Here is a 111,883-nt window from a genome sequence, read left to right as displayed (position 1 = left end):
TAGCCCCAGACATCGCGGTCGAAGTCGATGAGGATGGTGTTGAAACGCGCGATGGCGTCGAACAGCTCGGCGATGTAGTCGTGCGGCTCGATCTGCGTGGTGTAGGGGTTCCACTGCAGGCCCAGGTCGTTCTCGATGAACTGACGGGCGTTGGCCTCCCAGTCGATCTGCGGGTAGGCGGACAGGTGGGCGTTGTAGTTGCCCACCGCGCCATTGATCTTGCCGAGCAGCGGCACGGCGGCAATCTGGTTGATCTGCCGCTCGAGGCGATAGACGACGTTGGCCAGTTCTTTGCCCAGGGTGGTCGGCGAAGCCGGTTGGCCGTGGGTGCGCGACAGCATCGGCACGTCAGCGAACTTTACCGCCAGCTCACGGATGGCAGCGGCGATCTGGCGCATCAGCGGCAGCAGCACGTCGTCACGGCCTTCGCGCAGCATCAAGGCATGGGACAGGTTGTTGATGTCCTCGCTGGTGCAGGCGAAGTGGATGAACTCGCTGACCTTGTCCAGCTCCGGCAGCTTGGCGGCCTGCTCCTTGAGCAGGTACTCCACGGCCTTGACGTCGTGGTTGGTGGTGCGCTCGATTTCCTTGACGCGCTCGGCGTGCTCGATCGCGAAGTTCTCGGCCAGCTCGTTGAGCAGCGCGTTGGCTTCGGCGGAGAAGGGCGCCACTTCACTGATGCCCTCGTGGGCAGCGAGGCGCTGCAGCCAGCGAACTTCCACCTGGACGCGGAAACGGATCAGGCCATATTCGCTGAAAATGGGGCGCAGGGCGCTGGTTTTGCCGGCATAGCGGCCATCTACGGGCGAAACCGCGGTGAGCGAGGAAAGCTGCATGGGAGGCGTTCTCGGACAGTCGGGCGATGAAAAGGGCGCATATCATACACGAATTGGGGCGGCTTTCAGCGCCGCGGCCCAGTCATTCGACGAGTGAGATGCGCATGGGGTCGATCGTGAAAAATCAGCCGCGCAGCATCGGGTACAGCTCGCGCAGCAGTTTGCGGCGGCTGAACACCAGCTGCCAGCGATGCCCGCCCAGTTGGCGCCACAGGCGCGCCGAGCGAATGCCGGCGAGCAGCAGGCCGCGAATCTTCGAGGCATTGGCAGGCTGCTGCAGGAAACGGCTGTCGCCCTGTACCTGGATGCGCTGCTTGAAGGTGCTGATGGTGTCCTGATACAGGGCACCGCAGGAGGAGATGACATTCTCGTGGCCAATGCCGAAATGCTCGGCCTGGCTCTGGATCTGGTCCAGGCGATTGCCCATCAGCTGCAGCAGGTCGCCGCGCTTGTCGAGTTGGCGCTCCAGGCCGAGCAGGGCGAGGGCGTAACGCAATGGTTCGCGCTGCAGGCTGGCAGGGTCGCGCTCCAGGGCGCTGACCAGGGCGCGATAGCCGTCGCGCAGGTTGAGGTCATCGCCGCCATAAACATCCAGGGTGCCGTTGGCATCGCGCACCAGCAGGCTGCCGATCAGGCAGGTGACTTCACCTTCGCCGGCCTGGCCGGTCTTGGCGATCTTGTCGACCATTACCGCAGCTTGAAACACTGCGCCGAGGGCGATCAGTTGTTCCTGAATAGGGTTCATCGCGGGGCGCCCTCGCTCCAGGGCTCGGCGCTTTCGATCACGCCACCGCCAAGACAGATATCACCGTCGTAGAACACCACGGACTGGCCGGGTGTGACGGCGCGTTGCGGTTGCTCGAAGGTGGCGCGATACCCCTCGGCCGTGCGCTCCAGGGTGCAGGCCTGGTCAGCCTGACGGTAGCGCACCTTGGCGGTCAGCTGCCGGGGTGTAGCGAGCTCCACGGGGTTGACCCAGTAGATCTGCGAGGCCAGCAGGGCGCGGGAGAACAGCCATGGGTGCTCATTACCCTGGCCGACCACCAGCACATTGCGGCCCAGGTCCTTGTGCAGCACGTACCAGGGCTCGTCGCTGGCCTCCTTGAGGCCGCCGATACCCAGGCCCTGGCGTTGGCCGATGGTGTGGTACATCAGGCCGTGGTGCTTGCCGATGACATCGCCGGCGGTGGTTTCGATAGTGCCTGGCTGCGCCGGCAGGTACTGCTTGAGGAAGTCGCTGAAGCGCCGCTCACCAATGAAGCAGATGCCGGTGGAGTCCTTCTTCTTCGCGGTGGCCAGCTGGTACTTCTCGGCGATCGCCCGTACCTCGGGCTTCTCCAGCTCGCCAACCGGAAACAGGGTCTTGGCGATCTGCTCGCCGCCCACGGCGTGCAGGAAGTAGCTCTGGTCCTTGTTGCCATCCAGGCCCTTGAGCAGCTCGCTGCGCCCGTCGACATCGCGGCGGCGCACGTAATGGCCGGTGGCAATCAGGTCGGCGCCAAGCATCAGGGCGTAGTCGAGGAACGCCTTGAACTTGATCTCGCGGTTGCAGAGGATGTCCGGATTGGGCGTGCGGCCCGCCTTGTATTCGGCCAGGAAGTGCTCGAACACGTTGTCCCAGTACTCGGCCGCGAAATTGGCGGTGTGCAGCTTGATACCGATGCGCTCGCACACCGCCTGGGCATCGGCCAGGTCGTCCATGGCGGTGCAGTATTCGGTGCCGTCGTCTTCGTCCCAGTTCTTCATGAACAGGCCTTCGACCTGATAGCCCTGTTCGAGAAGCAGCAGGGCCGAGACGGAGGAGTCGACGCCGCCGGACATGCCGACGATTACGCGCTGGGAGGCTGGATCTTGCATGGTCGGGATCAATACAGGCTTCAAAGGGGCGAGATTCTAACAGGATGCGCAGCACCTTTCAGCGCAGCCAGCGCCGAGGTGTTGGCCGCAGGCTAGATCGGGTCGTGGACAAGGCTCAGCGGATAGCACTCGCCTGCCAGGTAATCGTCAAGGCAATGCAGCACCAGCTCACTGCGCAGGCGATGGGACTCGCCTTTCAGTTCTTCGGGGGTAAGCCAGCGGATGCCACTGATGTCGCTATCGAGTGCGCGCTCGGGGTGGTGCTTGAGCAGCTTGGCGACGAAGCAGATGCGCTGATAGGTCACGCCATTGCTCGGCGCGGTGTACAGGTAGATGCCGGTGACACCGGTCAGCTCGACATCGCAGGCGGTTTCTTCCAGGGTTTCACGAATCGCCGCCTGCTGCAGGCTTTCCCGGGGTTCCAGATGGCCGGCGGGCTGATTGAGCACCAGACGGCCGCCTTTCAACTCTTCGACGAACAGAAAACGGCCGTCATGCTCGACTATCGTCGCGACGGTGACGTGGGCGTGCCAGTTCATGAGGTTTCCTTTTCTTGGGGGGCTGAAAACGACAACCCCGGCACGGGGCCGGGGCTGTCGATGCTACATCAGCGCGTGATCAGACCAGCGCGGCCAGAGCAGCGTTGAGGGTTGCGCTCGGGCGCATGACCTTTTCGGTCAGTGCCTTGTCCGGTGCGTAGTAGCCACCGATTTCGGCCGGCTTGCCCTGTACCGCGCCCAGTTCGGCAACGATCTTCGCTTCGTTGTCGCTCAGTGCCTTGGCCAGCGGGGCGAACTGCGCCTGCAGGGCGGCATCTTCGCTCTGTGCTGCCAGGGCCTGGGCCCAGTACAGCGCCAGATAGAAGTGGCTGCCGCGGTTGTCGATACCGCCGACCTTGCGCGCTGGCGACTTGTCGTTGTCGAGGAACTGGCCGGTGGCCTGATCCAGGGTCTTGCTCAGCACCAGTGCTTTCGGGTTGCCGTAGGTGTTGCCCAGGTGCTCCAGGGAAGCAGCCAGAGCCAGGAACTCACCCAGCGAATCCCAGCGCAGGAAGTTCTCTTCGACCAGCTGCTGCACGTGCTTCGGCGCGGAGCCGCCAGCGCCGGTTTCGAACAGGCCACCGCCGTTCATCAGCGGCACGATCGACAGCATCTTGGCGCTGGTGCCCAGTTCCATGATCGGGAATAGGTCGGTCAGGTAGTCGCGCAGTACGTTGCCGGTCACCGAGATGGTGTCCTTGCCGTCGCGGATGCGCGCCAGGGAGAACTTGATGGCTTCGACCGGGGCGAGGATACGGATGTCCAGACCGCTGGTGTCGTGATCCTTCAGGTACTTCTCGACCTTGTTGATCATTGCCGCGTCGTGAGCACGCGCCGGGTCCAGCCAGAACACGGCCGGGGTGTCGCTCAGGCGGGCACGGTTGACGGCCAGCTTGACCCAGTCCTGGATCGGCGCGTCCTTGGTCTGGCACATGCGGAAGATGTCGCCTTCTTCCACCTGCTGCTCCATCAGTACCTTGCCGTTGGCATCGCTGACACGAACCACGCCGTCGGCCTGGATCTGGAAGGTCTTGTCGTGGGAGCCGTACTCTTCGGCTTTCTGCGCCATCAGGCCAACGTTCGGCACGCTGCCCATGGTGGTCGGATTGAACGCGCCATTGGCTTTGCAGTCTTCGATCACGGCCTGGTAGATACCGGCGTAGCAGCGATCCGGGATCACCGCCTTGGCGTCCTGCAGTTCGCCCGCGGTATTCCACATGCGGCCCGAGTCACGAATCATCGCCGGCATCGAGGCGTCGACGATCACGTCGCTCGGCACGTGCAGGTTGGTGATGCCCTTGTCGGAGTTGACCATCGCCAGCGCCGGGCGATCGGCGTAGACGGCGTTGATGTCGGCTTCGATCTCGGCCTGCTTGGCGGCCGGCAGCTTCTTGATGCTGGCGTACAGGTCGCCAATACCGTTGTTCAGGTTGAAACCGGCTTCCTGCAGGGCAGCTGCATGCTTGTCCAGGGCTGGTTTGTAGAACTCGGCAACGATCTGGCCAAAGATGATCGGGTCGGAGACCTTCATCATGGTGGCCTTCAGGTGCACCGAGAACAGCACGCCCTGTTTCTTGGCGTCTTCGATCTGAGCGGCGATGAAGCTGCGCAGGGCCTTCTTGCTCAGAACCGAGCAATCCAGGATTTCGTCAGCCAGAACCGAGGTTTTCTCTTTGAGCACGGTGGTGCTGCCGTCAGCGCCGATCAGCTCGATCTTCACGCTGCCGTTGGCGTCGATCAGGGCGGCTTTCTCGCTGCCGTAGAAATCGCCGCTTTCCATGTGTGCCACGTGGGACTTGGAGTCAGCGCTCCAGGCGCCCATCTTGTGCGGGTGCTTGCGGGCGTAGTTCTTGACCGACAGCGGCGCGCGGCGGTCGGAGTTGCCTTCGCGCAGGACCGGGTTCACGGCACTGCCCTTGACCTTGTCGTAACGGCTGCGGATGTCGCGGGCTTCGTCGCTGTCGCCGGCGTCCGGGTAATCAGGCAGGGCATAGCCCTGGCTCTGCAGTTCCTTGATGGCCGCCTTGAGCTGCGGCACCGAGGCGCTGATGTTCGGCAGCTTGATGATGTTGGCTTCCGGCGTGGTGGCCAGGGCGCCCAGCTCGGCCAGGTGATCACCCTGTTTCTGAGCGTCGGTCAGGAACTCGGGGAACAGCGCCAGGATACGGCCGGCCAGCGAAATGTCGCGGGTCTCGACGGCGATATCGGAGGAGGCGGTGAAGGCTTTGACGATGGGGAGCAGGGAGTAGGTCGCGAGCGCAGGGGCTTCGTCGGTGAGGGTGTAGATAATCTTCGAGCGTGTGGTCATATTTGATTTAACTCTCTTTTTACTGAACTTGCACGACACTGATCCGGGTGAGGTGGCTTCTGGCCACGCCTCGGCAGCAATGCTGTGAATTCGAAGTTCCATCCCGATGATGTTGGGTGCCGCAGCCGACTGGTGGCGGTAAGAAATCGCCTGACAAGGCCGGCACGACAGGTGCTGGAAGCCGTACTCCAGGCATATGCGCCCTTATGACTACTCAGTCAGCGCCCGAGTATATCAAACCGACGTGCCAAGTTGCTCGCGGCCGTAGCGAAGATGCAATTTGCCTGTTTGCCGCCGTTTTCAACACGAAGCTGGGCGCCGCGATCTTTTCGCTCGCCCATAAAAAACCGGCCATCGCGGCCGGTTGTGTGAAGGGTGAAAGGTCAGGCTTCCACCGCCGTTGCCTGCGCCTTGCTCGGGGCAGGAGCGGGTGCGTCCTGAGTGGCCTGAGCAGCGCTGATGTTTACCGCGTGGAGACCTTTGGGGCCTTGAATGATATCGAAACTGACGGCCTGGCCGGCCTTCAGGGTTTTGTACCCATCCATCTGGATGGCCGAATAATGGGCGAACAGGTCCTCATCTCGGCCATCAGCCAGGATGAACCCGTAGCCCTTGGCGTTGTTGAACCACTTGACCTTACCACTTAGCATGCTGATATCCCTCTGCAAGGAACCCCACTGCTGGAGTATCATCCACATTAGATCCAGCGTTCACGGGGATCGCCCAGCGAACGCAAGCCCTTTCACCCCGTACGGGTATCCTTTGGTTGTAACACCCTTTTGCCGATAGTCAAGGCATCGCACGAAACGACGATAAACGGGTCTGATTTTTTGCGGCCCGCTCCATTCACCCCCACGAACCTTTTATCCAGCATGCATGCAAGTAGCCAGATTCGACTAACATTCAATCAGGATCGACCCGCACCGCATGAGGACGACTCGTCAGGCCTGGCCGTCGAGGAGTCCAAGCCGGCATTGCAGGCGCCTCCGCTCTACAAGGTGGTCTTGTTCAATGATGACTACACCCCAATGGATTTCGTGGTCGAGATACTTGAGACCTTCTTCAACCTCAATCGCGAGGTGGCAACCAGGATCATGTTGACCGTGCATACCGAAGGTCGCGCCGTGTGCGGGCTCTACCCCCGCGATATCGCCGAGACCAAGGCCACGCAGGTCAATCAATATGCGCGGGAAAGCCAGCATCCATTACTCTGTGAAATCGAGAAGGACGGTTAACGCCGGCCGCTTGGGCATGAGGTGAAGCTATGTTAAATCGAGAGCTCGAAGTCACCCTCAACCTTGCCTTCAAGGAGGCACGCGCAAAACGTCATGAATTCATGACCGTGGAGCACCTCCTGCTGGCTCTTCTGGACAACGAAGCGGCAGCCAGCGTGCTGCGCGCCTGCGGCGCCAGCCTGGACAAGCTGCGCAGCGATCTGCAGGAGTTCATCGACTCCACCACGCCACTGATTCCCCAGCATGACGAAGAGCGTGAAACCCAGCCGACCCTGGGCTTCCAGCGCGTGCTGCAGCGCGCGGTATTCCACGTGCAGAGCTCGGGCAAACGCGAAGTCACCGGTGCCAATGTGCTGGTGGCGATCTTCAGCGAGCAGGAAAGCCAGGCGGTGTTCCTGCTCAAGCAGCAGAGCGTGGCGCGTATCGACGTGGTCAACTTCATCGCCCATGGCATCTCCAAGGTGCCGGGGCAGGGCGCATCCCCCGAAGCCGACCAGGAAATGCAGGACGAAGAGGGCGGCGAGTCCTCCTCCTCAGGCAATCCGCTGGATGCCTACGCCAGCAATCTGAACGAACTGGCGCGCCAGGGGCGTATCGACCCGCTGGTCGGCCGTGAGCACGAAGTCGAGCGCGTCGCGCAGATTCTTGCTCGCCGGCGCAAGAACAACCCGTTGCTGGTCGGTGAGGCCGGCGTGGGCAAGACCGCCATCGCCGAAGGCCTGGCCAAGCGCATCGTCGACAACCAGGTACCCGATCTGCTGGCCGACAGCGTGGTGTATTCCCTGGACCTGGGCGCGCTGCTGGCCGGCACCAAGTACCGTGGTGATTTCGAGAAGCGCCTCAAGGCGCTGCTCACCGAGCTGCGCAAGCGTCCGCAAGCGATCCTGTTCATCGACGAAATTCACACCATCATCGGGGCCGGCGCAGCCTCGGGCGGCGTGATGGATGCTTCCAATCTGCTCAAGCCGGCCCTGTCGTCTGGCGAGATTCGCTGCATCGGCTCCACCACCTTCCAGGAGTTCCGCGGCATCTTCGAGAAGGACCGTGCCCTGGCGCGGCGCTTCCAGAAGGTCGACGTGGTCGAGCCGTCGGTGGAAGACACCATTGGCATCCTCAAGGGCCTCAAGGGGCGCTTCGAACAGCACCATGATATCGAGTACAGCGACGAAGCCCTGCGCGCCGCCGCCGAGCTCGCCTCGCGCTACATCAACGACCGTCATATGCCCGACAAGGCCATCGACGTGATCGACGAGGCAGGTGCCTTCCAGCGCCTGCAGCCGCAGGACAAACGCCTCAAGCGTATCGACGTGCCACAGGTCGAGGATATCGTCGCCAAGATCGCGCGGATTCCGCCAAAGCACGTCAGCAGCTCCGACAAGGAACTGCTGCGCAACCTGGAGCGCGACCTCAAGCTGACCGTGTTCGGCCAGGATGCCGCCATCGATTCGCTGGCCACCGCCATCAAGCTGTCGCGGGCCGGTCTCAAGGCGCCGGACAAGCCGGTGGGTTCGTTCCTGTTCGCCGGCCCGACCGGGGTCGGCAAGACCGAAGCCGCTCGCCAGCTGTCCAAGGCGCTGGGGGTTGAACTGGTGCGTTTCGACATGTCCGAGTACATGGAGCGGCATACCGTGTCGCGCCTGATCGGTGCGCCACCCGGCTACGTCGGTTTCGACCAGGGCGGCCTGCTGACCGAGGCGATCACCAAGCAGCCCCATTGCGTATTGCTGCTCGATGAAATCGAGAAGGCGCACCCGGAAGTCTTCAACCTGCTGCTGCAGGTGATGGATCACGGCACGCTGACCGACAACAACGGGCGCAAGGCGGACTTCCGCAACGTAATCCTGATCATGACCACCAACGCCGGTGCGGAAACCGCGTCGCGGGCGTCGATTGGCTTCAGCTATCAGGATCACTCGTCCGACGCCATGGAAGTGATCAAGAAGAGCTTCACGCCGGAGTTCCGCAACCGTCTGGACACCATCATCCAGTTCGGCCGCCTCAGCCACGAAACGATCAAGAGCATCGTCGACAAGTTCCTCATCGAGTTGCAGGCGCAGCTCGAGGACAAGCGCGTCATGCTCGAGGTCAGCAACGCCGCGCGCGACTGGCTGGCCGAGCAGGGCTACGACGTGCAGATGGGCGCCCGCCCGATGGCTCGCCTCATCCAGGATCGCATCAAGCGACCGCTGGCCGAGGAGATCCTCTTTGGCGAGCTTTCCGAGCACGGTGGCACGGTGCATGTGGATCTCGAAAATGGCGAACTGACGTTCGATTTCGAGACCACTGCGGAAATGGCCTGAGACCTGGCGGGGCGCTCCAGCGCTCCCGTCCAGCTCTATAGCAGGCGACCAATAAAAAGCCCGGCATAGATGCCGGGCTTTTTATTGGTCGCTGGGGACAGAGCAGAAAACCCTGCTCTTGCTCCGTTAGCGGGCGCGATAGGTGATGCGACCCTTGCTCAGGTCGTAAGGGGTCAGCTCTACGCGGACCTTGTCACCAGTCAGAATGCGGATGTAATTCTTGCGCATCTTTCCGGAGATGTGCGCGGTAACGACGTGCCCGTTTTCCAACTCCACGCGAAACATGGTGTTGGGCAGGGTGTCGACGACAGTGCCTTCCATTTCGAAGCTGTCTTCTTTCGACATGCAGTAAAGCCCTCGGTATCCAGAGAATGGCCCGGCGCAACTGGCCCCAGGCAAAAGCGGCAAACATTGTGCCTGAAAACAAGGGTTGACGCCAAGGGGCTGCCTCTGTTTCAGCAGCGAAAGCCCATGAAAATCGTCAATTTCAGGTCAGGGCGACCCAGCGTTGGTTGACGAAAAGCTCGATGGGGCGGTACTGGGTCTTGTAGTTCATCTTTCTGCAGTTCTTGATCCAGTAGCCAAGATAAACGGCGTGCAGGTTCAGGCGCAGGGCTTCGCCGATTTGCCAGAGGATGGCGTAGCGACCCAGGCTGCGGCGCTCTTCGTCCGGGTCGTAGAAGGTGTAGACCGCCGACAGGCCATTGGGCAACACGTCGGTCACGGCAATGGCCAGCAAGCGGCCCTGCTCGCGAAACTCGAAGAAGCACGAGAAGGGCAGGTCGCGAACCAGAAAGGTGGAAAACTGCTCGCGGCTGGGTGGGTACATGTCGCCGTCAGCATGTCGCTGCTCGATATAGCGCGCATATAGCTGATAATATTCTTCGCTGAATGAAGGACTTACAGCGGTTACTTCGAGCGTTTCATTACGTTTGAGAATGCGCCGTTGCTGCCGGTTGGGTGCGAAGCGGGCAACCGGGATGCGGGCCGGCACGCAGGCCGTACAGCGCTGGCAATGGGGGCGATAGAGGTGATCGCCGCTACGCCGAAAGCCCAGCTCGGAAAGCTCGGCGTACATGTCCGCGTCCATCGGCTGGCTGGGATCGAGAAACAGCGTGGTGGCCTGTTCCTCGAGCAGGTAGCTGCAGGGATGTGGCTGGGTAGCGTAGAACTTCAGGCGAGCCAGCTCCGTCATGATCGACTCCCGGGATGGGCCTTGAATCAGTGTATGCCAGCGCCGGGCTGCGGGCCAGAAACGCGCTCGTCACTGTCGCGCCAGTCGGCGAGGCTCGGTTGATCCAGAAAACGCGCCAGGTAACCGGCGAATTCCTGGCGGCTGATCGCACGGGCACCGAGGCTATGCAGATGCTGGGTCGGCATCTGGCAATCGATCAGTTCGAACTGCCAGGCCTTGAGCTGCTCGACCAGGCTGGCGAAGCCGACCTTGGAGGCGTTGTCGGCCCGGCTGAACATCGACTCGCCGAAGAACAGCCTGCCCATGGCCAGCCCATACAGGCCACCGACCAGTTGCCGGTCCTGCCAGACTTCCACGCTGTGCGCCACACCCCGCCCATGCAGGTCGATGTAGGCCTGCTGCATGGGGGTGGTGATCCAGGTGCCGTCCGCGTAGTCGCGAGGCGCCGCACAGGCGCGGATGACCTCGGCGAAGGCGCGGTCGAAGGTGACCTGGAAATGCCCCTGGCGAATGACCTTGCGCAGGCTGCGCGAGACGTGCAACTCGTCGGGAAACAGCACGGTGCGGGGATCGGGCGACCACCACAGCAGCGGCTGGCCATCCTGGTACCAGGGGAAGCAGCCGTGCCGGTAGGCGGCGATCAGGCGCTCGGCGCGCAGGTCGCCGCCCGCGGCCAGCAGGCCGTTGGGTTCGCGCAGCGCCTTGTCGAGCGGCGGGAAGGTCAGTGAGTCGCGTTGCAACCAGGTAAGCATCGGCCAGACCAGCAGGGGAGGGCGGGATCATCCCGCCCAGGACCTCAGTTGTCGTCGAGGAATTTCTCGACGTCCAGGGCGGCCATGCAACCGGCGCCGGCCGAGGTGATGGCCTGGCGATAGACGTGGTCGGCCACGTCGCCCGCGGCGAACACGCCTTCGATGCTGGTCGCCGTGGCGTTGCCTTCGCTGCCACCCTTGACCAGCAGGTAGCCGTCACGCATTTCCAGTTGGCCCTGGAACAGGTCGGTGTTGGGCTTGTGGCCAATGGCGATGAATACGCCGGCCAGCGGCAGATCGGTGGTGTTGCCATCCTGGGTGCTGCGCAGGCGGGCGCCGGTCACGCCGGTGGCGTCGCCCAGCACTTCTTCCAGGGTGTGGTTCCAGTGCAGGCGCATATTGCCGTTGGCGGCCTTGTCGAACAGCTTGTCCTGGAGAATCTTCTCCGAGCGCAGCTTGTCGCGGCGGTGCACCAGGTGTACTTCCTTGGCAATGTTGGACAGGTACAGGGCCTCTTCCACGGCGGTGTTGCCGCCGCCGATCACTGCTACCACCTGGTTGCGGTAGAAGAAGCCGTCACAGGTCGCGCAGGCAGAAACGCCCTTGCCGGCGAACGCTTCTTCGGAAGGCAGGCCCAGGTACTGGGCCGATGCACCGGTGGCGATGATCAGCGCATCACAGGTATAGGTGCCGCTGTCGCCCTTGAGGGTGAACGGACGGCCCTGCAACTCGGCGGTGTGGATGTGGTCGTAGATGATCTCGGTGTCGAAGCGCTCGGCGTGTTTCTGCATGCGCTCCATCAAGGCCGGGCCTGTCAGGCCTTCGACGTCACCGGGCCAGTTGTCGACTTCGGTGGTGGTGGTCAGTTGGCCGCCAGGCTGAATGCCGGTGATGATGACAGGCTTCAGATTGGCGCGAGCGGCGTATACGGCGGCGCTGTAACCAGCCGGCCCGGAGCCCAGGATAATCAGGCGGGAATGCTTGACTTCGCTCATAAAAACACCTCATAAGCCTTTGTCACAAAAGAGAATGCATGCTCAAATTGAGCCGCACGGACGAATAGTGGCCGCTATGCTACACCGAAGCACGGCACGAGCGGGAGCCAGGCCGGCGATCGGTTCCCCAACGTAGCCGCGGCATGCCGTACAATGGCGACGTTTCGTCCTCCACCGATCATTCGGCGCGCTAGCAGCGCAGGAACAGATGCGTTTTGAAGAACTCTAGCTCTACAGCACCGGCGCCAGCCTGGCGTCAGCAATTGCCATATCGCCTCAAAGAGGGCGCCCTGATTGCCCTCGGGGCGCTGTGTCTCTACGTGTGGATGGCGCTGCTCACCTACGACCCGGCCGATCCGGGTTGGACCCATACCAGCAACGTCGAGCAGGTGCACAATGCCGCGGGCCGCGCCGGCGCCTGGTTCGCCGACGTGCTGTTCATGGCCCTGGGCTATTTCGCCTACCTGTTTCCGCTGCTGCTGGGCATCAAGGCCCTGCAGGTATTCCGTGCGCGCCACGAGCCGTGGCACTGGAGCGGCTGGCTGTTCTCCTGGCGGCTGATCGGCCTGGTGTTCCTGGTGCTGTCCGGTGCGGCGCTGGCCTACATTCATTTCCAGAGCGGTGCCAGCATGCCGGCCTCGGCCGGTGGCGCCCTGGGCGAAAGCCTGGGGCAGCTGACCGTGGCGGCGCTCAACGTGCAGGGCAGCACGCTGCTGTTCATCGCCCTGTTCCTGTTCGGCCTGACCGTGTTCACCGACCTGTCCTGGTTCAAGGTCATGGACCTGACCGGCAAGATCACCCTCGACCTGCTGGAGCTGGTGCAGAGCGTTATCAATCGCTGGTGGAGTTCGCGCCAGGATCGCAAGCAACTGGTCGCCCAACTGCGCGAAGTCGACGAGCGTGTGCATGACGTCGCCGCACCGGTGGTCAAGGACCGTCGCGAGCAGGCCAAGGTCAAGGAACGCCTGATCGAGCGCGAAGAGTCGCTCAACAAACACATGAGCGAGCGCGAAAGCCGCCCCGCGCCGGTTATTACCGCGCCGGCCGCGCCCAAGGCGCCCGAGCCGAGCAAGCGCGTGCAGAAGGAAAAACAGGCGCCGCTGTTCGTCGACAGCGCCGTGGAAGGCACGCTGCCACCGATCTCGCTGCTCGACCCGGCCGAAGCGAAGAAGATCGAGTACTCGCCCGAATCCCTGGCGGGCGTCGGCCATCTGCTGGAGATCAAGCTCAAGGAGTTCGGTGTCGAGGTGTCGGTCGACTCCATCCATCCGGGCCCGGTGATTACCCGTTACGAAATCCAGCCCGCCGCAGGCGTCAAGGTCAGCCGTATCGCCAACCTGGCCAAGGACCTTGCCCGTTCCCTGGCAGTGACCAGCGTGCGGGTGGTGGAAGTGATTCCCGGCAAGACCACCGTGGGTATCGAAATTCCTAACGAGAACCGCCAGATCGTGCGGTTCTCCGAAGTGCTGTCGACCCCTGAGTACGACGACGCCAAATCGCCGGTGACCCTGGCCCTGGGCCACGATATCGGCGGCAAGCCGGTGATCACCGACCTGGCCAAGATGCCCCACCTGCTGGTCGCCGGTACCACCGGTTCCGGTAAGTCGGTGGGCGTCAATGCGATGATCCTGTCGATCCTGTTCAAGTCGGGCCCCGAAGACGCCAAGATGATCATGATCGACCCGAAAATGCTCGAGTTGTCGATCTACGAAGGCATTCCCCATCTGCTCTGCCCGGTGGTCACCGACATGAAGGAGGCGGCCAACGCGCTGCGCTGGAGCGTCGCCGAGATGGAGCGTCGCTACAAGCTGATGTCGAAGATGGGCGTGCGTAACCTGGCGGGCTTCAACCGCAAGGTGAAGGATGCCATCGAGGCCGGCGAGCCGTTGTCCGATCCGCTGTACCGCCGCGAGAGCATGGAAGACGAAGCACCGCTGCTGAAAACCCTGCCGACCATCGTGGTGGTGGTCGACGAATTCGCCGACATGATGATGATCGTCGGCAAGAAGGTCGAAGAACTGATCGCCCGTATCGCCCAGAAGGCGCGGGCGGCCGGTATTCACCTGATTCTCGCCACCCAGCGCCCGTCGGTGGACGTGATCACCGGTCTGATCAAGGCCAACATCCCGACCCGTATGGCCTTCCAGGTATCGAGCAAGATCGACTCGCGCACCATCATCGACCAGGGCGGCGCCGAACAGCTGCTGGGCCACGGTGACATGCTCTACATGCCGCCGGGCACCAGCCTGCCGATCCGCGTACATGGCGCCTTCGTGTCCGACGATGAAGTGCATCGCGTGGTCGAAGCCTGGAAGCTGCGTGGCGCGCCGGATTACAACGAGGACATTCTCGCCGGCTCGGAAGAGGGCGGTGGTGGTGGCTTCGATGGTGGCAGCGGCGGTGAAGGCGGCGAAGACAGCGAAAGTGATCCTTTGTACGACGAAGCGGTCAACTTCGTGTTGGAAAGCCGCCGTGCTTCCATCTCCTCGGTGCAGCGCAAGCTGAAGATCGGTTACAACCGCGCCGCGCGGATGATCGAAGCCATGGAAATGGCCGGCGTCGTCACCCCGATGAACACCAACGGCTCGCGCGAGGTCATCGCACCCGGGCAGAACCGCGATTAATCTGAAAGAGGATTCACATGCGCCTGATTCGCCTGATGCTGCTCGCCGTTCTCACCACGGCCAGCCTGTTCGCCCACGCTGACGACGAGGCGGCGGTCAAGCGCCTGACCGAGCTGCTCAACCAGGCGCAGACCATCTCTGCACGCTTTTCCCAGTTGTCGCTCGACGGCAGCGGCACCCAGCTGCAGGAAACCTCCGGCGAGCTGGCCCTCAAGCGCCCGGGCCTGTTCCGCTGGCACACCGACGAGCCGATGGAGCAACTGCTGGTTTCCGACGGCAAGCAGGTCTGGCTGTACGACCCGGATCTCGAGCAGGTGACCATCCAGTCGCTGGATCAGCGCCTGACCCATACCCCGGCGCTGCTGTTGTCCGGTGACGTGTCGCAGATTCGCGAGAACTTCGAGATCACCTTCAAGGAAGGCGGCAGCGTGGTGGACTTCATCCTCAAGCCGAAGTCCAAGGACACCCTGTTCGACAGCCTGCGCCTGTCGTTTCGCAATAGCGTGCTGAACGACATGCAACTGATCGACAGCATCGGCCAGCGCACCAACATCCTGTTCATGAACGTGAAGATGAACCAGCCTCTGGATGACAAGCAGTTCAGCTTCGAAATCCCCGAGGGTGCGGACGTCATTCAAGAGTAGGTCAGTCGTGGATCTGTTTCGTAGCGCGCCCGTCGCCCAGCCCCTGGCCGCCCGTTTGCGGGCGACCACGCTGGACGAATACGTCGGCCAGGAACACCTGCTGGCCCGCGGCAAGCCGCTGCGCGAAGCGCTGGAGCAGGGCGCCCTGCATTCGATGATCTTCTGGGGGCCGCCCGGTGTCGGCAAGACCACCCTGGCGCGCTTGCTGGCCCAGGTCACCGATGCCCATTTCGAGACAATTTCCGCGGTGTTGTCCGGGGTCAAGGAAATCCGCCAGGCCGTCGAGATGGCCCAGCAGCACGCGGCCCAGTATGGCCGCCGAACCATCCTGTTCGTCGACGAAGTGCATCGCTTCAACAAGTCGCAGCAGGATGCCTTTCTGCCTTATGTGGAAGACGGCACGCTGATCTTCATTGGCGCGACCACCGAAAACCCGTCGTTCGAACTCAACAATGCCTTGCTGTCGCGTGCGCGCGTCTATGTGCTGAAAAGCCTGGATGACGCGGCCCTGCGCAAGCTGGTCGACCGCGCGCTGGGCGAAGCCAAGGGGTTGGGCGAGCGCCGCCTGACGGTGCCCGATGAGAGCTTCGAGATTCTCAAGAGCGCGGCGGACGGTGACGGCCGGCGCTTTCTCAACTTTCTCGAGAACGCCGCCGACCTGGCCGACGACGGTGGTGAGATCAGCACCGAGCTGCTGCTCGACCTGCTCGGCGATACCCGCCGGCGTTTCGACAAGGGCGGCGAGGCCTTCTACGACCAGATTTCCGCGCTGCACAAGTCGGTACGCGGCTCCAGCCCGGACGGTGCGCTGTACTGGTTCGCGCGCATGCTCGACGGCGGCTGCGACCCGCTGTATATCGCCCGCCGCGTGGTGCGCATGGCCAGCGAGGATATCGGCAACGCCGACCCGCGGGCCCTGACCCTGTGCCTGAATGCCTGGGACGTGCAGGAACGCCTCGGCAGCCCTGAAGGCGAACTGGCCGTGGCCCAGGCCATCGTCTACCTGGCCTGCGCGCCAAAGAGCAACGCCGTCTACAACGCTTTCAAGGCCGCCAAACGCGATGTCGCGGAGAATGGCTCCCGAGAGGTGCCGCTGCACCTGCGCAACGCACCGACCAAGCTGATGAAAGAGCTGGGTTACGGCGACGAATACCGCTACGCCCACGACGAGCCCGATGCCTACGCGGCCGGCGAGGACTACTTTCCCGAAGACCTCGAGCCGCGGCGCTACTACGAGCCGGTGCCGCGCGGCCTGGAGCTGAAGATTCGCGACAAGCTGGCCCACCTGGCCAGCCAGGATGCCAACAGCCCCCGGCAGCGGAGAAAACCATGATCGTCACCATCGCGGCGGTTGCCGTCGGCGGCGCCCTGGGCACCCTGGCGCGGTTTTTCACCGGCAACTGGATCAGCGCCAACTGGCCGCAGCATTTTTATGGCGCCACCTTGCTCGTCAACCTCGTCGGCTGCCTGCTGATCGGGGTACTCTACGGCCTGTTCCTGATGCGCCCCGAGGTGCCGCTGCCCGTTCGGGCGGGGCTGATCGTCGGCGTACTGGGCGGTTTCACCACATTTTCTTCGTTTTCCCTGGACACCCTGCGCCTGCTGGAAGGCAGCCAGGCGCCACTGGCGCTGGCCTACCTGGCCGCAAGTGTACTGGGCGGCCTGCTTGCGACCTGGGCAGGCCTTTCGCTAACCAAACTCTGATCGACGAGAACCTGAAATGCTCGACTCCAAACTGGTGCGCAGCCAACTGCACGATATTGCCCAGCGTCTGGCCACCCGTGGCTATGAACTGGACGTGACCCGCGTCGAAGCCCTCGAGGCCCAGCGCAAGTCCGTCCAGACCCGCACCGAGCAACTGCAGGCCGAGCGCAACAGTCGATCCAAGTCCATCGGCCAGGCCAAGCAGCGCGGTGAAGACATTGCGCCGCTGCTGGCCGACGTCGACCGTATGGGCAGCGAGCTGGAAGAGGGCAAGCGCGAACTGGACGCCATCCAGGTCGAGCTCGACAACCTGCTGCTGAGCATTCCCAACCTGCCGGATGAATCCGTGCCGGTGGGCGCCGATGAAGACGACAACGTCGAGGTGCGCCGCTGGGGCACCCCGAAGACCTTTGACTTCCCTGTTCAGGATCACGTCAGCCTTGGCGAGCAGCATGGCTGGCTGGATTTCGAAACCGCCGCCAAGCTGTCCGGTGCACGCTTTGCCCTGTTGCGTGGGCCGATCGCTCGCCTGCACCGCGCCCTGGCGCAGTTCATGATCAACCTGCACACCGCCGAGCACGGTTACGAAGAAGCCTACACGCCCTACCTGGTACAGGCGCCGGCGCTGCAGGGCACCGGCCAGTTGCCCAAGTTCGAGGAAGACCTGTTCAAGATCAGCCGCGAAGGCGAGGCCGATTTCTACCTGATCCCGACCGCCGAAGTGTCGCTGACCAACATCGTTGCCGGTGAAATCATCGATGCCAAGCAACTGCCGTTGAAGTTCGTCGCCCACACGCCGTGCTTCCGCAGCGAGGCCGGTGCCTCGGGCCGTGATACCCGCGGCATGATCCGCCAGCACCAGTTCGACAAGGTCGAGATGGTGCACGTGGTCGAGCCGGGCAAATCCTTCGAGGCGCTGGAAGAGCTGACCGGCCACGCCGAGAAGGTGCTGCAACTGCTCGAACTGCCGTACCGCGTGCTGGCCCTGTGCACCGGCGACATGGGCTTCAGCGCCACCAAGACCTACGATCTGGAAGTCTGGGTGCCGAGCCAGGACAAGTACCGCGAGATCTCCTCGTGCTCCAACTGTGGCGACTTCCAGGCGCGCCGCATGCAGGCCCGTTACCGCAACCCGGAAACCGGCAAGCCCGAGCTGCTGCACACCCTCAACGGCTCCGGCCTGGCGGTGGGCCGCACCCTGGTGGCCGTGCTGGAGAACTACCAGCAGGCCGACGGCAGCATCCGCGTACCTGAGGTGCTCAAGCCGTACATGGGTGGCATCGAGGTGATCTGAGTCGCTGCACCGCGCGTGCTGCAGCTCCAGTGCTGAATCAGGCCCCGCATCAGGGGCCTCTCTATTTCATACGTCGCCGATCGGGTGACTGAGACGGGCATCGCTATGGACTTCCTTCCCCTGTTCCATAAATTGCAGAACCGCCGTGTTCTGGTGGTGGGCGGTGGCGAAATCGCCTTGCGCAAGGCGCGGCTGCTCGCCGATGCCGGCGCCACCTTGCGCGTGGTATCGCCAGACGTGGGCCGCGAGCTGTGCCAACTGGTCGAGCACGGAGCAGGGGAGCTGGTACTGCGCGGCTATCAGGCCGAAGACCTCAACGGGGTGTCGCTGGTCATCGCCGCCACCGATGACGTGCCGCTCAATGCGCAGATTTCCGAGCAGGCCCAGGCCATCGGCATCCCCGTCAACGTGGTCGATGCGCCGGCGCTGTGCAGCGTGATCTTCCCGGCCATCGTCGACCGTTCGCCGCTGATCGTCGCGGTCAGCAGCGGTGGCGATGCACCGGTGCTGGCCCGGCTGATTCGCGCCAAGATCGAAACCTGGATTCCCGCCACCTATGGCCAGTTGGCCGGGCTGGCGAAGATTTTCCGCGCCCAGGTCAAGAACCTGTTTCCGGACGTGCAGCAGCGGCGGGTGTTCTGGGAGGACGTGTTCCAGGGGCAAATCGCCGAAAGCGCCTTCGCCGGCAAGCTCGGTGAAGCCCGTCGGCTGCTGGAGGAGAAGATCAACGGTGCCGCGCCCCAGGCCCTCGGCGAGGTGTACCTGGTCGGCGCCGGCCCAGGCGACCCCGACCTGCTGACCTTTCGCGCCCTGCGCCTGATGCAGCAGGCCGACGTGGTGCTCTACGACCGCCTGGTGGCGCCGGCCATCGTCGAGCTGTGCCGCCGTGATGCCGAGCGCATCTACGTCGGCAAGCGCCGCGCCGACCATGCCGTGCCCCAGGAGCAGATCAACCAGCGGCTGATCGACCTGGCCAAGTCCGGCAAGCGGGTGCTGCGCCTCAAGGGTGGCGATCCGTTCATCTTCGGCCGTGGCGGCGAAGAGATCGAGCAGCTGGCGGCCCACGGTATTCCCTTCCAGGTGGTGCCGGGCATCACCGCGGCCAGTGGCTGTTCGGCCTATGCCGGGATTCCGCTGACGCACCGCGACCATGCGCAGTCGGTGCGCTTCGTCACCGGCCACCTGAAGGACGGCAGCGCCGATCTGCCCTGGTCGGAACTGGTCGCCTCGAGTCAGACGCTGGTGTTCTACATGGGCCTGGTCGGCCTGCCGACCATCTGCAAGCAACTGGTCGCCCACGGGCGAGCGGCCAGCACACCGGCGGCATTGATACAGCAAGGCACCACGGAGAATCAGCGGGTGTTCACCGGCACGCTGGCCAACCTTCCCGACCTCGTGGCACGGCATGAGGTGCATGCGCCGACGCTGGTGATCGTCGGGGAAGTGGTGCTGTTGCGCGAGAAACTGGCCTGGTTCGAAGGGGCTCAGCACGCGACCCAATAGGCGTGTTTTCATGGCCCGGCGTTGAGCGCAGCGATACCCGGCAGCGGCGACTGCGGACAGCGCCTGGAACGGCCAGGAACTAAAAGCGACTAAAACGAAAGAGGCCCGCATAACGCGGGCCTCTTTGCGTCGAAGCGATCAGTCGTTGCGCTTGCGGTTGACGATCTGGGCAGCCTTGATCACGTCGCTGCCGATCTCTGCCTCGAACTGTTGCCATACCGGGCGCATGGCCTCGCGCCAGGCCTGCCGCTGCTCCGGGGTGAGGGTGATGATCTGGCTCTTGCCGGAGGCTTCGATACGCCGGCGATCGGCCTGGTTGGCTTCCTCTGCCTGGCGATTCACCGCATAGGTGACCTCGTCGATGATCGCTTCCAGCTCGGTGCGGATCTGGTGGGGAATGCCGTACCAGAAACGGGTGTTGCTGATCAGCATGTAGTCGAGCACGCCGTGGTTGGTTTCCGTGATGAACGGCTGAACCTCGTGCAGGCGCTGGCTGTACAGGTTCGACCAGGGGTTTTCCGCGCCCTGCACCTGGCCGCTTTGCAGGCCCTTGTAGACCTCGGCGAACGGCATCTTCACTGCGGTCGCGCCCAGCTGGGCGAACTGGGCGTCGAGCACCTTGGAGTTCTGAATACGGAAGGTCAGGCCGGCGGCGTCGCCTGGCACGCGCAGGGCCTTGGTCGCCGACATCTGCTTCATGCCGTTGTGCCAATAGGCCAGGCCGACGATGTTCTTGTCTTCCATCGAACGCAGCAGCTGGCGACCCTTGGCGCGCTTCTGGAAGCGGTTCACGGCCTCCAGGTCATCGAACATGAACGGCAGGTCGAAGACCTGCAGCTGCTTGGTGTACTGGTCGAACTTGGCCAGCGACGGGGCAAGCATCTGCACCTCGTTGTTACGCAGTGCTTCCAGCTCGTTGGCATCGCCGTACAGCGAGGAGTTGGGGTAGACCTCGACCCGCACCTTGCCTTCCAGGCGCTGGTCGACCAGGCGCTGGAACATCAGGGCGCCCTGGCCCTTGGGCGTATCGTCGGCAACCACATGGGAAAGCTTGATCACCAGCGCGCCTTCTTGGGCAACGGCGGCGAATGAGGTGAGCGTCAGGGCGCAGGCGGCCGCGACAGCGATCTTTTTCAGCATGTGGAAGACCTTATTCTTGTCGACTGTTTTTATGGTCGGGCGCCGGTTGGCGGTAGCGCCCGGGGGAACCGCTTAGGATTGTAGGCGAAGTCTACTGTAATCATGACGCCAGATATGTGACAGCCGTCCTAGCTGCGCCAAGTCTTCAGGCAAAATGCCACCGCGCAGGCGTCAGCCACCGCGGGCGTTCTTGGCGGCGATCCACTGGGACATGTACTGGGTGCTCTTGTGCTGGTGATGGCGCAGCATGGCGCCCACGAAATTACCCTGGCGATGCTCTTCACGGCTGGCCAGCAACTGCTCGAGCCGGGCGAGCAGTTCGCCGGCCAGGCGCGGGCGATCGAAACGCTGCCTCAGCAGTGGGGCGGCATGGGCCTGGGCTTGTGCCCAGGCCGCCGGGTCTTCATGGAGCTGCACGGCGGCCTCGGCGAACGCCTGGGCATCGTCGGTCACGCGGCCCGGCCAGGGCAGTTCGCCGTGCATGCCCTCGCTGCCGATGGCGGTGGTCACGCTGGGCGTGCCGCAGGCCATGGCATCGGCCAGTTTGCCCTTGATGCCGGCACCAAAGCGCAGGGGCGCCAGGCAAACCCGTGCCTGGCCCATTACCCGGTGTGCATCGTCCACCCAGCCCAGCACCTGAAAGCCCTGCCTGGGGTTATGCAGCGCCGTGGCCTTGGGCGGCGGGTAGGCGCCATAGACGTGCAACTGGGCGTGCGGCAGCCGCGCGCGAATCAGCGGCCACAGGGCGTGCTTGAGCCACAGCACGGCGTCCCAGTTGGGCGCATGGCGAAAGTTGCCGATGCTCAGGAAGTGCTGGCGGTCGGCAAAGGGGAGGTCGTTCGGCGCTGGCGGAATCAGCATCAGCGCGCAATCGTGCAGCAGGCTGGCCGGCACCCCGAACTGCTCCTGCAGCAACTGCATCTCGAACGCGGAGATCATCAGCGTCAGGTCGCAGCGGTAGATCGACGCCACTTCGCGCTGGGCCATGTCGCCGCCGGCCATGGCCGCGTACAACTGCTGTGCGCAGGCGTGCACCGGCCCGACCTGCTGCCGCTGCGCCTCGCTGTCGCAAGCCTGCTGGCTGGCCTTGAGCAAGGCATGGCGGGCATCGCGCAGGCAGTGCAGGTCACTGGTGTCGAGCACCCGCAGGGCCGCCGGCCAGGCCCGCTCGACCCGCCAGCCGAACTGTTCCTCGGTGAAGAAGCGGTCGAACAGCACCAGATCCGGCTGCAGGGCCGCGACGTAGGTATCGAAGCTGTCGCAGTTCAGGGTGACGGCGACTTCCTCGATTTCCAGCTCGGCCAGGTCGGCGCGATGGGTCGAGAGTGCTGCCGCGCTGGCAAAGGTGACCTGCCAGCCCTGGCCGCGAAACACCCCGAGCAGCTCGAGCATGCGGCTGCCGGCGGCGGACGAGCGCGGCTCCGGCCACACGTAGCCGATGACCAGTACCTTGCGCATGCGGCTCAGCGTGTGCCGCGAATGCTGCGCCACAGGGTGACCAGCACCAGCACGAACAAGGCGGCGATGCTGGCCAGCGTCCATACGGTGAAGGGCAGGCCGAGGATCTTGTAGTCGTTCATCCCGCACACGCCGCCGCTCATGAACACGCCAGGCCAGTACTCGTGCAAGGGTAATTGCTGGTAGTAGAACGGGAAGGGCGAGCAACTGGTGCTTTCCATGATGCCCAGCTCGATCAGGGTGACATGGGCGTTGTCGATCAGCGCCATGCCGCTGGCGGCCAGCAACAGCGGCCACAGCAGCACCGCCAGCCAGGTCTGCCGGGCTGCCGAGGCTGCACTGAGCAGCAGGGCGATGACCGCAGTCAGGCACAGCCACAGGCGGATCTGCACGCACAGGGTGCAGGGCTCCCAGCCGAACACATGTTGGGCCAGCAGGGCACCGGCGAGCATCAGGGCGCTGGCCAGGGCGATCAGCAGCAACAGCGGGGCGGGGCGGGACATGCAATTCTCCTGGGAAGACGACCTACGGCGACAAGGTGCCGTTTGTACCGGAAGGCAGCGCGCCGGGCAATCGAGGATTCCGATGCAAACCATCATTTTTGCGGGTGGGGATGGTGGTCGTGCTTGACCACTCTCTGCGGGTGCATGCGGGGACGCCCAGCCCATACGCGCGACGTCACGGGCATGGCCCGTTCCCACAACAACAGCGCAGGCGCTTTTGTGCGGCGTAAAAAAGCCCCACGCAGATGGGGCATCTGCGTGGGGCGGCAAGGGCCGACGAAGCGGCCGGGAGGGAAAGGGGTATTCAGGACGCCGGCTGCCAGCCGCCGCCCAGTGCCTTGTAGATGGCCACGATGCCCTGATACAGCTCGACCTCGGCCTGGGCCTGGCTGTCTTCGGCGGCCAGGCGTTCACGCTCGGCGTCGAGCAGCACCAGGAAGTCGGCGCTGCCTTCACGGTACTGCAGGGCGGCCTGGGCGGCGGCAGCGCGACTGGCCTCCGACTGGCGCACCAGCGACAACAGGCGTTGCTGGCGTTTGCCGTAGTCGCTGAAGGCGTTCTCCGACTCTTCCAGGGCCAGCAGCACCTGCTGCTCGTAGCTGGCCAGGGCGCCGTCGGCATCCGCTTCGGCACCCCGCAGGCGGGCCCTGACGCTGCCCAGGTCGAACGCGGCCCAACTGATGGTCGGCGCCACGCCCCAGGCGCGCGCGGCCGATGAGCCCAGTTGTGAACCGCGCCCGGCGGTAAAGCCGAGGAAACCGGACAGGCTGACCCGCGGGAACAGATCCGCGGTGGCCACGCCAACCTGGGCTGTGGCCGCTGCCAGCTCACGCTCGGCCGCGCGAATGTCCGGGCGACGGCGCAGCAATTCGCTTGGATCGCCAATCGGCAGCGCCTTGGCAATCGCCGGCAGCGGACGCGGCGACAGGTCGACGCTGAGCGCGTCGGGGCGCTGGCCGAGCAGGGTGGCGATGCGGTTGCGCGCCCGAACCTGTTGCGCCTGCAGCTGCGGCAGGGTCGCCTCGGTGGCGGCCAGGCGAGCGTCGGAGCGCAGCACGTCCAGCTCGCTGCCCATGCCCACTTCGTGGCGACGCTCGATGATGTCCCGCGAGGACTGCTGGTTCTGCAGGTCGGAACGGGCGATGTCTTCGCGCAGCTGGGCACCGCGCAGCGTGCCATAGGCGTCGACCAGTTCGGCGATCAGGCTGACCTGCAGTTGCTGGTAGTCGGCCTGGGCCACCTCGATCTGCGCTTCACTGGCTTCGAGTTGGCGCTGAATGCGCCCGAACAGGTCGAGCTCCCAGGCCATGTCCAGGCCCAGGTCATAGCGCTCGGCACTGACCCGCTGCTCGGTCATGCCCGGCTGCTGGGCCTTGCCGATCTCGCTGCTGGCCCGGCTGGTCACGGTTGGCAGGCGGTCATTGGCCACATCATCGCGGATCGAGCGGGCGGCGCGTAGACGGGCATAGGCCACGCGCAGCTCGCGGTTGTTCTGCAGCGATTGCTCGATCAGCGCGTTCAGGGTCGGGTCGTCGAACTGCTGCCACCACTGCGCTTCGAAGCGTGCGGTGTCGTAGCCGCCCTGGGCCGCTTGCGCCGAGACCACAGCGGCGTCCTCGGGCGCCTTGTAGTCAGGGCCGACGGCGCAGGCACTGACGGCCAGTGCCAGGGCCGAGACCAACAGGCTGCGCGGCAAAAGATTGATCAGCGGATTCATGCCTGTACCTCCTGCAGACGCGCCTGTTTGCGCGCCTGGCGTTTTTCCACGAAGGCGCGGATCAGCACGTAGAACACTGGCGTCAGCAGCAGACCGAAGAAGGTCACCCCGAGCATGCCGCTGAACACCGCGACACCCATGGCATGGCGCATTTCCGCACCGGCCCCGCTGGACAGCACCAGCGGCACCACGCCCATGATGAAGGCGAAGCTGGTCATCAGGATCGGCCGCAGGCGCAGGCGGCAGGCTTCCAGTACCGCGGCGACGCGATCCAGGCCGTGTTCCTGCTGCTCCTTGGCGAACTCGACGATGAGAATCGCGTTCTTGCACGCCAGCCCGACCAGGACGATCAGGCCGATCTGGGTGAAGATGTTGTTGTCACCGCCTGCCAGGATGACCCCGGTGATCGCCGACAGCAGGGTCATCGGCACGATCAGGATCACCGCCAGCGGCAGGCTCCAGCTTTCGTACTGGGCAGCCAGTACCAGGAAGGCCAGCAGCACGCAGAGCGGGAACACGAACAGCGCGGTGTTGCCGGCAAGGATCTGCTGATAGGTCAGCTCGGTCCACTCGAAGCTCATGCCGTTGGGCAGTTCTTCCTTGAGCAGCTTGGCCATCGCCGCTTCGGCCTGGCCGGAGCTGTAGCCGGGGGCTGCCGCACCGTTGATCTCGGCGGTGATGAAGCCGTTGTAGTGCATCACCCGGTCCGGGCCCGAGGTATCGCTGACCTTGACGAAGGTCGACAGCGGGATCATCTCGCCGCGGTTGTTGCGCACCTTGAGCTGACCAATCTGCTCGGCCTCCAGGCGGAACTGCTGATCGGCCTGCACGTTGACCTGGTAGGTGCGGCCAAAGCGGTTGAAGTCGTTGGCATACAGCGAACCGAGGTAGACCTGCATGGTGTCGAAGATCTCATCGATGGCCACGCCGTGGGTCTTGGCCTTTTCACGGTCGATATTGGCTTCGACCTGCGGCACGTTGACCTGGTAGCTGGTGAACAACCCGGCCAGTTCCGGCACCTGGCGGCTCTTGGCGATGATGTTCTGGGTTTCCTTGTACAGCTCGTCATACCCCAGGTTGGCGCGATCCTGAATCTGCACACGGAAGCCGCCTATGGTGCCCAGGCCCATCACCGGTGGTGGCGGGAAGATGGCGATATAGGCTTCCTGAATCCCGGCGAACTGGCCGTTGAGCTCCGCGGCGATGGCGTTGGCGCTCAGCGACGGGTCCTTGCGCTCGTCGAAGTCCTTCAGGGTGACGAACACGATGCCGCTGTTCGGGCTGTTGGTGAAGCCGTTGATCGACAGGCCCGGGAAGGACACGGTGTTTTCCACGCCAGGGTGCTTGGCGGCGATATCGGACATGCGCTTTATCACCGCTTCGCTGCGATCCAGGCTGGCGGCATCCGGCAGTTGAGCGAAGGCGACCAGGTACTGCTTGTCCTGGGGTGGCACGAAGCCGGTCGGTGTGCTGGCGAAGCCCAGGTAGGTCAGCCCCATCAGGCCGGCATAGACGATCAGGGCAATGCCGCTACCGCGCAATACGCGGCGCACGGTGCCGACGTAACCATTGCTGGCCCGCTCGAACACACGGTTGAACGGTGCGAACAGCCAGCCGCCGAACAGCCGGTCCAGGCCACGGGAGAAGCGGTCCTTGGGCTCATGGTGGCCCTTGAGCAGCACCGCGGCCAGAGCCGGCGACAGGGTCAGCGAGTTGAACGCCGAGATCACCGTGGAGATGGCGATGGTCAGCGCGAACTGCTGGTAGAACTGCCCGGTGAGGCCGGAAATGAACGCCGTCGGGATGAACACCGCACAGAGCACCAGGGCCGTGGCGACGATAGGGCCGGTAACTTCCTTCATCGCCTGCTTGGTAGCTTCGACCGGCGTCTTGCCGAGGCCGATGTTGCGCTCGACGTTCTCCACTACCACGATGGCGTCGTCCACCACGATGCCGATGGCCAGCACCAGGCCGAACAACGACAGCGCGTTGAGCGAGAAGCCGAACATGTGCATCACCGCGAAGGTGCCGATCAACGACACCGGTACCGCGGCCAGGGGAATGATCGAGGCGCGCCAGGTCTGCAGGAACAGGATCACCACCAGCACCACCAGCACGATGGCCTCGAGCAGGGTGTGCACCACCGCCTCGATGGAACCACGCACGAAGATGGTCGGGTCATAGACGATTTCGTAGTCCACGCCTTGGGGGAAGCTCTGCTTCAGCTCGGCCATGCGCTCACGCACCGCATCGGAAATGGCGATGGCGTTGGAGCCCGGGCGCTGGAAGATCGGCATGGCCACGGCCGGCTGGTTGTTGAGCAGCGAGCGCAGGGCGTACTGCTCGGAGCCCAGTTCGATGCGGGCGATGTCCTTGAGGCGGGTGATTTCACCGTTTTCGCCGGCACGGATGACGATGTTCTCGAACTCTTCCTCGCTGACCAGGCGGCCCTGGGTGTTGATCGACAGCTGGAAGCTGGTGTCACTGGCAGCGGGGGGCGCACCGAGTGAGCCGGCAGCAACCTGACGGTTCTGCTCGCGAATCGCGTTGACCACGTCGGTCGCCGTCAAACCGCGCGAGGCGACCTTGTCCGGATCCAGCCACACGCGCATCGAGTAGTCGCCGAGACCGAACAGGCGCACGTCACCGACACCGTCTAGACGTGACAGCTCGTCCTTGATGTTCAACGCTGCGTAGTTGGACAGGTAGAGCATGTCGTAGCTGTTATCCGGCGACGTCAGGTGCACCACCATGGTCATGTCCGGTGAGGCCTTGTCGACCGTCACGCCGAGGCGCTGCACCTCGGTGGGCAGAGTCGGCATGGTGCGCGTCACGCGGTTCTGCACCTGCACCTGGGCGGTGTCCAGGTTGGTGCCCAGGGCGAAGGTGATGGTCAGCGTCATGCGCCCGTCGTTGTTGGCCTGGGAGGACATGTACAGCATGCCCTCCACGCCGACGATGGCCTGCTCCAGTGGCGAGGCCACGGTTTCGCCAATCACCTTGGGGTTGGCGCCGGGGAAGTTGGCGGTGACCACCACGGTGGGCGGCACCACTTCCGGGTATTCGCTGATCGGCAGCTGGAACAGCGAGATGGCGCCGCCGATCAGGATGATCAGCGACAGCACGGCGGCGAAGATCGGCCGCTGGATGAAGAACTGTGAGAAGTTCATCGTTAATGTCCTTGTGATGCGGGCACAGCCCAGCCTGCCCACGCCATCGGCGACGCGAGCAGGTTCTCGGGTAGGAAGGTGGAGGGCGAGGCCCGGTGTTACTTGAGGCTGACCTTCAGGGGTTCGTCACCGCGCGCCGAGGCCACTGCCTTGCGCTGCTTTTCCAGGGTCGCCAGGGTTTTCTCGTCGGCCATCGGCACGGCTTGCGGGTCCACGGTGCTGCCCGGAATGGCGCGCTGCAGGCCGTTGACCACCACGCGATCACCCTTGGCCAGGCCGCTGCGCACGATGCGCAAACCTTCCAGCTTGGGCCCCAGTTCGACGGAGCGGTAGGCGACCTTGTTGTCGGCACCGAGCACCAGCACGAATTTCTTGCCCAGGTCGGTGCCGACCGCGACGTCCTGAATCAGCATGGCGTCGTAGGTGTCGCTACCCACCAGCTTCAGGCGGGCATACAGGCCCGGGGTGAACTGGCCGTCACGGTTGTCGAACACGGCGCGGCCGCGGATGGTGCCGGTGCGCGGGTTGACCTGGTTGTCGAGAAAGTCCAGCTGGCCCAGGTGCGGGTTGCCGTCTTCATTGGACAGGCCCAGGTACACCGGGCTCTTGTTGCGGCTGTCATGGCCGGCGCGGCGAGCCAGCTCGGTGTACTTGAGGAAAGCGCGCTCGTCGGCGTCGAAGTAGGCATACACCTTGTCGGTCGAGACCAGCGAGGTAAGCAGCGATTCGCTGGCGGTCACCAGGTTGCCCGCGGTCACTTCAGCACGGCTGACGCGGCCATCGATGGGCGCGGTAACCCGGGTGAAACTGAGGTTCAGGCGGGCATTGTCGAGTTCGGCCTGAATACCGGCCACCGCGGCCTGGGCTTCCTGGGCAGCGCTCTTGCGTGCATCGGCAAGCTCGGTGGAAATCGCGTTGCCTTCACGCAAGCGCTCGCCACGGCGGGCTTCGCTGCTGGCCCGGACCTGGTTGGAGCGTGCCTGCTGCAGTTGGGCTTCGAGGCGTTTGACTTCGGCCTGAAAGGGGCGCGGGTCGATCTGGAACAGCAGGTCGCCCTTCTTCACCAGCGCCCCTTCGGTAAAGCTCACCTTGTCGATGAACCCGGAAACCCGCGGGCGGATCTGTACCGATTCCGGCGCTTCGAGGCGACCGGTGAATTCGTCCCACTCGTTGAGGGGCTGTTCGATGACTTCGGCCACACTGACCTTGGGAGCTGGCATTTGCGCCTGGGCCTGCGTGGCTTGCTCGCAGCCGCTCAGCAGCAGAGCACCGGCGAGGGCAAGGGGGAATATCCAGATGTTCTTGTGAAACTGTTCCATAGATGACTCCGCCAGTCGGATTTGTGAATGGACGGAGTCTGCGGTGAGGCACGGCGAGCGACTAATCGAACGCCATGAAGTTCAATATCACCGGCAATGATTATGTGCGGCTATTCATGAAACGAGGGGCATGGTGCGGCCATCGGACCTGTGCACCGACAGCCGCGTGGGATGTGTGTAATCAAGCGTTCACAGGCCAGGTGCCACGGCGCACCATTTCCCTGACGCGGTTAACGCCATTGGCCCGTACCAGCAATTCCATGCGTGCTTTTTCGATCTCCTCAGCGCTCCAGTGCTCGGTGGCCATGGTGGCCTTCTCGTGAGACCAGCCATTGTCGTAGTGGCGCACCACGTATTGCTGCTGATATTCCCACATCGAGGTTCCGGGAATCGGGGTAACAATAAAAGGGTTGGCATAGGCCATGCCTGCACCCATCAGGGTGACGGCATAATCGATGGTGCGCTCGATCAGCTCCAGGCTCTCGATGAAAGGCTCTTGCCCTGGCCGCTCGGGAGGATTGACGAACCCCAGCATGAAGCCGCCGGTGACCTGAATGCCGTGCTCGGTGAAGATCTCTATAAGCTCGAAGGTCGATTGTTGAATGGCGTTGAACCGGGACTTGTTGGAGTTGACCAGGCTCTCTTCGTTTGCGCTTTCAACAGCGAGATATACGTTATAGCAACCATTCTCGGCGATGGAATGGATGAACTCCCTTGCATTGAGTCCTCCTTTGATTGCCTCGATGACATTACGGTATTGCGGGTTTCTGCGTTCATTTTCATCCAACTGAGCGATAAAGCTTTCCCCAAGATGCAGAAGGATCAGGTTGAAAAGGCTTAACCCGCCTTCTTCGACCCAGGGTAGGTCGTGCTTTTTCAGAAGACGGCCGACCTCCATGGCATAGAGCGGGTCGTGCATCAGGTGATCGTCCTCGATCAGGACTTCGGTCACACCCTGCCTGACCAGATCGGCCAGGTGCAGGTCGAACCAGTCCAGCCCCAGTGCGCGCCAGGGGCCGTTGATTTTCGGGATGTAGCAAAAATTGCAGTTCACGTTGCAGCCGATCGTGGAGAATATCTGCGCCCAGGCGCCGTGCTTGCGCACTCGGGCCCCGGAGGAGTGATAGGGCTGCAGATAATGGCTCATGTCCAGAAAGCTGAAGTCCGGCAGGGGCATGATGCCAAGCCGTTCATCGAGGCCCTGGCGCTTTGGAACGATGCTCAGGTAGCTGGACTTCTGGGTAGGGCGAACCAGTTGCCCACGGCTGTCCCGGTAGGCCACGCCAGGTATGGCATCGATGTCCGTGCCCTCATGGGTCAAGGCATCGAGCAACAGGGTGAAGGCCCGGTCGGCCTCATTGATCAGCGCGAAATCGAAGGCCGAATCCAGCAGCGCGTTCTTCCAGTCACCACTGGAGTGGGCCCCGCCGGTCACGAGCACCAGGTTGGGATCGATGCTCTTCACCAGCTCGGCCAGTGCCCGCGCATTGCCCCATTGCACCGTGTAGTTGCATTGAATGCCGACGATATCGGGTTGGCTGGTTTCGATGATCTCGCGTAGCTGCGTATCGTTGAGGCCATAGCGGATCAGGTTGCCCTGATCGACCTGTACCAGGCTGTGTTCCTGGGACCAGCCGGCAAAGGGCGCGTCGACGATCTGCACGTCGTAGCCGGCGCGTCGAGCCACCGTGGCGATGCGTAGCAAGCCGATAGGCGTACCGGCTCGCTTCATCACTTCAAAGGTGTCTATGCCGATGCGGGCGAATGCACTGTCGTGCGGGGTAGGTTCGATTAGACGGGTGTAGGGGGGAACGAACAACAAGACACGCGGCGCCTCGCCATTGGCGCGTCGGCGGATGGCGGTTCGACTGCTGAGCAACGAGGGTTGCCGTAGATGCTTGAGCAAGGGGCGCGTAGGGGAGACCGAAAAGCTGGGCTCGCGGCTGTCGATCCTGATGGTGTCCTGTGAAGCGATCAATTCCATCTGTCTGTCTCCTTGAAAGGTCGGTGTCAACCTGAGGTTTTGCGTGAGCGCGAAGTGGCGATGACGGCCCCGAGGATGATCAGCACGGCCGGGATCAGCAGGATCGGGCTGGCATCGCTTTGCCCGACCACGATCAGCAGCACCGTGGAGAACAGAGGCGCCAGGTAGGACAGGGCGCCCAGCATCGCCAGGTTGCCGTGCTTGGTGGCGTGATCCCAGGCGAAGAAGGCCAGGCCCACTGGCCCCAGGCCGAGGGCGAGGATTGCCGCCCATTGTTCGGCAGCAGGGCGCACTGTGGTCTCGAACAGCAGGTGGCAGAGCAGGCCGGCGGCGGCGACCAGGCCGCAGATACCGCCGATGATGCTGCTTGGCACGTTGCTGAAACGCCGATTGACCACCGAATAGGTCGACCAGACCCAGGCGCCGGCAAAGGCAGCGGCGTAACCCACGATGGGCATCGCTGCGCTTTCCTGGCTGGCCCGCTGTTGCATGATCAGGGCTGTTCCCGCCAGGCCGAGCAGGGCGCCCAGCAGTTGGCGTTTGCGCAGCGACTCGCCGGTGCCGAGGCTCGACAGCAGGACGATCATCAGTGGCCAGAGGTAGGCGATCAGGCTGGCTTCAGCCGCTGGCGCGGCCTTGAGCGCGAAAAAATATAAGGCGTGATAGCCGAAGATGCCGGCGAACCCCGTTGCCCATACATACCATGGCTGGCGCCAACTGTTGAACTCAGCAGCACCCCGCAGGCCAAGAATGCACAAGCTGGCCACGAAGGCGACGGCGAAGCTCGAGGCCAGCAATTGAAAGGCCGGGATGCCGGCCGTCAGGGTCGTCAACAGCGCCAGACAGGCCCATAGAAATACCGCGATCACCCCGATCAGTGTGGCGCCTGCGCTCGCGCCGAGGGTAGCGATGGATAGGTTGGAAGTGGTCATACAAGCCCCGCCTGCCTGTGATTCTCAAACGGGGAAAATACAAAGGCGCGGGTAGACGGTCTTGATCGGAGCTGCCGGAGAATTGTTCGAGACTGCTGCTTTGAGTGCGGCTATCAAACCGTAGCGATGGCAACGCACTACGGTGAAGCAGGAAAGCAAAGCCCAGAGGGGGGCTTCAGTGGGCGCGTGTGCGTTTGCGCATGGAGGCCGGCGTCATGTCATGAACCTTCTTCAGCGCATGGGTCAGCGCGCTCTGGTCGGCGTAACCGGCACGATGGGCGATATCGATGATCGGCAGCGAGGTCTGGCGCAGCAGGTCGATGGCCAGATTCAGGCGCAGGTTGGCGATATGGCTGAATGGGGTTCTGGCCAGGTAGCGCTCGAACAGCGCGTACAGGCGCCGCTCACTGGTGCCGGAGTGGCGAGCGATTTCGCGGATCGTCAAGGGGCTGCTCAGGTGTTGCTCGATGTAGGTCAACGCCCTGGCCAGGATGAGCTGGCCGGGCTCCTGCAGGCTGATCTCAGGCTGCAGCAGCGAGCACAGGAGCAATTGGCTCCAGGACTCGACCAGTGCGCGTGAATCGCTCAATAGCGCACTGTTGACATTGGCATAGTCGAGCAGATGACGGATATCGGGCCTGAGCGCGAAGAAGCGCTTGCCGCGCAAGGGGTCAAGTGGTTGCGCGGTGCAGGCTCCCCTATCGAAGCGTTGGGCCTGTACGTCCAGTACCAGAAAACTGTTGAGGGTGTTGGCCTGGAAGGTATGCCGGGCGCCTGCGGCGATCACCACACCCTGGCTCGCATCGACCTTGCCGCCTCGTCCGTCGATCTCGATTTCCATGGCGCCTGAGCGGGGCAGGACGATCTGGTGAAAATCGTGCTCATGAAGCTCTACTTCTCCCGAATAAGAGCGTATCGCCAGAGCGAAGGGGGGAAGGGCGCTAGCGTTCATCCATGGCTCTCGTCGTGATTACAGGCTGTCGGGATCCCCGAAGAACATCTGGATGCGCGAGCGCAGCCAGCGCTCGGCGGGGTCGTTGTCCTGGGCGCCACGCCAGGCCATGGACATCTCGAAGCTGTCGCTCTCGAAGGGCAGGTCCTCGGCGCGCAACCCGCCGGCTGCGGTGAGCGCAGCGGCGGTGTAGTCGGGCACCACGGCAATCAGGTCGGTGCCGGCCAGCAGGGTGCCCAGGCCGTTGAACTGCGGCACGGCAAGCACCACCTTGCGGGTGCGCTCGAAACGCGCCAACTGGTCATCGATGAACCCGTTGAGGTCGCCGGCGAACGACACCATGGCGTGGGGGCGGGCGCAGTATTCGTCGAGGCCGAGCTTGCCGGGGATCGAATCGGCGCGTAGCAGCTTGGGCTTGCTGCGCCGCAGGGTCTTGCGCTTGGCGTTGGCGGGCAGTTCCTCGGTGTAGCTGACACCCACCGAGATTTCCCCGGAGGCAAGCAGGTTGGGCATCAGCAGGTAGTTGGCGCGGCGCACCACCAGCACCACGTTGGGTGCTTCGGAGCGCAGGCGGCGTAGCAGGGCAGGGAGCAGGGCGAACTCGACATCGTCCGACAGGCCAACGCGAAACACCGCGGTGCTGGTGGCCGGGTCGAACTCCGAGGCGCGGCTGACCGCGGTGGAGATCGAATCCAGCGCCGGCGAGAGCAGGGCGAAGATTTCCTGGGCGCGGGCAGTCGGCTCCATGCTGCGCCCGGTACGCACGAACAACGGGTCGTCGAACAGGTTGCGCAGGCGCGACAACGCCGCGCTGATCGCCGGCTGGCCAAGAAACAGCTTCTCTGCCGCACGGGTCACGCTGCGTTCGTGCATCAGTGTTTCGAACACGATCAGCAGGTTGAGATCGAGACGGCGCAGGTCGTTGCGGTTCATCCGGGTTCCAAATGTGCGGCTTGCCAGAGCGGGACGCTAGTGAGAGCCTTGTCCGCCAATAGTACGAGCACTTGAGCGCATTGGGAAAGACACCGGTATCATTCGCATATCCACACGTTGTGCCGGCCTATATCACTGCCAGGCATGACGACTATTACTCGCGTCGGGTGGTGTGCACCCAGGTCTGCGGATAAAGTCGAATCCAGTGAATGACCCAATCCGCGATCAGTTGAGGTTGACGATGTCCCGCATGATCCGTTTCCACAAGTTCGGCGACGCCAGCGTATTGCAGTGCGAAGAAGTGCCGACACCCACTCCGAATGCCGGGGAGGTGCTGGTACGTGTCCAGGCGCTCGGCGTCAGCTGGGGCGATGTGCTGTGGCGCCAGAACCTGGCGTCCGAAGAAGCCAAATTACCTTCCGGTGTCGGCTCCGAGCTGGCCGGTATCGTAGAGGCCGTGGGCGAGGGCGTTGACGACCTCGCGGTCGGCACGCCGGTGGCCGCGTTTCCGGCCAACACTCCCAACCGCTACCCGACCTGGGGTGACGTGGTGGTGGTGCCGCGCTATGCGCTGACCCGCTACCCGGACGTGCTCAGCCCGGTCGAAGCGAGCATCCATTACACCGGCCTGCTGTTCGCCTATTTCGCGATGGTCGACCTGGCCAAGCTCAAGGCCGGCCAGCACGTGCTGATCACCGAAGCTTGCCACTGCCTGGCACCACAGTCGGTGCAGCTGGCCAAGGCGCTGGGCGCCAACGTCATCGTGTCCACCAGTGTGGAGGGCGGCCGCGAGTTCCTGCGTGAGCTGGGCGCCGACAAGATCATCTTCACCGAGGAGCAGGACCTGGTTCTCGAGGTGGAGCGCTACACCGAAGGCAAGGGCGCCGAGGTGATTCTCGACCACTGCGCCGGCCAGCAGCTCAAGCTGCTCGGTGACGTGGCCGCCACCCGCGGCAAGCTGATCCTGTATGGGCTCAATGGCGGCAATGACACGGCTTTTCCGGCCTGTGCCGCATTCAAGAAGCACCTGCAGTTCTTCCGCCATTGCGTGCTGGACTTCACCGGGCATTCGGAACTGGGCATCGAGCAGGATCACGCCGCCGTGCAGCGCGCGCTGGATCACATCAACATGCTCACCGCCGATGGCCTGCTCAAGCCGCGTATCGACAAGACCTTCCCATTCGAGGCGTTCGCCGACTCGCACCGCTACATGGAAGCCTGCCCGGATCGTGGGCGCGTCGCACTGACGCTCGATTGATCGACCCTTAACGAGAAAAACCCGGTATTCACCGGGTTTTTCCTGGGGCGACACCTCCCTGTGTCAGGCCTTCAGCATCGCGCCAATGCATTGCGCTTTGATGAACGCTTTCGCCTAACTGCTCTCCCGCACCCGCAACTCGAAGCCCAGATCGATGCTGGGAGTAGCGGGGCGACCATCGAGCATCTTCAACAGCAGGTTGGCGGCTTCGCGGCCCACTTCGGTGCGCGGCGTGTGGATCGACGACAGCCGCGGCACGGTGTGCGCCGAAGCCGGCAGATCATTGAAGCCGACCATCGCCACGCGGCCCGGCACTGCCAGGCCGGATCGCTGCGCCTCGAAAAGCGCGCCGTGGGCCAGGTCGTCGTTACAGAAGAAGATGCCGTCGACATCCGGGTGACGCTGCAGCAGCTCGCGAAACAGCTGGCAACCCAGGCCAATGGACGAGGGCAGGGGGTGCAGCAGTTCCAGGGCCGGGTCATAGACACCCGCCGCCAGCAGGGCGCGGCGAAACCCTTCGCCGCGCTGCATCACCCGGGGGTCGAGCTGGGCGGCCACATAGGCCAGGCGCTTGCGCCCCTGCTGCAGCAGATGCCTGGCCGCGGCCTCACCTGCGGCCTGCTGGGAAAAACCAACGCTGGCGATACCAGGCGCATCGCTCAACTCCATCATGTGCACGCAGGGCATGCGGCTGGCAGCGAGCAGGTGGCGTGTCGCTTCGGTGTGGTCGAAGCCGGTCAGCAGCATACCCATCGGCCGGTGCGGCAGGTAGTTGCGCACCAGCCGTTCTTCCTCGTCACGGCAATAGTGATAGTCACCGATCAGGACTTCGATGCCGCGGGGGCGCATCACCTCGTGAATGGCTTCCAACGGTTCGACGAACAGCTGGTTGGACAACGACGGCACCAGTACCACCACCGATGTGCTGCGTGCCGAGGCCAGCAGGCGAGCGGCCGGATTGGCCACGTAGCCCAACTCGTCGGCAGCCGCGCGCACGCGTTCGGCCAGATCGGCGCCCACCGTGGCCACGCCGCGCAACGCGCGGGAGGCCGTGATGGTAGACACGCCAGCGCGTTCGGCGACCTGTGCCAGGGTCGGCATGCCAAGGGTGCGGGAGTTGCTGTGCGTCGGAGATTTCATCGCCAGGGGTTGTCATCGGCCGGAGTTGCTGGGTAAGGTAGCGCTGTCTCGAAGGCTTGGCAATTGCGCGCCATGCGCGCTTCAGCCTGGAGCAGCAGTACCCGGCACAATAACAGTTACAACATCTGAAGCCGCTGTCCGGCATGGTCTTGTCCGCCAAAGATAGCGCTGTCTTCTGCTGGAGTTGCACGATGAGCAAACCGATAACCGCAGTGGTCGTCATGGGCGTATCCGGGTGTGGCAAGAGCTGCGTCGGAGAATCGATCGCCAACCATGTCGGCGGTTACCTGATCGAAGGTGACCAGTTCCATCCGCCCGCCAACATCGAAAAGATGAGCGCCGGCATTCCCCTCAATGACGATGACCGTGCCGATTGGCTGGCCCGCCTGGGTCAGGAGCTGATCAGCGCGCTGAAAAGCCATCCCCATCCGGTACTCACCTGTTCGTCGCTCAAGCGCAAGTACCGCGACCGGCTGCGCGAAGCCGTGCCCGGCCTGGGCTTCGTGTTTCTCGAACTGTCCCGCGAGGAGGCCGCGCAACGCGTCGGCAATCGCCCGGGGCACTTCATGCCGGCCAGCCTTATCGACAGCCAGTTCGCCACCCTGGAGCCGCCCCACGGCGAGCCTTCCACGCTGGTGCTGGATGCCACCCAACCCATCGATACCCTGGGCCGCAAGGCCGCTGACTGGTGGCGGGCCGCTGACGACCGCTAACCGTGCCATCCCATGCTTCTCCCATAACAAACACAAGTGGAGGCGACATGAAAACGATTCACCAGGCTGACCGTTACATCACACCGCACAATCACCAGGCGGCGACAGGCCGAGAGGAGGGCGCTGATCATGAATGAGGCGACCACCATGGGCGCCGGCGCGCTGCTATCCATCGCCGCCGGTGCGGTTCTGCTGCTGCTATTGCTGATCATCCGCTTCCGCCTGCATGCCTTTCTGGGCCTGTTGCTGGTCAGCATCTTCACCGCACTGGCCACGCAGATTCCCTTCGACAAGATCGTGCCGACGCTGCTCGGCGGCTTCGGCACCACGCTCGCGGCGGTGGCGTTGCTGGTCGGCCTGGGCGCGATGATCGGGCGGTTGCTGGAGATCACCGGCGGCGCCCAGGTGCTGGCGGACACCCTGATCAACAAGTTCGGCGAACACCGCGCGCCGTTCGCGCTGGGCGTCGCCTCCTTGCTGTTCGGCTTTCCGATCTTCTTCGACGCCGGCCTGGTGGTCATGCTGCCGATCATCTTCAGCGTGGCCAAGCGCTTCGGCGGTTCGACGCTGACTTACGCACTGCCCGCGGCAGGTGCCTTCGCGGCCATGCACGCACTGGTTCCGCCGCACCCCGGCCCGGTTGCCGCTGCCGAACTGCTGGGGGCGAACATTGGCCTGCTGGTTATCGTCGGCGCCGTGATCGCCATCCCGACCTGGTACTTCGGCGCCTATCTGTTCGGCCGTTGGGCAGGCAAGCGTTTCGATCTCAAGCTGCCGAGCAGCTTCCTGACCGATGTGCCGCGCGACGAGAACGTCACGCCGCCGGCTTTCGCGCTGGTCATGAGCATCCTGCTGCTGCCGCTGCTGCTGATCTTCCTCGATACCGGGCTCAATACGCTGACCGTGATGGGCGCCGTCGACGGCAGCAGCAACTGGGTGCAGTTCCTGCGCATGCTCGGCAAGACGCCCATCGCGCTGCTGATCACCGTGCTCTTCGCGCTGATCGCCTTCAGCGGCCGGCACAGCCGCAAGCACCTGGAGAAGGTTTGTGAAGGTGCACTCGGCCCGATCTGCTCGATCATTCTGGTTACCGGGGCAGGGGGCATGTTCGGTGGCGTGCTGCGCACCAGCGGCATCGGCGACGCCCTGGCAGACGTGCTCTCGGACACCGGCATGCCGGTCATCATCGCCGCCTTCGTGATCGCCGCGGCGCTGCGCGTGGCCCAGGGCTCGGCGACGGTCGCGCTGACCACCACCGCGGCGCTGGTCGCGCCACTGGTCGCCGCCACGCCGGGGCTCAGCGAGTTCGACCTGTGCTTTATCGTGGTCGCCATCGCCGGCGGCGCCACGGTGCTGTCCCACGTCAACGACTCGGGCTTCTGGCTGGTCAGCCGTTTTCTGGAAATGGACGAGAAGACCACGCTGAAAACCTGGACGGTGATGGAAACCCTGCTGGGTGGCATCGCCTTCCTGCTAGCGTTGATCGGTAGCCTGATCCTCTAAGGCAAGATGCCGCGGGCTTCAGCGCAGCATTTTGCGATGAAGCCCGCGGCACAGTGTTCATCATCACTATCGCTTACTGCGTAGCGACCTCGTGCACCGCCTCGAGAATTACCTTGGCCACTTCGGCAGGCTGGGACTGCTGTGGCACGTGGCTGCTATTTACCTCACTCAGGTGCGCTGCGATGCGTTTGGCGGACGAGCGCTGTACGTCCGGGTGAATCATCCGATCCTGGGTTGCGAGCAGGTACCAGGACGGCTTGGTCTTCCAGGCTGCAGCGGTCACCTTGTCCTCGAACGCAGACGCCTTGATCGGCCCCTGGGTTGCCGTCATCACGGCTGTCTGGGCAGCGGGCAGATCCTGAGCAAAATCGCTGGCCATGCCTTCGGGCGTCAGGTAGATGAAGCCATTGCTATCGGTCTTCAGCTGGCTGATGCCAGGCGGCGTCGGTGCGCCCTTGCCTTGTTCGCCACTGGTTTGCCCGGCTTCCGGTGCAAAGGCCGCGACGTAGACGAGCGCACTGACTTTCTTGTCGTTACCAGCTTCGGTGATCACCGTGCCGCCCCAGGAGTGGCCGACCAGCACGACCTTGCCATTCTGGTTGTTCAGCACGCGCCGGGTAGCCGCCACGTCGTCTGCCAGGGAGGTGAGGGGGTTCTGCACCACGGTGACGGCAAGGCCTTCGGCCTGCAGCAGCGGCACCACCTTGGCCCAGTCGGAGCCATCGGCGAACGCGCCGTGCACGATCACCACCGAAGGTGAAGTGTCGGCAGCCTGACTGGCGCCAACGGTCAGTGTGCTGGCGATGGCGAGGGCGATTGCGGCGATTTGTGATTTGACGGTTTTCATTGCATAAACTCCTGCGTGGGTGTGGAGCAAATTCTGCTGCCCGAGCTGCCTGGCCGGTATCGGTCATTTATCCGATCCAAGGACTTTTCTGGTGAACGACGCGCCGTCACTTCTGGTTTCTTCTGGCGCCGCACTGGCCGCCATTTCCCAGGTGGGCGACTTGAGCATGGGCCAGCCCCTCGGCCATTCCATGCGGGTTGCCAGGCTGGCCAGGCAGTTGGCGCAGGCCAGCGCAGGGCAGGGTGGGCACCTGGCAGTGGCCGAGCATGTCGCCTTGTTGCGCTGGTCGGGCTGCACCGCCAACGCCGAAGGCTTCACCCATCTGCTGGGCAACGACGTCGACGGGCGCCGCGCGATGCTCGACCACACACTGGGCGCCGATGACATGCGTGCCGTCCACAAGGCGAGCGCCCTGGCCGTGGTGCACTGTGAAGTATCGGAGCAGGTGGCCGGCAGCCTTGGGCTCGGCGCCGAGGTAGAAGGGGCGTTGTATCGGGTATTCGAAACCTATGACGGCTCCGGCCGGCCCGCCGGGCTGACCCATGGGCAAATCCCCGAAGCCGTATACCAGGTGGTGCTGGCCGGCGACCTTGAGATTCTCAGCCGTACCCACGGCCTGGATTCGGCACTCGGCTGGATCGGCGCACAGGCCAACCGGCGTTATCCGGCGGCGCTTGCCAAATTGCTCATGCAAAACGCCGCTGACTGGTTGGCACAACTGGAAAGCGCGGCCCCATCGGCAAGCGGGGAAACGCCCGCAACCGCGGTGCCACTGAGCCTGGTAGCCGATGTGATCGATCTGAAATTGCCCTGGCTGGCCGGGCACTCACGCCAGGTCGCGCACCTTGCCGTCGAAGCTGCACGCTTGTGGGGGCTGAGCGAACCGATGCTCGCGGAGATCGGCAAGGCCGCACTGGTACACGGCCTTGGCCGTGCGGCAATCTCCAACCATATATGGAACAGCCCGGGCGCATTGCCATACGGCGCAGCGGAACGGCTGCACCTGGTGCCGTACTGGACCCAAAAGGCCTGCAAGCCCATCGAAGAGCTCGCAGGGCCAGGCGATATAGCCGCCCATGCCTACGAACGGCTCGATGGCAGCGGCTACTACCGTGGCTTATCCGGTGACGCGCTAAGTGCCGAGCACCGGCTGCTGGCCACCGCAAATGCCTGGGTGGCACTGCAAAACCACAGACCCTGGCGAGCGGCTCACAGCACACAGGAGGCGCAGAACATCCTCAGACAAGACGCCAGCCGAGGCGCCCTGGATAACGGCATCTGTGAAGCGGTGATCGCTGCAGCCGGTGGCCAACGACGACTCATACAGCCGCGCAGTTCGCTGCTTACCGTTCGTGAGTGCGAGGTTCTCGCTGAGATCAGCCGCGGTGCCAGCAACAAGGAAGTCGCGCGAACGCTGTCGATCAGCCCAAGTACCGTACGCACGCATATGGAAAGCATCTTTCGCAAACTGGAGTGTTCGACGCGAGCAGCAGCCACATTGAAGGGCCTGACGCTGGGGCTGATTTCCTGAGCCGGGCGTTCGGCTGAAAGACTGAACCTGGGCTACCTGGAAGACGGTCGAACGCCGAGAGCCACCGCAGCCAACTGAAAGAGGTTTTTCAATGCGCAATCTTTTGATCAGGGCCATAGCGGCGACCTTGATCGTCGGCGGATTCTTCTGCGCCGGTCTGTTCGTGTTCATGGCCGTGGGCATTCTGATGGGGGCGTGATTGCCTACGGATCGTTTAACGGCGGATCTGCATGCTGGCGACGCAAAGGTGGTTTGAGCCTTTGAAACCAGCTGGGGAAGCCCGGCAAACGGCAGCATCAAGGTTCGCATAATGTATATTATGTTAAATTACGTATGTCAGACTACTGGCTGCTGACTCAACCTGTGCTCCGTTTGGCTCCCGATGCAACAAAAATGGCTCGTCACTCATGGACAACTCGCATCAGACGCGAAGCGCTCCCCGTCCCTGGGGAGATTTCGCCCTGATGGACAAACACGGAGCTACAGGTGGTAATCCCCAGCCGCTTCCGGCTGGTAAAGCACCTTCCTGATCTCGATCTGTCGTGTGCGGCCAGCGATGCGCCAGTCGATGGCGTCGCCTTCCTGGTAGCCCAGGATGGCGGCGCCTAGGGCTGAGCAAACGGAATGCTTGCCGGCGCTGCTGTTGGCGTCCTCGGGATAAACCAGGGCCACTTCGATCTCTTTGTCGTCCAGCTGCACCAAGGCCCTGGAATTCATGGTGACGACATTGCTGGGCACCTGCTGTGGCTCGACGACAACGGCCCGTTCAAGCTCATGTTCGAGGTCAACGATGGCTGGGCCTTCCTCGAGCACGATCAGGCTCTCGAGCCTGGCCTTGTCGAATTCGGTGATGTAGATCCCGGGGGCGTCACCAATGGTATCTTCGCGCAGGAATTGCAGGTAGCGCCCCGCCGCCATGGAAAAGGACTTCAATGTCGGTGTTTCGCTCTCGAGCACGAAACCGCTGCGCAGGAAGGCTTTCTGCGAGCGCAGGTTGTCCGGGTGGATCTTGGCGATCAGCTTCTTGGCACGCATGTCGAGGAACGCCAGCTTCATGCCTTCGCGGATGGCACAGGCGCCGAGGTTGCGGCCCCATTTGTTGCTGTCGCCGATGGCCAGCACGATCTCGCAATCCGTGCCGGTCTTGATCAGCCGCACGAAGCCCACGGGGTCATCATGGCGGTCATAGGCCATGAAAAATCGGCCACCCTGGTTGAACAGATGGCTCACGATCGGCGATTGCGCCCGATCGATGGCGTGTTCGATGGAGCGGGAAACATCACGCGAATCGCTCAGATAGCAGGTAACGCGGTCATCTTCCAGCCAGTCCATCAGCTTCAGTGCATGTGCCCGGGTAATTTCAGGGCACAGCGAAATGAAAGGCTTGTTCATCTTCACCACACATATTTGAAGGATTGAAGCCCTTCATGGCTATGGCCATGACGGTTCTTTCGGCAACCGGCAAGTTTAAAGCATCAGGCGGGTAATTCCGACCCGCCTGCAGGCTTTTCCTCCAAAGATGTCCGGGGTAGTCGGCCACAGGTGCGCCACAGGATCCGCGCGCCCTGTAACGAGCGCCCTTCTCCGTGAAGTGAATTACTTCGAAGCGGAGGTGATCTTCACCGTTTCGGTGGTCACGTCTGGCGATCCATCACGTGCGGGAACGAAGGTTTTTATGACGCGGCCCTTATAAGGCCCTTCGGAGGCGAACCAGCTCTCGATGACAGCCAGATTTTTCCCATTCTTGCTCGATGCGCCGCCGGAGGAAATCTCATTGGTGAACTTGCAGGTATCGAAAGTGCCCAGCGGGGTCGTGATGGTCTCCCTACCGATGTAGGTATGTTTCTCGGTGATCTCGGACTCTGCACCCGGCCCGGCGGTGACGGTCTTGCTGAGATAATTGACCGTGACTGTCTGTCCCGGCTGGAAATCGACCGGTACAGCCGGTGGCGGAATATTGTACGTGGTGACCAGTGAGGGACCGCTGCCGTGTTGGTTGCCATATCTGATGATCTTGCGATCCACCAGATCGACGAAGGAGTAACCGGTGAAGAACGGAGCATTGTCGATCAACGTCGTTTGTGCCTGAACCAGGGGATTGGCATCCGCAAATGACCGACGCTCCAGGGTTTCGGTTGGTGTGGCCTATCACGCCCGGCGCATTACTGACTCGCGCCTGGGTTTCGACTGTACTGCCCTGACGAAAGTCGGCCTCGGCAATGCAGTCACCCGATGACTTGTCACTTGCAACCGATGAACCGGCAAATGCCCCGCTCCACGCAACGACCATCACGGTGGTAACGCGCGTCATTCGTTTAAGGTAACGACGTTGCAAACTGATCTCTCCCATGAGCCGACTCTTGTTGATCTGATGGCAATGAACACCCTTCGCCTGGTACTCGCGGCGCCAATAAACTGGCTGGGGCGGCGTAAAGACAAATCCAAAAAAAGCTATCAGCCGCCCAGGCAGCGCTCAATAGCACATATGTGCTACCGAGCAGGTTACGGGGTCTTTTGAACAACGTGGCTCAGCCCCTGCGCACTGGCTACACGCAATCACTGGCGAAGGCTACTGCTCCCCTCTCCCTCCAATATGTCCAATACCCCGATGGACGCCTTCAGCACTTGCTGCCAGGTAATGCCCTATAGCTGCCCAAACCTGCAGAAAACCCGGAAACAACGGCTGCCTGCTCGCTCCTGCCTGAGCGCGGACTGCATTTGCGCCGGCAAACGCGCCAACTAGGCTGCAGTGAAAAACATGGTTATTGAGAAAAACCACTATTAGCAACAAGCAACTTACCTTATTGATTTTAAATTGGCGCCAAATAATAAACAGATAAGATAACCGATGATTTAAAGGGCGCCTTTAATTATCCAACCCAGGCACGAACATATTCCACGCGTCATAGGCATCGGATAATCTAACTTCATCTGAAAGGGGTATAAATGAGTTGCAAGAACATAAGAAACGGCCCATGTAGGACGTTCAATAAAAACAGCTTTCGGTGTGGCCTGCGCTGCACCGCCAGCGCACACCAGAATCCTTGATGCCTTTCGCCCGCCAAGCCCGTGGCCGCTGGCGGCGCGACGCTGCGATCAGGGGTTGCCAGTGTGAGCATTGCAACACGGCCCATACTGGCAAGGAGTTCGTATGCTGGGTTCGCTGGACTATTCGCACAGGCGCCTGCTGATCGTCGACCCCGTCGACGATTGTGAGCCACTTGCCCAGCAACTGCAGCGTGACCGATGGCGCGTCGAGCGCAGCGACCTCACCAAGCCAATGCAGCCCGGTTACGATGTTTGCATTATTTGCCTGCAGCCCCACCACCTCGGCCAACTTGATCGTATAAAACAGTTGATTCATGACAGCCGCTGCGAATGGATCGCGGTGATGAGTGGCGACCTGCGCCACAATACCGGGCTGGCCAACTTCATCTACGAATGGTTTTTCGACTTCCACACCCTGCCCATCGACATCAGCCGGATGCACTGCACCCTGGGCCGTGCCTTCGGCATGGGTCGTCTGCGCCACCCGGACACCAAGCCGAGCGCCATCGACGATGCGCTGATGGTCGGGCAAAGCCCGTCTACCCAGGCACTCTGCAAACTGATCGGCAAGCTGGCGGCCAGTGATTCGCCCGTGTTGATTACCGGAGAGAGCGGCACCGGCAAGGAAGTCGTGGCGCGCAGCCTGCAGCGCCAGTCGCGGCGCGCCAAGGGCCCCTTCGTGACCATCAACTGCGGGGCGATTTCCGAACATCTGATTCAATCGGAACTGTTCGGCCACGAGAAAGGTGCCTTTACCGGCGCCCACCAACGCAAGATCGGCCGTATCGAATCCGCCGAGGGCGGTACGCTGTTTCTCGACGAGATCGGCGACCTGCCCCTGGAAATGCAGGCCAACCTGCTGCGTTTCATGCAGGAAATGACCTTCGAACGTGTGGGGTCGAGCACCCCCATCAGCGCCAATGTGCGGGTGCTGGCCGCGACCCATATCAACCTGGAAGATGCCATCGAGAAAGGCCGCTTTCGGGAAGATCTCTACTATCGTCTGAACGTGCTGCAGGTGCGCACTACGCCGCTGCGCGAGCGCAAGGAAGACATCACCCTGTTCGCCGAGCACTTCTCGCAGCTGTACGCAGCAGAGATCGGCCGTCGCCCGCGGCGTTTCAGTAGCGAGGCCATCGCCGCCCTGCTCGCTCATCACTGGCCGGGCAACGTGCGTGAGCTGGCCAACCGCGTTCGCCTCGGCCAGGTGCTCGCCGAAGGCCGGCAGATCGAGCAGCATGACATCGGCTTGTCGGCTCCGGCTGCCCCGCCCTGCCGCCCACTCGACGAGTACCTGCTAAAAGCCGAGCGCCAGGCGCTGGAGGACGCCTTGCTGCACTTCGCCCGCAACATGAGCCGTGCGGCGCGCTCGCTCGGTGTGTCACGGCCGACCTTTTACCGGCTGCTGCACAAGCACAACCTGCGCAGCAACCGGCAAGCCGATGCGGATTAAAAGTAGTAGGGAAACTTGATGCTGAAGGTGAAATCCGGCGCATCCGGTGTCAGGCCGATCGACAGGTTGGGCACCACGGTGAGCTTGTCGGTGGCGGCGAAGGTCATGCCGATATTGAAGTAGGCGGTGTTGGCGTCGCTGCCGGAGATGCTCTGCCAACTCTGCCCTTGCGGTTTGATACGGCTCTTCTGGCTGATCAGCTCACTGAACGACATCGACATGCTGGCCCGCTCGTTGAGCGCGAAGGCGACGCCCAGGCCGAACTGGAACCAGTTGCCCAGATCCACCTCGCCCGGCACTTTCACGCCGCGCTGGGGGCTGATGTCAGCGAAGCTGTCTTGCAAATTGTAGGTGTAGGAGAAGTTGCCGAACACCACCGCCGGGTCGAGGGTCTTGACCAGGGCCACGCCGGTGGTGACCGACCACACGCCGTTACCGGTCGGCAGGTCCTCGGGGATGCTCAGGTTGTCGTTGCCGGCCACGGTATCGAGCTTGATGCCGTAAGGCTCGACGCCGGTTGGCGCCTTGACGCGCATGTTCAGCACCACGTCGGGCGATCCTTCGCTCTCGTCGAACAGCTTGTAGGCGAGCCCCACGCTGACATCGCCGAGGCGCGCATCGCCGGTCACGCTGGCCTCGCTGACTGACGTACTCGCCCCGCCGGCACCACCGGACTGGTAGGTGCTCTCGCGGTATATCCACGGTGCGTTGACGTCCAGCTGCCAGCGCTGCGCCCAGTTGTAGCGCCCGGTCAGGTCGAAGGTGAAGGTGTCGGCGTTGATCTGGTCGACGCCGATATTGCCGAGAAAGATCGCATCCAGGGCCAGAAAGCCGTTGAGAAACAGCTGCCGCGAATCGTAATGGCTGTAGGTGATGCCCGGCTCCAGGCTGAAGGTGCCACTGCCGAAAAAGCCGCTGGCCTCCTGGTAGAGGTGCTCGACGCTGGCTGGCGGCGCGGCGTCATCCTTCAAGGCGGTGCCGTACCCGGCGGAGGCGCCGTTGCTGGCTACCTGCTGGTTGCCGCGGCGGGTGAGCGGCGCCGGGCCGCTGCTGGCCTGGGGTGCGCGGCTTTCGACCTGGCGCAGGCGCTGTTCGAGCACCTTGAGGGCATTCTGCTGCGTTTCGTATTGGGCCCTGAGTGCCTGCAGCTCCTGCTGCAGCGCCTCGACCTGGGCCGGATCAGCTGCGAATGCTGCGTTGAAGCCGACACCAAACAGCACGGCGACGCTGATCATCTGGCGCATGGTCGCAATCCTTTGTGCCACCTTGGCACTGCTCAATAGCCATGGGGGCGCAGGGCCCGAAGTTGCTCGATACAGGTGTCCAGGCTGAGGTTGCGCGGGTTGTCACGCAGCGCCACGTTGAGGGTCGCGAGGTTGCGCACCTCGTTCATGGAGCCAGAGATAGTGGCGTGCTGGGCTACCCCGCCGCCGATCTGCTGGCTGCTGAAGCCCTGCCCCTGCCCGGCCTGCAAGGCGATATTGATGCCGCCAGCGCGGCTGCTGACGCTGACCGTGCCGGCGGGGTTGGCGAACGCCTGGCTGCCCGTCCAGGGTTGGCCATCGGTGCTCGCTGTGGCGCTGCCGCCGGTACTGACTTGCACACGCAGGTCATTCAGGCCGCTGTTCAGGTCGCCCGCTGTGCGCACGCTCTGCACGATGCCGTTGACCGAATCCAGGCCGCTGCCTCCGGTGATCACCCCGGTTCCGGCGATGACGTTGCCGCCATTGCCCAGGGAGCTGATCTCGCGAACCTGCAAGGCTGGGTGCACCTGGCCGTTGGCGACGTTCACCGCCACCTCGGCGCCGATCACCTGCCCGGCGCTGTTCTGCCAGGTAGAACTCATCACCACGCCAAAACTGATGATGCGGTCGGGCAATACGTAGCGGCCGCGCAGCTGGGCGAGTTCGTGGTCGGCGACCTCGACAGGCTGGAACGGATTGGCGGCGCTCACGGGCAGGCTTGCGGCAAGGATGCTCGCGGCCAGCCATAGCTTGCTGTTCATGACCCTTCCCCTGGCAGTTAGAAAAAATCACTCTGGATGAAACCGAACTCCATCAGCTCGGCGTCCTTCACCGGGCTGAAGCCATCGATGCGCGTCTTCGCGGTCAGCGGTTCCGGTGGGGTCAGCAGCGCATTGGCGCGGTTGTAGCCTGGGCCGATCAGGGCGAAGACGATGCCATTCCAGCCCCCGGCGAATTCGCTGACGGGCATTTTCTTGTGGCCCAGCACCGGGTCGCCCACGTAGGCGTAGCCGCGGTATATGCGCTGCAGCACCACGAAATGTTTGTAGCCGCGTACGTTGAGCAGCACGATGCTAGGAATTTTCAGGTTCTGCAGTTGTTCGGCATCCACCCGGTAGCCGCGCGCACGCAGGCCCAGGGTGCTGGCGTAATTCTTCATGTCGAGCATGGAAAAGCCTTGGCTGCGCACCTGCTCGGCATCGGCGCTGGCGAGCATGCCGCGGATCACGTCGTCTTCCTGCAGTTGCATGCCATAGGCCTGGTTGAGAATGGTCGCCATGGCGGCAGCACCGCAGCTGAAGTCGGTTTTCTGTTCGACCAGGTTGGCGAAGCGCCGCTCGCGCATGCTCTCGACCTGCACGGTGGCGAGTGCCCCGTTGGGCAACACCGCCATGCGCATCTCGGCAGCGGTAGCGGCCAGGCACAGCATCATGCAGCTCCATCCCAGCAGCTGCCCGGCAAGCGATTTGGCCATGGAGGTTTCCCGATAAAAACGATGCCGGGGGGCCGGCATCGTCGACTTCCTCAGCGCTTAACGGCAGGCATTACAGCCGGCTGCGATGGTCAGGCTGTTGCTCTGCTGGTTGCCACCGCCAGCAGCGATGTTGACCCCGACGTTACCCGACACGCCGCCCAGGGAATTGCTCAGGCTGGCGTTGTTGACGCTTGGAGTCTTGTCCGGCTGTGGCCACCAGGAGCCGCCGGAGCTGCTGGTTTGCAGGGCGAGTGCCGATTCGTCTTCGAACGCGGTGCCCTGGTTGTTATCGGTCACGTTACCGTTGGACGACTGCAGCACGGTGGCCGAGGCATTGGCCAGGTAAGCGGTTTCCGACGAGGCGATGGTGGTGTCGTTCTTCTGCTGGTTGTAGTTGCCCGCCGCCACGTTGACGCCAACGTTGCCAGTCGCGCCGTTGGCGCTGTTGTTGACCGAGGCGTTGTTGGGGTTGCCGTAGTTGCTCAGGTTGTTGGAGTAGGCCTTCTGCTCGACGCCAGTGCTGGCATTGGCGCCGGAGCCGGCAACTGCGACGCCGAACACGAAGGCGGTGTCGGCAGTGGCGATGGCTGCTGCGTTGGCCTGCTGGTTGTTGTCGCCGGCCGCAACGTTGACGCCCACGTTACCCGACGCATTGCGCAGCGAACCGTCGATGCTGGCGTTGTTCTTGGTCTCGTGGTTGGTGACCCGGTTGTTGAAGTTGAGCTGGGTATCGGAGATCTTTGCCGTGGCGCCGCTGGCACCGCTGGACGCGCTGTTGCCTGGCTGGGTAGCGTGGACGGAGGTGGCCAGAACGGCAGCCAGTGCAAATGCCAGAGGGCTAAGCAGTACTGAAGATTTCATGTCGTGTTTCTCCATACGATTAAGTGTTGGCCTTGCTCGAATAGGGTCAATCCACAACCCTGATGCCCAGGTGATTGGCCGTTCGGTTGCCAATCCCGGAACTCTGGTTCAGTTGCACCACGCCACGGCTGCCTGAAAAGGCCTCGTTGCTGATTGCCGCGCGGCGCTCGCCCACGGGTGTCGCTGAAAATGATTCGTCGCGGCGGGTCACGCTCTGCGCCAGCACGTTGTCGTCCAGGCTCTGCGGCGCCGCCAGCAGCGTCACGCTGAGCACGTTGGCCTGCTGGTTGCCGACGCCCGCTGCCTGGGTGACGCCAACCACGCCGTTGCCGCCGCTGAAGGCGTTGCCGTCGATACTGGCCTGGGTGTTACGGGCGGCACTGCCTGCGGGTAGGAGGTCAACGCTCTGACGGACGGTGGCGGCCGAGACCCCTGCCCCGCCCACGCTGATGACCCGCACATTGGCCTGCTGCTGCAGGTCGCCGGCCGCCTGGTTGACGCTGAGGTTGCCCTGATAGCCCGATGCGCTGGCCGCGATACGCGCGATGTCGTCGGCCTGAGCCAGGCTGCTGAGGGCCAGGGTGATGAACAGCGTGCGGGCGTGCATGTCAGCGCTCCCCCAGCATCTGCAGCGGGCGCAGGCCCTGCTGCACGCTGCGGTTGACCTGTGCGGCAACACCGTTGCCGCCGCCTGCGCCGTGGGCCGCCCCGAGCCCCGGTAGCGATTGCTGCAGCGGTGCTTGCAGCTGGTTGCCCAGCGGGCCGCCGAGCAATTGCTGAGGCAATGCCAACCCACTGGAAACGTTGGCGAAGTCGCTATCGCCCAGCTCGGCAGTCGCATCCACCACCGAGCGACCGGGGTTCACCGAGCGCGGATTGGGGTCCGGCACCAGCGCCGCCCGGGTGGCGACGCGTGGCTGCACTTCGCGGCTGATGATCACATCGCCTTCGGCGGCCTGCAGTACGCCAGCCTGCAGGCTGCACACCATGGCCCATGCACAGCAATTGAAGAAAACGAAGCGTTTCATGGCCGACATCCCTTGGTTCGAGCCGCTTGAGCGTTATCGAACCTAGAGCATGCACTGTGCCATCAAACTTTTTTCCAGTTAAAACAGGTAGATAGAATTTTTTTGCGGGTATGGCAGCGGCGTTTTGTAAAGCGGCCGAGACACCCGACCTACCGCTGCGCCGCGCAAATCGCCCCGCAACCCGCGTGGCAGCAAGCGGCGCATGGCCGCCGCTGAGGTGTTAGGGGTTTGAGACAGCATGCCGGGTGAATGCGCTGCATCGCCGCGCAAATGGCAGCGGCTATTTGCGCTTGAGCTTGCGGCTGCTCAGCTGGATCCAGGCCGGGGCATGATCGCTGGGGTGTTCCTCGCCGCGCACCCAGGTGTCCACACCGGCCGCCTGCAGATAAGGCGCCAGCGCCGGGTTGAGCAGCAGGTGGTCGATGCGCAGCCCGGAGTTGCTCTGCCAGTGGCGGCGGAAGTAATCCCAGAAGGTGAACAGCTGTTTGTCCGGGTGCAGCGTGCGCAGCGCATCCACCCAGCCCTGATCGAGCAGACGCTGGAAGCATGCGCGGCTCTCGGGTTGCAGCAAGGCATCCTTGAGCCAGGAGCGGGTGTTGTAGATATCGAAGTCGCTCGGCACCACGTTGAAGTCGCCGGCCAGCACCACCGGGTGTTCGCTGGCCTGCAGCGTCTGCGCATGCTCGATCAGTTGCTCGAACCACCTGAGCTTGTAATCGAATTTCGGGCCGGGCTGCGGGTTGCCATTGGGCAGGTACAGGCAGGCCACCACCACGCCCTGTACCGCCGCTTCTATATAGCGCGCCTGGCTGTCCCATTCGGCACCGGGCAGGCCGCGGCGAATCTCCAGCGGCTGGGTATCGCGGCCAAGAATCGCCACGCCGTTCCACGCCGTCTGCCCCTGATACACCACACCATAGCCGGCCGCCTCGATGTCACTGGCCGGGAACGACTTGTCCGGCGTCTTGAGCTCCTGCAGGCACACCACATCCGGCTGTTCGCGCTGCAGCCAGCTCAGCAGGTTGGGCAGTCGGGCGTTGATGCCATTGATATTGAAGGTGGCGATGCGCAGGCGCTTCATCGGCGGCTCCCGGTACGGTCATGTCCCCGGGTTATGACCGGCTCGAGGGGCTATCGATGCGGGAGAATGATGGGCGGCACCCGCTCAGGCCGGGGCATGGCCAGCAATCGCGGCGCGCGTGGTCTGCGACGGCAGCTCGGCGAACAGCTCGAAGTATTCGGCGGCGAAATGGCTGAGGTGATAGAAGCCCCATTGCGCGGCCGCGTCGCCGATCGGCAGCTGCGCGGCCTGGGTACTCATCAGGGTTCGCCGCACGCCGTTGAGGCGCACCGCGCGCAGGTAGTTGAGCGGCGTGGTGTCGGCGACCGCATGGAAGCTGTTCTGCAAGGTGCGCCGGCTGACCTGCAGGCGCTCGCACAGGTCGATCACGCTGGGCGCACGGGTCATCTGCGCGGCCACCAGGCGGTGGCATTTCTCGACGATAAAGCTGCGTGTCGAGCTCTGCGAGCGTTGCTGCTTGTCGCATGCCGGGTCGCTCATCAGTTGCAGCAGCTCATCGAGCATCGCCTGCTCCAGGGGGCGCTCCCAGGCACCGTCGGGGGCCTCGCTGGTCAAGGCCTGGGCAAACATCGCCAGCAGGCGGCGGCGGGCAGCGGCGAAACGCTTGGGCGGCACGCGGATCACCGGCTGGCGCAGCAGCGCAGCGATGTCCTTCGCCTCGGCCGTGTGCGCCAGGGCCTGCTCGAACAGTTCGCGCTCGAAGGTGACGGACAGCAGCTGCATGCCGGTCGGCATGTGGAACATGAACTCCTCGCCGCCGTTGAGAAAGAACAGGCTGCTGTCGTCCACGTCGCGGCCCTGCATGCGTATCGAGCCCGGCACGTTGATCGGCACGGCGAAACACATGCGCTCACGGGGCGCCACGCCGTTCTGCACCACACGCTGATTGATCTGCTCCAGAAACATGTGGCAATGCTCTGTGGTGAGCTGCATGAGCGAGCTTTCGCTGCAGCCGGCGCTCAGCTGGCTGTAGTCCTGGCTCCACTGCTGAACGGTGGCGGCATGCACGTGGATGTCGCGGAAATGGCTGATGTTGTGGGTTTTCATGGCCTGCAGCGCCCTCGCCAGCCTTATTGTTTTCCGGCTGCGTACGCGCCGGATGGTCGCACATAGCGCCTCGCCCGTGAACGGGCAATGCACCTGCCATGGGCTATCCAAGTGCCAATTTGGGATACCGGCTGCAGGCGCGCAGCGGAGATGATCGGCGTACCTGAACCGATATCCCGTAGAGACCGTCATGAGCGAAGCCAAGTTCGAAGCCCTGCATTTTGCCGATGCCCCGCAAATCCTTTCCAGCAGCCTGCCCGGCCCGAAAACCAGCGAAGCCCTGGCCCTGTCGGCGCGCACCGAGTCGATGGCCCGGGGTGGCGGCCGTATGCCCATCGCCATGGACCGTGCGTTCGGCGCGACCTTCAAGGATCCGGACGGCAACACCTACATCGACCTCTCCGCTGGCGTCGGCGTAAGCAGCGTCGGCCGCTGCCACCCGCAGGTGGTGGCGGCCATTCGCGAGCAGTCCGAAGTGCTGATGCACGCGCTGGAGATCAACAGCACCCGGCGCACCGAGCTGGCCGCCAAGCTCTCCGAGATCGCGCCGCCCGGGTTGCGCGGCGACTGCATCACGTTTTTCACGCAAAGCGGCAGCGACGCCCTCGAAGCCGCGATCAAGTTCGCCAAGCGCATCACCGGCCGCCACCAGATCATCGCCTTCCACGGTGGCTACCACGGCGTCTGGCACGCCTCGGGTGCGCTGACCACCGGCACCGCCTACCGCAAGGGCTTTGGCGCGCAGATGGGCGGCGTGATCCACGCGCCCTACCCCTACGCCTATCGTTTCCCGTTCGACACCACCCACAAGAGCGCCGAGCAGATCGCCGGCGAGTACGTCGACTACCTGCTCAACACGCCCTACACCGGCGCCGATGACGTGGCCGCGGTAATCGTCGAGCCCGTGCAGGGTGAAGGCGGCTACGTGCCGCCGTCGCCCGAATTCCTGCAGCTGCTGCGCGCGGCCTGCGACCGCAGCGGCGCGCTCTTGATCGTCGACGAAGTGCAGGCCGGTGCCGGGCGTACCGGCAAGATGTGGGCCGTCGAGCACTCGGACGTCAAGCCGGACATGCTCACCTTCGGCAAGGGCATCGGCAGCGACCTGCCGATGGCCGGGCTGATCATGCGTTCGGACCTGGCCGCGCAGATTCCTGACGGCTCGATGCCCAACACCTTTGCCGCCAACTCGCTGTCCGCCGCCGTGGCACTGACCAACATCGCCATCATCCAGGACCCGCAGCTCGACCTGCTCAACCGCGCCCATGCACTGGGCCTGGAAGCCCAGGAACGCATCCGCGGCTTCAACAGCCCGCTGGTGGGCGAGGTACGCGGCCGTGGCCTGATGATCGGTATCGAACTGGTCGAGGATCCAGCCACCAAGGAGCCGCTCTCGCGCGACAAGATCGGCCAGCTGATGGGCTACCTGATGAGCCACGGCGTGCTGATGATCCCCTGCGGCCGCTACAGCAACGTGATGCGCGTGATGCCGTCGCTGACCATCTCCCGCGCGCTGTTCTTCAAGGCACTGGACATCTTTGGCGACGCCCTGGCGTCGCTGAAGGCTTGATCGACTCTCCAACTTCCGTGGATACGCACATGACTCAGCACCTGCAACACTTCATCGCCGGCACTGCCGCCGAAGCCTCCGACGGTCGTCGTATCGACCTGATCGATCCGGTAACCGAACAGGTTTACGGCAGCTCCGCCCGCGGCACCACCGAGGACGTCAACCGCGCCGTGGAAGCGGCGCGCAGCCAGCTCGAAGGCGGTGCCTGGAGCCAGCTCGATGGTTCCCAGCGCGCTCGCCTGCTGAACAAGCTGGCCGACCTGGTGGAACGCGACAGCGAATTGCTGGCCGACTTCGACGCCAATGCCATCGGCCGCTCGCCGATGGAGCCACGGCGCATGGACCTGCCCAACGCCATCGCCAACCTGCGTGCCGCTGCCGGCTGGGCCAACCAGCTCGAAGGCCGCACCATTCCCAGCGGCGGCTACTTCGGCACCAAGACCCTGTCGTACACCGTGCGGGAGCCGATCGGCGTAGTCGGCGCCATCGTGCCGTGGAACTCGCCCCTGATGATCACCGTATGGAAGCTCGCCGCCCTGCTGGCCGCCGGCTGCAGCGTGGTGGTCAAGCCTTCCGAAGAAACCCCGCAGTCGGCCCTGCACCTGGCTGCCCTGGCCAAGGAGGCGGGCTTTCCCGATGGCGTGATCAACATCGTTACCGGCTACGGCGCCGAAGTGGGCCGCGCCCTGTGCGAACACCCGGACGTCGCCAAGATCAGCTTCACCGGCAGCCCCGAAGCGGGCCGCGAGATCCAGCGCACCGCCGGCGTGCTGTTCAAGCGCGTGGCCCTGGAGCTGGGCGGCAAGAGCCCGCAGATCGTCTTCGACGACGCCTCCTTCGAGGATGCCCTGTTCGGCTGCTCCCTCGGCCTGTTCGCCAACCAGGGCCAGGTCTGCGCGGCCGGCTCGCGCATCCTGGTGCAACGCGGCGTCGCCGAACGTTTCGCCGCCGCACTGGCCCAGGCGGCCAGTGCGGTGAAGGTTGGCGACCCGCGCCAGCCCGACACCCAGATGGGCCCGGTGGCCAAGAAGGCGCAGTTCGACCGCGTCAACCGTTACATCCAGCTGGGCATCGACCAGGGCGCGACGCTGCTGGCCGGCGGCGTGTCGAACCCCGACAAGGGCTTCTTCGTGCGCCCGACGATTTTCGCCAATGCCCGCAACGACATGGCCATCGCCCGTGACGAGATCTTCGGCCCGGTCGGCACGCTGATCACCTTCGACACTGAAGAAGAAGCCATCGCCCTGGCCAACGATTCCAGCTATGGCCTGGCGGCCACCGTGTGGACCAGCAACCTGGCCCGCGCGCACCGCGTGGCCGCTGCCCTGAAAACCGGCGCGGTGGGCGTCAACTGCTGGAGCCCGCTGGATGCCAACCTGCCCTGGGGCGGCGTGAAGACCAGCGGTATCGGCCGTGAAGGCGGCTTTGGCGGCGCGCTCGCCTACACCGAGGAGAAGGTGGTCACCGTGCTGCTGCCCAACTGAGTGTGTTCCGCGGGGCCGGTAATCCTGCCGGCCGCCCGTGACTTCCGGACCCTGATGACCAATAAGAAGAGACTGCGATGAATACGCTGAGAAAAGAACCAGTCGAGCACTACCCAAGATCCTTGATCGTGCTGCACTGGGTACGTGCGGTGCTGATCATCGGCCTGCTGTGGGCTGGCTGGCACATGACCGGGATGAGCGACGAAGAGGAAAGCAAGTTCGTGCTCTATTACCCCTGGCACAAGTCCTTTGGCGTGCTGGCCTTTCTGGTGGTGCTGATCCAGATCGCCACTCGCCTGAGGACCCCGGTGCTGCCCAAGCCGCCGTTGAGCCTGGCCAGCCACGAGCGTGTGCTCGCGCGGCTGGTGCAGCGCTCCATGTACGTGCTGCTGGTGCTGGTGCCGCTGATGGGCTACTCGATGTCGAGCACCTACACCATGAGCGACGGCGTGTACTTCTTCGGCGTCGACCTGCCGGAGCTGCTGGCCAAGAACGACGACTGGTTCGTGGTCTTCCAGTGGCTGCACAAGGTGCTGGCCTACACCCTGCTCGGCCTGATCGTGGTGCACCTGATCGGCTCGCTGAAGCATCGCTTCTTCGACCAGGACAAGCGCAACGATGTAATGAAACGCATGCTGTAAAGGCCGGTAATCCTACTGAAAAACAAGCGCCACCTCAGGGTGGCGCTTGTTTTTGCGGGCTGAAAACCCTTAGAACCTATTCACGATCTTTATGAGCATGAAGCGGCAGCTACGAGGCAAAAGCGGACATCCAGCGCTTTGGCTTTTTTATGTTTCTCTCGTGCAAAAGTAACTGACGACGCCAATCGCCCCTTCAGGAGGCCGAGTGGAATCGTTGTGGAGAGGGTTGAGCGACATGGATGTCGCGAGAGCCGCGATGGGCCAGGGATGGCCCTTCGCGGCGGGCCCTCGGAACAATGATGGAGCGAGGGAACCCCAGCGAAGCTGGGGCCGTATGTCGGGGCTAGACCTTTTGGTTTCTTTTGGGGCAATGCCAAAAGAAACCCGCTCGTCAGAGCGGAACCGAGCACATAAACAACTCGGTAATGCTGGCGGACTCATGTCGGTACGGGCGGGGACGCCCAGTCCATGCCCGTGATTTTTCGCGGGCATGGCCCGCTCCCACAGATAATCACCAGCCACCCTAACGGGGGCGACTGGCCGCTTCCGCCACTTAGCTGCCAAAGTCGACGAGCCTGTACTGAAAAATCATGAACAGGTTGTTACCGATAGCGTTGAATCAGAACTCCATCCAGACGATGAACTGCAGGTAGGTATTGGTGCCCGGGCCGCTCTGCAGGCCGCCGTTCTCGCGCCATTTGTTCGGCTTGTAGAAGCCCACCAGCGGCGACAGGGTGATGTTGTCGGTCACCATCCAGTCCAGGAACAGATCGACCTCCTGGCCGCTGTAGTCCTGCTCGTCACGCCGCGACAGCTGGTGGAAGTTGAAGTACATGGCGTTGAGGGTCAGCTTGTCGGTCGGCTGCAGCGAGAACTGCACATCGTTGATGCGCATGTTCGAGGTGACCGAGCCCGCGTAGTTCACGCCGACTTCGCCCTGCAGGCGCTTGCGATAGCCGCCCTGGAACAGGAAGTCCCAGCCTTCCGAATAACGCGAGAAGCGGTAACTGACCGCAGGCGTCCAGCGCACGTCGCTGAAGGTGTAGCCGGCATCGAAGAACATCGCCCGCTGCGAGCCCGAGCTTTTTTCCTGGCGCGCCACCTCGAACGCGAAGTCGGCGTCCTCGATACCGGCGCTGCCCTGGCCGCGGATGCTGTAGACATCCATGCCCTCGCGCTCCATGCGATCGGCAAAGGCGTAATGCTCATCGACGTGCAGGCCATGGATGTAGGTCGAGCCGATCGAGCCGAATGCCGTGGTGTAGTCGACGGTGGCCGCGGCGACTTCGGTCTTGGACTGCCCCGGGCTGTCGATCTTCAGCCACATCATGCTGCCGTGCAGGCCTTCCGTACCGCCGAGCTTCAATACCGCCGAATTGCCGAACGCCAGGCGCGGGCCCAGGTAGAACGCGCCACCACGGTCGAAGCGGCCATCGGTGACCCCTTCGATGGGGTTGAAGGCACGCCCGGGCGAGAAGCCGTCATCGGTGATCAGAAAGCCGTCCAGCGTGACGATCTGCCGGCCGAAGGAGAAATCCACACCATCGGTGCCCAGGGCCGGGAACATGTCGCCGGACTTCCAGCCCAGGTAGGCATCCTCCAGCGAGGTTCGGCGTTCTTCGCCATTGGTGAGGCCGCCCGGATCGCCATCCCCGAATGATCCCGAACTGATCATGCTCAGGCCACCGTATAGCGAACCCTCTGCGATCTTGTCGGTGGCGCCGGTCAGGCCGTATTTGATGAAGCCTTCCTGCCAGTGCATTCGCCCGGGCTCGCGCTCGGGATCAACCAGGTAGTTCTCGTTGGCGGTGTACCAGCCGACCCCCGCCCAGATGTTGGCATTCAGCACGGTGGCGCCGTCGTTCTCGTTGTACAGCTCATAGGCCCGGGCCTGGGAGCCGACCGTACAGAGGGCGAGCAGTGACAAGACCGGGGCATAACTGTGGGTGCGCATGACGTCTCTCCTGTTGTTGTTATTGATGAGGCGAGCCGCGAGTGTTTTCCCCGCAACCCCGGCAGCGGTATCCCAAATCAGCAACGAACTACGCTGCGCGCGCACTTTCGCCCTCATCGCGCCAGCGCCTGCGCCAAAAACGACCGCCCCGCCGTCATTCATTGCCATTTTGGGATAAGGCCCAGCAGGCCCCCGGCCCTATGCTCGGCCCATAAGAACAAATAAGAACCGAGGTACCTGTCATGACGCTCATGTCGTTCCCCCCGCTTTTCCGTCAGCGCCGCTGGCTGCTCGCAGCCCTCTTCACCTGCGCCCTCCCCGGCGTGGTCAGCGCCCACCATTCCTTCGCGATTTTCGACCAGACCAAGACGGTCACCATCAAGGGCGTGGTTTCGCGCTTCGCCTGGACCAACCCCCACGTCGCCATCTATGTCGACGCTCCCGGCCCACCTGAGCAGCACTTCAAGATCGAGACCGGCAGCGTCAATGCGCTCAGGCGCATGGGCTGGAAGGCCAACCTGATCAAGGCGGGCGATGAGGCCGAGGTGACCTTCAAGCCCCTGAAGAACGGCGAGCCTGGCGGGCTGCTGGTCGAGATCAAGATTGGCGACACGGTGCTCACCGGTGGCGGCTGACCGCTGCTGCCCTGCACCACCACCGCTCTGAATCCACAGGCTGGAGACATCTGCATGAAACCGACACGACACCTGGCACCGGTAGCGTTGTTCCTGGGCGCCCTTTGCATGGCCCTGGCCGCCACCAGCGGTGCGGCCGAAATCGCTGCGAAAAAGCCCAACATCAGCGGCACCTGGGAGCGCACCCCGGACGACTGGTTCGGCGAAGATCCGGATGACCCGGTGCTGCCTGGCGGCCCCATGCCGCTCAAGGAGCCATACGCCAGCCAGTACACCGAGCTGAAGAAGAGGCAGGCCGAGGCCAACCAGGCTGGCACGCCCCTGGCCACCACCAGCGCCAGGTGTTTGCCGGAGGGCATGCCGACGCTGATGGCGGCGCTGTTTCCGATCCAGATCATTTATGACGACAACAACGTGATCGTGCTTGGCGAATACCTGCAGCAGGTGCGCCGCATCATCCTCAACGAGCCGCTGCCGCCACTGGACGAACTCGACCCGGTTTATCAAGGCCACTCACGCGGCCGCTGGCAGGGCGACACCCTGGTCGTGGAAACCCGCGCCATCCGCACCGACGTGACCTTCTACGACGTGCCGCACAGCGAGAAGGTGAAGATCACCGAGCACATCCGCCTCACCGCGCCCGATCACCTGCAGAACCATGTGGTGATCGAGGATCCGCAGATCCTCACCAAGCCCTACGAATTCACCTTCGAATACAAGCGCTCGGACTACCGCATCGAGGAATACGTCTGCGAGAACAACCAGATCGTCATCGACAGCGAAGGCAAGGCCACCCTTAAAACGGACTGAGTAACAGCCACTGTCGACCATCATCAGGAGAGGATCGGATGCAACGCCCAATAACAATCAGCATCCTGCAACCCGCCATGCACGGCGCCCTGCTGGCGCTGGCCCTGGCCACCAGCGCCCTGGCCGAGGTGCCGCGCCTGCCCACCGCCGTGGCGGTGCCGGACTCCGGCAAGCCGCCGCTGTCCTCGGCGACGTACAGGGGTACCGAGTACGCCGACCTGAACGCGCACGGCTACGTCGAGCAGGAGTTCTACCTGCAAGGCGTTGCGCCGGCGATCACCGCGGCCGGGCAAACCCTGCTCGAAGCGCCCTATACCACCCGCATGCTGGTGCGCAAACCCGCCGACCCGGCGCGTTTCAACGGCACGGTGATCATCGAGCCGTTCAGCTGGTTCGGCGAGCGCGCCGCGGGCTGGATTCTCACCCGCGACTACCTGCTGCGCCATGGCTATGCCTATGTCGGTTACACGCTGAACATCAACCAACCCGCGGTCGATCCCAAGTTCAGCGCCGCTGACCCGGCCGTCGAGGCCGATGGCATCGCCCAGTACGGCAAGATCGTCAACTTCGACTTCATGCGCCGCTTCGACTACGCCCGCTACGCGCCTCTGGGCAGCTATTACGATGCCAGGCAGTTCACCCGCGGCGACGCGCCGGATCCCTTCGTGCCGCAATCCCAGGGCATCGGCGCGCAACTGGCGCTGCTGCTCAAGAGCCACACGCCAAAAGGCCCGCTGGCCGGGCTCGAGGTCAAGCGCGTGTACGTCAACAGCTGGGCAGTGACCGCCCAGGTGTGGATGGACTACCTCGACCAGGGGCGCCACCAGCAGTGGCGCATGCCGGACGGCAAACCACTGGTCGACGCCTACATGACCGGCCGCATGGCCTACGGCGAAGTCGGCGGCGATGTCATCCGCGTGCCGCGCAAGATGCCGGGCGACGCGCCTTTCGTGACCGTCTACAGCCAGTCCGAGCTGATGCACGACGTGCTCGAAGGCATCGCCCTGCCCGCCGATACCGACACACCCAAGCTTCGTTACTACGAAGTGACCGGCATGCCGCACCTGCGCCTGGCCGATCTCGGCACCCAGCACAGCGAACGCCTCGCCGCCGATGTCGGCAAGGGCAACGACCCGCGCTGCCTGACGCTCTACGACGAGCCGGCGGAGCTGGTCATCGCGGCGCTGCTCGACGGCATGGACCGCTGGGTTCGTGACGGCAAGCCGATGCCCAAGGCCCCGCGCGTGCCACGCCAGGGCAATAGCGCGGTGCGCGACGCCGCTACCGGCAACCTGCTAGGCGGCGTACGGCCGCCGTGGATCCAGGCGCCCAGCGCCACCTACCTCACCGACCAGGAAACCGCTTGCGGGCTGATTTACGACACCAAGGTGGCGTATTCGCGGCAAGCGCTGCGCAAGCGCTACGGCAGCTACGCGCAGTACCAGAAGGCCTTCGAAGATGCCAAGGCGCGCTCGGTGCGCGAAGGCTACCTGCTGCCCGAGGACGCCAAGGGCCTGCAACCGATCGCCAAACCCCACGACTTCTAACCCGCATCAGGGAGACAACCGATGTCAGCGGAATTCATTGCCTGGCTCTACGCGTCATCGCTGAGCACCTCCATCCGGGACATGCTCTGGGTGGTGCCCACCGTGCAGAGCATCCACATCGTCGCCATCGCCGCGATCTTCGGCTCCGCGGTGATCTCCGACCTGCGCCTGGCCGGCGTACTGGCCGTCGATCGCCCGGCCCGCGAGGTGATAGCCCGCTACTACCCGTGGATGCGCAACGCCCTGCTGGTGCTGCTGGCCACCGGCCTGATCATGATCATCGGCGAGCCGGACCGGGTACTGGTCAACTCCACCTTCTGGCTGAAGATGGCCCTGGTGATCGGCGCCTTCGCGGTGGCCTGGAGCATCCGCCGACCGCTGCTCAAGCCGGCTCCCGGCGGGCCGCAAAGCGATGCCATTCACCCTGGCATCAAGGTGCTGGCCTGGCTGTCGATCGCGCTGTGGTGCGTGGTGATCTTCTGCGGTCGCTGGATCGCCTACTCGATCTAATTCATCCAACGCTCTCAGGTAGCCGTCATGGACATTCAATCACTGCTGCAAACCCTGCAGGACACCGCGATCGCCACGCTGATCCGCGAGTCCGACACCTGCTTTCCGGCCCTGGAGTCGCTGCATGTCATCGGCATCGCCCTGGTGCTGGGCACCATCGTGGTGGTCGACCTGCGCCTGCTCGGCATCGCCGCGCACCGCCCAGGCGCGCTGCGGCTGATCAAGGAAATGCTGCCCTTTACCTGGGCCGCCTTCGTGACGTGCGTGGTGACCGGCGTGCTGATGTTCATGGCCAACGCCACCACCTACGCCGAGAACCCCATGTTCCTCTGCAAGATGGGCCTGCTGGGCCTGGCCGGCCTGAACATGGCGATCTTTCACCTCGGCGCGTTTCGCCGCATCCATGAGTGGGACACCGACCTGCCACCGCCGACCCAGGCGCGAATCGCCGGGTTCAGTTCGCTGGCATTGTGGACCGGGGTGATCTTTCTCGGCCGCTGGATCGCGTTCGTCTGATGGCCAGCCTACCGCTGAACGACCGCGATGCCGCGCCGCCCGCGGGCCGGGTCGTGAACCCCGCCTCCGGGCGCTGGGAGTCGCTGGCCATGGTGCTGCTGACCCTCGGGGTGATCGCTTGCGTAGCCGGTTACCTGCTGCTGCGCCCGCGGGAGGTTGGCCCACCCGCGGCATTGAGCTGGCAGGTGCGCTCGTTCGACGGTTTGAATGCGGTCGACCAGGCGATTCACAGCGCGCTGCTGCCGGCGGGTGAGGAAATCATCTGGAACAACAACGACACCGGCGGCTGGATCACCCTGGAGCACGCCCAGAAGATCGTCCTGCCACCCTTCTATCGTGACGCGTTCTGGAAGGGCAACGGCGAGGTGCACTGGCAACTGATTCTACCGGGCAGCCACCAGGCCCATGCGCGCACCCCTGACGGTGAAGCCGCCAGTTCGGCGCAGAGCCCCAGCCAGGTTTCCCAGGCCACCCAGGGCCAGGGCGCCGCCGTTTACTACGGCTCGGGGGGGCACCTGCCGGGGCAGAGCGCTTACCTGCTGGTGATCGGCCATGCCCACGCTGGAGTGATGTGGGCCAACCAGGCAACCATCTGGGTGCACCCGGACCCGAACGCGCCCTACCCCGGCATCGTCAAGCCGGAATCGCTGGTCAGCAAGGGCTGGCGGCAGGTCATCGCCTACGACGGCAACAGTGAAATCGAACGTGTGAAAGGAACCCAGCCATGATTACCTGCCCAACACGTCGGCCACGGCTGCGCGCCTGCCTCGCCCTGCTGGTGCTGCTCCCCGCACTGGCCCTGGCCGGCCATGCGCAGGCGGCCGCGAAGAAACTCAAGATCGGCGTGACGCTGCACCCCTACTACAGTTTCGTCGCCAATATCGTCGGCGACCGCGCCGAGGTGGTGGCGCTGATTCCGGGTGCAGCCAACCCGCACAACTATCAGCCGCAGCCTGCCGACATCACCCGCGCGATGACCCTCGATGCCCTGGTGGTCAACGGCATCGGCCACGACGAGTGGGCCGGGGCCATCGTCAAGGCGGCCGGGCGCAGCGCGAACCTGCCGATCATCCAGGCCAATGCCTCGGTCGCGCTGATCCCGGTTGGCGGCGACCAGAGCGGCGCCAAGGTGGTCAACCCACATACCTTCGTTTCTACCACGGCGGCGATCCAGCAGGTGTTCGAAATCGCCCGCCGCCTTGGCGAGCTGGACCCGGACAACGCCGCCCTCTACCGGCGCAACGCCATGGCCTACGCCGGGCGCATTCGCGCGCTGCGTGCCCAGTTCATGAGCCGCTTTGCCGGGCTGGACCTGTCCACCTTCCGCTGCGCCACCACCCACGCCGGCTACGACTACCTGATGCAGGAGTTCGGCCTGTTCGTCAGTGCAGTGATCGAACCCCGCCACGGCGTAGCACCGACCGCGCGGCAGCTGGCCAACACCATCGAAGCCATCAAGAAGGCCCAGGTGCGGGTACTGTTCGCCGAGAAGACCTTTTCCCTCGACCTGGCCAAGCCCATCGAGGCGGCCACCGGGGTGAAGGTATTCGCCCTGTCCCACATCACCGGCGGCACCTACAGCGCCGACGAGTTCGAAGTCGCCATGCGCGAAAACCTGGAAACCCTGGCCGAAGCCGTCGAGTACACCCAGCAATGAGCAAGCAAAACAGCCTGCGCGGCCCCGCCCTGGTGTTCGCGAACGTATCCCTGAAGTTGGGCGGCAGCCATGTGCTGGACGCGGTGAACTTCCAGGTCGAGGCCGGTGCGCTGCATTGCCTGGTCGGCCCCAATGGCGGCGGCAAGACCTCACTGGTGCGTGCGCTGCTGGGGCAGATGCCGCATACCGGCAGCATCCGCATCGATGGCGAGCCCAGCCACCCGGTGGGCTATGTGCCGCAACTGGCGGACTTCGACCGCAACGTACCGATGACCGTCTATGACGTGATGGCCTTGCTCGGCCAGCGCCGGCCAGCCTTTCTGGGCTCCAGCCGGGCGGCCAGGGCGGCCAATGCCGAGGCGCTGCAGCGTACCGGCGTGGCCGGCATGGGCCATAAGGCGTTTGGTAGTCTGTCTGGCGGCCAGCGCCAGCGCGTGCTGCTGGCCCAGGCCATCACGCCGTTGCCGCGCCTGCTGATTCTCGATGAACCCACCGCCGGGATCGACAAGCCAGGGCTGCAGTTGGTGGAGAACCTGGTGCAGGAACTGCACGCCAGCGGCGTCACCATCGTGTGGATCAACCACGACCTCGAACAGGTGCGGCGTATCGCCCAGTCGGTGACCGTGCTCAACCAGCGCGTGCTGTTCCACGGTGCCGCCCAGAAGCTGCCGACCAGTTGGAGCGACGCTGATGAGTGATCTGTACAGCTGGATACGCGACCACCTGCAGGCGCTGGCCGCCAGCCAGGTGCTGCCGCAGCCGTTCGAATACGAGTTCGTCATCAATGCCCTGCTCTGCGCCTTGCTGATCGGCCCGCTGCTCGGCGTGCTGGGCTCCATGGTGATGATCAAGCGCATGGCGTTCTTCAGCCAGTCGGTCGGCAATGCCGCGATGACCGGCGTGGCCATCGGCGTGCTGGTCGGCGAGTCCTACACCTCGCCGTACCTGTCGATGTTCGGTTTCTGCCTGCTGTTCGCCCTGACGCTCAAGTACACCCAGCACCGCACCACGCTGGCCAACGACACGCTGATCGGCGTGTTCCTGTCGATTTCCCTGGCGGTCGGTGCCTCGCTGCTGCTGTTCGTGTCGGCGAAGATCAATACCCACGTGATGGAGAGCGTGCTGTTCGGCTCGATTCTGGCGGTCGACCACACCGACATGAACGTACTGCTGGGCGTTACCCTGGTATGCGCGCTCATCGGCCTGCCACTGTACAACGCGATGCTGCTGGCCAGCCTCAACCCCAGCCTGGCCCATGCGCGCGGCGTGCCGGTGCGGGTGGTCGAATACCTGTTCGTGGTGCTGGTCACCCTGGTAACGGTGGCCTGCCTGAAAATCATCGGCGCCGTGCTGGTCGAAGCCCTGCTGCTCATCCCGGCCGCAGCCGCACGCAACATCAGCCGCTCCTTGCCGGTGCTGGTCACCCTCGCCGCGTTGATCGCCACCTTCTCCTGCGTGGTCGGCATCCTGGTGCCCATGCAGTTCTACATCCCGGTGCCCACCGGCGGCGCGATCGTGATCGTCGCCGCCCTGGTGTTCGTGCTGACCACCATCATCCGCGCCAGTACCGCCCGTTTCAGGGGAGCCAGCGTATGAGCCTGACCGTGTTTTCAGTGCGCCCCCGCGCAGTGCGCTGGCTGTTTCTGGCCCTACTGCTGGGCGCGTCAACAGCCGTGTTCGCGGGCAGCGCACCGCCACGGGTACTGGTTGCCCTGCCGGCCCTGCATGCACTCACCGCGAGCCTTTGCCAGGGCACCCGCATCACCGCCGTGCGCATCCCGGCAGACGCCGCGGTGCCCATGCAAAGCCAGGCCAGTGCCCTGGCGCGCCTGGATCCTGGCGTGTTCCAGCAGGCCGATGCGGTAATCACCCTGAGCAGCCTGTGGCACTCCGACCCCCTGTTCGCCAGCGCGCGCCGGCACAACCTGCGCATCGTCGAGATCGACGCATCGCGCTCCTGGGATCCGGTCAAGCCGGGTGTGGCGGTAACCCAAGCCCCGGCCAACGACGTGCCGTGGGCTGCAGCTGACGATCAGCACAGCGCGGGGCCATCGCCCTATGCCTGGCTCGGCCCGGTCAACGCGATGCGCATGTCGGCAATCATCGCCGCCGACCTGGCACGCCTTTCCCCCGAGGATGCGCCGCGAATCGCCCATAACCTCAGTGCGCTGGAAAACCGCTTACGCCAGCTCAAGGCCGACTACGGCCCGCGCCTGGCGCAGATCCCGGACCTGCGGGTGCTGTCGCTGGCGGACGAGTTCATCTACCTGTTCGGCGAGTTCGATATCTTCGTCGACGGCTGGTTCGTGCGCCAGGACATCGACTGGAGCCAGGCCGACCGTGAGGCCCTGAGCCGTTACCTGCGCGAGCACGACATCAAGGTGGTGGTGCACAAATGGCCGCCGGACGCTGCCATCACCCAGGCCATCGAAGCCGGCGGCGCACGCCTGCTGCTTCTCGATGCCGGCAACCCGGGCATTCTCGCCGACCCGAGCAAAGCCTACGACGAGCTGGTGCGCGCCGACCTGGATGCCGTGCTGGCGGCGTTCGCCCCGCCGAGCCAGGCCGCGCACTCTGTCACCAACCCTGACCCTGGAGCCCCACAGCCATGAAACGCTTCTGTTCCGTTGTTCGAACCGCGGTGCTGGGCACGCTCGTGCTCAGCCAGGCCGCACTTGCCCACGGCCCGGTATTCGACTGCTACATCGAGCAGGACGACGCGGTGAAATGCGAAGCGGGCTTCACCGACGGCAGCTCGGCGGCCGGTCGCAAGGTGCATGTACAGGACGCCAGCGGCAAGGTGCTGCTCGACGGCAGCATCGGTGCGGACGGTACCTACGGCTTCAAGCCACCCGCTGCTGACTACAGCGTGGTGTTTCTCGGCGGTGACGGTCACGCCGTCACCATCCAGTCTTCCGATATCACGAGGTAGTAACGCCATGATCCTTGCACACCGACTGCTCCAGACACTGACCTGCGCCGCCCTGGCCAGCGCCACCAGCTTTGCCCACGCGCATTTTCAACTGCTTTACGTGGACGACACCGCGATGCAGAAGGCCCATGAACTGGAGGTCGCGGCGGTGTTCACCCACCCGTTCGACGGCGGCCCGACCATGGCCATGGGCAAGCCTCTGGCGTTCAGCCATATCAATTCCCATAACGGCGAGAAAACCGACCTGCTGCACTACCTGCGCCCCGTTGAATGGCAAAGCCAGGAAAACCGTGCAGGCGCCTTCCGCGCCACCCTCCCCAAGGAAATGATGCGCGCCCTGGGTGATCATATTTTCGTCCTGGAGCCCGAGCCCTATCTGGAGGCCGAGGAAGATCTGTACATCCAGCAGTTCACCAAGCTGATCGTCAACGTCGGTGGTGTACCCGGCCAGTGGGCAGACGCCCAGGATCTGCCGGTCGATATCAAGCCGCTCAGCAAGCCCTATGCGAACTGGACCGGCGGCGTGTTCCGCGCTCAGGTGCTGGCCGACGGCAAACCCGTCCCCTACGCGCAGATCGAGGTCGAGTACCTCAACCATGGCGTCGAGCTCGACAGGAACGCCTTCAACCCGAAGGGCGAAGTCACCTCGCCGCAACCCGCCTTCAATACCCTGAGTACCTATTCGGATGCCGAAGGCGTGGTGACCATCGGCCTGCCCCGCGCCGGCTGGTGGGGCATCGCCGCACTCGATATCGGCAGCACCAAGACCTACAAGGGCAAGGCGCTGTCCCAGGACGCCGTGCTGTGGATACAGGCCCGCGACATGCAGTGACCGCCAGGCCAAGACGTGCTGGTGCTACACCGGCAATTCACCACGGCGCATATCGATCCGTGCGTGCCAACGTATTGGCCTCTGGCGTCAGCGCGGGGCCTTGGGGCGGATCAACGGGCAGGTGGAGCAGTATTCCACCGGGTCGCTGGCCTGGTAGTAGAAGCAGCAGGTGCGGCGGAAACGCACCGCGCGGGCGCCGTCATCGACAGGCGTCAGTGGCCGGTTGAAGTGCTGCAGCGGGTTGTAGTCGAGGCCGAACAGGCTTGCGGGCGCCTCGGTGGTCAGCCAGCGAAAGTCCTCGGCGCAGCGTTGGCGCGTCACGGCGCATTCGAGCTTGGCCAGGCGCCGCTCGTACAGCGAGTAGACGCGCACCGCGGTGTTTTCCCAGAGGATGCGTCGCGACACGCCGGTGAGCCGGTAGAAACTCTCCCACAGCGGCTGCAGCAAGCCGGCGAACAGCTGACCGGCCAGCGCCGCGCGCCAGGCCTCACGCGCGCCGGGTTGCGGCTGGCTGACGGCCAGGCTGCGCAGCGGCAGCGCCGAGGTCCACAGGCCATCGTCGTGGCCGTACTCGATAAAGGTGTTGTCCAGCGACAGCTGCAATCCCTTGTCGTAGGCGGACATCGCGTACAGGCAGGCGCCGGTGAGCAGAAAAGACTGACGCTTGCCCAGCAGCGAGGCGGTGATGCGCCGCGACGGCGAGAGAATCACCGGGCCAAGCTGATCCAGCAGCCTGGTGCAGGTGGCGGCGTCGAGCAGTTCGGCGGCCGGCAGGCTGCGCTCAATATCCCGTTCGCTTGCGCGGCGCAGGCGCAGCGCGCTGGAAAGGCTGGCCCACTCGGCGGCGCTGAAGCTCATCGTGGAATGTCCCGGCCAAAGGGAATGCACAGCGGCGTGTGGAAGAACGGGTCGGGGATGATCCGGCAATCCAGGTCGAACACCGTCTTGACCAGTTCTTCGCTGAGGATGTCCGCCGGCTTGCCCTGGGCATAGGCGGTGCGCTGGTGCACGGCGACCATGTGATCGGCATAGCGACAGGCCAGGTTGAGGTCGTGCAGGACCATGACGATGGTCTTGCCCTCCTGGCGATTGAGCTCGCGCAACAGGTCGAGCACCTCGATCTGGTGGGCCAGGTCGAGAAAGGTGGTCGGCTCGTCGAGCAACAACAAGGGCGTTTGCTGGGCCAGGGTCATGGCGATCCAGGCGCGCTGCCGCTGGCCGCCGGAGAGCGCGTCGACCGGCCGCTCGGCCAGCTCATCGAGGCCGGTGCGGGTCAGCGCACGGGCCACCACCGCTTCGTCCTCGGCCGACCACTGCTGCATCCAGCTCTGGTACGGGTAGCGCCCCAGCGCGACCAGCTGGCGCACGCTGATGCCCTCCGGCGCTACCGGCATCTGCGGCAGGATCGCCAGCTCCCGCGCCACCGCGGCAGTGGGTTTGCGCTGGATGTCGGCGCCATTGAGGATCACCGTGCCGGCCTGGGGCTTGAGCAACCGCGCGAAGGCTTTCAGCAGCGTGCTCTTGCCACAGCCGTTACTGCCGATCAGCACCGAGACCCGGCCGCGCGGCAGCTCCAGGTCGAGGTTGTCGATGATGGTCTGGCGCTGGTAGGCCAGGGTCAGGTTGCGGCTGGCGATGGCGGTCATGTCTGGGTCCTCACTGCCGCTGTTTGATCAGCAGGTAGAGAAAATACGGGGTGCCGAACACGGCGACGAAGATGCCGGCAGGCAGGTCCAGCGGCAGGAACAGGGTGCGCCCGGCCAGGTCGGCGAGCATTACCAGGTTGGCGCCGACCAGCGCCGCCATGCAGGCCTGGGCGGCGAAACCGATGGGAATCAGCTGGCGGGCGATATGCGGGGCGATCAACCCGACGAAGGCCATGGCGCCGCCCCAGGCGATGGCCGAACCGGCCAGGGCCACACTGACGGCGAGCAACGCGGCGCGCAGCCACTGCACCGGCACGCCGATGCCGCGAGCCAGGCCCTCGTCCAACTGCTGAACCACCACGTGGCGCGACAGCAAAATCAGCATCGGCAGCAGGCACAGCAGCACGCTCGCCAGCCCTTTCACCTCTGGCCAGCCCGCGCCGTACACGCTGCCAGTCAGCCATACGTAGGCCGACAAGGTGGTGCTCAGCGGGCTGAACACCAGCATGAAGGTGGTGGCCGCGGCCAGCATGGCCGACACGCCGACGCCGATCAGCACCAGCCGCAGCGGTGAGGTGCCCTGCTGCCAGGCCAGGCCATAGACCGCCAGCGCAGCACTGCCGGCGCCGAGCATTGCCGCCAGCGGCAGGCCGCCCATGCCCCAGGTCGCCGCGAAGCCCGACAGGTACAGCACCGCCGCCGCACTGGCGCCGCTGGACAGGCCGAGCAGGTCCGGCGAAGCCAGCGGGTTGCGCACCACGGCCTGCAGGATCAACCCGGACACCGCCAGGGCGCCGCCGATCAGCGCGCCGAGCAGCAGGCGCGGCAAACGCAGCTGCTCGACGATAAAGCTCAGCCCGGCACCGCCCTCGCCCGCCAGCACGCTGGCGACCCGTTGTGGCGAAAGCATGACCTTGCCCAGGCACAGGCTCAGCAGCATCACCGCCACGCTGAACAGCACGGCCAGCAGCAGAGGTAACGAGCCCTTGCGCTCGATGCGGCGGGAAAATCCTCGCCAGCGTAAAACCGTTACTTCAAGCATTCCGCCCTCCGCGCCTTGCCAGAGCGATAAAGAACGGCGCGCCGAACAGCGCGGTCATCACCCCGACCGGCACTTCCTGGGGCAGGATCAGCACCCGGGCGAGCATGTCGGCAACCAGCAGCAGCGTGGCGCCGAGCAGCGCGCAACCGGGCAGCATCACCCGATGGTCGATGCCAACCAGGCGGCGCACCATGTGCGGCACGATCAGGCCGATAAAACCGATGCTGCCGGCCAGTGACACCGCGCTGCCAGCCAGCAGCACCACCAGCACGCCCAGCTGCAGGCGGATCAGGCCGGTGCGCTGGCCCAGGCCGATGGCGATCTGCACGCCGGCATTCAGTACGTTGACCTGGGCGCCGAGCAGGCAGGCCACCAGCAGCGCTACCAGTGCACAGATCAGCAGCGGCAAGGCGGTGGCGAGGCTGCGCTCACTGAGCGAGCCGGCCAGCCAGAACAGCACGGTATCCAAACCTTGTTGGTCGATCACCAGCAGCGCCTGGCTGAATGCCGTGAACAGCGCGGTGATCGCCGCCCCCGCGAGCACCATGCGCAACGGGTTGAGCGCGCCCTGCCCGCTGTTGCCCACCGTCCAGACCAGGGCACCGGCCACGGCGGCGCCAAAGAAGGCGCTCCATAGCCACTGCTCCGGCGAGTCGAGGGAGAACAGCGACAAACTGACGATCAACGCGAAGGTCGCGCCGGCGTTGATGCCGAACAACCCGGGCGAGGCCAGCGGGTTGCGGGTCATGGCCTGCATCAGCGCACCGGCCACCGCCAGGCTGGCGCCGACCACCACCGCCACCAGGGTACGTGGCAGCCGCGTGGTGTTGACCAGCAAGTGATCGACGTTCGCGGGATCGGCCTGCAGCAAGGCGTCGAACACGCTGTGCGGAGCGATCCAGCTGGGGCCGGTAGACAGGCTCAGCACGCAGCAGGCCAGCAGCACGACCAAGGCGACGATCAGTTTGCTCCACGCCGTCATGCCCCGGCGCCCTGCAGCAGGGTGCGCTCGATGTCGTCGAGAATACGATTGGCGCCAAGGATGCCGCCGGAGAATATCCAGGCCACGCCATCCACCCACCACACCTGCCCGGCTTGCGGCGCGGCCATACGCTGCCACAGCGGATGATGGGTAATCGCCTGGTAATGGCGCTGCACCGCCGGGCTGTCGGCACGGCCGAACACGAAGAACACATCGGCGTCGGCCACCGGCAGGCTTTCCCGGCTGCGCAGCTTGATGGACACCCCGGTGGCATCGCGGCTCTGGCGGTTCCACACGAAGCCCAGCTCGGCCAGCACGCTGCCGGCGAAGCTGTCGGGCAGGTAGCTGCGCACGTGGTCTTCACGCACGTCCAGCAGCGACACGCTGAGCGGCCAGCGCGCGCCGAACTTCGCGGCCAGGCGCTCGCGCAGTTCATGGACGCGAGCATTCCAACGGTCTTGCAACACCTGCGCTTCGACGCTGCGCGCCGTGGCGGCGCCCATCACCCGCAGGGTTTGGCGGAATTCGAATACCTCATCGAGCATCACCACCGGGCACAGCTGTTCAAGCAGCCCCTTGACCCGCTCGTGGCGAAAGCGCGAGGCGACGATCAACTGCGGGGTGAGCAAGGCGATGTCCTCCAGGCTCGGCTGGGTTTCCAGGCCGACATGGGGCACGTCGGCCAGCGCCGGGCGCAGGTAGCGATACATGGGTTTCTCGCTCCACGAATCGACCACCCCGGCCGGCCGGATGCCAAGCGCCACCGCGGTGTCGGTGGCGCCCTGGAACAAGGTGATGACGCGCGGCGTTGCGGGCCCTGCCTTGGTCAGGGGCATTGCACCGGCAGCGAGAGCGCCCAGGGACAGGCGCATCAGCGTGCGCCTGGAGATCAGCCCGGTCTTTTCAGCTTGCAAGCTCGACCCTGTTCAATGCATCAGAACCCGAGGGTGGCCGACAGCACGAAAGTGCGTGGCGTCGCGAGGGTCAGGCCTGGCTCGCTGTCATCCGAGGCGCCCGCCGAGATCCAGTCCCGGGAGTTGGCCACGTTCTCGACGGTGCCACGCAAGGTGACATCGGTCTCGTTGACCTGGAAGGCATAGCGCGCGCCGAGGTCGTAGCGGGTCCAGGAGTCGATCTCCTTGGTATTGGCCTGGTCCAGGTACTGGGAGCTGCTGTACATGCTGCGGGCGGTCAGGGTCAGGCCCTGCACCGTTGGCACGTCCCACTCGGCGCCGAGGTTGGCGTTGTACTTGGGCGTCGCCGGGGCACGGTTGCCATCGGTGGCGCCACCGTTGTTGGTGTCCCTCAGCTCGCTGTCGATATACATCACCCCGCCGAGCAGCCGGAAGCCTTCGATGGGCTCACCGAACACGTTCAGCTCGATGCCATCGTTGACGCGCTTGCCATTGGGGCCGAACGTGCCCTCAAGCTGACTACCTACTGGCGCCGCAGTCTCGTAAGCCGGTTGCTTGATGCGGAACACTGCGGCAGTAATCGCGAACTTGCCCATGTCGTACTTGGCACCGGCCTCAAGCTGACGGCTGATGAAAGGCGCAAAGATTTCGTCTTCGTTGTTGGCGGTCGAGGGTGCGATCTTGCCCTGGCTCAGCCCTTCCATGTAGTTGGCATAGAGCGACAGTTGATCGGTGGCCTTGAACAGCACACCGGCCGACGGCGAGAGTTTCTCTTCGTCGTAGCCGGTCTCGCCCTTGCGGCCATTCTCCCAGTCATCGACCTTCACGCGCTGCCAGCGCGCACCGAGGGTCAGCAGCACACGATCCTCGAGAAACCCCAGGGTGTCGGACAGGGCAACGCCACTGAAGCGGTTCTCGGTGTAGATCTTCGAGTCAGTCCGCGTGCGAACGGTCGGTTCGGGCGTGGTGACCGGGTTGTAGAGATTGCCCGCGCGGTTGGCGTAACGCCCGCCGCCATTCTCGAAGTCCATGGAGAAGTAATCGGCAGCCAGATTGAGCTCATGGCTGACGGGCCCGGTCTGGAACCACTTGCGCACACCCGCATTGACGGTGCGTACGTCTTCGTCGCGGGTGAAGTCACGGGGCTGGATGGTGAAGTCACCCGCGGCATTGGTGATCGACACGTTATGCCGCAGGAAGTCGTGATTACTCTTGCGCGCCCCTACCGCGCCGTAAACCATCAACGAATCATCGATATCGTACTCGCCACGCAGGGCACCAAAGGTGTCGCTGGTCTCGGCTTTCGTCCAGGCCTGGGCATAGTTGTGGCGCACGTCACCGGCTCTTGGCACCGGCGCGTTGGCGCCGACCAGCACACGCTCCTGGGGCGCATCGGTGTCGCGCTCGGTATGCCCCAGGTCCATGGAAAGACGCAGGCGCTCATCGCGGAAATCCAGCCCGACCACGGCCATTTCACGGTTGACCTTCTGGTGGTCCCACTCGGTATCGCCGGACTGCTTGACGCCGTTGAAGCGGATGCCGAAGCGGTTGTCCTCACCGAAACGACGGCCTACGTCCACCGCGCCGCCGACCTGGCTGTCCGAGGCGTAGCTGCCGGTGAACTCGGTGATCGGCTTGTCGGTGGCGCGCTTGGGCACCACGTTGATACCGCCGCCGACGCTGCCGCGTGGCGAGATGCCGTTGACCAGCTGGGTCGGGCCGCGAAGGATGTCGACGCGGTCGGCCATTTCCATGTCGATGGAATACGTCGGCATGATCCCGTACAGCCCACCGTAGGACACGTCGCTGTTGAACAGGCTGAAGCCGCGGATGGTGAACTGCTCGAAGCGCCCGCCCGCCGGGTTGGTGGAGCGCACCGCCGGGTCGCTGGCGGTCAGGTCGGCCAGGGTCCGCGACTGGGTGTTCTTCACCGCCTCGCTGGTGTAGGTGGTCATGCTCAGCGGCGACTCCATGAAGTCCCGCGAGCCCAGCAGCCCCTGGGAGCTACGCCGCGCCACCTGGCCGCCGGCGTAGCGCTCGCCCTCCAGGCTTTGCGAGGGCATGGTCACGCCAGTGATCGCAGTGGGGGCGATTTCCAGGGTCTCGGCACTGTCGGCTGCCGGGGCTATGGTGTAGGCCGAGTCGCTGACCGGCTGCAGGCGCAGGCCGCTGCCCTGCAGCAGACGGGCAAAACCTTCATCGACGCTGTAGGTGCCGGACAGCCCCTGGCTGCTGCGGCCGCTGACCAATGTCGGGTCCACTGACAGGCTCACGCCGGCCTGGCTGGCGAAGCGGCTCAGGGCCTCGCCGAGGCTGCTGCTCGGCACGCTGTAGCTGCGCTCGACGGTTTGTGCATCAGCGCCCAGGGGCGCGATGCTGCCCAGGCCGAGCATCAGGCTCAGGCAGACGGTGGAGTAGGAAATCGAAGACACCAGACGAGGCCGATTACGTGTCAGGGGTGGCATGGCGGACGCTCTCTTTTTAATTCACTACCTCCCATGACAGGCGAGTGAGAAAAAAGGGACAGCCCTCAGGCAGTTTTTTCGCGCGGCACCAAGGTGACCCAGTAACGGGTGCGTTTGTGCACCTCGACAGGCAGGCTGGCGGCCAGCAGATCGAGGATCTGGTCGGTATCGGCCAGGCGGAAACTGCCGGTCACCCGCAGGCTTTCCAGGGCTGGTGACCAACGTAGAATGCCGGGGCGGTAGCGGTCGAGTTCACGCAGGAAATCGCCCAGCAACTGGTCATTGGCCATCAGCACACCGTCACGCCAGCCAAACGCTGCGGTATCGAAACTCTGGGTGGACTGGATGCGCCCAGCGCGCAGCGTGACCCGCTGCCCCGCCTGCAGAACCTGCGTCTGGTAAGCACTTGCCTGCAATTGCAGCGAACCACCCAGCACCGAGAACTGGCAGCTACCGCCTTGCTGACGCACACAGACCTCACCCGCCCCCAGCGTCGCCCTGCCCTGGCTGGTCTCGATAACGAACGGAGCGCTGCCAGCGACCTTCAGGGCCACCTCGCCGCGCAACAGGGTCAGGCGACGCGCCGCCGCGTCGAGGTTCAGCGCAGAATCGGTATTGATATCCAGCACGCTGCCGTCGGCCAGGGTCAGCCGTTGCCGCTCACCGACACGGGTTGCCAGATCGGCGCGCCAGGCATCGATAGGCAGTTCGCGGCTGACCAGCCAGGCAGCGGGTGCCAACGCGGCAAACCCCAACATGCCTTTGAGCATCCGTCGCCGGCCCTGGTCAGGGCGGTCGAGGCTGGCCATCGCCAGTTCGGCCGGCAACCCGCCAAAGCGCGAGCGCAGGGCCTGGATCTTCTGCCAGGCCTGTTCGTGGCTGGCATGCACATCGCGCCAACGCTGCAGGGCCAGGTGGTCGCGCTCACTGGCCTGGCCAGACTCGAGCAACGCCAACCAGCGCGCCGCCGCACGGGCGACCCGGCGGGTGTCGTCGCTGATTTCGCGGTTCAGCACAGCTCGACCAGCAGACAGTGCTCGTAAGCCTGCACCATGTAGCGTTTGACGCTGCGCTCGGAGACCCCGAGGCGCTCGGCGATGTCCCGGTAGCCGAGCCCTTCGAGCTGGCTGAGCAGGAACGCTCGACGCACCACATGGGGCAGCCCGTCGAGCAGCTCGTCCAGGGCCTGCAAGGTTTCCAGCACCAGCCAGCGCTCTTCCGGTGACGGCGCGCAGGCTTGCGGTAGCTGCGCCAGCGCATCCACATACGCCTGTTCCAGGCTGCGACGCTTGTAGAGGTTGATCAGCAGGCGCTTGCCGATGGTTTTCAGGTAGGCACGCGGCTCCTGCAGCTCACTGATCGACTGGGACCCAGCCAGCACACGCATGAAGGCATCCTGGCTAAGGTCGGCAGCATCCCAGCCGTTACCCATGCGCCGGCTCAGCCATTGCTCGAGCCAGTTGCGGTGTTCTCGGTAGAGATTGTGGAAAGCCTGCTCACTCGATACAGCCAAACTGCCCATGCAGACCCTCGTTACGAAAGATCAATAACGAGATCGATTCTAATTAACAATCATGTCGAAAGGTAGCCTCGCCCAGCGATTTGCTGCGCCCGGGCAAACCCCGGCCGCGCAGATAAGCCCCGGCGTTGCGGGCGAGCGCAAAATATTTGGCAAGCAGCACCGCTGCGCTCTATTGTGCTGCCAATTTCCGACAGAGCGGCCCACCATGAAGCGTCTTAGCATCCTGTTGTTCAGTGTTGTCTGTTCATCTGCCTGGGCAGGCGGTGAGGCGCCAGTACCGACGCGCTGGACGCTACTGGATCAATTCGAGAAGGCTTACACCCTGGATGACAGCGCCCGCGTGGTGCTGGTGGCGCGCAGCATGTCTACCGCACGCCTGGTCAATGGCGCGCTGGAAGAGAAGCAGGAAGGTTTCCTGGATGCCCGCCACGTGGTCTATGTGGCGGATATCGAGAAGATGCCGTCGCTGGCGAAGATGGTGGCAGTGCCGGCCATGCGCTCGGCCAAGTACCGCATCATGCTCGACCAGACCGGCCGGGTCGCCAGCCGCTATGACGGTGATCGGGAAACCGTGCAGTGGCTGGAGCTGGAAGATGGCAAGGTGATCCGCGAGCAGCGTTTCAGCGATGCCGCCGCACTGCAGGGCGCCCTCGAGGCACTGCCGCAGTAGTCAGGCGAACAACATGCTCAAGAAGCGGGCGATGTAGACGTCGCCGCCATAGGCTTCATCCAGGCAGACCTGGGCGCGCGCCAGGTGCCCATCGAGGCGCTCGCGCACTTTCTGCTCGCCATACAGGGCCAGCAGGGTCGACTTGCCGTCATCCTTGCCCTGATCCTTGTCGCTGTTGGGGTTGATGTCCTGCAGGTCATCATAGAGCTGCACGGCATGCCCCAGTTCGATGGCGAAGCGCTGCAGCACGCTGCGCACCGGCTTGGGTGCATCGCTGATCAGGTACGCCATGTCCATGATCGCGCTGAACAGCACACCGGTCTTGAGGTTGTTGGTGGCGGCGATCTCTTCTTCGCTGCGCGCATGCTTGCCATCACGCAAGTCCTGCAGTTGCCCCTGTACCAGCCCCTGGGAGCCCACGGTATTGGCCAGAATTTCCACCAGTTGGGTGCGCACCAGCGGGCGCAACCCATCGATCGACGCGACCACGCCGAATGCTCGCGACAGCAATGCCACGGCGGCGAGGATGGCGATGTCCTCACCGAACGCCAGGTGCACGGTCGGCCTGCCCCGGCGCAACTGGGCGTTATCCATGCAGGGCATGTCGTCGAGAATCAGCGAGGCGGCGTGCACCATCTCGATGGCGCAGGCCATGTCCAGCGCGTGGTGCTGGCTGGCGCCCAGGCCATTGGCCGCGAGCAACAGCAACAGCGGACGCATGCGCTTGCCCGGCGCCAGAGCACCATCGCGAACGGCGGCGGCGACCAGATCGCGCTCATTGCTGGCGGCTGGCAGCAGCTCATCGAGCCGGCCATCAATGGCCGCCCGCAGCTGCATCAGGTGTTCGGTAAATCCGCTGTCGATCGTCGCAGTCGCATAAGCCGTCATCGTTCACTCTCTTCTTCTGTATTCCTGCAGTACCCGAACATACCTTCCAGTACTGCAAGGTCACGGCAGTGTACGATCGTGACATTGAAACGTTCGTAACCAAAGCCGATTTGTAATGTTGGAACGTCTAATGCGCGCGGTTGCCTGATAATCTTGCCCGCCAGTGGGTTGTAGAAGACTTGTACAAGGCGGCTGAATCGACATGCTATTCGATTATTCCGTTTTGCACAGACCGCGTGCACTTGAAAATGATTCCGGCGCAATGGAGCCTGCATGAATAATAGCGACCTCAGTCGGCGTAAGGATGATCACCTGGATATCGTTCTGGACCGGCACAAGGCGGTGTCACGCATCAGTGCTGGCTGGTCAGCGGTGCAGTTCGAGCACTGCGCCCTGCCCGAGCTCGACCACGCGGCTATCGATCTGCGCGCCTCCTTGCTCGGCGTCACGCTGCAGGCGCCGCTGCTGATCAGCTCGATGACCGGCGGCGCCGACCGCTCCGAAGCCATCAACCGCCACCTTGCCGAAGCCGCGCAGGAGCTGGGTATCGCCATGGGCGTCGGCTCCCAGCGGGTCAGCCTGCAGACCGGCAATGACCAGGGGCTGACCCGCGAATTGCGCCGCCTGGCCCCGGATATCGTGCTGCTGTCGAATATCGGCGCCGCCCAGTTGCTCGAGGCCGACGGCCTCGACCTGGCCCGCCGCGCGGTCGATACCTTGCAGGCCAACGGCCTGATCATCCATCTCAACCCGCTGCAGGAAGCCGTGCAGGCCGAAGGCGACCGCGACTGGCGTGGCGTGCTGAGGCAGATCGAGCGTGTTGCCAGCAGCCTGGACGTGCCGGTGGTGGTCAAGGAAGTCGGTGCGGGCTTGTCGGCAGCGGTAGCCCGCTCGCTGGTCGAGGCTGGCGTGCAGGTCATCGACGTGGCCGGCGCAGGTGGCACCAGCTGGGCCGCGGTGGAAGGCGAGCGCGCGGCCAATCAAGCCGATCGCGCGGTAGCCATGGCCTTCGCCGACTGGGGCATTCCCACCGCGAGCGCCGTGCAGGCGATACGCGAGGCGCTGCCACAGGCCACCCTGATCGCCTCTGGCGGTATCCGCGATGGTGTCGATGCGGCCAAAGCCATTCGCCTGGGCGCCGATATCGTCGGCCAGGCGGCTGGTGCGCTGCCCGGCGCCACGCTGTCGACCGAGGCGGTGATCGAGCATTTCCAGATCGTTATCCGGCAACTGCGCACGGCCTGCTTCTGCACCGCCTCGGCCAACCTCGCCGCGCTACGTCACGCGCCGCTACTGACGGGCCAAGCATGAGCCACTTCGCCGTTGTCGCACCGCCCTACTACAGCCACTTCCAGGCCTTGCAGGCCCTCGCCATCGAACTGATCGAGCGTGGCCATCGGGTGACCTTCTTTCATCAGTCCGACGCCGCTCACTGGCTCAGCGAGCCGCGCGTCAGCTTTCGCTCGGTGGGTGCCAGCAGCCATCCGCCGGGCAGCCTGGAGCGCACCCTGCATCAGGCGGCGCACCCGGATACGCCCTGGGGCCTGCGACGGATCATCAAACAGATGGCGGGCACCACCGCCATGCTCTGCAACGAGCTGCCACAAGCGCTGGCGGACAACGGGATCGATGCCCTGCTCTGCGACCAGATGGAGCCGGCTGGCGGGCTGGTTGCCGAAAGCCTGGGATTGCCGTTCGTATCCGTCGCCTGTGCGCTGCCGGTCAATCGCGAGCCCGGCCTGCCGCTGCCGGTAATGCCCTTCGCCTACGCCAGCGACGAGCGCAGCCAGCACATGTACCGCGGCAGCAGTCAGGTGTACGACTGGCTGATGAAGCCGCTCGGCAAGGTGATCAACGACGCAGCGCTGCGCCTGGGCGTGCCGCCGCGCACCGCCTTGCACGAATGCCTGTCGCCGCTGGCGCAGATCAGCCAGACCCTGCCCGGCTTCGACTTTCCGCGCAGCCAGTTGCCGGCCAGTTTCCATGCGGTCGGCCCGCTGCGCAGCCCGCTGGCGCCCCGGCAGGGTGAGTGGCCCATCGACAAGCAGCGGCCGTTTTTTTTCGCCAGCCTGGGTACCCTGCAAGGTGACCGCCTCACGCTGTTCGAGCGCATCGCCAAGGCCTGCAAGCGCCTCGACGGCCAGTTGCTGATCGCCCACTGCGGCAAACTGGACGCCGCCCAGGAGCGCCGGCTGATCGACTGCGGCGCTACCTGGGTGACCGATTTCGCGCCCCAGCAATGGGCGCTGGAGCAGGCCGATGCGGTGATTACCCATGGCGGCCTGAATACCGTGATGGATGCGATTGCCGCCCGCACGCCGATGCTGGTGATGCCGATTGCCTTCGACCAGCCAGGTGTCGCGGCCCGTGTGGCCTATCGCGGCGTGGGCAGTCAATTGAGCCGGCGCGCCAGTGCAGCACGTATCGAAAGTGCGCTGCGGGCGCTGCTCGCACAACCGTTGCCCGGTTTCGATGCGCTGATCGAGGAGCTGCAGCAGGCAGGCGGCGTTGCGCGGGCTGCCGATATCGTCGAGGCCGCCGTGGTCGAGCACGCCACGACACAGGCGCACACCCTATGACCCATGACCTGATTCTTGCTGGCGGCGGCCTCGCCAATGGCCTTATCGCCTGGCGTTTGCAGCAACAGCGGCCGGACCTGAAGGTACTGTGCATCGAAGAGCAGCCACACCTGGGCGGCAACCATACCTGGTCGTTCCACGATGGCGACCTGAGCGAAGCGCAGCACCGCTGGCTGGAGCCGCTGGTGGTCAAGCGCTGGGCAAGCTACCAGGTGCACTTCCCCTATCTGTCGCGGGCCATGGACAGCGGTTACGCCAGCATCACCGGCGAGCACTTCGCCGAGGTGATCACCCCGGCGCTGGGCTCTTCCCTGCGCTTGAACAGCAGCATCAGCGAGATCAGCCCGACCCACGTGCTGCTGGCAAGCGGCGAACGCCTCGAGGCCCGCGCAGTGATCGATGGCCGCGGTGCGCGGCAGAGCAGCAATCTGGTGCTTGGCCAGCAGGCTTTCGTCGGCCAGCTGCTGCGCCTCGAACAGCCCCACGGGCTGACCGCGCCGATCATCATGGACGCGCGCGTGCCCCAGGGCGACGGCTATCGTTTCGTCTACGTGCTGCCCTTCTCGGCGGACACGCTGTTGATCGAAGACACCCACTACGTCGACAACCATCGCGCCAGCACCGAGCAGCTTCGCGAGCACATTGCCGCCTACGCCAGGCAGCACGGCTGGCAGGTGGCCGAATGCCTGCGCGAGGAACAGGGCATCCTGCCCATCACCCTGGCCGGCGATTTCGACGCTTTCTGGGATGAAGCCGCTGGCCAGCCGCTGGCCGGGCTGCGGGCCGGGCTGTTCCATTGCACCACCGGCTATTCCCTGCCCCACGCCGTGCGCCTGGTCGACTGGCTGGTGGCCTACGAGCTGCGCGACGCCGCGACCCTGGCCCGCGACCTGCGCGCCCAGGCTCGTGGCGAATGGCGCAACCAGGGCTTTTACCGGCTGCTCAACCGCATGCTGTTCCTGGCCGGCCGCCCCCAGGATCGCTGGCAGGTGATGCAACGTTTCTACGGCCTGCCCGCGGGGCTGATCGAGCGTTTCTACGCTGGCAGCAACCCCTGGTACGACCGCGCACGCATTCTTATCGGCAAGCCGCCGGTGCCCGTTGATCAAGCCATGCGGGCGGCCATGCGCCACGCCCCCAGGCATTTCGAGACTCGTTCATGAACCAAGCGAAAACTGCCATCGTCATCGGTGCGGGTTTTGGCGGGCTGGCCCTGGCCATTCGCCTGCAGAGCGCCGGCATCCAGACCACCCTGCTGGAAAAACGTGACCAGCCCGGCGGCCGTGCCTACGTGTACCGCGACCAGGGCTTCACCTTCGATGCCGGCCCCACGGTGATCACCGACCCGAGCGCCATCGAAGAACTGTTCGCCCTCAGCGGCCGCAAGATCGGCGATTACGTCGAGTTGCTGCCGGTCGCGCCGTTCTACCGCCTGTGCTGGGAAGACGGCACGCAGTTCGACTACGCCAATGACCAGGCCGATCTGGATCGGCAGATCGCCGCCCTGAACCCTGCCGACGTGGCCGGTTACCAGCGCTTTCTCGCCTACTCGAAAGCGGTGTTCAAGGAGGGCTACCTGAAGCTCGGCGCGGTGCCCTTCCTGTCGTTTCGCGACATGCTGCAGGTTGGCCCGCAGCTGGCGCGCCTGCAGGCGTGGCGCAGCGTCTACTCGATGGTGTCGAGCTTCGTCGAGCACGACAAACTGCGCCAGGCGTTCTCCTTTCACTCGCTGCTGGTGGGCGGCAACCCGTTCGCCACCTCGTCGATCTACACGCTGATCCATGCGCTGGAACGTGAATGGGGTGTGTGGTTTCCCAGGGGCGGCACCGGCGCCCTGGTGCAGGGCATGGTCAAGCTGTTCGAAGACCTCGGCGGCACGCTGGAGCTGAATGCCGACGTGGCCGCCATCGACACCAGCGGTAACCGCGCCACCGGCGTGCGCCTGCAGGACGGCCGCCATTTCGCCGCTGACAGCGTGGCCTCCAACGGCGACGTGGTGCACACCTACGACACGCTGCTGGCCAGCCACCCGCGTGGGCGCCAGGAAGGCAAGCGGCTCAAGGGCAAGCGCTTCAGCAACTCGCTGTTCGTGATCCATTTCGGCCTCAAGCGCCCGCAGCCGCAGCTGCAGCACCACACGGTGTGCTTCGGGCCACGCTACCGCGAGTTGATCCAGGAAATCTTCAAGGGCCAGACCCTGGCCGAGGACTTCTCGCTCTATCTGCATGCGCCCTGCGTGACCGACCCGAGCCTGGCGCCCGAAGGCTGCTCCAGCCATTACGTGCTGTCGCCGGTGCCGCACCTGGGCAATGCCCCCATCGACTGGAGCGTCGAAGGCCCGCGCTACCGCGACCGTATCCTCGCCTACCTCGAAGAGCACTACATGCCGGGCCTGCGCGAGGACCTGGTGACCTGCCGGATCTTCACCCCGGATGATTTTCGCGACGAGCTTTACGCGTACCAGGGCTCGGCGTTCTCGCTGGAGCCGGTACTGCAGCAGAGCGCCTGGTTCCGCCCGCACAACCGCGACGCCCAGCTCGGCAACCTCTACCTGGTCGGCGCCGGCACCCACCCGGGCGCGGGCGTGCCGGGGGTGATTGGTTCGGCCAAGGCCACCGCCGGCCTGATGATCGAGGATTTGCAGCCATGACGGGCAAGGCGGCGCAGGATGACGCGCTGATCGAGCACGCCAACCAGAGCATCGCGGTGGGCTCGAAAAGCTTCGCCGCGGCGTCGAAGCTGTTCGACGAGCGAACCCGCCGCGGCGCCGTGATGCTCTACGCCTGGTGCCGGCACTGCGACGATGTGATCGACGGCCAGGAAGCCGGCCACGATGCGGTGTCGATCAGCCGCGAAGAAGCCGAGCGACGCCTCGCCCACCTGAAGGCCCAGACCCGCGCCGTGTACAACGGTGAAGCGCTGGATGACCCGGCATTCGCCGCCTTTCGCCAGGTGGTGCTCGCCCACCAGATTGCCGAGCAGCACGCCCTCGAGCACCTGGCCGGCTTCGAGATGGATGTGCTGGAGCGGCGCTACCTGAGCCTCGATGACACCCTGCAATACTGCTACCACGTCGCTGGCGTGGTGGGCCTGATGATGGCCCGGGTGATGGGCGCGCGCGACGAACCGACGCTGGATCGTGCCTGCGACCTGGGCCTGGCCTTTCAGCTGACCAATATCGCCCGCGACATCATCCCTGACGCAGCGGTAGGCCGTTGCTATCTGCCCGAACAGTGGCTTGAGGAGCTGGGCGTACCACGTGACCAGGTCGCCGACATTCATCACCGGCCCGCCATCGCCGTGCTTGGTCAGCGTCTGGTGGAGCTGGCCGAGCCCTATTATGCCAGTGCCCAGGCGGGCCTTGCCGCCCTGCCCTGGCGTTCGGCCTGGGCAGTGGCGACGGCCGCTGCGGTGTATCGACAGATCGGCATGAAGGTGCTGGAAGCCGGTGAACACGCCTGGGACGAGCGCATTTCAACCTCCAAGGCGGAGAAGATCGGCGCCGTGTCGATCGGTTTGTGGCGCGCGCTTACGAGTCGCTTCGCGCGCTGGCCGGCTCGCTCCGCGCAGCTGTGGCAACGTCCGCGTCCGTCTTGCGCAGCGGACCATCGTGCATCGCCCGCAACTGCGCCTTCAGACGCGCCGTAGTCGGGGCATAGAGAAAGCCGAACGACACGCAGCGCTCCTTGCCCTCCACCGCGTGGTGCATCAGATGCGCCTGGTACAGGCGCTTGAGGTAGCCGCTGCGCGGCACGAAACGAAACGGCCAGCGGTGATGCACCAGGCCGTCGTGCACCACGAAATACAGCAGGCCGTAAGCCGTCATGCCGGCGCCGATCCACTCCAGTGGGTGCATGCCCTGAGTACCCAGGGCGATCAGCACGATGGCCAGCCCGGCGAACACCACGGCGTACAGGTCGTTCTTCTCGAACCAGCCCTCGCGCGGCTCATGGTGCGAACGGTGCCAACCCCAACCCCAGCCGTGCATCACGTATTTGTGAGCGTAATAGGCCACGCCTTCCATGGCGGTCAGGGTGGCGAGAAAAACCAGAGTGTTGATGATCATCGGGTAACCGGCGCACGAGCGCTGAATAGGTGAAGAGGCAGTTTGCCAACTTGCAGGGCAATGACCAAGCGCGATCGCTGCGCATCGGCCACTGTTATCGACCCTGCGCGCAGCCATCCGATCCATCTGTTTGGAGCTGCCGGGCCTTGGGCGATTGTATCCGCAGATGGTGATCGCCGTATGGCCCAGGTCAACAAGGCGCAGGCAATAAAAAACCGGGCACGTGGCCCGGTTTTCTCGATCAGTGTCGCGTATCAGCCACGGCCTTCGCGGTACAGGTGCTCGAAGCAGAAGTTGGTTGCCTCGATGTAACCCTCGGCGCCGCCGCAGTCGAAACGCTGCCCCTTGAACTTGTAGGCCAGCACGCAGCCGTCCTGTGCCTGTTTCATCAGCGCGTCGGTGATCTGGATTTCACCGCCTTTGCCCGGCTCGGTGTTCTCGATCAGGTCGAAGATATCCGGGGTCAGGATGTAGCGGCCGATGATCGCCAGGTTCGACGGCGCATCTTCGGCTTTTGGCTTCTCGACCATGTGGCTGACGCGGAAGATGTCATCACGGATGGTTTCGCCGGCGATCACGCCATACTTGTGGATCTCGTCCATCGGCACTTCCTGCACCGCGACGATCGAGCAGCGGAACTGGTTGTACAGCTTGACCATCTGGGTCAGCACGCCATCGCCGCCGACGTTCAGGCACAGGTCATCGGCCAGCACCACGGCAAACGGCTCGTCGCCGATCAGCGGGCGACCGCTGAGAATCGCATGGCCCAGGCCCTTCATTTCCACCTGGCGGGTGTAGGAGAAGGTGCAGTTGTCGATCAGGCGACGGATGCCGACCAGGTACTTTTCCTTGTCGGTATTGCGGATCTGGTGTTCCAGCTCGTAGCTGATGTCGAAATGGTCTTCCAGCGAGCGCTTGCCGCGACCGGTGACCATGGCGATTTCAGTCAGCCCGGCATTCAGGGCTTCTTCGACGCCGTACTGGATCAGCGGCGTGTTGACCACAGGCAGCATTTCCTTGGGCATGGCCTTGGTCGCCGGAAGAAAGCGGGTGCCATAACCGGCGGCAGGGAACAGGCATTTCTTGATCATGTGTTTTCCTTGAATGGTCAATGTTGCTCAAGTCGCTGAAACGGCTGCATCAGGAGGTCTGACGCAGCCGCTCGTAGTAATAAGGCAGTCGCAGCAAGGCATGGCGCGCAGCGGCGGCGCGCCGTTCGTTGTTGTCTCCGGGGAAGGTCACGGTCTCGCTGGTCACCCCCTGATGCTCGGCCAGGCGCGTGGCGCAGGCGAAGCACATGGCACCGTCGTAGACCTCCTGGCCGCGCTTGTCATCGGCAGTCGGTGCGCCGGTAATCGCCAGGATGATGTCGGCGCTGCTGGCCATCAGCACGCCAAGGGCCATCTCGCGGGCCACCTCTTCGCTGTTCATGCCGAAGGTCTCGAGGGTTTCCGGCTTGACGCCCAGCGAGGTCTGCATGGCGCGCTTGGAATACACCACGAAGCCGCTCTCGAGCACGCCATCACAACCCGGCACGGCGGCCACCGTCGCGGCCAGCAGGCCGGCCGTGGCCGACTCTGCAGTGCTCAACACCAGGTTGTACTTTTCCAGGAAATGGACCGCCTGCTCGATGTTTTGCATGCCCGCGAATGTCTCCTACCCAATCGTTACTGTGTGTCTATGGCAGTGCCCAAGGCATACAAGTTCCGAAGCAATTAGCGCAGACCGCTGATCGTGTCGGCTGAACTCTACGGGCAGGCTGTTTCTCACAGCCTAGACAGCCGAACATTCGAGGGGACGACAGGTGAATACGCTGCGCAAACTGCATGACACCCATGAGCTGCATGACGTGAGCGACGACTCGACGCGCCAGGCATTCATCCTTGCCCTGGGCGAAAAGGCGCGACCGCTGTTCGAGGAGGCGGCCAGCTATGCCCGCAACCATGACCTCGACGTGGTCGTCGACCTGGTGCTGGAGCACGACAAGCCGCGGCTGATCCTGGCGGTCAGCCGCCCGGGGGAAGACACCGTCAGCAGCTACAGCCTGGTCGCCAACCTGGCCTCGCAACGCATGCTGCACGAAGAGTTCTATGCCGACAGTGGCGATATCCACCGCCAGGAGGCCTTGCTCGCCTCGATCAACGAAAAGGTCATCGATACCCGCCTGGCCAACTTCTTCCGCAAGGGTTTCGCCCTGCCGCTTGACTACATCAACGAGCGTCACCCCATCGGCTTCTGGTAAGCCCGGGGTTTAGCTGATCCTGAGCAAGGCTTGCCGGCAGGTGCTGACCTAGACTGCCGGCTGCTCAGTTGCGAGGGAATCAGTCATGAAAGCCGATGTGGTCATCGTCGGAGCCGGCCCGGCCGGGCTTTGCCTGGCCCGTTCCCTGTCAGGCCAGGGCCTGTCGATTCGGATCGTCGAGCGCCAGCCCGCCTGCACATTGGCAGCACCGCCCTTCGACGGCCGCGAGATCGCCCTCACCCACGCCTCCCAGCAGATGCTCGCTGATCTGGGCCTGTGGCGGCAGTTTCGACCCGAGGACATTTCCCCCTTGCGTGATGCCCAGGTGCTCAACGGGCCCTCCCCCTATGCCCTGCGCATCGCCGCCGCTGCAGTCGGCAAGGAGCGTCTGGGCTGCCTGGTGCCCAACCAGGCGATTCGCCGCGCGGCCTTCGCCACGGTGGGCGAATGCAGGGATGTCGAGCTGCTCAGCGAGCGCACCATCGTTGACCTGAGCTGTTCGCCCCACGCGGTATCGTTGCGGCTAAGCGATGGGCAACCCCTCCGGGCGCGGTTGATCGTCGCCGCCGACAGCCGTTTCTCGGAAACGCGGCGGCGCCTCGGTATCGGCGCGCGTATGGAAGATTTCGGCAAGACCATGCTGGTCTGTCGCATGGCCCACGAGCGCAGCCATGAGCAGGTGGCCTGGGAATGGTTCGGCTACGGCCAGACCCTCGCCCTGCTGCCCTTGAATGGCAACCTTGCCTCGGCGGTGCTGACCCTCGCGCCCAGCGAAATGAACCAGATGATGAGCCTCGATCCGCAGGCGTTCGCCCGTGAGATGGAGCGGCGTTTTGACGGTCGCCTGGGGCGCATGGAGCTGCTCGGCGAGCGCACCACCTATCCGCTGGTCGGCGTGTACGCCGAGCGCTTTGCCGGATTGCGCAGCGCGCTGGTCGGTGACGCCGCGGTCGGTATGCACCCGGTCACCGCCCACGGCTTCAACTTGGGCCTGCAAAGCCAGAAGCGTCTGGCCGACACCCTGCTCGACGCGTTGCATAACGGCCGGGACATTGGCGCGCCGGCGGTATTGCAGCGCTACGCCCGCGCCCAGCAGCGTGCCAGCTGGCCGCTGTACCAGGCCACCAGCCTGCTGGTGCGCCTGTACACCGATGACCGCGCAGCTACCCGCCTGCTGCGCGATGCCGGACTGCGTGTGGCGCAGAACCTGCTGCCGTTCAAGACGGCACTGGCTCGGCACCTGACCCAGGTCCCGCGCTGACTCAACTCTCTGCAGCGCGCTGCATATTCACCCGTTGCCGCCATTCCATGTAGGTCTTGAGCAGCAAGGTGAGCAACGCCATGCAGGCCAGCAATGCAGCCGCCGTGAAGGCCGCTACGGGCTTGTAATCGTTGTTCAGCTGATCGACCAGCAGCGGCAGGGTCAGGGTCTGGTTGAGGATGGTGCCGGACACCACCGACACCGCGCCGAACTCACCCACGGCCCGGGCATTGGTGACCACCACGCCATACAACAGCGCCCACTTGATATTGGGCAGGGTGATATGGCGGAAGATCTGCCAGCCATTGGCGCCCAGGCACAGCGCCGAGGTTTCCTCGTCATTGCCCTGGGACTGCATCACCGGAATCAGGATGCGCGCCACGTAGGGCGCGGTGACGAACACCGTGACCATGACGATACCCGGCCAGGCGAACATCAGCTGCATGTCGTTATCGTAGAACCACTGGCCAAGCGCCGTTTCCAGCCCGTAGACGACCAGGTAACAGAGGCCCGCCACCACCGGTGAAACGGCGTAGGGAATGTCCACCAGGGTGGTCAGCAGCTTGCGGCCACGGAAGTCGTAATGGGTCACGCACCAGGCCAGCAGAATGCCGAAGCACAGGTTCAACGGCACGGTCAGCGCAGCGACCAGCAGGGTCAGGCCGATGGCGTGCTGCATGTAGTCCTGGGACAGGTTGTCGACCAGCGTCGCCCAACCGCCGCTCAGGGCCTTGCTGAAAATCAGCACCAGCGGCACCACCAGCATCAGCGCTACCGCGCCGAGGCCAAGGCCGATGAGCAGCCATTGATGCCAGGATTGAGGCTTTTTCATCGACCTTGCCTCTGCCATTTGAACAGCCGGCCCTGCACCACCTGCAAGGTGAACAGCAGGAACAGCGAAGCCAGAAGAATCACCGAGGCGATTGCCGCCGCTGCCGGGTAGTTGAACTCCTGCAGGCGCACGAAAATCATCAGCGACGACACTTCGGTTTTGTAGGGAATGTTGCCGGCGATCATGATCACCGCGCCGAACTCGCCCAGGCTGCGCACGAACGATTGCGACGCGCCCGTGATCAGCGCCGGCGTCAGGCTCGGCAGCACCACGTAGGCGAAACTCTGCCATTTCTTGGCGCCCAGGGTGCGCGCCGCTTCCTCGTATTCGCTGCCCAGGCTTTGCAGCACCGGCTGCACGGTACGCACCACGAACGGCAGGCTGGTAAACACCATGGCGATCACCAGGCCGGGGTAGGCATAGGCGATCTTGATGCCGGCGGCCTCGAAATACTGGCCAAGCCAGCCGCCAGGTACCAGCAGGGTCGCCAGGGTCAGGCCGGCCACCGAGGTCGGCAGCGCAAAGGGCAGATCCACCAGGGCATCGACCAGACGGCGCCCGGGGAATTCATAGCGGGTGATGATCCAGGCGATCAACAGGCCGACCAACAGCGCGATCACCGTCGAGTAGAAGGCGCCGCTGATGGTCACCTTGTAGCTCTGCACCACGCGCGGATCGCTGATCGCCTGCCAGTACTGCGCCCAGCTCATGTCGCTGACATACAGCAACAAGGCGGACAGCGGAAACAGGATCACCAGCGACAGGTAGAAGACGCTGAAACCGAAACTCAGGCCGAAGCCCGGCAACAACGGATTCTGCAGAAAGAAAATGGGGGTCTTGCTCACTCGGAAATCCTTGAATGCACAAACCGCCGGAAGTCGGCGGTTTGTGGAGTACGGCTGATGCGGCTCGATAGTCAGGGTGGTTCGGCGCTTACTGGCCGCAGCCTACTGGCGCCTATTTCTTCTTTCGCGGTAACGCCATCTGTACTGGCTGCAAAGTGGCGAAAGCGGCCTTTCGTAGGGTGGACGACGCTTCATCCGTCCACCGCTCTGCGAGCGCAATGGTGGACAAAAAGAGCGTTGTCCACCCTACGCTGGGAACGTCCGCTTTTGCCTTATCGCCGTCGGTCGATTGCAAGCCGATTACCGGCCTTCGGCAAGAAGCTGGTCAAGAATACCATTGCCATCGAAGTGCTTGGCAGTGATCTCGTCCCAGGTGCCGAGCACGTCGGTCGGGTTGATCAGGCGCAGTTCCTGGAACTGGCCAGCGGTCTCGGCGGCCACTTCCTTGTCCTGCACGCGGTAGTGGTAGGTAGTCAGCAGCTTCTGGATGTCCTTGCTGTACTGGAAGTCCAGGTAGGCCTTGGCCACGTCACGGGTGCCCTTCTCGTCCACCACCTTGTCGACGATGGCAACCGGGAACTCGGCCAGCACGCTGACTGGCGGAACCACGACTTCGAACTCGCCGGATTTGAATTCTTCGCCCTTGGCGATATTCACCACTTCCGATTCGAAACTGAGCAGCACATCGCCCTGCCCGTTCTGGGCGAAGGCCACGGTGGCGCCACGGCCGCCAGTGGGGAAGTTCTCGACGTTACGCAAGATGTTGCCGACGAACGCCTTGATCTTGGCTTCATCGCCGTTGAACGCCTCGTTGGCGTACAACCAGGCACCCAGGTAGCTGTAGCGGGCGTTACCGGAGGTTTTCGGGTTGGGGAATACCAGCTTCACGTCGGAACGGGCCAGGTCGTCCCAGTTCTTGATGTTCTTGGGGTTGCCCTTGCGTACCAGGAACGCGGTGGTGCTGTAGTAAGGCGAGCTGTGGTTGGGGAATTGCTCGGCCCAGTCCTTGCGCACCAGACCACGCTTGGCGAGGATGTCCACGTCGGTGACCTGGTTGAAGGTCACGGTGTCGACCTTCTTGCCCTGAATGATGTCCTGGGCCTGGCGGGAGGTGCCGGCGAACGACTGGTCGATCTTCAGGTCCTTGCCGGTCTCGGCCTTCCAATGAGCCTGGAACTTGGGGTTGATCTCGGCGAACAGCTCGCGGGCGACATCGTAGGAAGCGTTGAGAATCGGCTTGTCCGCAGCCAGCGCTGCAGCGCTACCGAGCAGCGAGGTGGTGACGGCAGTCGCCAGCAGGAGTTTCTTCAGCATGATCCAGGATTCCTTGCGAGGGGGCAGATAAGGGCGGTAGCGTGCCTGATGGCCTTATGCCTTAAAAGAACCCTTTTATCATAACCTTATTCCACTACGCACTAGAGTCTGTTGACGTTTCACGCACGGCTGCGCCGTAGCCCATTTTGCCGCGAGGCAAAGAACGCCTTTATCACGGCAGAACGACGCCGGGCGCCGCAGGTCTGAATCCTCAGACAGACGGGCCTCCGTTGTTCCCCCCATGAAGGTAACTGGTATGCAAGAACAAGCAGACGGCAAGACCCCCGGCCTGTCAGCCGAAGAAGAGCGCGAGATCGATGGGAAGCTGCCGCCGCGGGCGGCGGTGTTGCATGAAACCATCAGGATCCAGGGCGACCATGAGCTGGAACGCAGCATCGCAGCATTATGGTGGTCGGCGCTGGCCGCCGGGCTGACCATGGGCCTGTCGCTGATGGCCATGGGTTTGTTCCGCTCTCGGTTGGGCCCCAGCGATGAAAGTCATGTGATCGCCAGCCTCGGTTATTCGGCAGGCTTTCTGGCGGTGATCCTCGCCCGTCAGCAACTGTTTACGGAAAACACCCTGACCGCCGTGCTGCCGGTGATGAGCAAGCTGACCCTGAACAATGTCGGGCGACTATTGCGTCTTTGGGGCGTGGTGCTATGCGGAAACCTGGCCGGCACCCTGCTGGTGGCTTGGGTGATGCTGCGCCTGCCGATTTTCGATACCCAGACCGACCTGGCGTTTCTGGAAATCGGCCGTAAGGTGATGGAAAACGACGTGTCCAAGATGCTTGCCAAAGGCATCATCTCGGGCTGGATGATCGCCACCATGGTGTGGATGATCGCCTCGATGGAAAACGCCAAGATCGCCATTATCGTGATGATCACTTACCTGATGGCGCTGGGTGACTTCACCCATATCGTGGTCGGCTCGGTAGAGGTGTCTTATCTGGTGTATGCCGGCGAAGTGAGCTGGGGCGATTTCTGGCTGGTGTTTGCGGGGCCTACCCTGGCCGGCAATATCATCGGCGGCAGCTTTATCTTTGCCCTGATCAGCCATGCCCAGATCCGCAGCGAGCGTGACGTGATTGCCAAGCGCGAGCGCGACAAACACAAGTTGCTGGAGGAGTTGCGCCGCAATCGCCAGGACTGACTGTGCAAGATCGCCAAGGGCCTCAAGGTCTCGGTGGCCGCCTTTCTCGAAGTCGAGCCTTCGAAGGCATCGCACTGATGCCGGCGCGCACCAGCAAACGCCTGGTCAACGCCAGTGGTGCGTTCGTCAGCAGAGCGCTGTTCCCATTCGATATCACGCGCCAATCGAAACGCTACGAACTGCGCCTGGCGCCACTGGGAGAAGAACAAACTGAAGATGATTTTCTTCACGAAGGCCAGCGGCAGCATGGAGTTCTCGACCTTGATGCAGGTCTCGGCCGCAGCGGCTTAGAGCCCGTTCATGATCTTTCGGCTCGACTTCGGCGCTTTGACTGCAATCTGGCGATAGCGGCCTTTCGTAGGGTGGACGACGCTTCATCCGTCCACCGCTCTGCGAGCGCAATGGTGGACAAAAAGAGCGTTGTCCACCCTACGCTGGGAACGGCCGCTCTTGCCTTGCAGCAGCCTCTGTATGTCGCCTAAGAAGATCGTGGACCGGTCCTTAGAACGCAGGCACCACCGCGCCGGAATATTTCTTCTCGATAAAGGCCTTCACTTCCGGGCTGGTCAGCGCGTCAGCCAGCTTCTTGATGGCGTCGCTGTCCTTGTTGTCCGGGCGCGCGACCAGGTAGTTCACGTAAGGCGAATCCTTGTCTTCGAGTACCAGCGCATCCTTGTTCGGGTTGAGCTTGGCTTCCAGGGCGTAGTTGGTATTGATCAGCGCCAGGTCGACCTGATTCAGCACCCGCGGCAGCATGGCCGCCTCCAGTTCCTTGAACTTGAAGTTGTGCGGGTTGGTGGCCAGGTCCTTCGGCGTCGCCTGGGCGTTGCTCGGGTCCTTGAGGGTCAGCAGGCCGGCATGCTGCAGCAGCAGCAAGGCGCGGCCACTGTTGCTGCCTTCGCTGGGAATGGCGATGGTCGCGCCGTCCGGCAGCTCCTTGAGGCTCTTGTACTTGCTGGAGTAGCCGCCGAAGGGCTCGACGTGCACGCCCTTGACGATAACCAGGTCAGTACCGCGGCTCTCGTTGAAGCTGTCCAGGTAGGGCTTGGTCTGGAAATAGTTGGCGTCGAGCTGCTTCTGCGCGACCTGCAGGTTGGGCTGCACGTAGTCGGTGAACACCTTGATCTGGAGGTCGACGCCCTGCTGCGCCAGTTTTGGTTTGATCAGCTCGAGAATCTCGGCGTGAGGAACCGGCGTGGCGGCCACGGTAAGTTTTTCCGCGGCGAAAGCCTGGGTGGTCAGAACGGCGGCCAATGCAGCCAACAGAAGCGTTTTTTTCATGTTTATTCTCGGTAATTGCCGTGGGATCGACAGCGGCAGGGTGCGATGGGCCGCACCGGATAGGGCGACGCGCTGACGATACGGCCCATAGTTATACGATGAAAATACTTTTAATTCATTCTCATATTTCTTTTCAGAATAAGTAGAAGCTAGCGCACTTGTTGTGTTTCGGGCGGTCACTTCTACAGTGAAAGCACCTCTATTGCGGATTGATGAACATGATCAGCGAAGCCCTGAACCGTTTCGAGCGACTGGAACTGGTTCCCCATGCCACGCCGCTGCAGCACCTGCTGCGCCTGTCGCACCATATGGGCCGTGATATCTATGTCAAACGCGATGACCTGACCCTGTTCGCCCTGGGCGGCAACAAGGCGCGCAAGCTCGAATACCTGGGCGCCGATGCACTGGCCCAGCACGCCGACACGCTGATCACCGCTGGTGCCATCCAGTCCAATCACGTGCGCCAGACCGCCGCGCTGGCCGCCAAGCTGGGCCTGGCCTGCGTCGCCCTGCTGGAAAACCCCATCGACACCCAGGAGCAGAATTACCTGCATAACGGCAATCGCCTGCTGCTGGACCTGTTCGGCACGCGGGTGGAGGTGGTCGACAACCTCGACGAACCGGACCTGCTGCTGATGGCCAAGGCCGAGCGCTTGCGCGCCACCGGCAAGAGCCCCTACGTGATTCCGATCGGCGGCTCCAACGCGCTGGGCACCCTGGGTTATGTAAAGGCCGGCCTGGAGTTCGCCGAACAGGTCAGCGCCAAGGGGCTGGCAAGCGGCACGCTGGTGCTCGCCTCCGGCAGCGGTGCCACCCATGCCGGCCTTGCGCTGTCGCTGGCCCATGTACTGCCCGACTGGCGCGTGCTGGGTATCACCGTGTCGCGCCCCGCCGACCTGCAACGGCCCAAGGTGTTGGGGCTGGTCGAACGCACCGCCGAGTTGCTCGGCATTCCGGTGCCGGAAAACCTGGCGATCGAGCTGTGGGACGAATACTACGGCCCGCGCTACGGCGAACCGAATACCGGTACCCTGGACGCCATTCGCCTATTGGCCAGCAGCCAGGGCTTACTGCTCGACCCCGTTTATACCGGCAAGGCCTTCGCGGGCCTGCTCGATGGCATCCACAAGGGAGCATTCGCCGAAGGCAAGCCGATCGTTTTCCTGCATACCGGCGGTGCTCCGGCGCTGTTTGCGTATCAGTCCTTGACTCTCTAAACGCTATATACAAATAATTTTTTATTATTTTCTCGACTACCCGATCAACCTTAGAGTGCCGCGTCCCAAGGCACCCACCCACGCACCCACCGAGGCTCGAAGATGATAGTTGCCACATTGCGTCGAAATCTCCTTATTGGCAGCCTCGGCCTGGCGCTGTTCGCCGGTCTGGGAAGTCAGGCTCATGCGGCCGATGATCTGCAGAAAATCAAGGATGCCGGCACCATCAAGGTCGGCCTCGAGGGCACCTACCCACCGTTCAACTTCCAGGACGAAAGTGGCAAGCTCGCCGGTTTCGAAGTGGACTTCGCGACCGCGCTGGCCAAGGAGCTCGGTGTGAAGGTCAGCTTCCAGCCCACCAAGTGGGACGGCATTCTCGCCTCGCTGGAGTCGGGTCGCATCGATGTGGTGATCAACCAGGTCACCATCTCCGATGAGCGCAAGAAGAAATACGATTTCTCCACGCCCTACACCGTCTCGGGTATTCAGGCGCTGACCCGCAAGCGCGACGCTGACAGCGTCAAGAGCGCTGCGGACCTGGCCGGCAAGAAGGTCGGTGTCGGCCTGGGCACCAACTACGAGAAGTGGCTGAAAGAAAACGTGCCGCAGGCCGACATCCGCACCTACGACGATGATCCGACCAAGTTCCAGGACCTCAACGTCGGGCGCATCGACGTGGTACTGGTCGATCGACTGGCTGCATTCGAAATGGTCGCCAAGACCGGCGAGCGCATGGCCGTTGCCGGCGATGCCTTCTCCCGTCAGGAGTCCGGGATCGCCCTGCGCAAAGGCAATCCTGAACTGCTCGCGGTCATCAACCAGGCCATTGAAAAGCTGCGCAGCGACGGCACCTTGAAACAGCTCTCCGAGAAATGGTTCAAGGCTGACGTTACGCAATGACGCCGGAAACATTCCAGCTGGTGCTGGACTCCCTGCCCTTTCTACTCAAGGGCGCAATCTGGACGATCGTCCTGAGCCTCGGCGGCATGTTCTTCGGCATGCTGCTGGGCTTCGGGCTTGCCCTGGTCAGGCTCTACGCCATCGCCCCACTGGGCTGGCTGGCGCGGGTGTACATCTCGTTCTTTCGCGGCACGCCGCTGCTGGTACAGCTGTTCATCATCTACTTCGGCCTGCCTGAGCTGGGGCTGCAACTCGAGCCCCTGACCGCGGCGCTGATCGGCTTTTCGCTGAACATGGCGGCCTATGTCGCCGAGATCATGCGCGCCGCCATCGCTTCCATCGACCGCGGCCAGTGGGAGGCCGCGGCCAGCATCGGCATGAGCAAGAGTCAGACCATGCTGCGCGCCATTCTCCCGCAGGCGATGCGCACGGCCCTGCCACCGCTGGGCAACAGCTTCATCTCGCTGGTCAAGGACACCGCGCTGGCCGCCACCATCCAGGTACCGGAGCTGTTCCGCCAGGCCCAACTGATCACCGCGCGCACCTACGAGGTGTTTGCCATGTACCTGGCCGCGACGGTGATCTACTGGATTCTTTCCAGCCTGCTGGCGCACTTGCAGAACCGTCTGGAAGCACGCGTCAACCGTCACGAGGCGGACAACTGATGGCCTCAAGCATGATCACCGTTCGCAACCTGAGCAAATCCTTCAAGGGCCAGAGCGTACTCAAGGGTATCGACCTGGATATCGCCGCTGGCGAGGTCGTCGCCATCATCGGCCCCAGCGGCTCGGGCAAGACCACCCTGCTGCGCTGCCTGAACCTGCTGGAAACCCCTGACGGCGGCAGCATCCGCGTCGGCGAGATCGAGATCGATGCCGGCAAGCCGATCGGCCAGCAACAGGGGCTGATTCGCAAGCTGCGCCAGCAGGTCGGTTTCGTGTTCCAGAACTTCAACCTGTTCCCCCACCGCAGCGCGCTGGAAAACGTCATCGAAGGCCCGGTGGTGGTCAAGAAGCAGCCGCGAGATGCGGCAGTCGCACTGGGCCGGCAACTGCTGGCCAAGGTGGGCCTGGCCGGCAAGGAAGACGCCTACCCCAAGCGCCTGTCCGGCGGCCAGCAGCAGCGCGTTGCAATCGCCCGGGCGCTGGCCATGGAGCCGGATGTGATCCTGTTCGACGAACCGACCTCGGCACTGGACCCGGAACTGGTGGGTGAAGTGCTGGCGACCATCCGCGCCCTGGCCGAAGAAAACCGCACCCTGGTGATCGTCACCCACGAGATGAGTTTCGCCCGTGACGTGGCCAACCGGGCGATCTTCATCGACGGTGGCGTGATCGTCGAACAGGGCGATGCGCGCGAGCTGTTCAGCGCGCCCAAGCAGGCGCGCACCCAGCAATTTCTCAGCAAGTTCCTGGGCGACCCATCCGCGCGTCACTGATCAGGGCTGGTAATAGGCATCCCACAACCGATTGCGAAAGCGGTTGCCGGGATCCAGCTGGCGCTTGAGCGCGAAGTACTCCGCGGCCCGTGGGTAACCCTGGAGAAACTGCGCGCCGCTGGCGTGAAGCTGATACGGCAGGTAATGCCGACCGCCACAGCGCAATGCGGCGGCAATCAGCTCACGCGTCCAGGCCGCCGCCCGCTCCCGCTCCAGCGGCGACGAGCCCTGGCGGTAATACAGCACCAGGGCGAAGACCTCCTCCGGCGCCCAGCTCAGCAACGTGAGCGGATCGGCCTTGGCATGGCGAATGGAAACGTTGATCAGCGTGGCCCGATGCTGATGAGTCAGCCGTGCCAGTTCACCAACGAACCGTTCCAGCTGCGCCGGCGGCACGAAGTACTCCTGCAGCACATAACTGAAATCCGCCCCGGATATCGGCTCCAGCTCGCTGACATCGAGGCTGGCCTCGTGGTTGCGCCATTGCACCCTGGGGCTACGATACAGCAGCGGATCGAGTGCCGCCTCGCGCAGCTTGATGCCCGAAGAGGATTCGCTCAGGCGAATCCCCGCGCGCTGCAGATGGCTGCCTTGCTGCGCTGGGCTCAGTCGCTCCGTTGCGGTCAGCGCAGCGTCGCTGCGCCGATAGGAAACCGCACGCACCGTGGAAAAATCATCGGGGTAGAGAATGCCGTTGTGCATCAGCATATCGGGCTGGGAGGCTACCTCGCGGTAGAACCACGGCCGATAGTCTTGCAGCGCCATGACCTGGCTCTCCCTGGCGATACGGGTGTTCTCGACCAGGCCCAGCGTCGCTTCGACAATCACCCCGAGGCCACCGTAGCCGCCGATCACGCCGTAAAACAGCGCGGCATTGTGGCTCGGGGTGGCATCGACCACCTGGCCATCGGCGAGCACCACGCGGATGGCCTTTACCGACCCCACGATGGGCCCCTCACCCACATAGCGGCCATGCACGTTGACCGACAACGAGCCGCCCACCGTGAAGTTGGCGTAGGACTGCATGATCTGCGGCGACAGGTCGTAGGGGTCGATGTATTCGAGTATCGCGCGCCAGGTGATGCCGCTCTGTACGCGAATCTCGCGGCGCTCCGGGGAGAACTCGAGCACCTTATCCAGGCTGCGCATGTCCAGCTGCAGTGCGCCATCTGCAGCGGTCTGCCCGCCCATGCTGTAACGCCCGCCGCCAATGCTCACCGGGCCCGGGTAACTGCGCAGCGCATCGACGACCTGCTGTTCGCTGCGCGGCGCGACCACCCGCGCCACCACCACAGGGTTGAGGCCGGTCACGTCGTTGACCAGCTCCTGAGCGGTGACGTTCGAGCAGATCAGGCAAAGACACAGGAGCAAGCGGCGCATCGAACCATCCTTGGCGAGCAGCGTGAGTCGCGAGACCGAGCGGTCAGGCGATGGTGTTCAGTCGCGGTCCAGCAAGTGGAACCGGGGTAACGAAAAACGCCAGCGAATGGCGGCCAGGCGGATGGCCAGCACCACCAGCATGGCCACGCCGGTATCCAGCCAGTGCGGGGTTTCCAGCATGCGCAGCAGCACGAAGGTCACCGCGCCGGCCAGGCAGGCGGTGGCGTAGATCTCCTTCTTGAAGATCAGCGGAATCTCGTTGCAGATCACGTCGCGCATCACGCCGCCGGCAACCCCGGTCATGACGCCCATGATCACCGCCGTACTGGAGGGCATGGCGTACTGCAGGGCGACCTCGGTGCCGATCACGGTGAACACCGACAGCCCGAAGGCGTCGGCGATCAGCAGGCCCTTTTCGTGGATCGGCCGGGTCATGCGCACCCAGATCACCGTGCCCAGCGCCGCCAGGGTGGCGACCAGGATGTAGGTGTCGTTGCGGATCCAGCTGACCGGGTGGTTATCCAGGATCACGTCGCGCAGGGTGCCGCCGCCCAGGGCGGTGATGATGGAGATCACCAGCACGCCGAACAGGTCCATGGACTTGCGCCCGGCCATCAGTGCGCCGGTGATGGCGAACACCGCCACCCCGAACAGATCCGCCAGGTAGAACAGCTGGTTCATCGACAAGTCAGTTCACCGGCGTACGCAGGGTCACGAACTCTTCGGCGGCGCTGGGGTGCACGCCGATGGTCTCGTCGAACACCTGCTTGGTGGCCCCGGCCTTGAGCGCGACCGCCAGCCCCTGGACGATCTCGCCGGCATCGGGCCCGACCATATGGCAGCCCAGCACCCGGTCGGTCTTGGCATCGACCACCAGCTTCATCAGCGTGCGCTCGTCGCTTTCGGTCAGGGTCAGCTTCATCGGCCGGAAGCGGCTCTCGAAGACCTTCACCGCATGCCCCGCCTCACGGGCCTGCTCCTCGCTAAGGCCAACGGTACCGATATTGGGCAGGCTGAACACCGCCGTGGGAATCATCCGGTAATCGACCTTGCGGTACTCCTCCGGCTTGAACAGCCGGCGGGCCACCGCCATGCCTTCGGCCAGGGCCACGGGCGTCAGCTGTACGCGGCCGATCACGTCGCCGATGGCGAGGATCGACGGCGCGCTGGTCTGGTACTCGTCATCGACCTTGATATAGCCCTTGTCGTCCAGGCTGACCGATGTGTTTTCCAGGCCCAGGTTATCGAGCATCGGGCGGCGACCGGTGGCGTAGAAGATGCAGTCGGCCTGCAGCGTGCGGCCATCCTTGAGGGTGGCTTGGAGGCTGCCGTCGGCCTGCTTGTCGATGCGCGCGATGTCGGTATTGAACTGCACATCCAGGCCACGCTTGCCCAACTCTTCATGCAGGTGGGTGCGCAGGGAACTGTCGAAGCCACGCAGGAACAGCTCACCGCGGTACAGCAGCGAGGTCTGCGCACCGAGGCCGTTGAAGATCGAGGCGAACTCCACGGCGATATAACCGCCGCCCACCACCAGCACGCGCTTGGGTAGCTCTTCCAGGAAGAACGCCTGGTTGGAGTTGATGGCGTGCTCATGCCCCGGGATCTCCGGAATATGCGGCCAGCCGCCGGTGGCGATCAGAATGCGCTCGGCGCTGTAGGTCTTGCCGTCGACTTCCACCCGGTGCTCGTCGAGCAGGCGCGCATGGCCCTCGAGCAGGGTCACGCCGCTGCCCACCAGCAGCTTGCGGTAGATACCATTGAGGCGCTCGATTTCGCGGTTCTTGTTGGCGATCAGCGTCGGCCAGCTGAAACTGGCCTGGCCGGGCGTCCAGCCGAAGCCTTCGGCCTGCTCGAACTCGTCGGCGAACTGGGCGCCGTAGACCAGCAGCTTTTTCGGCACGCAGCCGACGTTAACGCAGGTACCGCCCAGATAACGGCTTTCCGCCACGGCAACCCGGGCGCCATAGCCGGCCGAGAAGCGCGCCGCACGCACGCCACCGGAGCCGGCACCGATTACAAACAGATCGAAATCGTAGGTCATAACAGCCTCCTGAACAGACGCAGAGCATACCGCAAACACAGCGCCCTGCCCGCCTGGCACATGGCGCAAACTTGTCGGCGGCCTGATGGGTCTAGAGGCTTAACAGAGGAGCACCGCCATGCGCCCAATGCTTACCCACCTTGCCCTGCACGTGCCGGACCTGCAGGCCTGCATCGCCTTCTACGAAGACTTCTGCGGCATGCGGGTCATCCACCGCCGGCCTGGCAAGGGCTCGCAGATCGTGTGGATGGCCGAGCCGGGCCGTGAGGGCGAGTTCATCTTCGTCATCATGCCCGGCGGCGAGCCGCGTCAGTTGGCGGCCAACGACTACAGCCACTTCGGCTTCGCCCTGCAGAGCCGCGACGAGGTCGACGCCGTAGTCGCCAAGGCCCGTGCGGCTGGCTGCCTGCTCTGGGCACAACGCGACGAGCCTTATCCGGTGGGCTATTACTGCGGCGTGCGTGATCCGGCTGGCCATCAGATCGAATTCAGCTATGGCCAGCCGCTAGGGCCCGGGGCGACACCCATCAACGCCAACTGAGCATCGTCATGAACCTGCTGCAGCATCGCAGGCATAAAAAAACCGCCCGAGGGCGGTTTTATCAAATGCGCAGACGGCTCAGCCTCTGCCCGTCTTGTACAGGTGCTCGAAGCAGAAGTTGGTTGCCTCGATATAACCCTCGGCGCCGCCGCAGTCGAAACGCTGCCCCTTGAACTTGTAAGCCAGCACGCAACCGTCCTGGGCCTGCTTCATCAGTGCGTCGGTAATCTGGATCTCACCACCCTTGCCCGGCTCGGTGTTCTCGATCAGCTCGAAGATATCCGGGGTCAGGATGTAGCGGCCGATGATCGCCAGGTTCGACGGTGCATCTTCGGCCTTGGGCTTCTCGACCATGCTGTTCACCCGGAAGATGTCGTCGCGGATCATCTCGCCGGCAATCACGCCGTACTTGTGGATCTCATCCGTCGGTACTTCCTGCACCGCCACGATCGAGCAGCGGAACTGGTTGTACAGCTTGACCATCTGGGTCAGCACGCTGTCGCCGTCCAGGTTCAGGCACAGGTCGTCGGCCAGCACCACGGCGAACGGCTCGTCGCCGATCAGCGGGCGGCCGCTGAGGATGGCGTGGCCCAGGCCCTTCATTTCCACCTGGCGGGTGTAGGAGAAGGTGCAGTTGTCGATCAGGCGGCGAATACCGACCAGGTACTTTTCCTTGTCGGTATTGCGGATCTGCTCTTCCAGCTCGTAACTGATGTCGAAGTGGTCTTCCAGCGAACGCTTGCCGCGACCGGTCACCATGGCGATTTCGGTAAGCCCGGCGGACAGCGCTTCCTCCACACCGTACTGGATCAACGGCTTGTTCACGATTGGCAGCATTTCCTTGGGCATGGCCTTGGTTGCCGGGAGAAAACGAGTGCCGTAGCCAGCGGCAGGAAACAAGCATTTCTTGATCATGGAAGTCCCTGAATGAGAGAGGGTTATCGACGCCGCAGCAGTCTAGCAGGACGCACAAGGCTTACAACGGGAGCAATGCAAACCGCTCAAACGTTTACCGCAGCAGGCAGTCACAACAGATGAAACCCACTGCAACGCGAGGTTCGCATGTCCATCGACAATGACCTGAAGAAAGAAGTTCTCACTCGTCTGCTCCACGCTCACCCTGCCGGTCTCGGCAAAGAGGTGCTGGACAACTTCCGTGGCGAGCACGCGGTTGCCGATATGCTCAAGCACCTGCAGCAAAACGGGCTGATTCACGATGGCGCCCTGTCGGAAAGTGATGGTGAATTGTCTATCCACTACCCTATCAAGCTCAGTGCATCCGGCGTGGAAACGGCCAAACAGCTCGAAGCCTGATCAATTGCTGTAAACGCCTCAACTACCTGCGCCGTTTTCTCTCACGAGAAAACGGCGTTCAGCTATACGGGCCACTAACGCTCAGCAATCAGTGCCGGTGAGCCGGCAAGCAGTGCGAGCGCCGCCTGGTCGCTGGCGAGCAGGCTGTATTGATGGAGGCTGAGATACCGCCCGTCCTTGTATTCGACGTCGCGCAAGGTGCCTTCGCGCCTGAAACCGAGTTTCTCGGCCAGTCGCCAGCTCGCGACGTTTTCCGGCTCGATATCGAGGTGGATACGGTGCACGCCCATGACCTGCAAGGCATGCCGCAGGATGCACGGCAATGCCTGCTGCAACAGGCCACGCCGCCAGTAAGCTGGCAGTAACCAGTAGCCCATGTCGATGCGCTGATGCTCATGGTGCCAGTCATTGAAACCACAGGCGCCGACCAATACATCGTCGTTATCCGCCAGTGCCCACCAGATTCCCGCCTCATCTGCCAGCACCTGTTCATACCACTGCATCTGCTCGCGGGTAGCGGCCAGGCTCGAATAGGACACGCCGTAATGGGCGATCACCTGCGGATCAGAAAGCCCGGCATAGACCTGCTGGATATCGTCGGTACGAACGCATCGCAGCCTGCAGTCGGCAAGCAAGAATTCGGGAAAAGCAGTGAGGGCGCTGTCCATGCTTCACCAATCTGCCGAGCGGGCACGGCCATGGAAACTATCGAGTGAGAACGATGCGTGGGCTGCACATGGGCCGACGCCTGGAATGGTGCCCCGAGCCGGAATCGAACCGGCAAGGCCTTGCGGCCGGCAGATTTTAAGTTTACTGCCAGTTTCAGGCCTACCAAGGGCTTAGCCAATTTTCTGTATTTATTGCGGAACAGCCAGTAGGCAAACAATACTACCTCTCCTGAGTCTAGCGCAACGCGCCCAGCCTAAGATGCACGGTCGACGAACTGAATCGATAACGACGCCTGGCTCGACTTCATCGCAACAAGAAAAACATCTAACGAGACGGTAGATAGGGATTATAAAAATGCAGCCTACCCTCTTCGCGGCCGCTGTTCATTCAAAAAAATGCATAACTATCTGAAATATTTTCAAGGATTGCGCTGTGGCCAAAAAACAATTGCGTGCGGACAACCATTACGTCCCAAAGCTTTATTTGAAACAGTGGGCAACCGACGGAAAAATCCCAACTTACCGATTGCTAGTACCGCATGAAAATATGCCCTTATGGAAAAACCTATCTATTAAAGGAATCGCATTCCACCAAAATCTATATACATACCTTACCGACCAAGATCCTACTGATGAGTTCGAGCACTGGATGGACAAAGAATTCGAGCAACCAGCCCAAGAGGCGATTCAGTTAGTTGTCGAAGAGGGTCGAATGACTCCAGATCACTGGAAACGTCTTGAGCGATTCGCGCTAGCACAGGATGTGCGAACTCCTGCCAAACTTAGATCCTTTATCAAACGCCAGAATGAAACACTTCCAAAGGTTCTCAACGACACCCTTGAAAGCTCGACTAAGCGACTGGAACGATTAGCAGCGCAAGGCAACCTTCCGACCTCAACCCTCAATTCAACCTCACGTCTGCTTAAGCATACTCCTAGTAATTATCTGCCGATACGACTGTCACTTGAAAAGCAATCGGACGGTACCGGGCGTATTTCAGCAGAGGCCACTGTTGGCAGAAGAATGTGGATTTGGCAAATGAAGCATCTTTTAACTGAGACGATCCAAAAACTTCCTAAATACCACTGGACAATCTTGCACGCGCCTGATGGATTATCTTGGCCGACATCCGACGACCCTTTAATAAAGCTGAATTACCAAAGCCCCGAAAATTACAACTTCAATGGTGGCTGGGGAAACAAAAATGGTGATATTCTGCTGCCGCTCAGCCCAAAACATCTACTTTACACCTCTATTGGAAACAAACCTTTCCTAAGGGGAACAACAGTCACCACACCTTTCTACCATCAGTTAAAAAAGGTAATTATTGAGCATGCTGATAGATATATTTTCTCTCTAACACAATTTGATGTCGATCGAATTCGCTCGAGATTGGTGTGTGCTAAAACTTACCAAGAAGAGGAAGCTAACTGGGGGAGATGGAGCCACGAGCAAAGCCTTGCTGAAAGAAAAGATAATGATTGGAATTCCGGAGCTTCATAGAAGCATACCAAATTAAATCCTTTCGAAAGGCTAGCGTCTTTGGCTCAGGTAATATTTGTTCTTCTCCTCCACAACTGATGTGGCCGCGTGGTGAAACTCTCGCTCCTCATGCCCCGCCGCATACCACCGCCCTTCTGCAAGACGGCATGGAGGCTCGGGCTGTAGGGCTGACCGTGTGTCATCGCCGCGAATCTCCTCCCTCACATAAGAAGCAGGCTGAGCCGTCGGCCTGGGCTCCTCGAGTTCATCCAGCCCCAGCACGTTCGTCAGTATCTGCGCTGGCGCCAAGCCAAGCTGGGAAAAGGCCCTAATGTCATGAAAGCGGGACAAAGGGTTCAGTCGACGAAGTTCGTTGTGACAGCGCAGGGCCGCCCCACGATGCTGCGCTCCCGGTCGGACGAAGCCAGAAAAACGGCGGGGATCCTTAAGGCAGATTTTCAGCTATGGGATCTTCGTACCAAGGCTGGCACCGACAAGGCGGAACTGAGCGGCGACATCATGCAGGCACGTGATCAGCTTGGGCACACCACTGTCGTGATGACCGAGCACTACGTTCGCCACAGAAAGGGGAAAAGGTATCGCCAACGCGATGATTGCGGAACAGGTCAGGAATTGCGGAACGGAAGGGATTCAGCGTGGTGTTCGCAACGCATTGATTTCATTGGTGCCCCGAGCCGGAATCGAACCGGCAAGGCCTTGCGGCCGGCAGATTTTAAGTCTGCTGTGTTTACCAATTTCACCATCGGGGCGGCGAAATGTGCGAGGGCAGGACTATATACACCCCCAGGCAACCCCGCAAGTTTAAAGCACGCAATAAAAAACCTCGTAAATCAGTGATCTACGAGGTTCTTGCGGTGAGCTTGCCGATACGGCAGCGCAACGGCATCGGTTGCGGCCGGGCGCATGGGATGCGCCCGGCCTTGCCGATTACTTGCTGCTACGGCCGACCAGCAGGCCGATCAGCAGGCCGAACCCGGACGCGACCGCTACCGACGTCCACGGGTTGCTCTCGATGCGATCCTGGGCATTGCCGATGGTTTCACGGCCCAGTTCGACAGCCTCACGGCTTTTTTCGGTGATCGTACCCTTGGCCTCGTTCAGCAGCGCGATGACCTTCTCACGAGCTTCATGGGCCTTGTCGCCGGAAAACGACTCGGCATCACCCAGCGCCTTGCTGGCTTGATCGAGAAGCTTCTTCAGTTCCTTGGCGCTTTCCTGTTGAAACTGATCCAGGCCGCTCTCAAGCGAAGTTTTACGTGCCATTGGCGAATGCTCCATAACAGTGGTTGACGGTCTTTGGAGGCCCGGCCAAGCCGCAGAGTTCAGGCTTTTTGCCGCTTGCGGCCCGACATTCAGGCATCCAGGGGGATGATGCCGGTGTGGGCCACATGGTCCCCGGCCATGCCTCTTACCCGTGCGCGCAGGTCAAAGGGCATGTCTGGCTTGAATATCACCGCATGCCCGATCAACTGGCCATTCTCGTCGACACGCTCACGCTCTTCCTGCATCCAGGTTTGCAGCTCGTCCTCGCTCAGGCCGAGCTCCTCCGCCAGCAAGGCGTTGAAACGCTCCAGGTCGTAGCCATCGAATTTGCCACCATCCATATCGTCGCCCTCCTCAGGTCAGTGTTGCTAACTGAGGCCCCACCCCGGGGCAGGCAGTTCCCTCTCTCTGCTCGAGCCGTTCAGGCTTGCCGTCTGGCCGTTCCGGAATTCAGGGTGCGCAGATCCTGACGAAGCTGCATCACCAACTGCGAGATCTGCCGGGAGGTGGACAGTTCGGCGCGGGGAATTCCCGTGACGCTTAGGTAGACCTGGGCGGTGACTGGATCCTTGATCTGAATCGTCACCGACTCACTGCCATCGATGGAGCAATTGCACGCCAGGGGCAGAAAGGCACATTCGACTATATGACGCTGCTCGAGAATGGACATCATCCTGGAAACTCCTTCCTCACGTTGATGACGAGTTGCAGTCTAGCTGTCGCGCAAAATCCGGCATGGGACATTTTGTCCCGTCCATCGGCTGGGGTTTAACCACGCGGCAAGTGACCACTGGTAAGTCGTGGTGAACCTCCCGAGCCTCCGCCCTCTCCCTACTTTCATCGCCCCAAGCGGGCATTACCGACAGCCGATGAGGTGAAACATGCATACGCAAAACGTAGAGGGTACCGAACGCCTGCTCTCGCTGGCCGTGGGCACGATGGGCATGGTGAGCGGCTTCAGGCAGGGCGGCGTGGGCGGCCTGCTGAAGATCGCCGCCTCGGCCATGATTGCCAAGCGCGGGCTGACCGGGCACTGCCAGCTTAAAGGCCTGCTGGAGCCGCCGCGCGATGTCTCCGGCGAGCAGCAGCCACGCCGGCCTAGCGCAGCTACCGGAGCGGAGGCCGACAAGTTGACTGAAGCCTCGCGAATGGAGAACGCACTGGAGGAAACCTTTCCGGCCAGCGACCCGATCTCGCCCTGAACTCACCGGTTACCGGGCGAGGACGATCAGCATATTGGTCGGTGTGATGCGCGGCAGCAGTTGGCGGATGTCGAGCGGCGTTTCGACCTTGAAGAACACCCGGTAACCGCTGCCATCCGGATAAGGTCGCCAGTGGGTGATCCAGCTCGAAAGCAGGCTCTCGCTGAGGCCGAGGTCAGTGGCGATTTTCAGCAATGGCATGTGAACAGTCATGTGAGCTCCTTCTCCTTTGTTCAGATAGTGATGCATGCATCACGCTACCGGACTTCCATGCCGGGCCCGAGTTGACAGGCAATATCACTATGCCACATTACAGGGCGTATAATCATTCCGTTTACATGGGCTGGAAGAAGCAGGTTCGCGGCGGGGCACGTAACCCATTCGGCGCCTCATTTCCCATACCAATCGTCCGCTCGACTGAACTATCGTCCCAGACACTATCAAATAGCTAGTACTACTCGATATGGAGGAACCAATCGTGAGCAAACCCATTTTCAATGCCCGCACCGCGGACAAGTTTGTCGTCCGTCTGCCTGACGGAATGCGCAAGCGCATCGAAGATCTGGCCAATGACAACTACACCAGCATGAACACCGAGATCATCCGGGCTATCGAAGCCCACCTGGAAGGCCAGGCAAGGCAGACGCTGCTGATCGATGCGTTGGAAGCGAAGCTGAAAAGCGAACTGCAGACTGCAGCCAAGCCGGGCAAGAAAGCCCAGGAAGCCAACATCGACTACCTCGATGGCCTCAAGACCGGCACGCGCTGACTGCGCATAGCGTGGAGGTCAGAGCCAATCAAAGCCCCGAGTTCTCGGGGCTTTTCATTTCTGGCTATCGAGCCCGGCCAGGCATCTGTGGAGGGCCCCACTGACTGCCTAACCAGAGTCTGATCGTCGGATTGTTGTGCCGGCGAATCGCTCGAAGCTTCCAAGAAAGCTCAGGGAGGACTACCCTATTACCGAGGAGCCACACACCGTAAGGACACACCGACAAATGATGCACCACACCCTGAAATACGGCGCCTGCCTGCAAGAGTTTTCCCGCGTTCTCGATCTGGCCATGAAAAAACATGACGAGATCATGCTGGTACCGGGAATTATCAGCAGCCTCAACGAGCATATCGAAAAGCTCCTCGGCCCAGTATTCGCCCGCCGTCTATTCAATGAGCGCCAGGCGACCCTTACCCTGCCAGGGGGCAAGCAGAAGACCATTCACCTTGCATCGCTTTCCAGCTGCTATGGCTTCGAGGATGGCGCAATCGTGCTGCCTTGGGTATCGCTGCAAACCGTTTCCCTGGCCCAGGAAAAGCACCCCCGCTCCGACAAGTTCTACATCCCCAATGACGGCCCCGGCGCGCCGCACCGTGCACCGGGTCGGGACGAGCTCTCGCGCTACCTGACCAGCTATCCAAGGTCGAAAGCGGTTTGAAGCGAGCCTGAAGGTTTTCTGAGAAATCAGGAACGCGGAACTGCCGGAATGGATATTGCGGGTGGAGCTGCACCTATCCGGTGAAGCTCCCGGTAGACAAGGCCAGCGCGCTGCGTCGCGATAGAACCGCAACCTCCTCACACCTAAATCAAGCCCTCGAACCGCAAAGGCTTGGGGCGGGGCCGAAAACACGCCCTCTGCCCCACTTTCCCTGCACGCATAAAAAAGCCCCGTAGTCAGTAACTACGGGGCTTCTAGTTTGGAGGCTGAGGTCGGAATCGAACCGGCGTTCACGGATTTGCAATCCGATAAGCAAGCTCAGGCGCCACGCGGGCTAGAGGGTCGTCCGCGTTCCGAAACTGAACAGAATTCGCACCTCTACAGGCCTAGAGCCATGCGGGGCCTACTCTGAGTTTTGGAACGCATTTTTCCCTAAAAAGCCGCCCTTCTCGCCCGTCCCTGGGCACCACCGCACCGCGTTCTGCGTCAGCGGCTCCCCACCTGCCATAACTGATCTAGCCGAGTCGTATAGCTCTGGCTGAGCATCTCACGCTGCATTCCCCATTCCGGCCGAAGCTCCACCCGGCCTGGCCGTAGCGTGCCCCTTCCCCACTTGGCGTTGATCTCGTCCAGCACCGCCATCACCCGGGTCGACTCGACTGACTGCTGGGGTGCGAATAGGTCACCGGTGATCTCGGTACGCTGACAGATATCGAGCAGCATTACCTCGGCCTTGCTGTACGAGTAGCTGGGCCGATAGGCCTGCTCCAGGGCATGCATGGCGTAGTGGGTGATCATGCGGGTGTCGTCAGTCGCCCAGGGCAGCTGCAGCGCAACGCCCTTCGCGTACTTCGCTTCCTCGGGGTTATGCATGCCAGTGCGCACACCTACACGGATCTGACGGCATACGGACTGCTGCGCCCGCAGCTTCTCACACGCGGTGGCCGTATAGGTCGCCACGGCCTGGCGGATCGACTCTATGTCCTGCAGGCGTTTGCCGAACATCCGGCTGGAACAGATCTCCTTCTTCGGCGGCGCCGCCTCATCCAGCGTCAGGCATGGTGTGCCGCGCAGCTCGCGGGCGGTCTTTTCGATCACTACGCTGAACTGCTTACGCAGCGTCCAGGCGTCTGCCTGGGCCAGATCCCACGCGGTCTTGATGCCCTGGGCGTTGAGGTGCGCCGTCATGCGCCGGCCAACGCCCCACACATCGCTCACCGGCAGCACCTTGAGTACCTTGTCGCGGCGCACCGGATCGCGCAGGTCGACCACCCCACCCGTCCGCGTCTGCCACTTCTTCGCAGCGTGGTTGGCCAGCTTTGCCAAGGTCTTCGTTCCGGCGATCCCTACGCCAGTAGGGATACCCGTCCACTTGAGCACCCGGGCACGGATCTCACGGCCGAGCTGCTCGAGGTCACCTGGCATGCCGGTCAGGTCGGCGAAGGCTTCATCGATGCTGTACACCTCTACCGCCGGCACCATGCCCTCAATCACCGTCATCACGCGCTCGCTCATATCGCCGTACAGCGCATAGTTGCTGCTGAACGGCAGAATGCCATGCCGGCGAAGTTCGTTCTTGATCTGGAAATACGGCGCGCCCATCTTCACGAACGGCTTGGCATCGGCCGACCTGGCGATCACACAGCCGTCGTTGTTGCTGAGCACGACCAGCGGCACACGGCGCAGGTCGGGCCGGAACACTCGTTCACAGCTGCAGTAGAAGGAGTTGCAGTCGATCAGCGCTACCACATGCTCAGCCATGGCAACGAAACCGCCGCAGGCCGCTAGTGACCACGCCCCACACCTCGAACTCGTCGCCCTCGAGGATGTACCGCGGCGGGTACTTCGGGTTTTCGGACTGCAGGATCACCTGCTGCCCCCGCCGTATGTAGGTTTTCAGCACCGGCTCACCGTTCACCGCGCCAATCACAACGTTACCCGACGCGGCGTCAAGTGACTTGTCGACCACCACCACGTCGCCGTCGAAGATGCCCACCCCGGTCATGCTGTCACCGTCCACACGCACCAGGTAGGTCTGGGGCGCGTGGATGCCCAGAAGCTCATCGAGGGATATTTTTTGCTCGAGGTGATCCTGCGCCGGGCTGGGGAAGCCGGCCGGCACCCGGTAGGAAAAAAAAGGCAGCTCAGAAGACGAGCTGCCGACTGGGCCGAGGATGGTTGCATTGCCCATAAGAGAGACCTGAGAATAGTACTGTATGCATATACAGATACCAAATCGGGTCGGACGCGGTCAAAGACTGATGATGGCCATCTGACGACCGGAGAGTTCCATGTGCGGACGATTCACTCAGTACCGAACCGTTGACGAGTACGCGAAGGCTCTGCAGCTGGGCCTGCTTGATGGGGATTGGGCAAACCAACCCCTGGAGCGCTACAACGTGGCTCCACAAAGCCGGGTGACGCTGTTTCATCAAGACGAATTGGGTATCTATGCCCTGCCCGTTCGCTGGGGCTACGCGCCGCATTGGGCAGACGGCAAGCGTCCACCGGCGATCAATGCACGGATCGAGACTGCCGCCACCAGTCGGTTCTGGGGCGCGATCTGGAAGAAGGGGCGCGTGATCATTCCGGCGGACGGCTGGTATGAATGGAAGAAAGACCCGGACAATCCCAAGATCAAGCAGCCGTACTTCATCCGGTTGAAAGGCGGGGCCCCTGCGTTCTTCGCCGGCATCGCCGACGTGCCGCAGGACGGAGAGGATGGCGTTGGCGGCTTTGCCATCATTACCGCAGCCAGTGATCAGGGGATGGTCGACATCCACGACCGCCGGCCTGTCGTTCTGCCGCCAGATGTGGCAAGAGAATGGTTGGAGCCGGGACTAATGCCGGAGCGCGCTGAAGATCTGGCCAGGGACCATGACACCCCCGTGGATGCGTTCGAGTGGTACCCAGTTGGCAAAGCCGTAGGGAACGTGAAGAATCAGGGAGCGATGCTGCTCGATGCGGACTCAGATCCAACTATATAAGCGCTTAATAAAATGAGCCGACACATACACTACAGGGAATAGTTATGAACTTCTTTTCCAATTCAAAAACGGAAGACCGACGTGAAGCCGAGCTTAAGGCCTCGATGACAGAGCCATTCATCCCTGAGTTCAGCGACTACGTAGGAAAGGTGAGAAGAAACTGCCTAGCTGTTAGCACACTGGCACTTGTAATGATTTACGCTGACGTAAAAATAACATCCAATTTCAATACGAATGGATTTAGCATTAGCGGCCTAGACGACTGGACTGTGAAAGCAATCTTGCTCCTATTAACAGGCTATTGGCTTGCGCATTTTATATGGTGCGCTGTTGATTATTTTTATGAGTGGAGAATAAGGCTAAGCGGAATAAAGGAAGGCCCTTACACCTGGGATGCCAGCGAGAGTGATGCGACGCCGGCAGATCGCAATTTCAGCATGCTGCGCTGGGTCTACTTCAAAATTGAAGATATAAGGAGCTTTCAGCGAGAGCTTGAAAAGATAAAAATCGTTCTAGCTGAAAGGCAAGGCGAGATTGATCAGCGCGCTGTTCAGAATATCGAGAGCGGAATCAGGTCACTCCAAAACATGAACATACAGGGCCTAAATGATAAAACCACAAACTCCATATACAGGTTCGATAATTGGTGGAAATTCATGGCCAGATCGCAGTCACTAAGATGGATTACGCTTGAACTCTCGCTCCCAATAATACTAGGCATAACAGCGCTTTTTAGCCTATCCAACATCGTATTTTTCACCAAGGCCGCTGCGGGCTAGCTCTTTCACCAAGGTCTTGGTTAGTTTAGATAGGCCTGTATCCTTAAAAGTGGCAGGCTTGGTTTGCTGACCGCAATTCTCGCTCATATCCGATACGCTGCCGACGCTCAGCAAGCAACGCCCTCACCTTCACTTCGAGGTTGTCGTCTGCCTTCAGGCCGGCAGCAGCCCAGGGCGGCACTGCCACCTCCTTGGTGCGACACGGCACCTCAATCGGCACCTCGACGCGCACGATGCGCGGTTCAGGCTCTGCCGGTGGCTTCGCGGCACAGCCGGCCAGCGCCAATAGCGCGGCCATCAGGATCAG

110 protein-coding genes, 2 tRNA genes and 1 pseudogene (2 of these 113 cut by a window edge) are annotated in these 111,883 nt (G+C 63.2%); 50 read left to right on the top strand and 63 right to left on the bottom strand.

From position 1 onward, the window contains the following. From purB to cspD, 6 genes are all read right to left on the bottom strand, one after another. Positions 1-836, bottom strand: the 5' portion of a protein-coding gene (gene purB, locus QYS36_RS19845; RefSeq protein WP_308841090.1) for an adenylosuccinate lyase. It extends 535 nt beyond the left edge of the window; the window shows 836 of its 1,371 coding nt (coding positions 1-836); its start codon is at positions 834-836; its stop codon lies off the left edge, out of view. A 124-nt stretch (positions 837-960) separates the two neighbouring features. Beyond that, a complete protein-coding gene (hflD, locus tag QYS36_RS19840; protein WP_308841089.1) occupies positions 961-1,581 on the bottom strand; it encodes a high frequency lysogenization protein HflD in 621 nt (206 codons plus the stop codon). Next, positions 1,578-2,693, bottom strand: coding sequence for a tRNA 2-thiouridine(34) synthase MnmA (mnmA, locus tag QYS36_RS19835; protein WP_308841088.1), 1,116 nt, complete (start codon positions 2,691-2,693; stop codon positions 1,578-1,580). Before mnmA ends, hflD begins: the two co-directional genes overlap by 4 nt. A gap of 92 nt (positions 2,694-2,785) precedes the next feature. Continuing rightward, positions 2,786-3,232, bottom strand: a complete 447-nt coding sequence (locus QYS36_RS19830) for an NUDIX hydrolase (protein ID WP_308841087.1) — start codon at positions 3,230-3,232, stop codon at positions 2,786-2,788. A gap of 79 nt (positions 3,233-3,311) precedes the next feature. Further along, positions 3,312-5,540 carry an NADP-dependent isocitrate dehydrogenase gene (locus QYS36_RS19825; RefSeq protein ID WP_308841086.1) on the bottom strand — a complete coding sequence of 743 codons (2,229 nt, stop codon included), beginning with the start codon at positions 5,538-5,540 and terminating at the stop codon, positions 3,312-3,314. 383 nt (positions 5,541-5,923) lie between these two features. Beyond that, entirely contained in the window at positions 5,924-6,190 is a 267-nt protein-coding gene (cspD, locus tag QYS36_RS19820) for a cold shock domain-containing protein CspD (RefSeq protein ID WP_308841085.1), read from the bottom strand. Positions 6,191-6,412: 222 nt separating this feature from the next. On the opposite strand from cspD, the gene clpS reads away from it, so the two are divergent. Further along, complete coding sequence (gene clpS, locus QYS36_RS19815) at positions 6,413-6,775, top strand: ATP-dependent Clp protease adapter ClpS (protein ID WP_308841084.1); 363 nt, start codon at positions 6,413-6,415, stop codon at positions 6,773-6,775. Between the two features lie 29 nt (positions 6,776-6,804). Beyond that, complete coding sequence (clpA, locus tag QYS36_RS19810; protein ID WP_308841083.1) at positions 6,805-9,075, top strand: ATP-dependent Clp protease ATP-binding subunit ClpA; 2,271 nt, start codon at positions 6,805-6,807, stop codon at positions 9,073-9,075. A 126-nt stretch (positions 9,076-9,201) separates the two neighbouring features. On the opposite strand, the gene infA is transcribed toward clpA, so the two are convergent. The 4 genes from infA to trxB all read right to left on the bottom strand — a co-directional run bounded on the left by infA (position 9,202) and on the right by trxB (position 12,017). Further along, positions 9,202-9,420, bottom strand: coding sequence for a translation initiation factor IF-1 (gene infA, locus QYS36_RS19805; protein ID WP_002553999.1), 219 nt, complete (start codon positions 9,418-9,420; stop codon positions 9,202-9,204). A gap of 142 nt (positions 9,421-9,562) precedes the next feature. Then, positions 9,563-10,270: an arginyltransferase gene (locus QYS36_RS19800; RefSeq protein WP_308841082.1), complete on the bottom strand. Its 708-nt coding sequence runs from the start codon at positions 10,268-10,270 to the stop codon at positions 9,563-9,565. A gap of 26 nt (positions 10,271-10,296) precedes the next feature. Next, positions 10,297-11,022 (bottom strand): leucyl/phenylalanyl-tRNA--protein transferase, encoded by a 726-nt coding sequence (gene aat / locus QYS36_RS19795; protein ID WP_308841081.1) that lies wholly within the window; start codon positions 11,020-11,022, stop codon positions 10,297-10,299. Between the two features lie 44 nt (positions 11,023-11,066). Beyond that, positions 11,067-12,017, bottom strand: a complete 951-nt coding sequence (trxB, locus tag QYS36_RS19790) for a thioredoxin-disulfide reductase (protein WP_308841080.1) — start codon at positions 12,015-12,017, stop codon at positions 11,067-11,069. 215 nt (positions 12,018-12,232) lie between these two features. On the opposite strand from trxB, the gene ftsK reads away from it, so the two are divergent. The 6 genes from ftsK (at position 12,233) to cysG (ending at position 19,786) form a co-directional block, all read left to right on the top strand. Further along, the gene (gene ftsK, locus QYS36_RS19785; RefSeq protein ID WP_111462485.1) at positions 12,233-14,641 is read left to right on the top strand and encodes a DNA translocase FtsK; all 2,409 of its coding nucleotides are present in this window, start codon (positions 12,233-12,235) and stop codon (positions 14,639-14,641) included. A 17-nt stretch (positions 14,642-14,658) separates the two neighbouring features. Beyond that, positions 14,659-15,285, top strand: coding sequence for an outer membrane lipoprotein chaperone LolA (gene lolA / locus QYS36_RS19780; protein ID WP_308841079.1), 627 nt, complete (start codon positions 14,659-14,661; stop codon positions 15,283-15,285). A gap of 7 nt (positions 15,286-15,292) precedes the next feature. Then, positions 15,293-16,618 (top strand): replication-associated recombination protein A, encoded by a 1,326-nt coding sequence (locus tag QYS36_RS19775; protein WP_308841078.1) that lies wholly within the window; start codon positions 15,293-15,295, stop codon positions 16,616-16,618. After that, positions 16,615-16,989: a fluoride efflux transporter CrcB gene (gene crcB / locus QYS36_RS19770; RefSeq protein ID WP_308841077.1), complete on the top strand. Its 375-nt coding sequence runs from the start codon at positions 16,615-16,617 to the stop codon at positions 16,987-16,989. Before QYS36_RS19775 ends, crcB begins: the two co-directional genes overlap by 4 nt. 16 nt (positions 16,990-17,005) lie before the next feature. Continuing rightward, positions 17,006-18,283 carry a serine--tRNA ligase gene (serS, locus tag QYS36_RS19765; RefSeq protein ID WP_074887747.1) on the top strand — a complete coding sequence of 426 codons (1,278 nt, stop codon included), beginning with the start codon at positions 17,006-17,008 and terminating at the stop codon, positions 18,281-18,283. A gap of 105 nt (positions 18,284-18,388) precedes the next feature. Further along, the gene (gene cysG / locus QYS36_RS19760; protein ID WP_308841076.1) at positions 18,389-19,786 is read left to right on the top strand and encodes a siroheme synthase CysG; all 1,398 of its coding nucleotides are present in this window, start codon (positions 18,389-18,391) and stop codon (positions 19,784-19,786) included. Positions 19,787-19,924: 138 nt separating this feature from the next. Here the strand turns inward: cysG and QYS36_RS19755 are convergent, their stop codons facing one another. From QYS36_RS19755 to QYS36_RS19710, 10 genes are all read right to left on the bottom strand, one after another. Continuing rightward, positions 19,925-20,926 carry a TRAP transporter substrate-binding protein gene (locus QYS36_RS19755; protein WP_308841075.1) on the bottom strand — a complete coding sequence of 334 codons (1,002 nt, stop codon included), beginning with the start codon at positions 20,924-20,926 and terminating at the stop codon, positions 19,925-19,927. A gap of 171 nt (positions 20,927-21,097) precedes the next feature. Further along, a complete protein-coding gene (locus QYS36_RS19750; RefSeq protein WP_308841074.1) occupies positions 21,098-22,384 on the bottom strand; it encodes a glycosyltransferase family 4 protein in 1,287 nt (428 codons plus the stop codon). 5 nt (positions 22,385-22,389) lie between these two features. Continuing rightward, entirely contained in the window at positions 22,390-22,887 is a 498-nt protein-coding gene (locus QYS36_RS19745; protein ID WP_308841073.1) for a disulfide bond formation protein B, read from the bottom strand. A 304-nt stretch (positions 22,888-23,191) separates the two neighbouring features. Further along, the gene (locus QYS36_RS19740) at positions 23,192-24,604 is read right to left on the bottom strand and encodes a TolC family protein (protein ID WP_308841072.1); all 1,413 of its coding nucleotides are present in this window, start codon (positions 24,602-24,604) and stop codon (positions 23,192-23,194) included. Continuing rightward, a complete protein-coding gene (locus QYS36_RS19735) occupies positions 24,601-27,774 on the bottom strand; it encodes an efflux RND transporter permease subunit (protein ID WP_308841071.1) in 3,174 nt (1,057 codons plus the stop codon). Before QYS36_RS19735 ends, QYS36_RS19740 begins: the two co-directional genes overlap by 4 nt. Before the next feature lie 98 nt (positions 27,775-27,872). Next, complete coding sequence (gene mexE / locus QYS36_RS19730) at positions 27,873-29,093, bottom strand: multidrug efflux RND transporter periplasmic adaptor subunit MexE (RefSeq protein WP_308841070.1); 1,221 nt, start codon at positions 29,091-29,093, stop codon at positions 27,873-27,875. A gap of 181 nt (positions 29,094-29,274) precedes the next feature. After that, positions 29,275-31,077 (bottom strand): B12-binding domain-containing radical SAM protein, encoded by a 1,803-nt coding sequence (locus QYS36_RS19725; protein WP_308841069.1) that lies wholly within the window; start codon positions 31,075-31,077, stop codon positions 29,275-29,277. A 26-nt stretch (positions 31,078-31,103) separates the two neighbouring features. Next, positions 31,104-32,009 (bottom strand): DMT family transporter, encoded by a 906-nt coding sequence (locus QYS36_RS19720; protein WP_308841068.1) that lies wholly within the window; start codon positions 32,007-32,009, stop codon positions 31,104-31,106. Between the two features lie 175 nt (positions 32,010-32,184). Then, positions 32,185-32,961: an AraC family transcriptional regulator gene (locus QYS36_RS19715; protein ID WP_308841067.1), complete on the bottom strand. Its 777-nt coding sequence runs from the start codon at positions 32,959-32,961 to the stop codon at positions 32,185-32,187. 18 nt (positions 32,962-32,979) lie between these two features. Continuing rightward, a complete protein-coding gene (locus QYS36_RS19710; protein ID WP_308841066.1) occupies positions 32,980-33,894 on the bottom strand; it encodes a LysR family transcriptional regulator in 915 nt (304 codons plus the stop codon). A 241-nt stretch (positions 33,895-34,135) separates the two neighbouring features. Here QYS36_RS19710 and QYS36_RS19705 point away from each other — a divergent pair, with 241 nt between their 5' ends. Continuing rightward, positions 34,136-35,152, top strand: coding sequence for a zinc-dependent alcohol dehydrogenase family protein (locus QYS36_RS19705; RefSeq protein ID WP_308841065.1), 1,017 nt, complete (start codon positions 34,136-34,138; stop codon positions 35,150-35,152). 114 nt (positions 35,153-35,266) lie between these two features. Here the strand turns inward: QYS36_RS19705 and QYS36_RS19700 are convergent, their stop codons facing one another. Then, the gene (locus tag QYS36_RS19700; RefSeq protein WP_308841064.1) at positions 35,267-36,292 is read right to left on the bottom strand and encodes a LacI family DNA-binding transcriptional regulator; all 1,026 of its coding nucleotides are present in this window, start codon (positions 36,290-36,292) and stop codon (positions 35,267-35,269) included. A 221-nt stretch (positions 36,293-36,513) separates the two neighbouring features. On the opposite strand from QYS36_RS19700, the gene QYS36_RS19695 reads away from it, so the two are divergent. Both QYS36_RS19695 and QYS36_RS19690 read left to right on the top strand, forming a co-directional pair. Next, positions 36,514-37,005 carry a gluconokinase gene (locus QYS36_RS19695; protein ID WP_308841398.1) on the top strand — a complete coding sequence of 164 codons (492 nt, stop codon included), beginning with the start codon at positions 36,514-36,516 and terminating at the stop codon, positions 37,003-37,005. 129 nt (positions 37,006-37,134) lie between these two features. After that, positions 37,135-38,508, top strand: a complete 1,374-nt coding sequence (locus QYS36_RS19690; RefSeq protein WP_308841063.1) for a GntP family permease — start codon at positions 37,135-37,137, stop codon at positions 38,506-38,508. Between the two features lie 73 nt (positions 38,509-38,581). On the opposite strand, the gene QYS36_RS19685 is transcribed toward QYS36_RS19690, so the two are convergent. After that, a complete protein-coding gene (locus QYS36_RS19685; RefSeq protein ID WP_308841062.1) occupies positions 38,582-39,355 on the bottom strand; it encodes an alpha/beta hydrolase in 774 nt (257 codons plus the stop codon). Positions 39,356-39,446: 91 nt separating this feature from the next. On the opposite strand from QYS36_RS19685, the gene QYS36_RS19680 reads away from it, so the two are divergent. Next, complete coding sequence (locus QYS36_RS19680) at positions 39,447-40,886, top strand: HD domain-containing phosphohydrolase (RefSeq protein ID WP_308841061.1); 1,440 nt, start codon at positions 39,447-39,449, stop codon at positions 40,884-40,886. Positions 40,887-41,366: 480 nt separating this feature from the next. Here QYS36_RS19680 and QYS36_RS19675 read toward each other — a convergent pair whose 3' ends face one another. Next, positions 41,367-42,278: a GNAT family N-acetyltransferase gene (locus QYS36_RS19675; protein WP_308841060.1), complete on the bottom strand. Its 912-nt coding sequence runs from the start codon at positions 42,276-42,278 to the stop codon at positions 41,367-41,369. A 204-nt stretch (positions 42,279-42,482) separates the two neighbouring features. Continuing rightward, positions 42,483-42,959 carry a hypothetical protein gene (locus QYS36_RS19670; RefSeq protein ID WP_308841059.1) on the bottom strand — a complete coding sequence of 159 codons (477 nt, stop codon included), beginning with the start codon at positions 42,957-42,959 and terminating at the stop codon, positions 42,483-42,485. Positions 42,960-44,037: 1,078 nt separating this feature from the next. Here QYS36_RS19670 and QYS36_RS19665 point away from each other — a divergent pair. Continuing rightward, positions 44,038-45,387 (top strand): sigma-54 dependent transcriptional regulator, encoded by a 1,350-nt coding sequence (locus QYS36_RS19665; RefSeq protein ID WP_308841058.1) that lies wholly within the window; start codon positions 44,038-44,040, stop codon positions 45,385-45,387. On the opposite strand, the gene QYS36_RS19660 is transcribed toward QYS36_RS19665, so the two are convergent. From QYS36_RS19660 to QYS36_RS19625, 8 genes are all read right to left on the bottom strand, one after another. Beyond that, positions 45,384-46,631 (bottom strand): hypothetical protein, encoded by a 1,248-nt coding sequence (locus QYS36_RS19660; RefSeq protein ID WP_308841057.1) that lies wholly within the window; start codon positions 46,629-46,631, stop codon positions 45,384-45,386. The genes QYS36_RS19665 and QYS36_RS19660 overlap by 4 nt on opposite strands. Positions 46,632-46,663: 32 nt before the next feature. Next, positions 46,664-47,392 carry a hypothetical protein gene (locus tag QYS36_RS19655; RefSeq protein ID WP_308841056.1) on the bottom strand — a complete coding sequence of 243 codons (729 nt, stop codon included), beginning with the start codon at positions 47,390-47,392 and terminating at the stop codon, positions 46,664-46,666. 17 nt (positions 47,393-47,409) lie between these two features. Continuing rightward, complete coding sequence (locus tag QYS36_RS19650; RefSeq protein WP_374990475.1) at positions 47,410-48,105, bottom strand: C39 family peptidase; 696 nt, start codon at positions 48,103-48,105, stop codon at positions 47,410-47,412. A 57-nt stretch (positions 48,106-48,162) separates the two neighbouring features. Next, positions 48,163-48,966, bottom strand: a complete 804-nt coding sequence (locus QYS36_RS19645) for a heme utilization protein (RefSeq protein WP_308841055.1) — start codon at positions 48,964-48,966, stop codon at positions 48,163-48,165. 46 nt (positions 48,967-49,012) lie between these two features. Beyond that, positions 49,013-49,573 (bottom strand): adhesin, encoded by a 561-nt coding sequence (locus QYS36_RS19640; RefSeq protein ID WP_308841054.1) that lies wholly within the window; start codon positions 49,571-49,573, stop codon positions 49,013-49,015. 1 nt (position 49,574) lies between these two features. After that, positions 49,575-49,994, bottom strand: a complete 420-nt coding sequence (locus tag QYS36_RS19635) for a hypothetical protein (RefSeq protein ID WP_308841053.1) — start codon at positions 49,992-49,994, stop codon at positions 49,575-49,577. Between the two features lie 280 nt (positions 49,995-50,274). After that, entirely contained in the window at positions 50,275-51,075 is an 801-nt protein-coding gene (gene xth, locus QYS36_RS19630) for an exodeoxyribonuclease III (protein WP_308841052.1), read from the bottom strand. A gap of 84 nt (positions 51,076-51,159) precedes the next feature. Then, positions 51,160-52,122, bottom strand: coding sequence for a helix-turn-helix domain-containing protein (locus tag QYS36_RS19625; protein ID WP_308841051.1), 963 nt, complete (start codon positions 52,120-52,122; stop codon positions 51,160-51,162). 190 nt (positions 52,123-52,312) lie between these two features. On the opposite strand from QYS36_RS19625, the gene QYS36_RS19620 reads away from it, so the two are divergent. The 3 genes from QYS36_RS19620 to QYS36_RS19610 all read left to right on the top strand — a co-directional run bounded on the left by QYS36_RS19620 (position 52,313) and on the right by QYS36_RS19610 (position 55,814). Continuing rightward, complete coding sequence (locus QYS36_RS19620) at positions 52,313-53,689, top strand: aspartate aminotransferase family protein (RefSeq protein ID WP_308841050.1); 1,377 nt, start codon at positions 52,313-52,315, stop codon at positions 53,687-53,689. 29 nt (positions 53,690-53,718) lie between these two features. Continuing rightward, positions 53,719-55,173 carry an aldehyde dehydrogenase family protein gene (locus QYS36_RS19615; protein ID WP_308841049.1) on the top strand — a complete coding sequence of 485 codons (1,455 nt, stop codon included), beginning with the start codon at positions 53,719-53,721 and terminating at the stop codon, positions 55,171-55,173. A 77-nt stretch (positions 55,174-55,250) separates the two neighbouring features. Beyond that, entirely contained in the window at positions 55,251-55,814 is a 564-nt protein-coding gene (locus QYS36_RS19610; RefSeq protein ID WP_308841048.1) for a cytochrome b/b6 domain-containing protein, read from the top strand. Between the two features lie 619 nt (positions 55,815-56,433). Here the strand turns inward: QYS36_RS19610 and QYS36_RS19605 are convergent. After that, positions 56,434-57,768, bottom strand: a complete 1,335-nt coding sequence (locus tag QYS36_RS19605) for a hypothetical protein (protein ID WP_308841047.1) — start codon at positions 57,766-57,768, stop codon at positions 56,434-56,436. 242 nt (positions 57,769-58,010) lie between these two features. On the opposite strand from QYS36_RS19605, the gene QYS36_RS19600 reads away from it, so the two are divergent. From QYS36_RS19600 to QYS36_RS19545, 12 genes are read left to right on the top strand one after another with little or no spacing between them, the layout of a single operon-like run. Beyond that, positions 58,011-58,403 carry a DUF6152 family protein gene (locus QYS36_RS19600; RefSeq protein ID WP_192426156.1) on the top strand — a complete coding sequence of 131 codons (393 nt, stop codon included), beginning with the start codon at positions 58,011-58,013 and terminating at the stop codon, positions 58,401-58,403. Between the two features lie 54 nt (positions 58,404-58,457). Next, positions 58,458-59,213: a hypothetical protein gene (locus QYS36_RS19595; RefSeq protein ID WP_308841046.1), complete on the top strand. Its 756-nt coding sequence runs from the start codon at positions 58,458-58,460 to the stop codon at positions 59,211-59,213. Between the two features lie 38 nt (positions 59,214-59,251). Further along, positions 59,252-60,760: an alpha/beta hydrolase domain-containing protein gene (locus tag QYS36_RS19590; RefSeq protein WP_308841045.1), complete on the top strand. Its 1,509-nt coding sequence runs from the start codon at positions 59,252-59,254 to the stop codon at positions 60,758-60,760. Between the two features lie 21 nt (positions 60,761-60,781). Further along, on the top strand, positions 60,782-61,270 hold the full coding sequence (locus QYS36_RS19585; protein ID WP_308841044.1) for a DUF6644 family protein: 489 nt from the start codon (positions 60,782-60,784) through the stop codon (positions 61,268-61,270). A 27-nt stretch (positions 61,271-61,297) separates the two neighbouring features. Further along, positions 61,298-61,786 carry a DUF6644 family protein gene (locus tag QYS36_RS19580; protein ID WP_308841043.1) on the top strand — a complete coding sequence of 163 codons (489 nt, stop codon included), beginning with the start codon at positions 61,298-61,300 and terminating at the stop codon, positions 61,784-61,786. Continuing rightward, the gene (locus QYS36_RS19575) at positions 61,786-62,514 is read left to right on the top strand and encodes a DUF6162 family protein (RefSeq protein ID WP_308841042.1); all 729 of its coding nucleotides are present in this window, start codon (positions 61,786-61,788) and stop codon (positions 62,512-62,514) included. Before QYS36_RS19580 ends, QYS36_RS19575 begins: the two co-directional genes overlap by 1 nt. After that, entirely contained in the window at positions 62,511-63,443 is a 933-nt protein-coding gene (locus tag QYS36_RS19570; protein ID WP_308841041.1) for a metal ABC transporter solute-binding protein, Zn/Mn family, read from the top strand. The genes QYS36_RS19575 and QYS36_RS19570 overlap by 4 nt, the downstream gene beginning before the upstream one ends. Beyond that, entirely contained in the window at positions 63,440-64,141 is a 702-nt protein-coding gene (locus QYS36_RS19565; protein ID WP_308841040.1) for a metal ABC transporter ATP-binding protein, read from the top strand. Before QYS36_RS19570 ends, QYS36_RS19565 begins: the two co-directional genes overlap by 4 nt. Then, entirely contained in the window at positions 64,134-65,039 is a 906-nt protein-coding gene (locus tag QYS36_RS19560) for a metal ABC transporter permease (RefSeq protein ID WP_308841039.1), read from the top strand. The genes QYS36_RS19565 and QYS36_RS19560 overlap by 8 nt, the downstream gene beginning before the upstream one ends. Beyond that, positions 65,036-66,055 (top strand): metal ABC transporter solute-binding protein, Zn/Mn family, encoded by a 1,020-nt coding sequence (locus QYS36_RS19555; protein WP_308841038.1) that lies wholly within the window; start codon positions 65,036-65,038, stop codon positions 66,053-66,055. The genes QYS36_RS19560 and QYS36_RS19555 overlap by 4 nt, the downstream gene beginning before the upstream one ends. Next, positions 66,052-66,375, top strand: coding sequence for a hypothetical protein (locus QYS36_RS19550; protein ID WP_308841037.1), 324 nt, complete (start codon positions 66,052-66,054; stop codon positions 66,373-66,375). Before QYS36_RS19555 ends, QYS36_RS19550 begins: the two co-directional genes overlap by 4 nt. 7 nt (positions 66,376-66,382) lie before the next feature. Further along, on the top strand, positions 66,383-67,207 hold the full coding sequence (locus QYS36_RS19545) for a DUF4198 domain-containing protein (protein WP_230123560.1): 825 nt from the start codon (positions 66,383-66,385) through the stop codon (positions 67,205-67,207). Positions 67,208-67,294: 87 nt separating this feature from the next. On the opposite strand, the gene QYS36_RS19540 is transcribed toward QYS36_RS19545, so the two are convergent. The 8 genes from QYS36_RS19540 to QYS36_RS19505 form a co-directional block, all read right to left on the bottom strand. Further along, positions 67,295-68,065: an IucA/IucC family C-terminal-domain containing protein gene (locus QYS36_RS19540; RefSeq protein ID WP_308841036.1), complete on the bottom strand. Its 771-nt coding sequence runs from the start codon at positions 68,063-68,065 to the stop codon at positions 67,295-67,297. Continuing rightward, positions 68,062-68,853 carry an ABC transporter ATP-binding protein gene (locus tag QYS36_RS19535; protein ID WP_308841035.1) on the bottom strand — a complete coding sequence of 264 codons (792 nt, stop codon included), beginning with the start codon at positions 68,851-68,853 and terminating at the stop codon, positions 68,062-68,064. The genes QYS36_RS19540 and QYS36_RS19535 overlap by 4 nt, the downstream gene beginning before the upstream one ends. 10 nt (positions 68,854-68,863) lie before the next feature. Beyond that, positions 68,864-69,895 (bottom strand): iron ABC transporter permease, encoded by a 1,032-nt coding sequence (locus tag QYS36_RS19530; protein WP_308841034.1) that lies wholly within the window; start codon positions 69,893-69,895, stop codon positions 68,864-68,866. Continuing rightward, on the bottom strand, positions 69,888-70,877 hold the full coding sequence (locus QYS36_RS19525; RefSeq protein WP_308841033.1) for an iron ABC transporter permease: 990 nt from the start codon (positions 70,875-70,877) through the stop codon (positions 69,888-69,890). Before QYS36_RS19525 ends, QYS36_RS19530 begins: the two co-directional genes overlap by 8 nt. Beyond that, entirely contained in the window at positions 70,874-71,791 is a 918-nt protein-coding gene (locus tag QYS36_RS19520; protein ID WP_308841032.1) for an iron-siderophore ABC transporter substrate-binding protein, read from the bottom strand. Before QYS36_RS19520 ends, QYS36_RS19525 begins: the two co-directional genes overlap by 4 nt. Positions 71,792-71,811: 20 nt before the next feature. Beyond that, positions 71,812-74,256, bottom strand: a complete 2,445-nt coding sequence (locus QYS36_RS19515) for a TonB-dependent siderophore receptor (RefSeq protein WP_374990474.1) — start codon at positions 74,254-74,256, stop codon at positions 71,812-71,814. 65 nt (positions 74,257-74,321) lie between these two features. After that, positions 74,322-75,272: a FecR domain-containing protein gene (locus tag QYS36_RS19510; RefSeq protein WP_308841031.1), complete on the bottom strand. Its 951-nt coding sequence runs from the start codon at positions 75,270-75,272 to the stop codon at positions 74,322-74,324. Beyond that, positions 75,266-75,778, bottom strand: coding sequence for a sigma-70 family RNA polymerase sigma factor (locus QYS36_RS19505; protein ID WP_308841030.1), 513 nt, complete (start codon positions 75,776-75,778; stop codon positions 75,266-75,268). The genes QYS36_RS19510 and QYS36_RS19505 overlap by 7 nt, the downstream gene beginning before the upstream one ends. A 205-nt stretch (positions 75,779-75,983) precedes the next feature. On the opposite strand from QYS36_RS19505, the gene QYS36_RS19500 reads away from it, so the two are divergent. Continuing rightward, positions 75,984-76,448, top strand: a complete 465-nt coding sequence (locus QYS36_RS19500; protein ID WP_308841029.1) for a hypothetical protein — start codon at positions 75,984-75,986, stop codon at positions 76,446-76,448. Here QYS36_RS19500 and QYS36_RS19495 read toward each other — a convergent pair whose 3' ends face one another. Continuing rightward, entirely contained in the window at positions 76,449-77,336 is an 888-nt protein-coding gene (locus QYS36_RS19495; protein ID WP_308841028.1) for a polyprenyl synthetase family protein, read from the bottom strand. 273 nt (positions 77,337-77,609) lie between these two features. Between QYS36_RS19495 and fni the strand changes: the two genes are divergently transcribed. Genes fni through crtB form a run of 5 tightly spaced genes read left to right on the top strand, consistent with a single transcriptional unit; the run spans position 77,610 to position 83,563 of the window. Next, on the top strand, positions 77,610-78,647 hold the full coding sequence (fni, locus tag QYS36_RS19490; protein ID WP_308841027.1) for a type 2 isopentenyl-diphosphate Delta-isomerase: 1,038 nt from the start codon (positions 77,610-77,612) through the stop codon (positions 78,645-78,647). Continuing rightward, positions 78,644-79,915 (top strand): glycosyltransferase, encoded by a 1,272-nt coding sequence (locus QYS36_RS19485; RefSeq protein ID WP_308841026.1) that lies wholly within the window; start codon positions 78,644-78,646, stop codon positions 79,913-79,915. Before fni ends, QYS36_RS19485 begins: the two co-directional genes overlap by 4 nt. Continuing rightward, entirely contained in the window at positions 79,912-81,078 is a 1,167-nt protein-coding gene (gene crtY, locus QYS36_RS19480; protein ID WP_308841025.1) for a lycopene beta-cyclase CrtY, read from the top strand. Before QYS36_RS19485 ends, crtY begins: the two co-directional genes overlap by 4 nt. Further along, positions 81,075-82,565: a phytoene desaturase gene (locus tag QYS36_RS19475; protein ID WP_308841024.1), complete on the top strand. Its 1,491-nt coding sequence runs from the start codon at positions 81,075-81,077 to the stop codon at positions 82,563-82,565. Before crtY ends, QYS36_RS19475 begins: the two co-directional genes overlap by 4 nt. Continuing rightward, positions 82,562-83,563, top strand: coding sequence for a 15-cis-phytoene synthase CrtB (gene crtB, locus QYS36_RS19470; protein WP_308841023.1), 1,002 nt, complete (start codon positions 82,562-82,564; stop codon positions 83,561-83,563). The genes QYS36_RS19475 and crtB overlap by 4 nt, the downstream gene beginning before the upstream one ends. On the opposite strand, the gene QYS36_RS19465 is transcribed toward crtB, so the two are convergent. The 3 genes from QYS36_RS19465 to QYS36_RS19455 form a co-directional block, all read right to left on the bottom strand. After that, positions 83,445-83,981, bottom strand: a complete 537-nt coding sequence (locus QYS36_RS19465; RefSeq protein WP_308841022.1) for a sterol desaturase family protein — start codon at positions 83,979-83,981, stop codon at positions 83,445-83,447. The genes crtB and QYS36_RS19465 overlap by 119 nt on opposite strands. 254 nt (positions 83,982-84,235) lie before the next feature. Further along, positions 84,236-85,072: a UTP--glucose-1-phosphate uridylyltransferase GalU gene (gene galU / locus QYS36_RS19460; protein ID WP_308841021.1), complete on the bottom strand. Its 837-nt coding sequence runs from the start codon at positions 85,070-85,072 to the stop codon at positions 84,236-84,238. 49 nt (positions 85,073-85,121) lie between these two features. Continuing rightward, entirely contained in the window at positions 85,122-85,622 is a 501-nt protein-coding gene (locus QYS36_RS19455; protein ID WP_308841020.1) for a CinA family protein, read from the bottom strand. Positions 85,623-85,785: 163 nt separating this feature from the next. Here QYS36_RS19455 and QYS36_RS19450 point away from each other — a divergent pair, with 163 nt between their 5' ends. Both QYS36_RS19450 and ubiM read left to right on the top strand, forming a co-directional pair. Continuing rightward, the gene (locus tag QYS36_RS19450) at positions 85,786-86,223 is read left to right on the top strand and encodes a hypothetical protein (RefSeq protein ID WP_308841019.1); all 438 of its coding nucleotides are present in this window, start codon (positions 85,786-85,788) and stop codon (positions 86,221-86,223) included. 85 nt (positions 86,224-86,308) lie between these two features. Further along, complete coding sequence (gene ubiM, locus QYS36_RS19445) at positions 86,309-87,484, top strand: 5-demethoxyubiquinol-8 5-hydroxylase UbiM (RefSeq protein WP_308841018.1); 1,176 nt, start codon at positions 86,309-86,311, stop codon at positions 87,482-87,484. Position 87,485: 1 nt separating this feature from the next. On the opposite strand, the gene cysW is transcribed toward ubiM, so the two are convergent. The 3 genes from cysW to cysP all read right to left on the bottom strand — a co-directional run bounded on the left by cysW (position 87,486) and on the right by cysP (position 90,475). Continuing rightward, the gene (cysW, locus tag QYS36_RS19440) at positions 87,486-88,316 is read right to left on the bottom strand and encodes a sulfate ABC transporter permease subunit CysW (protein WP_308841017.1); all 831 of its coding nucleotides are present in this window, start codon (positions 88,314-88,316) and stop codon (positions 87,486-87,488) included. Continuing rightward, on the bottom strand, positions 88,313-89,161 hold the full coding sequence (cysT, locus tag QYS36_RS19435) for a sulfate ABC transporter permease subunit CysT (RefSeq protein ID WP_308841016.1): 849 nt from the start codon (positions 89,159-89,161) through the stop codon (positions 88,313-88,315). The genes cysW and cysT overlap by 4 nt, the downstream gene beginning before the upstream one ends. A 300-nt stretch (positions 89,162-89,461) precedes the next feature. Then, positions 89,462-90,475: a thiosulfate ABC transporter substrate-binding protein CysP gene (cysP, locus tag QYS36_RS19430; protein WP_308841015.1), complete on the bottom strand. Its 1,014-nt coding sequence runs from the start codon at positions 90,473-90,475 to the stop codon at positions 89,462-89,464. Positions 90,476-90,731: 256 nt separating this feature from the next. Between cysP and QYS36_RS19425 the strand changes: the two genes are divergently transcribed. Together QYS36_RS19425 and QYS36_RS19420 are read left to right on the top strand one after the other, a co-directional pair. Further along, the gene (locus QYS36_RS19425) at positions 90,732-91,628 is read left to right on the top strand and encodes a formate/nitrite transporter family protein (RefSeq protein WP_308841014.1); all 897 of its coding nucleotides are present in this window, start codon (positions 90,732-90,734) and stop codon (positions 91,626-91,628) included. Continuing rightward, positions 91,629-91,843: pseudogene (locus QYS36_RS19420) on the top strand (XRE family transcriptional regulator); the annotation flags it as partial. 286 nt (positions 91,844-92,129) lie between these two features. Here QYS36_RS19420 and QYS36_RS19415 read toward each other — a convergent pair. Continuing rightward, the gene (locus QYS36_RS19415) at positions 92,130-92,909 is read right to left on the bottom strand and encodes a MetQ/NlpA family ABC transporter substrate-binding protein (RefSeq protein ID WP_308841013.1); all 780 of its coding nucleotides are present in this window, start codon (positions 92,907-92,909) and stop codon (positions 92,130-92,132) included. A gap of 218 nt (positions 92,910-93,127) precedes the next feature. On the opposite strand from QYS36_RS19415, the gene QYS36_RS19410 reads away from it, so the two are divergent. From QYS36_RS19410 to tcyN, 4 genes are all read left to right on the top strand, one after another. After that, the gene (locus tag QYS36_RS19410) at positions 93,128-94,126 is read left to right on the top strand and encodes a D-cysteine desulfhydrase (protein WP_308841012.1); all 999 of its coding nucleotides are present in this window, start codon (positions 93,128-93,130) and stop codon (positions 94,124-94,126) included. 102 nt (positions 94,127-94,228) lie between these two features. After that, positions 94,229-95,026 (top strand): cystine ABC transporter substrate-binding protein, encoded by a 798-nt coding sequence (tcyJ, locus tag QYS36_RS19405; protein ID WP_308841011.1) that lies wholly within the window; start codon positions 94,229-94,231, stop codon positions 95,024-95,026. After that, entirely contained in the window at positions 95,023-95,691 is a 669-nt protein-coding gene (gene tcyL / locus QYS36_RS19400; RefSeq protein WP_308841010.1) for a cystine ABC transporter permease, read from the top strand. The genes tcyJ and tcyL overlap by 4 nt, the downstream gene beginning before the upstream one ends. 11 nt (positions 95,692-95,702) lie before the next feature. Beyond that, complete coding sequence (tcyN, locus tag QYS36_RS19395) at positions 95,703-96,464, top strand: L-cystine ABC transporter ATP-binding protein TcyN (RefSeq protein ID WP_308841009.1); 762 nt, start codon at positions 95,703-95,705, stop codon at positions 96,462-96,464. Here the strand turns inward: tcyN and QYS36_RS19390 are convergent, their stop codons facing one another. Genes QYS36_RS19390 through gorA form a run of 3 tightly spaced genes read right to left on the bottom strand, consistent with a single transcriptional unit; the run spans position 96,465 to position 99,888 of the window. Next, the gene (locus tag QYS36_RS19390; protein ID WP_308841008.1) at positions 96,465-97,844 is read right to left on the bottom strand and encodes an FAD-binding oxidoreductase; all 1,380 of its coding nucleotides are present in this window, start codon (positions 97,842-97,844) and stop codon (positions 96,465-96,467) included. A 57-nt stretch (positions 97,845-97,901) separates the two neighbouring features. Continuing rightward, entirely contained in the window at positions 97,902-98,525 is a 624-nt protein-coding gene (locus QYS36_RS19385) for a trimeric intracellular cation channel family protein (RefSeq protein WP_308841007.1), read from the bottom strand. Between the two features lie 7 nt (positions 98,526-98,532). Further along, positions 98,533-99,888, bottom strand: a complete 1,356-nt coding sequence (gorA, locus tag QYS36_RS19380) for a glutathione-disulfide reductase (RefSeq protein WP_308841006.1) — start codon at positions 99,886-99,888, stop codon at positions 98,533-98,535. A 118-nt stretch (positions 99,889-100,006) separates the two neighbouring features. Between gorA and QYS36_RS19375 the strand changes: the two genes are divergently transcribed. After that, the gene (locus QYS36_RS19375; RefSeq protein WP_308841005.1) at positions 100,007-100,429 is read left to right on the top strand and encodes a VOC family protein; all 423 of its coding nucleotides are present in this window, start codon (positions 100,007-100,009) and stop codon (positions 100,427-100,429) included. Between the two features lie 78 nt (positions 100,430-100,507). Here the strand turns inward: QYS36_RS19375 and galU (QYS36_RS19370) are convergent, their stop codons facing one another. Continuing rightward, positions 100,508-101,344 (bottom strand): UTP--glucose-1-phosphate uridylyltransferase GalU, encoded by an 837-nt coding sequence (gene galU / locus QYS36_RS19370; protein WP_308841004.1) that lies wholly within the window; start codon positions 101,342-101,344, stop codon positions 100,508-100,510. Positions 101,345-101,497: 153 nt separating this feature from the next. Here galU (QYS36_RS19370) and QYS36_RS19365 point away from each other — a divergent pair, with 153 nt between their 5' ends. After that, on the top strand, positions 101,498-101,743 hold the full coding sequence (locus QYS36_RS19365; RefSeq protein ID WP_308841395.1) for a hypothetical protein: 246 nt from the start codon (positions 101,498-101,500) through the stop codon (positions 101,741-101,743). Positions 101,744-101,817: 74 nt separating this feature from the next. Here the strand turns inward: QYS36_RS19365 and QYS36_RS19360 are convergent, their stop codons facing one another. After that, positions 101,818-102,411: a GNAT family protein gene (locus QYS36_RS19360; protein ID WP_308841003.1), complete on the bottom strand. Its 594-nt coding sequence runs from the start codon at positions 102,409-102,411 to the stop codon at positions 101,818-101,820. Between the two features lie 86 nt (positions 102,412-102,497). Beyond that, positions 102,498-102,582: transfer RNA gene (locus tag QYS36_RS19355), tRNA-OTHER, on the bottom strand. A gap of 262 nt (positions 102,583-102,844) precedes the next feature. Between QYS36_RS19355 and QYS36_RS19350 the strand changes: the two genes are divergently transcribed. Further along, complete coding sequence (locus tag QYS36_RS19350) at positions 102,845-103,915, top strand: DUF4238 domain-containing protein (protein ID WP_308841002.1); 1,071 nt, start codon at positions 102,845-102,847, stop codon at positions 103,913-103,915. A gap of 662 nt (positions 103,916-104,577) precedes the next feature. Here QYS36_RS19350 and QYS36_RS19345 read toward each other — a convergent pair. From QYS36_RS19345 to QYS36_RS19330, 4 genes are all read right to left on the bottom strand, one after another. Further along, a tRNA-Leu gene (locus tag QYS36_RS19345) sits at positions 104,578-104,664 on the bottom strand. Between the two features lie 178 nt (positions 104,665-104,842). Continuing rightward, positions 104,843-105,178: a hypothetical protein gene (locus tag QYS36_RS19340; RefSeq protein WP_308841001.1), complete on the bottom strand. Its 336-nt coding sequence runs from the start codon at positions 105,176-105,178 to the stop codon at positions 104,843-104,845. An 89-nt stretch (positions 105,179-105,267) separates the two neighbouring features. Beyond that, positions 105,268-105,519 carry a hypothetical protein gene (locus QYS36_RS19335; protein ID WP_192426265.1) on the bottom strand — a complete coding sequence of 84 codons (252 nt, stop codon included), beginning with the start codon at positions 105,517-105,519 and terminating at the stop codon, positions 105,268-105,270. A gap of 80 nt (positions 105,520-105,599) precedes the next feature. Continuing rightward, complete coding sequence (locus tag QYS36_RS19330; RefSeq protein WP_308841000.1) at positions 105,600-105,851, bottom strand: DUF1652 domain-containing protein; 252 nt, start codon at positions 105,849-105,851, stop codon at positions 105,600-105,602. A gap of 208 nt (positions 105,852-106,059) precedes the next feature. Between QYS36_RS19330 and QYS36_RS19325 the strand changes: the two genes are divergently transcribed. Then, a complete protein-coding gene (locus QYS36_RS19325) occupies positions 106,060-106,380 on the top strand; it encodes a DUF2892 domain-containing protein (RefSeq protein ID WP_308840999.1) in 321 nt (106 codons plus the stop codon). Between the two features lie 9 nt (positions 106,381-106,389). Here the strand turns inward: QYS36_RS19325 and QYS36_RS19320 are convergent, their stop codons facing one another. After that, positions 106,390-106,593, bottom strand: coding sequence for a hypothetical protein (locus tag QYS36_RS19320; RefSeq protein ID WP_308840998.1), 204 nt, complete (start codon positions 106,591-106,593; stop codon positions 106,390-106,392). 265 nt (positions 106,594-106,858) lie between these two features. Between QYS36_RS19320 and QYS36_RS19315 the strand changes: the two genes are divergently transcribed. Together QYS36_RS19315 and QYS36_RS19310 are read left to right on the top strand one after the other, a co-directional pair. Then, positions 106,859-107,149, top strand: coding sequence for an Arc family DNA-binding protein (locus tag QYS36_RS19315; protein ID WP_013791523.1), 291 nt, complete (start codon positions 106,859-106,861; stop codon positions 107,147-107,149). A 226-nt stretch (positions 107,150-107,375) separates the two neighbouring features. Next, positions 107,376-107,810, top strand: coding sequence for a hypothetical protein (locus tag QYS36_RS19310; protein WP_308840997.1), 435 nt, complete (start codon positions 107,376-107,378; stop codon positions 107,808-107,810). A 486-nt stretch (positions 107,811-108,296) separates the two neighbouring features. Here the strand turns inward: QYS36_RS19310 and QYS36_RS19305 are convergent, their stop codons facing one another. Continuing rightward, complete coding sequence (locus QYS36_RS19305) at positions 108,297-109,571, bottom strand: Y-family DNA polymerase (protein WP_308840996.1); 1,275 nt, start codon at positions 109,569-109,571, stop codon at positions 108,297-108,299. Further along, positions 109,564-110,001, bottom strand: coding sequence for a translesion error-prone DNA polymerase V autoproteolytic subunit (locus QYS36_RS19300; protein WP_308840995.1), 438 nt, complete (start codon positions 109,999-110,001; stop codon positions 109,564-109,566). The genes QYS36_RS19305 and QYS36_RS19300 overlap by 8 nt, the downstream gene beginning before the upstream one ends. 100 nt (positions 110,002-110,101) lie before the next feature. Here QYS36_RS19300 and QYS36_RS19295 point away from each other — a divergent pair, with 100 nt between their 5' ends. Beyond that, the gene (locus QYS36_RS19295; RefSeq protein WP_308840994.1) at positions 110,102-110,797 is read left to right on the top strand and encodes an SOS response-associated peptidase family protein; all 696 of its coding nucleotides are present in this window, start codon (positions 110,102-110,104) and stop codon (positions 110,795-110,797) included. Between the two features lie 44 nt (positions 110,798-110,841). Further along, entirely contained in the window at positions 110,842-111,576 is a 735-nt protein-coding gene (locus tag QYS36_RS19290) for a hypothetical protein (RefSeq protein WP_308840993.1), read from the top strand. Between the two features lie 43 nt (positions 111,577-111,619). Here QYS36_RS19290 and QYS36_RS19285 read toward each other — a convergent pair whose 3' ends face one another. Further along, positions 111,620-111,883, bottom strand: the 3' portion of a protein-coding gene (locus QYS36_RS19285; RefSeq protein WP_308840992.1) for a hypothetical protein. The gene runs 6 nt beyond the window's last position; 264 of the gene's 270 nt are visible here — the last part of the coding sequence; its start codon lies off the right edge, out of view; the stop codon is at positions 111,620-111,622.

The sequence above is a fragment of the Pseudomonas sp. G34 genome, assembly GCF_031119625.1.
In the GTDB taxonomy this organism is placed as follows: domain Bacteria; phylum Pseudomonadota; class Gammaproteobacteria; order Pseudomonadales; family Pseudomonadaceae; genus Aquipseudomonas.
The sequence above is the reverse complement of the archived record's forward strand: the minus strand, read 5'-3'. Positions and strand labels throughout refer to the sequence as shown.

Bases quoted from the DNA above. Each gene is read 5' to 3' on its own strand.
- hflD (WP_308841089.1), bottom strand. From the start codon at position 1,581: ATGAACCCTATTCAGGAACAACTGATCGCCCTCGGCGCAGTGTTTCAA.
- mnmA (WP_308841088.1), bottom strand. From the start codon at position 2,693: ATGCAAGATCCAGCCTCCCAGCGCGTAATCGTCGGCATGTCCGGCGGC.
- QYS36_RS19830 (WP_308841087.1), bottom strand. From the start codon at position 3,232: ATGAACTGGCACGCCCACGTCACCGTCGCGACGATAGTCGAGCATGAC.
- QYS36_RS19825 (WP_308841086.1), bottom strand. From the start codon at position 5,540: ATGACCACACGCTCGAAGATTATCTACACCCTCACCGACGAAGCCCCT.
- cspD (WP_308841085.1), bottom strand. From the start codon at position 6,190: ATGCTAAGTGGTAAGGTCAAGTGGTTCAACAACGCCAAGGGCTACGGG.
- clpS (WP_308841084.1), top strand. From the start codon at position 6,413: ATGCATGCAAGTAGCCAGATTCGACTAACATTCAATCAGGATCGACCC.
- clpA (WP_308841083.1), top strand. From the start codon at position 6,805: ATGTTAAATCGAGAGCTCGAAGTCACCCTCAACCTTGCCTTCAAGGAG.
- infA (WP_002553999.1), bottom strand. From the start codon at position 9,420: ATGTCGAAAGAAGACAGCTTCGAAATGGAAGGCACTGTCGTCGACACC.
- QYS36_RS19800 (WP_308841082.1), bottom strand. From the start codon at position 10,270: ATGACGGAGCTGGCTCGCCTGAAGTTCTACGCTACCCAGCCACATCCC.
- aat (WP_308841081.1), bottom strand. From the start codon at position 11,022: ATGCTTACCTGGTTGCAACGCGACTCACTGACCTTCCCGCCGCTCGAC.
- trxB (WP_308841080.1), bottom strand. From the start codon at position 12,017: ATGAGCGAAGTCAAGCATTCCCGCCTGATTATCCTGGGCTCCGGGCCG.
- lolA (WP_308841079.1), top strand. From the start codon at position 14,659: ATGCGCCTGATTCGCCTGATGCTGCTCGCCGTTCTCACCACGGCCAGC.
- crcB (WP_308841077.1), top strand. From the start codon at position 16,615: ATGATCGTCACCATCGCGGCGGTTGCCGTCGGCGGCGCCCTGGGCACC.
- serS (WP_074887747.1), top strand. From the start codon at position 17,006: ATGCTCGACTCCAAACTGGTGCGCAGCCAACTGCACGATATTGCCCAG.
- cysG (WP_308841076.1), top strand. From the start codon at position 18,389: ATGGACTTCCTTCCCCTGTTCCATAAATTGCAGAACCGCCGTGTTCTG.
- QYS36_RS19755 (WP_308841075.1), bottom strand. From the start codon at position 20,926: ATGCTGAAAAAGATCGCTGTCGCGGCCGCCTGCGCCCTGACGCTCACC.
- QYS36_RS19750 (WP_308841074.1), bottom strand. From the start codon at position 22,384: ATGCGCAAGGTACTGGTCATCGGCTACGTGTGGCCGGAGCCGCGCTCG.
- QYS36_RS19745 (WP_308841073.1), bottom strand. From the start codon at position 22,887: ATGTCCCGCCCCGCCCCGCTGTTGCTGCTGATCGCCCTGGCCAGCGCC.
- QYS36_RS19740 (WP_308841072.1), bottom strand. From the start codon at position 24,604: ATGAATCCGCTGATCAATCTTTTGCCGCGCAGCCTGTTGGTCTCGGCC.
- QYS36_RS19735 (WP_308841071.1), bottom strand. From the start codon at position 27,774: ATGAACTTCTCACAGTTCTTCATCCAGCGGCCGATCTTCGCCGCCGTG.
- mexE (WP_308841070.1), bottom strand. From the start codon at position 29,093: ATGGAACAGTTTCACAAGAACATCTGGATATTCCCCCTTGCCCTCGCC.
- QYS36_RS19725 (WP_308841069.1), bottom strand. From the start codon at position 31,077: ATGGAATTGATCGCTTCACAGGACACCATCAGGATCGACAGCCGCGAG.
- QYS36_RS19720 (WP_308841068.1), bottom strand. From the start codon at position 32,009: ATGACCACTTCCAACCTATCCATCGCTACCCTCGGCGCGAGCGCAGGC.
- QYS36_RS19715 (WP_308841067.1), bottom strand. From the start codon at position 32,961: ATGAACGCTAGCGCCCTTCCCCCCTTCGCTCTGGCGATACGCTCTTAT.
- QYS36_RS19710 (WP_308841066.1), bottom strand. From the start codon at position 33,894: ATGAACCGCAACGACCTGCGCCGTCTCGATCTCAACCTGCTGATCGTG.
- QYS36_RS19705 (WP_308841065.1), top strand. From the start codon at position 34,136: ATGTCCCGCATGATCCGTTTCCACAAGTTCGGCGACGCCAGCGTATTG.
- QYS36_RS19700 (WP_308841064.1), bottom strand. From the start codon at position 36,292: ATGAAATCTCCGACGCACAGCAACTCCCGCACCCTTGGCATGCCGACC.
- QYS36_RS19695 (WP_308841398.1), top strand. From the start codon at position 36,514: ATGGGCGTATCCGGGTGTGGCAAGAGCTGCGTCGGAGAATCGATCGCC.
- QYS36_RS19690 (WP_308841063.1), top strand. From the start codon at position 37,135: ATGAATGAGGCGACCACCATGGGCGCCGGCGCGCTGCTATCCATCGCC.
- QYS36_RS19685 (WP_308841062.1), bottom strand. From the start codon at position 39,355: ATGAAAACCGTCAAATCACAAATCGCCGCAATCGCCCTCGCCATCGCC.
- QYS36_RS19675 (WP_308841060.1), bottom strand. From the start codon at position 42,278: ATGAACAAGCCTTTCATTTCGCTGTGCCCTGAAATTACCCGGGCACAT.
- QYS36_RS19665 (WP_308841058.1), top strand. From the start codon at position 44,038: ATGCTGGGTTCGCTGGACTATTCGCACAGGCGCCTGCTGATCGTCGAC.
- QYS36_RS19660 (WP_308841057.1), bottom strand. From the start codon at position 46,631: ATGCGCCAGATGATCAGCGTCGCCGTGCTGTTTGGTGTCGGCTTCAAC.
- QYS36_RS19655 (WP_308841056.1), bottom strand. From the start codon at position 47,392: ATGAACAGCAAGCTATGGCTGGCCGCGAGCATCCTTGCCGCAAGCCTG.
- QYS36_RS19650 (WP_374990475.1), bottom strand. From the start codon at position 48,105: ATGGCCAAATCGCTTGCCGGGCAGCTGCTGGGATGGAGCTGCATGATG.
- QYS36_RS19645 (WP_308841055.1), bottom strand. From the start codon at position 48,966: ATGAAATCTTCAGTACTGCTTAGCCCTCTGGCATTTGCACTGGCTGCC.
- QYS36_RS19640 (WP_308841054.1), bottom strand. From the start codon at position 49,573: ATGCACGCCCGCACGCTGTTCATCACCCTGGCCCTCAGCAGCCTGGCT.
- QYS36_RS19635 (WP_308841053.1), bottom strand. From the start codon at position 49,994: ATGAAACGCTTCGTTTTCTTCAATTGCTGTGCATGGGCCATGGTGTGC.
- xth (WP_308841052.1), bottom strand. From the start codon at position 51,075: ATGAAGCGCCTGCGCATCGCCACCTTCAATATCAATGGCATCAACGCC.
- QYS36_RS19625 (WP_308841051.1), bottom strand. From the start codon at position 52,122: ATGAAAACCCACAACATCAGCCATTTCCGCGACATCCACGTGCATGCC.
- QYS36_RS19620 (WP_308841050.1), top strand. From the start codon at position 52,313: ATGAGCGAAGCCAAGTTCGAAGCCCTGCATTTTGCCGATGCCCCGCAA.
- QYS36_RS19615 (WP_308841049.1), top strand. From the start codon at position 53,719: ATGACTCAGCACCTGCAACACTTCATCGCCGGCACTGCCGCCGAAGCC.
- QYS36_RS19610 (WP_308841048.1), top strand. From the start codon at position 55,251: ATGAATACGCTGAGAAAAGAACCAGTCGAGCACTACCCAAGATCCTTG.
- QYS36_RS19605 (WP_308841047.1), bottom strand. From the start codon at position 57,768: ATGCGCACCCACAGTTATGCCCCGGTCTTGTCACTGCTCGCCCTCTGT.
- QYS36_RS19600 (WP_192426156.1), top strand. From the start codon at position 58,011: ATGACGCTCATGTCGTTCCCCCCGCTTTTCCGTCAGCGCCGCTGGCTG.
- QYS36_RS19595 (WP_308841046.1), top strand. From the start codon at position 58,458: ATGAAACCGACACGACACCTGGCACCGGTAGCGTTGTTCCTGGGCGCC.
- QYS36_RS19590 (WP_308841045.1), top strand. From the start codon at position 59,252: ATGCAACGCCCAATAACAATCAGCATCCTGCAACCCGCCATGCACGGC.
- QYS36_RS19585 (WP_308841044.1), top strand. From the start codon at position 60,782: ATGTCAGCGGAATTCATTGCCTGGCTCTACGCGTCATCGCTGAGCACC.
- QYS36_RS19580 (WP_308841043.1), top strand. From the start codon at position 61,298: ATGGACATTCAATCACTGCTGCAAACCCTGCAGGACACCGCGATCGCC.
- QYS36_RS19575 (WP_308841042.1), top strand. From the start codon at position 61,786: ATGGCCAGCCTACCGCTGAACGACCGCGATGCCGCGCCGCCCGCGGGC.
- QYS36_RS19570 (WP_308841041.1), top strand. From the start codon at position 62,511: ATGATTACCTGCCCAACACGTCGGCCACGGCTGCGCGCCTGCCTCGCC.
- QYS36_RS19565 (WP_308841040.1), top strand. From the start codon at position 63,440: ATGAGCAAGCAAAACAGCCTGCGCGGCCCCGCCCTGGTGTTCGCGAAC.
- QYS36_RS19560 (WP_308841039.1), top strand. From the start codon at position 64,134: ATGAGTGATCTGTACAGCTGGATACGCGACCACCTGCAGGCGCTGGCC.
- QYS36_RS19555 (WP_308841038.1), top strand. From the start codon at position 65,036: ATGAGCCTGACCGTGTTTTCAGTGCGCCCCCGCGCAGTGCGCTGGCTG.
- QYS36_RS19550 (WP_308841037.1), top strand. From the start codon at position 66,052: ATGAAACGCTTCTGTTCCGTTGTTCGAACCGCGGTGCTGGGCACGCTC.
- QYS36_RS19545 (WP_230123560.1), top strand. From the start codon at position 66,383: ATGATCCTTGCACACCGACTGCTCCAGACACTGACCTGCGCCGCCCTG.
- QYS36_RS19540 (WP_308841036.1), bottom strand. From the start codon at position 68,065: ATGAGCTTCAGCGCCGCCGAGTGGGCCAGCCTTTCCAGCGCGCTGCGC.
- QYS36_RS19535 (WP_308841035.1), bottom strand. From the start codon at position 68,853: ATGACCGCCATCGCCAGCCGCAACCTGACCCTGGCCTACCAGCGCCAG.
- QYS36_RS19530 (WP_308841034.1), bottom strand. From the start codon at position 69,895: ATGCTTGAAGTAACGGTTTTACGCTGGCGAGGATTTTCCCGCCGCATC.
- QYS36_RS19525 (WP_308841033.1), bottom strand. From the start codon at position 70,877: ATGACGGCGTGGAGCAAACTGATCGTCGCCTTGGTCGTGCTGCTGGCC.
- QYS36_RS19515 (WP_374990474.1), bottom strand. From the start codon at position 74,256: ATGCCACCCCTGACACGTAATCGGCCTCGTCTGGTGTCTTCGATTTCC.
- QYS36_RS19505 (WP_308841030.1), bottom strand. From the start codon at position 75,778: ATGGGCAGTTTGGCTGTATCGAGTGAGCAGGCTTTCCACAATCTCTAC.
- QYS36_RS19500 (WP_308841029.1), top strand. From the start codon at position 75,984: ATGAAGCGTCTTAGCATCCTGTTGTTCAGTGTTGTCTGTTCATCTGCC.
- QYS36_RS19495 (WP_308841028.1), bottom strand. From the start codon at position 77,336: ATGACGGCTTATGCGACTGCGACGATCGACAGCGGATTTACCGAACAC.
- fni (WP_308841027.1), top strand. From the start codon at position 77,610: ATGAATAATAGCGACCTCAGTCGGCGTAAGGATGATCACCTGGATATC.
- QYS36_RS19485 (WP_308841026.1), top strand. From the start codon at position 78,644: ATGAGCCACTTCGCCGTTGTCGCACCGCCCTACTACAGCCACTTCCAG.
- crtY (WP_308841025.1), top strand. From the start codon at position 79,912: ATGACCCATGACCTGATTCTTGCTGGCGGCGGCCTCGCCAATGGCCTT.
- QYS36_RS19475 (WP_308841024.1), top strand. From the start codon at position 81,075: ATGAACCAAGCGAAAACTGCCATCGTCATCGGTGCGGGTTTTGGCGGG.
- crtB (WP_308841023.1), top strand. From the start codon at position 82,562: ATGACGGGCAAGGCGGCGCAGGATGACGCGCTGATCGAGCACGCCAAC.
- QYS36_RS19465 (WP_308841022.1), bottom strand. From the start codon at position 83,981: ATGATCATCAACACTCTGGTTTTTCTCGCCACCCTGACCGCCATGGAA.
- galU (WP_308841021.1), bottom strand. From the start codon at position 85,072: ATGATCAAGAAATGCCTGTTCCCTGCCGCCGGTTATGGCACCCGCTTT.
- QYS36_RS19455 (WP_308841020.1), bottom strand. From the start codon at position 85,622: ATGCAAAACATCGAGCAGGCGGTCCATTTCCTGGAAAAGTACAACCTG.
- ubiM (WP_308841018.1), top strand. From the start codon at position 86,309: ATGAAAGCCGATGTGGTCATCGTCGGAGCCGGCCCGGCCGGGCTTTGC.
- cysW (WP_308841017.1), bottom strand. From the start codon at position 88,316: ATGAAAAAGCCTCAATCCTGGCATCAATGGCTGCTCATCGGCCTTGGC.
- cysP (WP_308841015.1), bottom strand. From the start codon at position 90,475: ATGCTGAAGAAACTCCTGCTGGCGACTGCCGTCACCACCTCGCTGCTC.
- QYS36_RS19425 (WP_308841014.1), top strand. From the start codon at position 90,732: ATGCAAGAACAAGCAGACGGCAAGACCCCCGGCCTGTCAGCCGAAGAA.
- QYS36_RS19415 (WP_308841013.1), bottom strand. From the start codon at position 92,909: ATGAAAAAAACGCTTCTGTTGGCTGCATTGGCCGCCGTTCTGACCACC.
- QYS36_RS19410 (WP_308841012.1), top strand. From the start codon at position 93,128: ATGATCAGCGAAGCCCTGAACCGTTTCGAGCGACTGGAACTGGTTCCC.
- tcyJ (WP_308841011.1), top strand. From the start codon at position 94,229: ATGATAGTTGCCACATTGCGTCGAAATCTCCTTATTGGCAGCCTCGGC.
- tcyL (WP_308841010.1), top strand. From the start codon at position 95,023: ATGACGCCGGAAACATTCCAGCTGGTGCTGGACTCCCTGCCCTTTCTA.
- tcyN (WP_308841009.1), top strand. From the start codon at position 95,703: ATGATCACCGTTCGCAACCTGAGCAAATCCTTCAAGGGCCAGAGCGTA.
- QYS36_RS19390 (WP_308841008.1), bottom strand. From the start codon at position 97,844: ATGCGCCGCTTGCTCCTGTGTCTTTGCCTGATCTGCTCGAACGTCACC.
- QYS36_RS19385 (WP_308841007.1), bottom strand. From the start codon at position 98,525: ATGAACCAGCTGTTCTACCTGGCGGATCTGTTCGGGGTGGCGGTGTTC.
- gorA (WP_308841006.1), bottom strand. From the start codon at position 99,888: ATGACCTACGATTTCGATCTGTTTGTAATCGGTGCCGGCTCCGGTGGC.
- QYS36_RS19375 (WP_308841005.1), top strand. From the start codon at position 100,007: ATGCGCCCAATGCTTACCCACCTTGCCCTGCACGTGCCGGACCTGCAG.
- galU (WP_308841004.1), bottom strand. From the start codon at position 101,344: ATGATCAAGAAATGCTTGTTTCCTGCCGCTGGCTACGGCACTCGTTTT.
- QYS36_RS19360 (WP_308841003.1), bottom strand. From the start codon at position 102,411: ATGGACAGCGCCCTCACTGCTTTTCCCGAATTCTTGCTTGCCGACTGC.
- QYS36_RS19340 (WP_308841001.1), bottom strand. From the start codon at position 105,178: ATGGCACGTAAAACTTCGCTTGAGAGCGGCCTGGATCAGTTTCAACAG.
- QYS36_RS19335 (WP_192426265.1), bottom strand. From the start codon at position 105,519: ATGGATGGTGGCAAATTCGATGGCTACGACCTGGAGCGTTTCAACGCC.
- QYS36_RS19330 (WP_308841000.1), bottom strand. From the start codon at position 105,851: ATGATGTCCATTCTCGAGCAGCGTCATATAGTCGAATGTGCCTTTCTG.
- QYS36_RS19325 (WP_308840999.1), top strand. From the start codon at position 106,060: ATGCATACGCAAAACGTAGAGGGTACCGAACGCCTGCTCTCGCTGGCC.
- QYS36_RS19320 (WP_308840998.1), bottom strand. From the start codon at position 106,593: ATGACTGTTCACATGCCATTGCTGAAAATCGCCACTGACCTCGGCCTC.
- QYS36_RS19310 (WP_308840997.1), top strand. From the start codon at position 107,376: ATGATGCACCACACCCTGAAATACGGCGCCTGCCTGCAAGAGTTTTCC.
- QYS36_RS19305 (WP_308840996.1), bottom strand. From the start codon at position 109,571: ATGGCTGAGCATGTGGTAGCGCTGATCGACTGCAACTCCTTCTACTGC.
- QYS36_RS19300 (WP_308840995.1), bottom strand. From the start codon at position 110,001: ATGGGCAATGCAACCATCCTCGGCCCAGTCGGCAGCTCGTCTTCTGAG.
- QYS36_RS19295 (WP_308840994.1), top strand. From the start codon at position 110,102: ATGTGCGGACGATTCACTCAGTACCGAACCGTTGACGAGTACGCGAAG.
- QYS36_RS19290 (WP_308840993.1), top strand. From the start codon at position 110,842: ATGAACTTCTTTTCCAATTCAAAAACGGAAGACCGACGTGAAGCCGAG.